111 protein-coding genes are annotated in these 108,705 nt (G+C 73.4%); 74 read left to right on the top strand and 37 right to left on the bottom strand.

Annotated features, from left to right (window positions below):
- Nucleotides 1-423, bottom strand: a 423-nt coding sequence (locus tag IEZ00_RS37045) for a glycosyltransferase family 2 protein (protein ID WP_373293190.1), incomplete at its 3' end; no start/stop codon positions are given.
- 20 nt (nucleotides 424-443) lie between these two features.
- Between IEZ00_RS37045 and IEZ00_RS24285 the strand changes: the two genes are divergently transcribed.
- The 4 genes from IEZ00_RS24285 (at nucleotide 444) to IEZ00_RS24270 (ending at nucleotide 4,061) form a co-directional block, all read left to right on the top strand.
- On the top strand, nucleotides 444-1,478 hold the full coding sequence (locus tag IEZ00_RS24285; RefSeq protein ID WP_189225629.1) for a glycosyltransferase family 4 protein: 1,035 nt from the start codon (nucleotides 444-446) through the stop codon (nucleotides 1,476-1,478).
- Nucleotides 1,479-1,557: 79 nt separating this feature from the next.
- Nucleotides 1,558-2,682, top strand: a complete 1,125-nt coding sequence (locus IEZ00_RS24280; RefSeq protein WP_189225740.1) for a glycosyltransferase family 4 protein — start codon at nucleotides 1,558-1,560, stop codon at nucleotides 2,680-2,682.
- Between the two features lie 67 nt (nucleotides 2,683-2,749).
- Entirely contained in the window at nucleotides 2,750-3,193 is a 444-nt protein-coding gene (locus tag IEZ00_RS24275) for a DUF4396 domain-containing protein (protein ID WP_189225628.1), read from the top strand.
- Between the two features lie 10 nt (nucleotides 3,194-3,203).
- Nucleotides 3,204-4,061 (top strand): glycosyltransferase family 2 protein, encoded by an 858-nt coding sequence (locus IEZ00_RS24270; RefSeq protein ID WP_189225627.1) that lies wholly within the window; start codon nucleotides 3,204-3,206, stop codon nucleotides 4,059-4,061.
- A gap of 169 nt (nucleotides 4,062-4,230) precedes the next feature.
- On the opposite strand, the gene IEZ00_RS24265 is transcribed toward IEZ00_RS24270, so the two are convergent.
- The gene (locus IEZ00_RS24265; RefSeq protein ID WP_189225626.1) at nucleotides 4,231-4,635 is read right to left on the bottom strand and encodes a hypothetical protein; all 405 of its coding nucleotides are present in this window, start codon (nucleotides 4,633-4,635) and stop codon (nucleotides 4,231-4,233) included.
- A 153-nt stretch (nucleotides 4,636-4,788) separates the two neighbouring features.
- Between IEZ00_RS24265 and manB the strand changes: the two genes are divergently transcribed.
- Together manB and IEZ00_RS24255 are read left to right on the top strand one after the other, a co-directional pair.
- A complete protein-coding gene (gene manB / locus IEZ00_RS24260) occupies nucleotides 4,789-5,868 on the top strand; it encodes a mannose-1-phosphate guanylyltransferase (RefSeq protein ID WP_189225625.1) in 1,080 nt (359 codons plus the stop codon).
- Nucleotides 5,861-6,760 (top strand): DNA-3-methyladenine glycosylase family protein, encoded by a 900-nt coding sequence (locus IEZ00_RS24255; protein ID WP_189225624.1) that lies wholly within the window; start codon nucleotides 5,861-5,863, stop codon nucleotides 6,758-6,760. Before manB ends, IEZ00_RS24255 begins: the two co-directional genes overlap by 8 nt.
- On the opposite strand, the gene IEZ00_RS24250 is transcribed toward IEZ00_RS24255, so the two are convergent.
- The 4 genes from IEZ00_RS24250 to IEZ00_RS24235 are packed head-to-tail and all read right to left on the bottom strand — an operon-like array spanning nucleotide 6,757 to nucleotide 10,356.
- Nucleotides 6,757-7,299 (bottom strand): NUDIX hydrolase, encoded by a 543-nt coding sequence (locus IEZ00_RS24250; protein WP_189225623.1) that lies wholly within the window; start codon nucleotides 7,297-7,299, stop codon nucleotides 6,757-6,759. The two genes, IEZ00_RS24255 and IEZ00_RS24250, sit on opposite strands and share 4 nt — an antisense overlap.
- Nucleotides 7,296-8,681, bottom strand: a complete 1,386-nt coding sequence (locus IEZ00_RS24245) for a coenzyme F420-0:L-glutamate ligase (protein WP_189225622.1) — start codon at nucleotides 8,679-8,681, stop codon at nucleotides 7,296-7,298. The genes IEZ00_RS24250 and IEZ00_RS24245 overlap by 4 nt, the downstream gene beginning before the upstream one ends.
- Nucleotides 8,617-9,582, bottom strand: a complete 966-nt coding sequence (cofD, locus tag IEZ00_RS24240) for a 2-phospho-L-lactate transferase (RefSeq protein ID WP_189225621.1) — start codon at nucleotides 9,580-9,582, stop codon at nucleotides 8,617-8,619. Before cofD ends, IEZ00_RS24245 begins: the two co-directional genes overlap by 65 nt.
- Nucleotides 9,583-9,606: 24 nt before the next feature.
- Nucleotides 9,607-10,356, bottom strand: coding sequence for a site-2 protease family protein (locus tag IEZ00_RS24235; protein WP_189225620.1), 750 nt, complete (start codon nucleotides 10,354-10,356; stop codon nucleotides 9,607-9,609).
- Nucleotides 10,357-10,653: 297 nt separating this feature from the next.
- On the opposite strand from IEZ00_RS24235, the gene IEZ00_RS24230 reads away from it, so the two are divergent.
- The gene (locus IEZ00_RS24230) at nucleotides 10,654-10,923 is read left to right on the top strand and encodes a WhiB family transcriptional regulator (RefSeq protein WP_189225739.1); all 270 of its coding nucleotides are present in this window, start codon (nucleotides 10,654-10,656) and stop codon (nucleotides 10,921-10,923) included.
- Nucleotides 10,924-10,991: 68 nt separating this feature from the next.
- Nucleotides 10,992-14,363, top strand: a complete 3,372-nt coding sequence (locus IEZ00_RS24225) for a glycosyltransferase family 2 protein (protein WP_189225619.1) — start codon at nucleotides 10,992-10,994, stop codon at nucleotides 14,361-14,363.
- Between the two features lie 206 nt (nucleotides 14,364-14,569).
- Here IEZ00_RS24225 and IEZ00_RS24220 read toward each other — a convergent pair whose 3' ends face one another.
- Nucleotides 14,570-15,016 carry a metallopeptidase family protein gene (locus IEZ00_RS24220; RefSeq protein WP_189225618.1) on the bottom strand — a complete coding sequence of 149 codons (447 nt, stop codon included), beginning with the start codon at nucleotides 15,014-15,016 and terminating at the stop codon, nucleotides 14,570-14,572.
- Nucleotides 15,017-15,163: 147 nt separating this feature from the next.
- Between IEZ00_RS24220 and IEZ00_RS24215 the strand changes: the two genes are divergently transcribed.
- The 7 genes from IEZ00_RS24215 (at nucleotide 15,164) to IEZ00_RS24185 (ending at nucleotide 22,123) form a co-directional block, all read left to right on the top strand.
- The gene (locus IEZ00_RS24215) at nucleotides 15,164-15,523 is read left to right on the top strand and encodes a DUF3499 domain-containing protein (RefSeq protein WP_209622805.1); all 360 of its coding nucleotides are present in this window, start codon (nucleotides 15,164-15,166) and stop codon (nucleotides 15,521-15,523) included.
- Between the two features lie 91 nt (nucleotides 15,524-15,614).
- Nucleotides 15,615-16,967, top strand: coding sequence for a phosphomannomutase/phosphoglucomutase (locus IEZ00_RS24210; RefSeq protein ID WP_189225617.1), 1,353 nt, complete (start codon nucleotides 15,615-15,617; stop codon nucleotides 16,965-16,967).
- Between the two features lie 4 nt (nucleotides 16,968-16,971).
- The gene (locus IEZ00_RS24205) at nucleotides 16,972-17,169 is read left to right on the top strand and encodes a Trm112 family protein (protein ID WP_189225616.1); all 198 of its coding nucleotides are present in this window, start codon (nucleotides 16,972-16,974) and stop codon (nucleotides 17,167-17,169) included.
- A gap of 6 nt (nucleotides 17,170-17,175) precedes the next feature.
- Nucleotides 17,176-18,252 (top strand): SIS domain-containing protein, encoded by a 1,077-nt coding sequence (locus IEZ00_RS24200; RefSeq protein ID WP_189225615.1) that lies wholly within the window; start codon nucleotides 17,176-17,178, stop codon nucleotides 18,250-18,252.
- Nucleotides 18,253-18,268: 16 nt separating this feature from the next.
- Nucleotides 18,269-19,483 (top strand): mannose-6-phosphate isomerase, class I, encoded by a 1,215-nt coding sequence (gene manA / locus IEZ00_RS24195; protein WP_189225737.1) that lies wholly within the window; start codon nucleotides 18,269-18,271, stop codon nucleotides 19,481-19,483.
- 142 nt (nucleotides 19,484-19,625) lie between these two features.
- Complete coding sequence (locus tag IEZ00_RS24190; protein ID WP_189225614.1) at nucleotides 19,626-20,546, top strand: cation diffusion facilitator family transporter; 921 nt, start codon at nucleotides 19,626-19,628, stop codon at nucleotides 20,544-20,546.
- A gap of 56 nt (nucleotides 20,547-20,602) precedes the next feature.
- Nucleotides 20,603-22,123 carry an amino acid permease gene (locus IEZ00_RS24185; RefSeq protein ID WP_189225613.1) on the top strand — a complete coding sequence of 507 codons (1,521 nt, stop codon included), beginning with the start codon at nucleotides 20,603-20,605 and terminating at the stop codon, nucleotides 22,121-22,123.
- A gap of 49 nt (nucleotides 22,124-22,172) precedes the next feature.
- On the opposite strand, the gene IEZ00_RS24180 is transcribed toward IEZ00_RS24185, so the two are convergent.
- Nucleotides 22,173-23,030 carry an AraC family transcriptional regulator gene (locus IEZ00_RS24180; RefSeq protein WP_189225612.1) on the bottom strand — a complete coding sequence of 286 codons (858 nt, stop codon included), beginning with the start codon at nucleotides 23,028-23,030 and terminating at the stop codon, nucleotides 22,173-22,175.
- A 106-nt stretch (nucleotides 23,031-23,136) separates the two neighbouring features.
- Here IEZ00_RS24180 and IEZ00_RS24175 point away from each other — a divergent pair, with 106 nt between their 5' ends.
- Nucleotides 23,137-24,423: a glutamate mutase L gene (locus IEZ00_RS24175; protein WP_189225611.1), complete on the top strand. Its 1,287-nt coding sequence runs from the start codon at nucleotides 23,137-23,139 to the stop codon at nucleotides 24,421-24,423.
- Between the two features lie 12 nt (nucleotides 24,424-24,435).
- On the opposite strand, the gene IEZ00_RS24170 is transcribed toward IEZ00_RS24175, so the two are convergent.
- The gene (locus IEZ00_RS24170; RefSeq protein ID WP_189225610.1) at nucleotides 24,436-26,817 is read right to left on the bottom strand and encodes a hypothetical protein; all 2,382 of its coding nucleotides are present in this window, start codon (nucleotides 26,815-26,817) and stop codon (nucleotides 24,436-24,438) included.
- A gap of 128 nt (nucleotides 26,818-26,945) precedes the next feature.
- Here IEZ00_RS24170 and ahcY point away from each other — a divergent pair, with 128 nt between their 5' ends.
- Nucleotides 26,946-28,409: an adenosylhomocysteinase gene (gene ahcY / locus IEZ00_RS24165; protein WP_209622789.1), complete on the top strand. Its 1,464-nt coding sequence runs from the start codon at nucleotides 26,946-26,948 to the stop codon at nucleotides 28,407-28,409.
- Between the two features lie 246 nt (nucleotides 28,410-28,655).
- On the opposite strand, the gene IEZ00_RS24160 is transcribed toward ahcY, so the two are convergent.
- Entirely contained in the window at nucleotides 28,656-29,642 is a 987-nt protein-coding gene (locus IEZ00_RS24160) for a hypothetical protein (protein ID WP_189225609.1), read from the bottom strand.
- 142 nt (nucleotides 29,643-29,784) lie between these two features.
- On the opposite strand from IEZ00_RS24160, the gene IEZ00_RS24155 reads away from it, so the two are divergent.
- From IEZ00_RS24155 to secA, 7 genes are all read left to right on the top strand, one after another.
- Complete coding sequence (locus IEZ00_RS24155) at nucleotides 29,785-30,426, top strand: dTMP kinase (RefSeq protein ID WP_189225608.1); 642 nt, start codon at nucleotides 29,785-29,787, stop codon at nucleotides 30,424-30,426.
- A 196-nt stretch (nucleotides 30,427-30,622) separates the two neighbouring features.
- Nucleotides 30,623-31,300, top strand: a complete 678-nt coding sequence (mtrA, locus tag IEZ00_RS24150) for an MtrAB system response regulator MtrA (protein WP_121009184.1) — start codon at nucleotides 30,623-30,625, stop codon at nucleotides 31,298-31,300.
- Nucleotides 31,301-31,316: 16 nt separating this feature from the next.
- Entirely contained in the window at nucleotides 31,317-33,041 is a 1,725-nt protein-coding gene (gene mtrB, locus IEZ00_RS24145) for an MtrAB system histidine kinase MtrB (protein WP_189225606.1), read from the top strand.
- The gene (locus IEZ00_RS24140; RefSeq protein WP_229796040.1) at nucleotides 33,038-34,795 is read left to right on the top strand and encodes an LpqB family beta-propeller domain-containing protein; all 1,758 of its coding nucleotides are present in this window, start codon (nucleotides 33,038-33,040) and stop codon (nucleotides 34,793-34,795) included. The genes mtrB and IEZ00_RS24140 overlap by 4 nt, the downstream gene beginning before the upstream one ends.
- Before the next feature lie 244 nt (nucleotides 34,796-35,039).
- Nucleotides 35,040-35,549 (top strand): ComF family protein, encoded by a 510-nt coding sequence (locus IEZ00_RS24135; RefSeq protein WP_306344693.1) that lies wholly within the window; start codon nucleotides 35,040-35,042, stop codon nucleotides 35,547-35,549.
- A gap of 429 nt (nucleotides 35,550-35,978) precedes the next feature.
- Entirely contained in the window at nucleotides 35,979-36,662 is a 684-nt protein-coding gene (gene hpf, locus IEZ00_RS24130) for a ribosome hibernation-promoting factor, HPF/YfiA family (protein WP_189225604.1), read from the top strand.
- Between the two features lie 471 nt (nucleotides 36,663-37,133).
- Entirely contained in the window at nucleotides 37,134-40,007 is a 2,874-nt protein-coding gene (gene secA / locus IEZ00_RS24125; protein WP_189225603.1) for a preprotein translocase subunit SecA, read from the top strand.
- Between the two features lie 85 nt (nucleotides 40,008-40,092).
- Here secA and IEZ00_RS24120 read toward each other — a convergent pair whose 3' ends face one another.
- On the bottom strand, nucleotides 40,093-40,473 hold the full coding sequence (locus tag IEZ00_RS24120) for an Rv3235 family protein (protein ID WP_189225602.1): 381 nt from the start codon (nucleotides 40,471-40,473) through the stop codon (nucleotides 40,093-40,095).
- Between the two features lie 71 nt (nucleotides 40,474-40,544).
- Between IEZ00_RS24120 and IEZ00_RS24115 the strand changes: the two genes are divergently transcribed.
- Nucleotides 40,545-40,934, top strand: a complete 390-nt coding sequence (locus IEZ00_RS24115; RefSeq protein ID WP_189225601.1) for an HAD-IA family hydrolase — start codon at nucleotides 40,545-40,547, stop codon at nucleotides 40,932-40,934.
- Nucleotides 40,935-41,096: 162 nt separating this feature from the next.
- Here IEZ00_RS24115 and IEZ00_RS24110 read toward each other — a convergent pair whose 3' ends face one another.
- Nucleotides 41,097-41,870 (bottom strand): TrmH family RNA methyltransferase, encoded by a 774-nt coding sequence (locus IEZ00_RS24110; RefSeq protein ID WP_189225734.1) that lies wholly within the window; start codon nucleotides 41,868-41,870, stop codon nucleotides 41,097-41,099.
- A 63-nt stretch (nucleotides 41,871-41,933) separates the two neighbouring features.
- Here IEZ00_RS24110 and IEZ00_RS24105 point away from each other — a divergent pair, with 63 nt between their 5' ends.
- From IEZ00_RS24105 to IEZ00_RS24095, 3 genes are read left to right on the top strand one after another with little or no spacing between them, the layout of a single operon-like run.
- A complete protein-coding gene (locus IEZ00_RS24105) occupies nucleotides 41,934-42,602 on the top strand; it encodes a phosphotransferase (RefSeq protein WP_189225600.1) in 669 nt (222 codons plus the stop codon).
- Nucleotides 42,603-42,612: 10 nt separating this feature from the next.
- Entirely contained in the window at nucleotides 42,613-44,004 is a 1,392-nt protein-coding gene (locus IEZ00_RS24100) for a WS/DGAT/MGAT family O-acyltransferase (protein WP_189225599.1), read from the top strand.
- Entirely contained in the window at nucleotides 44,001-44,504 is a 504-nt protein-coding gene (locus IEZ00_RS24095; RefSeq protein WP_189225598.1) for a DUF6912 family protein, read from the top strand. The genes IEZ00_RS24100 and IEZ00_RS24095 overlap by 4 nt, the downstream gene beginning before the upstream one ends.
- Before the next feature lie 13 nt (nucleotides 44,505-44,517).
- Here the strand turns inward: IEZ00_RS24095 and IEZ00_RS24090 are convergent, their stop codons facing one another.
- The 3 genes from IEZ00_RS24090 to aroA form a co-directional block, all read right to left on the bottom strand.
- Nucleotides 44,518-44,904 (bottom strand): VOC family protein, encoded by a 387-nt coding sequence (locus IEZ00_RS24090; protein WP_189225597.1) that lies wholly within the window; start codon nucleotides 44,902-44,904, stop codon nucleotides 44,518-44,520.
- Between the two features lie 210 nt (nucleotides 44,905-45,114).
- Nucleotides 45,115-46,125, bottom strand: a complete 1,011-nt coding sequence (gene rsgA, locus IEZ00_RS24085) for a ribosome small subunit-dependent GTPase A (protein WP_189225596.1) — start codon at nucleotides 46,123-46,125, stop codon at nucleotides 45,115-45,117.
- Nucleotide 46,126: 1 nt separating this feature from the next.
- Complete coding sequence (gene aroA / locus IEZ00_RS24080; RefSeq protein WP_189225733.1) at nucleotides 46,127-47,392, bottom strand: 3-phosphoshikimate 1-carboxyvinyltransferase; 1,266 nt, start codon at nucleotides 47,390-47,392, stop codon at nucleotides 46,127-46,129.
- A gap of 95 nt (nucleotides 47,393-47,487) precedes the next feature.
- On the opposite strand from aroA, the gene IEZ00_RS24075 reads away from it, so the two are divergent.
- Together IEZ00_RS24075 and IEZ00_RS24070 are read left to right on the top strand one after the other, a co-directional pair.
- Nucleotides 47,488-48,249, top strand: a complete 762-nt coding sequence (locus IEZ00_RS24075; protein WP_189225595.1) for an SOS response-associated peptidase — start codon at nucleotides 47,488-47,490, stop codon at nucleotides 48,247-48,249.
- A 10-nt stretch (nucleotides 48,250-48,259) separates the two neighbouring features.
- Nucleotides 48,260-48,877, top strand: coding sequence for an alpha/beta hydrolase family protein (locus IEZ00_RS24070; protein WP_189225594.1), 618 nt, complete (start codon nucleotides 48,260-48,262; stop codon nucleotides 48,875-48,877).
- A gap of 4 nt (nucleotides 48,878-48,881) precedes the next feature.
- Here IEZ00_RS24070 and ybaK read toward each other — a convergent pair whose 3' ends face one another.
- Entirely contained in the window at nucleotides 48,882-49,358 is a 477-nt protein-coding gene (gene ybaK / locus IEZ00_RS24065) for a Cys-tRNA(Pro) deacylase (RefSeq protein ID WP_189225593.1), read from the bottom strand.
- 191 nt (nucleotides 49,359-49,549) lie between these two features.
- Here ybaK and IEZ00_RS24060 point away from each other — a divergent pair, with 191 nt between their 5' ends.
- Both IEZ00_RS24060 and rsrA read left to right on the top strand, forming a co-directional pair.
- Complete coding sequence (locus IEZ00_RS24060) at nucleotides 49,550-50,176, top strand: sigma-70 family RNA polymerase sigma factor (protein WP_189225592.1); 627 nt, start codon at nucleotides 49,550-49,552, stop codon at nucleotides 50,174-50,176.
- A complete protein-coding gene (rsrA, locus tag IEZ00_RS24055) occupies nucleotides 50,173-50,487 on the top strand; it encodes a mycothiol system anti-sigma-R factor (RefSeq protein WP_189225591.1) in 315 nt (104 codons plus the stop codon). The genes IEZ00_RS24060 and rsrA overlap by 4 nt, the downstream gene beginning before the upstream one ends.
- Nucleotides 50,488-50,547: 60 nt before the next feature.
- Here rsrA and IEZ00_RS38150 read toward each other — a convergent pair whose 3' ends face one another.
- A complete protein-coding gene (locus IEZ00_RS38150) occupies nucleotides 50,548-50,622 on the bottom strand; it encodes a 50S ribosomal protein bL37 (protein ID WP_369299106.1) in 75 nt (24 codons plus the stop codon).
- Nucleotides 50,623-50,802: 180 nt separating this feature from the next.
- Between IEZ00_RS38150 and IEZ00_RS24050 the strand changes: the two genes are divergently transcribed.
- Nucleotides 50,803-52,281: a PAS domain-containing sensor histidine kinase gene (locus IEZ00_RS24050; protein WP_189225732.1), complete on the top strand. Its 1,479-nt coding sequence runs from the start codon at nucleotides 50,803-50,805 to the stop codon at nucleotides 52,279-52,281.
- A 133-nt stretch (nucleotides 52,282-52,414) separates the two neighbouring features.
- On the opposite strand, the gene IEZ00_RS24045 is transcribed toward IEZ00_RS24050, so the two are convergent.
- Nucleotides 52,415-52,669 carry a WhiB family transcriptional regulator gene (locus IEZ00_RS24045; RefSeq protein WP_053719541.1) on the bottom strand — a complete coding sequence of 85 codons (255 nt, stop codon included), beginning with the start codon at nucleotides 52,667-52,669 and terminating at the stop codon, nucleotides 52,415-52,417.
- A 250-nt stretch (nucleotides 52,670-52,919) separates the two neighbouring features.
- Nucleotides 52,920-53,864, bottom strand: a complete 945-nt coding sequence (locus IEZ00_RS24040) for a diacylglycerol/lipid kinase family protein (RefSeq protein ID WP_189225590.1) — start codon at nucleotides 53,862-53,864, stop codon at nucleotides 52,920-52,922.
- 279 nt (nucleotides 53,865-54,143) lie between these two features.
- On the opposite strand from IEZ00_RS24040, the gene IEZ00_RS24035 reads away from it, so the two are divergent.
- The 3 genes from IEZ00_RS24035 to IEZ00_RS24025 all read left to right on the top strand — a co-directional run bounded on the left by IEZ00_RS24035 (nucleotide 54,144) and on the right by IEZ00_RS24025 (nucleotide 56,375).
- Nucleotides 54,144-54,539 carry a hypothetical protein gene (locus tag IEZ00_RS24035; RefSeq protein WP_189225731.1) on the top strand — a complete coding sequence of 132 codons (396 nt, stop codon included), beginning with the start codon at nucleotides 54,144-54,146 and terminating at the stop codon, nucleotides 54,537-54,539.
- A 113-nt stretch (nucleotides 54,540-54,652) separates the two neighbouring features.
- On the top strand, nucleotides 54,653-55,393 hold the full coding sequence (locus IEZ00_RS24030) for a S1 family peptidase (protein ID WP_189225589.1): 741 nt from the start codon (nucleotides 54,653-54,655) through the stop codon (nucleotides 55,391-55,393).
- A gap of 184 nt (nucleotides 55,394-55,577) precedes the next feature.
- A complete protein-coding gene (locus tag IEZ00_RS24025) occupies nucleotides 55,578-56,375 on the top strand; it encodes an SAM-dependent methyltransferase (protein WP_229796039.1) in 798 nt (265 codons plus the stop codon).
- A 40-nt stretch (nucleotides 56,376-56,415) separates the two neighbouring features.
- Here IEZ00_RS24025 and IEZ00_RS24020 read toward each other — a convergent pair whose 3' ends face one another.
- Entirely contained in the window at nucleotides 56,416-56,853 is a 438-nt protein-coding gene (locus tag IEZ00_RS24020; protein ID WP_189225587.1) for a MarR family winged helix-turn-helix transcriptional regulator, read from the bottom strand.
- A gap of 68 nt (nucleotides 56,854-56,921) precedes the next feature.
- Here IEZ00_RS24020 and IEZ00_RS24015 point away from each other — a divergent pair, with 68 nt between their 5' ends.
- A complete protein-coding gene (locus IEZ00_RS24015; RefSeq protein ID WP_189225586.1) occupies nucleotides 56,922-57,419 on the top strand; it encodes a hypothetical protein in 498 nt (165 codons plus the stop codon).
- Between the two features lie 6 nt (nucleotides 57,420-57,425).
- On the opposite strand, the gene IEZ00_RS24010 is transcribed toward IEZ00_RS24015, so the two are convergent.
- The 4 genes from IEZ00_RS24010 to IEZ00_RS23995 form a co-directional block, all read right to left on the bottom strand.
- Nucleotides 57,426-57,797: a DUF5684 domain-containing protein gene (locus IEZ00_RS24010; RefSeq protein WP_189225585.1), complete on the bottom strand. Its 372-nt coding sequence runs from the start codon at nucleotides 57,795-57,797 to the stop codon at nucleotides 57,426-57,428.
- 67 nt (nucleotides 57,798-57,864) lie between these two features.
- Nucleotides 57,865-58,353, bottom strand: coding sequence for a GNAT family N-acetyltransferase (locus IEZ00_RS24005; protein WP_189225584.1), 489 nt, complete (start codon nucleotides 58,351-58,353; stop codon nucleotides 57,865-57,867).
- The gene (locus IEZ00_RS24000) at nucleotides 58,346-58,948 is read right to left on the bottom strand and encodes a histidine phosphatase family protein (protein WP_189225583.1); all 603 of its coding nucleotides are present in this window, start codon (nucleotides 58,946-58,948) and stop codon (nucleotides 58,346-58,348) included. The genes IEZ00_RS24005 and IEZ00_RS24000 overlap by 8 nt, the downstream gene beginning before the upstream one ends.
- Nucleotides 58,949-58,975: 27 nt before the next feature.
- Complete coding sequence (locus IEZ00_RS23995) at nucleotides 58,976-59,854, bottom strand: cyclase family protein (RefSeq protein WP_189225582.1); 879 nt, start codon at nucleotides 59,852-59,854, stop codon at nucleotides 58,976-58,978.
- Nucleotides 59,855-59,985: 131 nt separating this feature from the next.
- Between IEZ00_RS23995 and IEZ00_RS23990 the strand changes: the two genes are divergently transcribed.
- Nucleotides 59,986-62,673: an ATP-binding protein gene (locus IEZ00_RS23990; protein WP_189225581.1), complete on the top strand. Its 2,688-nt coding sequence runs from the start codon at nucleotides 59,986-59,988 to the stop codon at nucleotides 62,671-62,673.
- A gap of 48 nt (nucleotides 62,674-62,721) precedes the next feature.
- Here the strand turns inward: IEZ00_RS23990 and IEZ00_RS23985 are convergent, their stop codons facing one another.
- The 6 genes from IEZ00_RS23985 to sodN all read right to left on the bottom strand — a co-directional run bounded on the left by IEZ00_RS23985 (nucleotide 62,722) and on the right by sodN (nucleotide 65,854).
- Nucleotides 62,722-63,117, bottom strand: coding sequence for a DUF5313 family protein (locus IEZ00_RS23985; protein ID WP_189225580.1), 396 nt, complete (start codon nucleotides 63,115-63,117; stop codon nucleotides 62,722-62,724).
- Complete coding sequence (locus IEZ00_RS23980) at nucleotides 63,114-63,569, bottom strand: MarR family winged helix-turn-helix transcriptional regulator (protein ID WP_189225579.1); 456 nt, start codon at nucleotides 63,567-63,569, stop codon at nucleotides 63,114-63,116. The genes IEZ00_RS23985 and IEZ00_RS23980 overlap by 4 nt, the downstream gene beginning before the upstream one ends.
- Nucleotides 63,570-63,744: 175 nt before the next feature.
- Nucleotides 63,745-64,152, bottom strand: coding sequence for a hypothetical protein (locus IEZ00_RS23975; protein ID WP_189225578.1), 408 nt, complete (start codon nucleotides 64,150-64,152; stop codon nucleotides 63,745-63,747).
- A gap of 468 nt (nucleotides 64,153-64,620) precedes the next feature.
- The gene (locus IEZ00_RS23970; RefSeq protein ID WP_189225577.1) at nucleotides 64,621-64,935 is read right to left on the bottom strand and encodes a hypothetical protein; all 315 of its coding nucleotides are present in this window, start codon (nucleotides 64,933-64,935) and stop codon (nucleotides 64,621-64,623) included.
- Nucleotides 64,936-65,081: 146 nt separating this feature from the next.
- Complete coding sequence (locus tag IEZ00_RS23965; RefSeq protein ID WP_189225576.1) at nucleotides 65,082-65,324, bottom strand: tetratricopeptide repeat protein; 243 nt, start codon at nucleotides 65,322-65,324, stop codon at nucleotides 65,082-65,084.
- A 110-nt stretch (nucleotides 65,325-65,434) separates the two neighbouring features.
- Nucleotides 65,435-65,854: a superoxide dismutase, Ni gene (sodN, locus tag IEZ00_RS23960; RefSeq protein ID WP_189225575.1), complete on the bottom strand. Its 420-nt coding sequence runs from the start codon at nucleotides 65,852-65,854 to the stop codon at nucleotides 65,435-65,437.
- Between the two features lie 77 nt (nucleotides 65,855-65,931).
- On the opposite strand from sodN, the gene IEZ00_RS23955 reads away from it, so the two are divergent.
- Nucleotides 65,932-66,225, top strand: coding sequence for a S24 family peptidase (locus IEZ00_RS23955; RefSeq protein WP_189225574.1), 294 nt, complete (start codon nucleotides 65,932-65,934; stop codon nucleotides 66,223-66,225).
- A 152-nt stretch (nucleotides 66,226-66,377) separates the two neighbouring features.
- Here the strand turns inward: IEZ00_RS23955 and IEZ00_RS23950 are convergent, their stop codons facing one another.
- The gene (locus IEZ00_RS23950) at nucleotides 66,378-66,968 is read right to left on the bottom strand and encodes a dTDP-4-dehydrorhamnose 3,5-epimerase family protein (protein ID WP_189225573.1); all 591 of its coding nucleotides are present in this window, start codon (nucleotides 66,966-66,968) and stop codon (nucleotides 66,378-66,380) included.
- Between the two features lie 302 nt (nucleotides 66,969-67,270).
- Between IEZ00_RS23950 and IEZ00_RS23945 the strand changes: the two genes are divergently transcribed.
- The 8 genes from IEZ00_RS23945 (at nucleotide 67,271) to IEZ00_RS23910 (ending at nucleotide 75,800) form a co-directional block, all read left to right on the top strand.
- Nucleotides 67,271-68,449 carry an NAD(P)-dependent malic enzyme gene (locus tag IEZ00_RS23945; RefSeq protein ID WP_189225572.1) on the top strand — a complete coding sequence of 393 codons (1,179 nt, stop codon included), beginning with the start codon at nucleotides 67,271-67,273 and terminating at the stop codon, nucleotides 68,447-68,449.
- 222 nt (nucleotides 68,450-68,671) lie between these two features.
- A complete protein-coding gene (locus IEZ00_RS23940; protein WP_189225571.1) occupies nucleotides 68,672-71,839 on the top strand; it encodes a sensor domain-containing protein in 3,168 nt (1,055 codons plus the stop codon).
- Between the two features lie 84 nt (nucleotides 71,840-71,923).
- On the top strand, nucleotides 71,924-72,478 hold the full coding sequence (locus IEZ00_RS37835) for a YbaB/EbfC family nucleoid-associated protein (RefSeq protein WP_268248836.1): 555 nt from the start codon (nucleotides 71,924-71,926) through the stop codon (nucleotides 72,476-72,478).
- The gene (locus IEZ00_RS23930; RefSeq protein ID WP_189225570.1) at nucleotides 72,475-72,780 is read left to right on the top strand and encodes a type VII secretion target; all 306 of its coding nucleotides are present in this window, start codon (nucleotides 72,475-72,477) and stop codon (nucleotides 72,778-72,780) included. The genes IEZ00_RS37835 and IEZ00_RS23930 overlap by 4 nt, the downstream gene beginning before the upstream one ends.
- Nucleotides 72,777-74,069: a WXG100 family type VII secretion target gene (locus IEZ00_RS23925; protein WP_189225569.1), complete on the top strand. Its 1,293-nt coding sequence runs from the start codon at nucleotides 72,777-72,779 to the stop codon at nucleotides 74,067-74,069. The genes IEZ00_RS23930 and IEZ00_RS23925 overlap by 4 nt, the downstream gene beginning before the upstream one ends.
- Complete coding sequence (locus tag IEZ00_RS23920; RefSeq protein ID WP_189225568.1) at nucleotides 74,066-74,653, top strand: hypothetical protein; 588 nt, start codon at nucleotides 74,066-74,068, stop codon at nucleotides 74,651-74,653. The genes IEZ00_RS23925 and IEZ00_RS23920 overlap by 4 nt, the downstream gene beginning before the upstream one ends.
- On the top strand, nucleotides 74,650-75,237 hold the full coding sequence (locus tag IEZ00_RS23915; RefSeq protein WP_189225567.1) for a hypothetical protein: 588 nt from the start codon (nucleotides 74,650-74,652) through the stop codon (nucleotides 75,235-75,237). The genes IEZ00_RS23920 and IEZ00_RS23915 overlap by 4 nt, the downstream gene beginning before the upstream one ends.
- Nucleotides 75,234-75,800, top strand: coding sequence for a hypothetical protein (locus IEZ00_RS23910; RefSeq protein WP_189225566.1), 567 nt, complete (start codon nucleotides 75,234-75,236; stop codon nucleotides 75,798-75,800). Before IEZ00_RS23915 ends, IEZ00_RS23910 begins: the two co-directional genes overlap by 4 nt.
- Here the strand turns inward: IEZ00_RS23910 and IEZ00_RS23905 are convergent.
- A complete protein-coding gene (locus tag IEZ00_RS23905) occupies nucleotides 75,795-77,363 on the bottom strand; it encodes a bis-aminopropyl spermidine synthase family protein (protein WP_189225565.1) in 1,569 nt (522 codons plus the stop codon). The genes IEZ00_RS23910 and IEZ00_RS23905 overlap by 6 nt on opposite strands.
- 202 nt (nucleotides 77,364-77,565) lie before the next feature.
- Between IEZ00_RS23905 and IEZ00_RS23900 the strand changes: the two genes are divergently transcribed.
- From IEZ00_RS23900 to IEZ00_RS23885, 4 genes are read left to right on the top strand one after another with little or no spacing between them, the layout of a single operon-like run.
- Nucleotides 77,566-78,621 (top strand): ABC transporter ATP-binding protein, encoded by a 1,056-nt coding sequence (locus IEZ00_RS23900; RefSeq protein ID WP_189225564.1) that lies wholly within the window; start codon nucleotides 77,566-77,568, stop codon nucleotides 78,619-78,621.
- A 49-nt stretch (nucleotides 78,622-78,670) separates the two neighbouring features.
- Nucleotides 78,671-79,273 carry an ABC transporter permease gene (locus IEZ00_RS23895; protein ID WP_189225729.1) on the top strand — a complete coding sequence of 201 codons (603 nt, stop codon included), beginning with the start codon at nucleotides 78,671-78,673 and terminating at the stop codon, nucleotides 79,271-79,273.
- Nucleotides 79,270-80,004 (top strand): ABC transporter permease, encoded by a 735-nt coding sequence (locus IEZ00_RS23890; protein WP_189225563.1) that lies wholly within the window; start codon nucleotides 79,270-79,272, stop codon nucleotides 80,002-80,004. The genes IEZ00_RS23895 and IEZ00_RS23890 overlap by 4 nt, the downstream gene beginning before the upstream one ends.
- A complete protein-coding gene (locus tag IEZ00_RS23885; RefSeq protein WP_189225562.1) occupies nucleotides 80,001-80,885 on the top strand; it encodes an ABC transporter substrate-binding protein in 885 nt (294 codons plus the stop codon). The genes IEZ00_RS23890 and IEZ00_RS23885 overlap by 4 nt, the downstream gene beginning before the upstream one ends.
- A gap of 127 nt (nucleotides 80,886-81,012) precedes the next feature.
- Here the strand turns inward: IEZ00_RS23885 and IEZ00_RS23880 are convergent, their stop codons facing one another.
- A complete protein-coding gene (locus IEZ00_RS23880) occupies nucleotides 81,013-81,816 on the bottom strand; it encodes an IclR family transcriptional regulator (protein ID WP_189225561.1) in 804 nt (267 codons plus the stop codon).
- 44 nt (nucleotides 81,817-81,860) lie between these two features.
- Here IEZ00_RS23880 and IEZ00_RS23875 point away from each other — a divergent pair, with 44 nt between their 5' ends.
- Together IEZ00_RS23875 and IEZ00_RS23870 are read left to right on the top strand one after the other, a co-directional pair.
- Nucleotides 81,861-82,340: a SigE family RNA polymerase sigma factor gene (locus IEZ00_RS23875; RefSeq protein WP_189225560.1), complete on the top strand. Its 480-nt coding sequence runs from the start codon at nucleotides 81,861-81,863 to the stop codon at nucleotides 82,338-82,340.
- The gene (locus tag IEZ00_RS23870) at nucleotides 82,340-83,299 is read left to right on the top strand and encodes a hypothetical protein (RefSeq protein ID WP_189225559.1); all 960 of its coding nucleotides are present in this window, start codon (nucleotides 82,340-82,342) and stop codon (nucleotides 83,297-83,299) included. The genes IEZ00_RS23875 and IEZ00_RS23870 overlap by 1 nt, the downstream gene beginning before the upstream one ends.
- A gap of 43 nt (nucleotides 83,300-83,342) precedes the next feature.
- On the opposite strand, the gene IEZ00_RS23865 is transcribed toward IEZ00_RS23870, so the two are convergent.
- Entirely contained in the window at nucleotides 83,343-84,041 is a 699-nt protein-coding gene (locus IEZ00_RS23865) for a CPBP family intramembrane glutamic endopeptidase (RefSeq protein ID WP_189225558.1), read from the bottom strand.
- Between the two features lie 112 nt (nucleotides 84,042-84,153).
- On the opposite strand from IEZ00_RS23865, the gene IEZ00_RS23860 reads away from it, so the two are divergent.
- The 9 genes from IEZ00_RS23860 (at nucleotide 84,154) to IEZ00_RS23820 (ending at nucleotide 93,071) form a co-directional block, all read left to right on the top strand.
- Nucleotides 84,154-84,738: a TetR family transcriptional regulator C-terminal domain-containing protein gene (locus tag IEZ00_RS23860; protein ID WP_189225557.1), complete on the top strand. Its 585-nt coding sequence runs from the start codon at nucleotides 84,154-84,156 to the stop codon at nucleotides 84,736-84,738.
- A 100-nt stretch (nucleotides 84,739-84,838) separates the two neighbouring features.
- The gene (hutH, locus tag IEZ00_RS23855; protein ID WP_189225556.1) at nucleotides 84,839-86,344 is read left to right on the top strand and encodes a histidine ammonia-lyase; all 1,506 of its coding nucleotides are present in this window, start codon (nucleotides 84,839-84,841) and stop codon (nucleotides 86,342-86,344) included.
- Nucleotides 86,345-87,988, top strand: coding sequence for a urocanate hydratase (hutU, locus tag IEZ00_RS23850; protein WP_189225555.1), 1,644 nt, complete (start codon nucleotides 86,345-86,347; stop codon nucleotides 87,986-87,988).
- Nucleotides 87,981-89,156 carry an allantoate amidohydrolase gene (locus IEZ00_RS23845; RefSeq protein WP_189225554.1) on the top strand — a complete coding sequence of 392 codons (1,176 nt, stop codon included), beginning with the start codon at nucleotides 87,981-87,983 and terminating at the stop codon, nucleotides 89,154-89,156. The genes hutU and IEZ00_RS23845 overlap by 8 nt, the downstream gene beginning before the upstream one ends.
- Nucleotides 89,153-90,421 carry a formimidoylglutamate deiminase gene (locus IEZ00_RS23840; RefSeq protein ID WP_189225553.1) on the top strand — a complete coding sequence of 423 codons (1,269 nt, stop codon included), beginning with the start codon at nucleotides 89,153-89,155 and terminating at the stop codon, nucleotides 90,419-90,421. Before IEZ00_RS23845 ends, IEZ00_RS23840 begins: the two co-directional genes overlap by 4 nt.
- 52 nt (nucleotides 90,422-90,473) lie before the next feature.
- Nucleotides 90,474-91,301 carry a helix-turn-helix domain-containing protein gene (locus tag IEZ00_RS23835; protein WP_189225552.1) on the top strand — a complete coding sequence of 276 codons (828 nt, stop codon included), beginning with the start codon at nucleotides 90,474-90,476 and terminating at the stop codon, nucleotides 91,299-91,301.
- A gap of 12 nt (nucleotides 91,302-91,313) precedes the next feature.
- The gene (locus IEZ00_RS23830) at nucleotides 91,314-91,556 is read left to right on the top strand and encodes a DUF397 domain-containing protein (RefSeq protein ID WP_189225551.1); all 243 of its coding nucleotides are present in this window, start codon (nucleotides 91,314-91,316) and stop codon (nucleotides 91,554-91,556) included.
- Entirely contained in the window at nucleotides 91,553-92,701 is a 1,149-nt protein-coding gene (hutI, locus tag IEZ00_RS23825) for an imidazolonepropionase (protein ID WP_189225550.1), read from the top strand. The genes IEZ00_RS23830 and hutI overlap by 4 nt, the downstream gene beginning before the upstream one ends.
- Before the next feature lie 58 nt (nucleotides 92,702-92,759).
- On the top strand, nucleotides 92,760-93,071 hold the full coding sequence (locus IEZ00_RS23820) for a hypothetical protein (RefSeq protein ID WP_189225549.1): 312 nt from the start codon (nucleotides 92,760-92,762) through the stop codon (nucleotides 93,069-93,071).
- Between the two features lie 231 nt (nucleotides 93,072-93,302).
- On the opposite strand, the gene IEZ00_RS23815 is transcribed toward IEZ00_RS23820, so the two are convergent.
- Nucleotides 93,303-93,707 carry a hypothetical protein gene (locus IEZ00_RS23815; protein WP_229796038.1) on the bottom strand — a complete coding sequence of 135 codons (405 nt, stop codon included), beginning with the start codon at nucleotides 93,705-93,707 and terminating at the stop codon, nucleotides 93,303-93,305.
- 773 nt (nucleotides 93,708-94,480) lie between these two features.
- On the bottom strand, nucleotides 94,481-95,221 hold the full coding sequence (locus tag IEZ00_RS23810) for a uroporphyrinogen-III synthase (protein ID WP_189225548.1): 741 nt from the start codon (nucleotides 95,219-95,221) through the stop codon (nucleotides 94,481-94,483).
- Nucleotides 95,222-95,759: 538 nt separating this feature from the next.
- Between IEZ00_RS23810 and IEZ00_RS23805 the strand changes: the two genes are divergently transcribed.
- The 11 genes from IEZ00_RS23805 to IEZ00_RS23755 all read left to right on the top strand — a co-directional run bounded on the left by IEZ00_RS23805 (nucleotide 95,760) and on the right by IEZ00_RS23755 (nucleotide 106,692).
- Complete coding sequence (locus IEZ00_RS23805) at nucleotides 95,760-96,263, top strand: GNAT family N-acetyltransferase (RefSeq protein WP_189225547.1); 504 nt, start codon at nucleotides 95,760-95,762, stop codon at nucleotides 96,261-96,263.
- 233 nt (nucleotides 96,264-96,496) lie between these two features.
- Nucleotides 96,497-96,760, top strand: a complete 264-nt coding sequence (locus IEZ00_RS23800) for a hypothetical protein (protein WP_189225546.1) — start codon at nucleotides 96,497-96,499, stop codon at nucleotides 96,758-96,760.
- Nucleotides 96,760-97,350 carry a DUF6879 family protein gene (locus IEZ00_RS23795; RefSeq protein ID WP_189225545.1) on the top strand — a complete coding sequence of 197 codons (591 nt, stop codon included), beginning with the start codon at nucleotides 96,760-96,762 and terminating at the stop codon, nucleotides 97,348-97,350. Before IEZ00_RS23800 ends, IEZ00_RS23795 begins: the two co-directional genes overlap by 1 nt.
- A 68-nt stretch (nucleotides 97,351-97,418) precedes the next feature.
- Nucleotides 97,419-99,713, top strand: a complete 2,295-nt coding sequence (locus IEZ00_RS23790) for an ATP-binding protein (RefSeq protein WP_229796037.1) — start codon at nucleotides 97,419-97,421, stop codon at nucleotides 99,711-99,713.
- A gap of 332 nt (nucleotides 99,714-100,045) precedes the next feature.
- The gene (locus IEZ00_RS37035; RefSeq protein ID WP_229796036.1) at nucleotides 100,046-100,204 is read left to right on the top strand and encodes a hypothetical protein; all 159 of its coding nucleotides are present in this window, start codon (nucleotides 100,046-100,048) and stop codon (nucleotides 100,202-100,204) included.
- Nucleotides 100,201-100,803: a DUF6879 family protein gene (locus tag IEZ00_RS23780; RefSeq protein ID WP_189225544.1), complete on the top strand. Its 603-nt coding sequence runs from the start codon at nucleotides 100,201-100,203 to the stop codon at nucleotides 100,801-100,803. Before IEZ00_RS37035 ends, IEZ00_RS23780 begins: the two co-directional genes overlap by 4 nt.
- An 81-nt stretch (nucleotides 100,804-100,884) precedes the next feature.
- A complete protein-coding gene (locus IEZ00_RS23775) occupies nucleotides 100,885-103,167 on the top strand; it encodes an ATP-binding protein (protein WP_229796035.1) in 2,283 nt (760 codons plus the stop codon).
- 82 nt (nucleotides 103,168-103,249) lie between these two features.
- Nucleotides 103,250-103,822: a hypothetical protein gene (locus tag IEZ00_RS23770; protein WP_189225543.1), complete on the top strand. Its 573-nt coding sequence runs from the start codon at nucleotides 103,250-103,252 to the stop codon at nucleotides 103,820-103,822.
- Nucleotides 103,823-103,833: 11 nt separating this feature from the next.
- Nucleotides 103,834-104,931 (top strand): sensor histidine kinase, encoded by a 1,098-nt coding sequence (locus IEZ00_RS23765; RefSeq protein ID WP_229796034.1) that lies wholly within the window; start codon nucleotides 103,834-103,836, stop codon nucleotides 104,929-104,931.
- Nucleotides 104,928-105,611, top strand: a complete 684-nt coding sequence (locus IEZ00_RS23760; RefSeq protein ID WP_189225541.1) for a response regulator — start codon at nucleotides 104,928-104,930, stop codon at nucleotides 105,609-105,611. Before IEZ00_RS23765 ends, IEZ00_RS23760 begins: the two co-directional genes overlap by 4 nt.
- 88 nt (nucleotides 105,612-105,699) lie before the next feature.
- A complete protein-coding gene (locus IEZ00_RS23755) occupies nucleotides 105,700-106,692 on the top strand; it encodes an aldo/keto reductase (protein ID WP_189225540.1) in 993 nt (330 codons plus the stop codon).
- Between the two features lie 48 nt (nucleotides 106,693-106,740).
- Here IEZ00_RS23755 and IEZ00_RS23750 read toward each other — a convergent pair whose 3' ends face one another.
- On the bottom strand, nucleotides 106,741-107,586 hold the full coding sequence (locus IEZ00_RS23750; protein WP_189225539.1) for a helix-turn-helix transcriptional regulator: 846 nt from the start codon (nucleotides 107,584-107,586) through the stop codon (nucleotides 106,741-106,743).
- 145 nt (nucleotides 107,587-107,731) lie between these two features.
- Between IEZ00_RS23750 and IEZ00_RS23745 the strand changes: the two genes are divergently transcribed.
- Nucleotides 107,732-108,664 carry an NADP-dependent oxidoreductase gene (locus tag IEZ00_RS23745; RefSeq protein WP_189225538.1) on the top strand — a complete coding sequence of 311 codons (933 nt, stop codon included), beginning with the start codon at nucleotides 107,732-107,734 and terminating at the stop codon, nucleotides 108,662-108,664.
- Nucleotides 108,665-108,705: the final 41 nt, after the last annotated feature.

Below are 108,705 nucleotides of genomic sequence, written 5' to 3'. Positions count from 1 at the left end.
CACCAGGTCCCGGCCGTGGCCGTCGGCGGTCAGCGCCACGCCGACCGACTGCGTGGCCCCGTCCGCCAGCAGCATCGACGACGTGGCGGCGGCGGCCTCGGGCGCGGCGTCGAGCGCGTCCTCCAGGGCGGCCAGCCAGCCGCGCTCCGGCGCGGCGTCGTCGTTGAGCCAGGCCACGTAGCGGGTGCCGACTCGGGGCAGCACGGCGGCCAGGCCGCCCGCGTAGCCCGCGTTGCGCGGCAGGCGCAGCACCTCCGGCGCGCTGGGGTGCGCCGCCACCAGCGCCGCGGTGCCGTCGTCGGAGGCGTTGTCCAGCACGATCGTCCGATGTGGACGCTGCGCGGCCAGCGCGTCGAGGCAGGCCGTGATGTGCTCGCGACCCCGCCAGGTCACCACGACCACCGTCGTGCTCGGGTTCACCACGGCGTGAGACGGTACGCGACGTGCCCAACCTCGTTGTGCTGACCGAGCAGTTGCTGGCCCCGGTGCCCGGCGGGACCGGCCGCTACACCCGCGAGCTGGCCGCCGCGCTGGCCGCCACCGCCCCCGCCGGGTGGACCGTGACCGGCGTGGTGAGCAGGCACGCCGACCCGAGCGCGGCGGTGATCCCCGGCGTGGAGGGGCCGCGCGTGCTGCCGCTGCCCCGCCGCGCGCTGATCGCCGCCTGGGAGCGCGGCGTGCCGTACTGGCCGGGCGGCGACGCGGTGCACGCCCCCACGCCGCTGGCCCCGCCGCGCGGGCGGGTCGTGGTCACCGTGCACGACACCGTGCCGTGGACCCACCCCGAGACGCTCACCGCCCGTGGCGCGGCATGGCACCAGCGGGTGATCAGCCGGGCCGCGAGCCGGGCCGCCGCGCTGGTGGTGCCGACCGAGGCGGTGGCGGAGGACCTGCGCCGCCGGGTGCCCGTCGGTGCTCCGGTGCACGTCGTCGGCCACGGCGTGACGGCGTTCGGCGCGGAGGAGCCGGTGGACGTGCCCGAGCGGTACGTGCTGGCCGTGGGCACGGTCGAGCCGCGCAAGGGGTTCGACCTGCTGGCCGGGGCCACCGCCGAGGTGGGCGTGCCGCTGGTGGTGGTCGGGCCGCGCGGGTGGGGCGGGGTGGAGCTGCGCGCCCCGCACGTGCGGCTGCTGGGCAGGCTCAGCGACGCCCAGCTGGCGTTCGTGCTGCGCCGGGCGGCGGTGCTGGCCGCGCCCAGCCTGGCCGAGGGGTTCGGGCTGCCGCTGCTGGAGGCGATGGCCCAGGGCGTGCCGGTGGTGCACTCCGACGCGCCCGCGCTGGTGGAGGTGGCGGGCGGCGCGGGGGTGGCGGTGCCGCGCGGGGACCGGGCCGCGCTGGCCGCCGCGCTGCGCTCGGTGCTGGCCGACCCGCGTGAGGCCGGTCGCATGGCCGAGGCGGGCCGCCGCCGCGCCGAGCGGTTCACCTGGGAGAATGCCGCGTCCGCCGTGTGGGGGATACACCTGGGGGTGACCCGTTAGCGCATCGGTTACCGGAATCCGGCACAACCGGTCCGGCGTGAGCCGTACGCTGCACCGCGTGTCACCCGTCGAACCCGCTGTGCTGATTGACGCCACTGCCGTCCCAGCCGACCGCGGTGGTGTCGGGCGGTACGTGGACTCGCTCGTGGCGGCGCTGGACGCCGACGGGGCCAGGCTGAGCGTGGTGTGCCAGCCGCGCGACGCCGCGCTGTACGGAGCGCTGGCGCCCAGGTCGCGGGTGGTGCCCGCGGCCGACGCGGTGGCCACCCGGACGGCCCGGCTGACCTGGGAGCAGACGTCCCTGCCGCGCCTGGCCGCCCGGTTGGGCGTGCAGGTGGTGCACTCGCCGCACTACACCGTGCCGCTGGCCAACCGCACGGCGTCGGTGGTGACGCTGCACGACGCCACCTTCTTCACCGACCCGGTGCTGCACTCGTCGGTCAAGGCCCGCTTCTTCCGCGCCTGGACCCGCGCCTCGCTGCGCCGGGCCGCGCTGTGCGTGGTCCCCAGTCGGGCGACCGCCGATGAGCTGACGCGGGTGGCGGGGGCGGACCGGCGGATGCTGCACATCGCCCAGCACGGCGTGGACACCGAGCGGTTCCACCCGCCGACGCCGGAGGAGGTCGCGGCCGTCCGCGCGACGCTGCGCCTGGGCAGCACGCCGTACGTGGCGTTCCTCGGGGCGCTGGAGCCGCGCAAGAACGTGCCCGCGCTGATCCGCGGCTTCGCGCAGGCGTGCCGGGGCCGGGCGAACCCGCCCGCGCTGGTGCTGGCCGGGCAGCCGGGGTGGGACGGGCAGGTGGAGCGGGCGCTGGACGCGGTGCCGCACCGGGTGCGCGTGATCCGGGCCGGGTACCTGCCGTTCGAGCAGCTGGCCGGGTTCCTCGGCGGGGCGGAGCTGGTGGCCTACCCGTCGCTGGGGGAGGGCTTCGGGCTGCCCGTGCTGGAGGCGATGGCCTGCGGGGCGGCGGTGCTGACCACCCGGCGGCTGAGCCTGCCCGAGGTCGGCGGCGACGCGGTGGCCTACTGCGGGGTGGGCGCGGGCGACATCGCCGCGGCGCTGACCGAGCTGCTGGACGACCCGGCGCGGCGCGACGCGCTGGCGGCGGCGGCGCTGGTGCGGGCCAAGGACTTCTCCTGGGCCACCTCGGCGGCGCGGCACCGGCTGGCCTACGAGCGGGCGGCGCGGACGTACCGCCGCTGAACCCTTGAGGCGTCGATCGAGTGATCCCGCTTGCCTTCTGCATACCCCCTGGGGGTATGTTGTCGGTGTGAGAGGGAACTGGTCGGCGGCGGTGTCCGCCACGTTGCACTGCCTCACCGGGTGCGCCATCGGCGAAGTGCTCGGCATGGTCATCGGCACCTGGCTCGGGCTGCCCGCCTGGGGGACCGTGGTCCTCGCGGTGGCGCTGGCGTTCCTGTTCGGCTACGCCCTCACGCTGCGCGGCGTGCTCAAGGCGGGCGTCGGCTTCGCCGCGGCGGTCAAGCTGGCGCTGGCCGCCGACACGGTGTCCATCGCGGTGATGGAGGTCGTGGACAACACGATCATGCTGATCGTGCCCGGCGCGATGGCGGCGGGGCTGACCGCCGCGCTGTTCTGGGGCGCGCTGGCCTTCTCGCTGGCGGTGGCGTTCGCGCTGACCGTGCCGGTGAACCGGTGGCTCATCGCGCGGGGCAAGGGCCACGCGGTGATGCACCACGTCCACCACCACTAGGGTGGCGCGCGTGACGCGCTACGGAGACGAGCTGGCGGTGGTCACCGTCACCTACTCGCCGGGGGAGACCCTCGACCGGTTCCTGGCGACGCTGACCAGGGCGACCACCCGCCAGGTCCGGGTCGTGCTGGCCGACAACGGCTCCACCGACGGCGCGCCGGAGCGCGCGGCGGCGTCGGCGGACAACGTGGTGTTCCTGCCCACCGGGGGCAACCTCGGCTACGGGGCGGGGGCCAACCGCGGCGTCGCCGAGCTGGGGCCGGAGTACGGCTGGGTGGTCGTGGCCAACCCCGACCTGGAATGGGGCGAGGGCAGCCTCGACGCGCTGCTGGCCGCCACCAAGCGGTGGCCGAGGGGCGGCGCGTTCGGGCCGCTGATCCGCGAGCCCAACGGCGAGGTCTACCCGTCGGCGCGGCTGCAGCCCTCGCTCGGCCGGGGCCTGGGGCACGCGGTGTTCGGCAAGGTGTGGCCGGGCAACCCGTGGACCCGCGAGTACCGGCAGGAGGGCGCGGAGATCGGCGAGCGCACCGCCGGGTGGCTGTCCGGGTCGTGCCTGCTGCTGCGGCGCGAGGCGTTCGACTCGGTCAACGGGTTCGACCCCCGCTACTTCATGTACTTCGAGGACGTGGACCTGGGCGACCGGATCGCGCGCGCGGGCTGGCTGAACGTGTACGTGCCCGACGCCGAGGTGGTGCACATCGGCGGTGTGTCGACCGCCAAGTCGTCCAACCGGATGCTGGCCGCCCACCACAGCAGCGCCTACCGCTACCTGGCCGACCGGCACCGGGGACCGCAGTGGGCCCCCCTGCTGCTGGCCGTCCGGCTGGGGCTGGGCCTGCGCCTGCGCCTGCTCACCCGCCGCCGCTGACCCGCCGCCGCTGACCCCGTCCCGCGAGTCGAACGCTCAGGTACCGCGAGTCGAACGCTCGGGTCGGGTGAATTCGTCGTTCGGGCGCGCGAGGCGGTGCACGAACGGGTGATCTTCGCCCTGAGCGTTGAACTCGGGGGTCCTGAGCGTTCGACTCGCGGTGCCCAGGTCAGTCGCCGTTGAGGCGGTTGGCCAGGCCGGGGGGACGCTGCTGGTCCTGGCCGCCGGACAGGCGCTGGGCCAGCGAGGGCCTGCCGCCCGCCACCTGCTGCACGGTGGGCACCGGGCCCGGCGCGACGCGCAGCTCCGGCTCGGGCTCGCGGACCGGCTGGGGCGGGGGCGGCGGCTGCTGGGGCCGCGCCTGGGGAGCCGCCTGACCGGCCGCGACCTGCGACGACAGCACCATGGTCGAGTCCGGGTCGACCCGCCGGGGGTCCACCGCGTCGACCACGGTGCGCGGGATCTGCTGGGTCGCCGAGGAGTCCATCGGCGAGGTCATGTTGTCCGGCGTCACGACGTTGCCGCGTGCGCGGGCACGGGCGAGTGCGGCGTCGGCCCGAGCGCGGGGGTCCATCCGGATCTCTCCTGCGTTGCCTTGGGCCGGCTGAGCGCCGGCGTTGCCGATCGAGGGCGCTCGACGACACGGGCCCACCGCCCGCGCCGCCGGAGCACTTCTGCCAGAGTATTCGCATCCACGGGCGGAAGTAAGCGGAGGAGGAAAAACGGCATGTCGGAGCCGCAAGGAGCGGAGGCGGTGGTTCTGGTCGGGGGCAAGGGAACCCGGCTGCGCCCACTGACCCTGTCCGCCCCCAAGCCCATGCTGCCGACCGCCGGGGTGCCGTTCCTCACCCACCTGCTGTCGCGCATCCGGGAGGCGGGCATCACACACGTGGTGCTCGGCACGTCGTACAAGGCCGAGGTGTTCCAGGAGCACTTCGGCGACGGCTCCGGGCTGGGGCTGGAGCTGGAGTACGTGGTGGAGGACGAGCCGCTGGACACCGCGGGCGCGATCCGCAACGTGGCCCACAAGCTGCGCGAGCCGGACGTGATGGTGTTCAACGGCGACATCCTGTCCGGTGTGGACCTGCGCGGGGTGCTCACCACCCACCGGCAGGCGCGGGCGGACGTGACGCTGCACCTGGTCAAGGTGGACGACCCGCGCCGGTTCGGCTGCGTGCCCACCGACGAGGACGGCCGGGTCACCGCGTTCCTGGAGAAGACCGAGAACCCGCCGACCGACCAGATCAACGCGGGCTGCTACGTGTTCCGCCGCGAGGTGGTCGAGGCCATCCCGCAGGGGCGGCCGGTGTCGGTGGAGCGCGAGACCTTCCCCGGCCTGCTCGCCGCGGGCGCGCGGCTGCAGGGCCACGTGGACGCCTCGTACTGGCTGGACCTGGGCACGCCCGCGGCGTTCGTGAAGGGCTCGGCGGACCTGGTGCGCGGCATCGCCCCGTCGGCCGCGCTGGCGGAGGGCACCGGCGAGGCGCTGGTGCTGGCGGGCGCGTCGGTCGACGAGGGCGCGACGCTGTCCGGCGGCACGACGGTCGGCGCGGGCTGCACCGTGGCCGGGGGCGCGGTGGTCGAGGGCTCGGTGCTGTTCGACGGCGCGGTGGTCGGCGAGGGCGCGCGCGTGGAGCGCAGCGTGCTGGGGGCCAACGCGCTGGTCCAGGCCGGTGCGGTGGTCTCCGACGCGGTGATCGGCGACGGCGCGGTGATCGGCGCGCGGTGCGAGCTGCGGCACGGGGCGCGGGTGTGGCCGGGGGTGGTGCTGCCGGAGGCGGGGGTGCGGTTCTCCACCGATGTCTAGGACCTGGCGGCCACCGTTCGCGCTGGACCTCGGCGCGGTGCTGGCCCCGCTGCGCCGGGGGCCGGGCGACCCGTCGTTCCAGCTCGACGCGGACGGCGCGGTGTGGCTGACCGCGAACACCCCGGCCGGGCCGGGGACGCTGCGCCTGCGCCGCCCCGGCGATGAGGTCGAGGGTCAGGCGTGGGGTGACGGCGCGCGGTGGCTGCTGGACGGGCTGCCCGCGCTGCTGGGCGGCTTGGACGACGATTCGGCGTTCCGGCCGCACCACCCGCTGATCGCGGAGAGCAGGCGGCGCAGGCCGGGCATCCGGCTGGGCGCGACCGGCCGGGTCTGGGACGCGCTGCTGCCGTCGGTGCTGGAGCAGAAGGTCACCGGCACCGAGGCGCACCGCTCCTACCGGCAGCTGTGCCTGCGGTTCGGCCTGCCCGCGCCGGGGCCCGCGCCCGCCGGGATGCGGGTGCCGCCGACGCCCCGCGCGGTGCTGGGCATCACCGACTGGCAGTGGCACAAGGCGGGCGTGGACGGCGGGCGCAGGCGCGCCCTGGTCGCGGCGGCGCAGGTCGCCCACCGCCTGGAGAACGCGGCGGACCTGAAGGGCGAGCCGGGCCGGGCGCTGCTGTGCAAGGTGCCCGGCGTCGGGCCGTGGACCGCCGCCGAGGTGGCGCAGCGGGTGTGGGGCGACCCGGACGCGGTCAGCTTCGGCGACTACCACCTCGCCGCGCACGTCGGGTGGGCGCTGGTGGGCGAGCCGGTCGACGACGACGGGATGGCCGAGCTGCTGGCCCCGTGCGCGCCGCAGCGGCACCGGGCGGTGCGCTACCTGCTGGCCTCGGGCGTGCGCAAACCCCGCTTCGGCCCCCGGTTCGCGGCGCGCGACTACCGGGCCATCTAGAGGGCCGTCCAGGTGGCCTGCTGACGGGCCGCTCGGACCAGCGGCGCCAGGTCGTCGGTGTCCGGCGGCAGCGCGTCCAGCGGCCACCAGCGCAGGTCGTCGGACTCGGCGCTGCGCACCGGCTCGGCCCCGGCCGGGGCGCGCACCACGAAGCGCACGTCGAAGTGCCGGGTCGGCACGCCCAGCGAGCACGTGATCGGGTGCACGTCCAGGTGCACCGGCACGGGGTCGATCCGCAGCCCCTCGATGCCGGACTCCTCGGTGGCCTCGCGCAGGGCCGCGCCCGCCAGCGTCCGGTCCGACGGCTCGCAGTGGCCGCCCAGCTGCAGCCACCGGCCCACCCTGGGGTGCAGGGTCAGCAGCGCCCGCGTGCCGGTCGAGTCCAGCACCAGCGCGGAGGCGGTGATGTGGCCGGGGACGCAGGAGCGCTCGCAGGCGTCCTGCCTGGCGGCCAGGAACCCCAGGTACGCCTCGCGCAGCGCGTGCTGCGGCCCCGGCCAGCCGCGCAGCGCGGCGACCACGTCGTCGTGCAGGCTCACAGCTCCACCAGCCCCCCGTCCACCGGCGGGCGGGGCGCCAGCGGCTCGGTCGGGTGGCCGACCGCCACCGCGCCCAGCGGCTCCCACGACTCGGGCAGCTCCAGCACCGCGCGCACCACGTCGGCGCAGAAGATCGTCGAGGACACCCAGCACGACCCCAGGCCCTCGGCGGCCAGCGCCACCAGCAGCCCCTGCACGGCCGCGCCGCCCGCGATGGTGAACATGGTCCGCTCGGCCGACGAGCGCCGCTCGTCGGGGTAGCTGTGCGCGCCGGTGCGCTCCAGGAACGGCAGCACGATCTCCGGCGCGGTCCGCAGGAAGTCCCCGCGCGCCACCCGCCGGGCCACCGCGGCCTCGTCCAGCCCGTCCGCCCGCAGGTCGGCCTCCCAGCGCTCCCGCATGGCGTCCAGCAGCGCCGTCCGCCGCTCGCGCGGCAGCACGAACCGCACCGGCCGGGTGTGGTGCGGGGCGGGCGCGGTCAACGCCGCCCCGACCGCCCGGCGCACCGCCGCCAGGTCCACCGGCTCGGCGGAGAACGACCGCACCGAGCGCCGCAGCAGCACCGCCTCGGCCCGGCCCTGGGCCACCGCCTCCGCCGTGCCCAGCCGGAACAGGTCGTCCTCGACCGGCCGGGCCAGCTCCCGCGCCGTCGACCCGTCGTCGACCACCGGCAGGCCGCGCACGACCGCCACCGGCACCCCGCCGAGCTTGCCCTTGACCAGGTCCGCGGCGGCGGCGACCTCGTCGGCCACGGCCACCTCGGTGACCACCAGCGGGTTGCCCTGCCGGTCCACCGAGCCCGCGTACCGGTGCAGCACCGCCAGCCCGGCCGCGCCGATCGCGGCGTCGGTCTGGCCGACCCGCCACGCGCGGCCCATCGTGTCGGTGACCACCACGGCCGTCGTCACGCCCAGCAGGGCGCGCAGCCGCTCCCGCAGCGCCGCCGCCGAGCCGTCCGGGTCCACCGGCAGCAGCGCGATCTCGTCGCCCGCGACGTTGGAGGCGTCCACGCCGGAGGCCGCCTGCACGATGCCGAGCTTGTTCTCGGTGATCAGCGTCCGGCCCCGGCGGGCCAGCACCCGCACCGCCTCGGCCTCCACCCACCGCCTGCGCACCGCGTCGCGCGCCTCGGGGTCGGCGGGCACGCCGATCAGCCGTCCCTCCACTTTGGACAGGACTTTGCTGGTCACCACGACCACGTCGCCCTCGCGCAGCCACGGCGCGGCGGACGCGATCGCGCCCGCCAGGTCGTCGCCGGGGCGGAACTCCGGCAACCCGGTGACCGGGATCAGCTCGATCGGCTCGGGGGCCGCGTGGTCAGCCAACGTCGATACCGGCCATCTCCAGCGCCACCCGCGCCATCTCCGCGGTGGCGTCCACATCGGACATCAGCAGCGGCACCGCCCGCACCGCCACGCCGGGCACGTCGCAGCGGTCGCCGGTGTGCACCAGCCACGCGTCCAGGATGCCCGTGTCCGAGGTCTTGCGCGAGCCGTAGTAGCGCCCGACGGCCTGGGCCGAGGTCTCCACGCCGATCGCGGTCAGGCAGGCGTCGGCCATCCCGCGCAGCGGCTTGCCGCCGACGATCGGCGACAGCCCGACCACGTCCGCCTCGGTCTTGCGCAGCGCCTCGCGCAACCCCGGCACGGCCAGGATGGTGCCCACGCTCACCACCGGGTTGGACGGGGCCAGCAGCACCGCGTCCGCCCCGGCGATCGCGTCCAGCACGCCCGGCGCGGGGGCGGCCTTGTCCGCTCCGACCGAGGCGAACGAGCGCGCCGCCAGCGCCGCGCGGTGGCGCACCCACCACTCCTGGAAGTGGATGGCCCGCGTCTGGCCGTCGGTCTCCACGACCACGTGGGTCTCCACCCGGTCGTCGGACATCGGCAGCAGCCGCACGCCGGGCTGCCAGCGGTCGCACAGCGCCTCGGTCACCGCCGACAGCGGGTAGCCCGCGTTCAGCATCCGGGTGCGGATCAGGTGCGTGGCCACGTCCCGGTCGCCCAGCCCGAACCACGTCGGCTCGGCGCCGTAGGCGGCCAGCTCCTCCTTCACCGCCCACGTCTCGCCCGCCCGACCCCAGCCGCGCTCGGCGTCGATGCCCCCACCCAGGGTGTACATGCAGGTGTCCAGGTCCGGACAGATCCGCAACCCGTGCATCCACACGTCATCACCCGTGTTCACCACCGCGGTGATCTCGTGCTCGGGTCCGCTGAGCAGGGCTTTGAGCCCCACCAGGAACCGCGCCCCGCCGACCCCGCCCACCAGTACGACGACCTTCACGGGACGTGATCCTGCCACCGGCGCTCAGCGCCAGAACATGAAGGTGGCCTGGCCGTAGGCCGCCCACAGCGAGTTGCCCCCGACCAGGTCGAACACCGTGTCGGCGAGCTGGAAGAACAGCCGCGCGATGCTCGGGAAGCCGATCAGCACGGCGAACAGCACGAACGGCGCCCACTGCCGGGCCTTGGCCCCGAACTGCCGGGCCGAGTAGGACATGTACGGCTCGATGGCGCCCCAGCCGTCCAGGCCGGGGATGGGCAGGATGTTCAGCACGAACGCGAACACCTGCAGCAGGGCCAGGTAGGACATCGCCGCGGCGAGCCCCGCGGGCGGTTGGAGCAGCAGCACCGCCGCGCTCAGCAGCGCGCCCAGCACCAGGTTGCTCAGCGGCCCGGCCAGCGACACCATGGACTCCACCCGCTTGGACCGCAGGGCGTGGTGGTTGATCCACACCGCGCCGCCGGGCAGCGGGATGCCGCCGAAGGCCAGCAGCACCAGCGGCAGCACGATGCTGAGCACGGGATCGGTGTAGTGCCGGATGTCCAGCGTCAGGTAGCCCTTGGCGCGCACCGCGTAGTCGCCGCCCCGGTAGGCCACGATCGCGTGGCCGAACTCGTGCAGGCACAGGGAAACCGCCCAGCCGCCCAGCACGAACAGCACGGTGCCGCCGATCACGGCGGCTTCGGACTCCAGCACGGTCAGCACGGCGCCCGCCACCGTGGCCGCGAGGAGGCTGAGGAACAGTGGACTCGGTAGCACCGCTGATCTCTTCACCCCACCAGTGTGGCCCGCCCGGCGCGTCCGGTCATGGGCCGCCCGCCCAGGCGATATCGCTCGGAGCAGCAGACCAATCACCGTCTGTGCTGCTAGTCAAGGCTTTAGCCGCCATCTGCGCGAATATCCCCCGTCCTGTGTACTCAGCTTGACCGGGTGTTGTGACACAGGTGTAATCACATCGGTGTCATTCGTCGTTGTGGGGACGGCGAGTGGTGTCCGCCAACCGGGGAGAGCGGAAGGCGAGGAGGCGGACGGTTGCGGGAAATCGACGGGGGTCGTGGCGAGGGCGGTGAAGTGCCTGCGCGGGAGCTGAGCGCGTTCACCGACCTGTTCGACGCGGCTGACGAGCAGGACTGGCAGGAGCGCGCCCTGTGCGCGCAGACCGACCCCGAGGCGTTCTTCCCGGAGAAGGGCGGCTCCACCAGGGAGGCCAAGCGCATCTGCCTCGGCTGCGAGGTGCGCTCGGAGTGCCTGGAGTACGCGCTGGCGCACGACGAGCGCTTCGGCATCTGGGGCGGCCTGTCCGAGCGCGAGCGGAGGAAGCTCAAGAAGCGCGCGGTGTGACCGCCGCGCCGCCTGCTCTGGCTTAACGTGTGCGTTCGACGGTGCCGTCGGACGAACGGGAGCGGCAGTTGACGAGCGGTGCCACACCGCGGTTGCGCACCGCGCCCGTCCTGGCCGTACTGGTCTGCCACGACGGCGCGCGGTGGTTGGGCGAGGCGCTGGCGGCGCTGCGCGACCAGCGGCCCCGACCCCGGCACGTGCTGGCGGTCGACACCGGCTCGCTGGACGGCACCGCCGAGCTGCTCGCGGAGGCTTCGGCGGGTCCGGATCGGCTGGTCGACGGGGTGCTGTCGCTGTCGCGCGACACCGGTTTCGCCGAGGCGGTGCACGCCGCGGTGGACCACGCGGTGCGGCGGTGGGGCGATCCGGGCTCCTGGATCTGGGTGCTGCACGACGACTGCGCGCCCGAGCCGGACTGCCTGTCCGCGCTGCTGACCGCCGCGGAGGTCGCGCCGTCGGCGGCGGTGCTCGGGCCGCTGGCCCTGGACTGGGCCGACCCCCGGTTGGTGGTGGAGGCCGGGCTGTCCACGGACGCCTCGGGGCACCGGCAGACCGGCATCGGCGGGGTGGCGCTGGTCGGGTCGTTCGGGTCGTTCGGGCAGGGTGCTTTCGAGCAGAGCACCGAGGTGCTGGCGGTGCCCTCGGCGGGCTCGCTGATCCGCCGCGCGGCGTGGGAGTCGCTGGGCGGCTACGACCGCGCGCTGCCGCTGCTGCGCGAGGACGTCGACTTCGGCTGGCGGGCCAACCGCGCCGGGCACCTGGTGCTGTCGGTGCCGGTGGCCCGGATGCGGCACGCCAGGGCGGTCGGCCGGGGCGAGCGCGGACTGGACGCGGTGCCCGCCCCGCCCGGTCCGGCCCCGCGCGGCGTGGACCGCGCGCACGGACTGCGCACGTTCCTGGTCAACTGCTCGGCACTGTCCTATGTGCTCGGTCTGCCAAGGACCGTGCTGCTGCTCCTGCTGCGGGCGTTGGGTTTCCTGCTGCTGCGGCGGTTCTCCGACGCGCAGGCGGAGGTCGCAGCGCTGCGCTACCTGTTCGGCGGACGGGCCGGGTTGCGCGCGGGACGCGCCGCACGTCCGCACAAGGGTGGCGTGCCGGGGTTGTTCACCAGCCGGATCACCAGGCTGCGCAACGCGATCCGCGACGCTTCGGCGTACCTGGTGCGCAGGCGGGTGCAGGCGGACGCGGCGCTGGGCAGGCTCCCGGAGACCGCGCCGCGCCATCCCTCCGAAGTGGACGGTCCGCGTCCGGTGGGGCCGCAGGCGCTGCCCGCCGGCGCGCTGTCGCGGCGGCGACCGGTGCGGGCGACCGGCGGCCTGCGCCGACCGGCCACGGCCGTCCCGGTGAGCGCTGCCCCGGTGAGCGCCGTCCCGGTGACGGCCGAATTGCCGTCCGGTGTCTCGCGCCCGTCGCCGCGTCCCCGTCCATCGCCGGTGCCGCGCGGCACCCCCGCGCCCGCGCCGGGGATCGTCTTCGTCGAAGTGGACCGGGCGCGGGTGCTGCGGTCGGTGGTGCTGGGGCCGCCGCTGCTGCTGGCGCTGCTGCTGACCGCGTTCGGCCTGCTGGCCAACTCCGCGCGGCTCGGCCTGGACCTGGCGGGCGGGCGGCTGCTGCCGGTGCCCGACCTCGCGGGCACCTGGTCGGCGTACCTGGCCGCGTGGCACCCGGTGGCGGGCGGCACCAGCGCGCCCGCGCCCGCGGCGCTGGCCGTGCTGGGGGTGCTGGGCGTGCTCGGCGGACCGCAGTTCGCGGTGGCCGCGCTGCTGCTGGGGGACGCGCCGCTGGCCGGGCTGGCCGCGTACGCGGCGACCCGGCGGCTGCCGGCGCGCCGACCGGTGCGGGCGGTGGCCGCCGCGGCCTACGCGCTGCTGCCCCCGGCGACCTCGGCGGTGGCCCAGGGCAGGCTGGACGCCGTCGTGGCGCACGTGCTGCTGCCGCTGGTGCTCGCCGGGCTGATGGCCGTGCTGCGCGGCGGCACCGGCGCCGCGTGGCTGCCCGTGGCGTCGGGCACCGCGCTGGCGCTGGCCGCGCTCGGCGCGTTCTCCCCGCTGGCGCACGGCCTGGTGGCGGTGGCCGCGCTGGTCGGGTTCGTGCTGGTGCCCGGCCGCGTCGGGGACGGCCGCCGCCGGGTGGCCGGGCTGTTCATCGTCGTGCTGCTGCCGCTGGCGCTGCTGCTGCCGTGGCCCGCCGTGGTGATCCAGCACCCGTCGGTGCTCCTGCACGGCGTCGGCGCGCACCTCGCGCCCGCCGGGGTCGGGGTGGCCGACCTGCTGGCGCTGCGCCCCGGCGGGCCGGGCGCGCTGCCGTTCGCCGGGGCCGTGGTGGTGCTGGCCGCCTTGGCGGCGGTGGTGCTGCGGCCCTCGCGGGCGATGCTGCCCGGCGCGGCGGCGCTCGTGGCGGCGGCGTTCGCGGTGATCGCGCTGCTGACCGTGCCCGTGACGCCGCTGACCGGCGGGGCCGCCGAGCCCGGCTGGACCGGCGTGCCGCTGGTGATCGCGGGCTGGGGCCTGCTGTGGGTGGTGCTGGCCGCCGCCCGGCGCGACCTGCCCCCGGTGCGGTGGCCGGTGCGGCGGCTGGCCTCGGCGGCGGCGCTGGCCGGGGTGCTCGCGCTGGCCTGCGCGGGGTTCGCGGGGCTGCGGCAGGGACCGCTGCGCGCCGAGGCGGCGCGGCTGCCGTCGACCGTGCAGCGGGAGCTGCCGAGCACCGGGCGCTCGGTGCTGGTGCTGGGCGCGCCGACCCGGCAGGTCGGCGGGCGGCTGCCCGCGTTCGGCGACGACGACCTGGTGCCCACGCCGACCAGCGCGGCGCGGCTGGAGCGCTGGCGGCGGGATCTGACGGGCGGTTCGGCGGAGGCGGCGCGGGTGGCGCTGACCCAGGCGGCGGCGTCCGGGGTGGCGTTCGTGGTGCCGGAGGACCGGGAGAGCGCCCGGCGGCTGCGCGACGCGGCGGGCGAGCTGGTCAGCGAGGCCCCGCCGCTGTCGGACGGCAGGCCCGTGCTGCGGGTGCGGCAGGCGGCGGGCGGCGCGGTGCTGCTCTCGCCCGAGCTGGCCCGCCGCGCGCGCACCGGGGGCGATCCGCCTGCCGACCAGGACGCGCCGGGCACCGCCCCGGTCGAGGCCGGGTCAGTCGAGGCCGGGCCGCCGGAGCTGGGGGTGCGGGTGTCCGAGGGGCCGCAGGGGCGGCTGCTGGTGGTGGCCGCCGAGGACGAACCGGGGTGGCGGGCCACCGTGGACGGCGACCCCGCGCCGGTCGTGCGCGCCTGGGGCCACCTCGTGGCCGTCCCCGTGCCCGCCACCGCCGCCGACGTCCGCGTCGAGGCCCCCGGCGCCACCCGCGACCTCCTGCTCCTCCTCCAAGCCGCCGCCGCCCTCCTGACGGTGTGGATGGCCGCCCCACCCCTGATCACCCGACCACGCGAACTGAGCGTTCGGGCACGGTGAGGTGGGCGTTCAGAACCAAAAGCGGCGCTCGCGAACACCCCGCTGCGCGCGCCCCCCTGGTGTGTCGGCAAGTACTACCGGACGGGTGTGCGGGGGCCGGTAACTACTGCCCGAGGTGCGCGAATGTCGAGTTCAGGGTGTCTGAGCGTTCGACTCGCGAGGTCTGGACCACGACACGCCGTGCGGATGGGGGAGTTGCGACGGGGTCAGTCGCCGTCGATGACGTCCGGGTCCAGGCCCAGGTAGTTGGCCACCTGCTCCACCAGCACGTCGTGCACCAGGTCGGACAGGTCGGCCCCGTCCTTGGCGCGCGCCTCCAGCGGACGCCGGTACAGCACGATCCGCGCCCGCCGGTCCGCGCCCGCGGGCACCAGCCGGGCCAGCGGCACGTTGCCGTCCTCGACCACGTCGCCGTCCTCGCCCGCGGCCTGCACGTCCGGCACGTCGTCCACGGCCACGTCGAGCTGGGTCAGCTCGGTGCGCCAGCGCGCCTCGATCGGCTCCAGCGCCTCCAGCACCAGGGCGTCGAACCGCTCCGCCCGGCTGCGGGCAGCCGGGAGCGTCGCCGGGTACAGCGGACCGCGCAGGCCACGCCCGTGCCGGTCGCGCCTGCGCCGCCGCGGGGCGCCCTGCCGTCGCGAACCACGAGCCATCACCACACCCCCAAGCCTAGACAGCCGCTCCGACAGCCCGTCGGCCAGTGCCGCGACCTGCGAGATCCGCGGATCACCCCGCTCTTCGTCGGGAAACACCGCGGGCAATCCAACACAGCCGACGCGCGACGCGATATCGTCCCGAACGTGCGGAGCGTGAGACGGTGCTCGCGAACCGGGTGCGCGAACCCGGCAGTCGCCACGCTCACGTACGCCTACGCGGACTCCACGGCCGTTGTCGGCCCCCTGGCCACGTACTCCGAACCGCACAGCTACGACCTCTGCGAGGAGCACGCGCTGCGGCTGACCGCGCCGCGCGGCTGGGAGGTCGTCCGGCACCAGGGCGAGTTCCGGCCCCCCGAGCCCACCGTCGACGACCTGACCGCGCTGGCCGAGGCGGTCCGCGAGGCGGGCCGGGCGGACCGGCCGGTCGAGCCGCCGGAGGTGCCGGCGGGCACCATTCGCCGCGGGCACCTGCGGGTACTGCCCGACCCGCGGGAGGACTGAGCGGGTACACCGGGGCGACCCGGCGCGATCCCGACGCGCTCGCCGGTAGGCTGCGGACCGCAGTGTCAAGAGCGTGAATGGGAGTGTGGGCGTGCGCGATCTGTCCGGCATCGTCAAGGCCTACGACATCCGCGGGGTCGTGGGCGAGCAGCTCGACGCCGACGTGGTGCGGGAGTTCGGCGCGGCCTTCGCCCGCCTGGTGGGCGGTCCGGCGGTCGTCATCGGCCACGACATGCGCGAGTCCTCGCCCGGTCTGGCCGCCGCGTTCGCCGAGGGCGTGACCCGCCAGGGCGTCGACGTGGTCAGCATCGGCCTGGCCAGCACCGACATGCTGTACTTCGCCTCGGGCAAGCTCGACCTGCCCGGCGCGATGTTCACCGCCAGCCACAACCCGGCCAAGTACAACGGCATCAAGCTGTGCCGGGCGGGGGCCGCGCCGGTGGGCCAGGACACCGGGCTGGGGCAGATCCGCGCCGACGTCGAGCAGGGCGTCGCGGACGCCGAGGGCGTCGAGCCGGGCAAGGTCACCGAGCGCGACATGCTCTCCGAGTACGCCGCCTACCTGCGCGAACTGGTCGACCTGAGCGGCAGCCGCCCGCTGAAGGTGGTGGTCGACGCGGGCAACGGCATGGGCGGGCACACGGTGCCGAAGGTCTTCGAGGGCCTGCCCATCGAGGTCGTGCCGATGTACTTCGAGCTCGACGGCAGCTTCCCCAACCACGAGGCCAACCCGCTGGACCCGAAGAACATCGTCGACCTGCAGGCGCGGGTGCGCGAGGAGGGCGCGGACGCGGGCGTGGCCTTCGACGGCGACGCGGACCGCTGCTTCGTGGTGGACGAGCGCGGCGAGCCGGTCTCGCCCAGCGCCATCACCGCCCTGGTGGCCGTGCGCGAGCTGGCCAAGGACCCCGGCGGCACGATCATCCACAACCTGATCACCTCGCGCTCGGTGCCCGAGATCGTGCGCGAGCACGGCGGCACCCCGGTGCGCACCCGCGTGGGGCACTCCTTCATCAAGGAGGAGATGGCCCGCACCGGCGCCATCTTCGGCGGCGAGCACTCCGCGCACTACTACTTCCGCGACTTCTGGCGCGCCGACACCGGGATGCTGGCCGCGCTGCACGTGCTGGCCGCGCTCGGCGAGCAGGACGGTCCGCTGTCCGCCCTGACCAGCGACTACCAGCGCTACGCCGCCTCCGGCGAGATCAACTCCACGGTCGAGGACCAGGCCGGTCGGCTGGCCGCGATCAAGGAGGCGTTCGGCGGCCGCGACGGCGTCGAGCTCGACGAGCTGGACGGCCTGACCGTCGTCCTGCCCGACGGCGCGTGGTTCAACCTGCGCGCCTCCAACACCGAGCCGCTGCTGCGCCTGAACGTGGAAGCCGCCGACGAGGCCGCCGTCGCCGCGCTGCGCGACGAGGTCCTGGCGATCGTGAGGGGATGACGTCGTGGCCGTCCAACTCGACCCCCAGCTGCTGGAGATCCTGGCCTGCCCGTGCCCCGAGCACGCGCCGCTGAAGGTCGGCACCGACGCCGACCCGGAGGCCGATTTCCTCACCTGCACCTCGTGCGGGCGCTCGTTCCCGGTGCGGGACGGCATCCCGGTGCTGCTGCTCGACGAGGCCGTCGAGCGGGCGGCTGGGTGAGCTGACGTGCTCGACGACAGCCTCCTCGACGACCAGCACCGGTTGGTCGACGCCGACTCCGGCGGCCTGCTGCGCGCCGCGGCCCGCGCGGGCGCGCAGGTCAGGGCCACCGCCGAGGTGGCCGACGAGCTGGGCGTGCGGCGGCTGCTGCAGGACCGCCCCCGCGCGCTGGTGCTGGTGACCCGGCCCGGTGTGGCGTCCGCGGTGGCCAGGCTGGTGACCGCGCTGCTGGGCCCGCAGTGCCCGGTGCCGGTGGTCGTGTCGGCGGAGGTGCCCGGCTGGGTGGGCGCGCTGGACGTGGTGCTGGCGCACACCGAGGACCCCGGTGACGTGGTGCTGGCCGAGTCGGTGGACCGGGCGGCCCGGCGCGGCGCCCGCGTGCTGCTGACCGCCGAGCCGGAAGGCCCGGTGGCGGCGTCGGCGGCGCAGCACGCGCTGCTGGTGCCGCCGAGGGTGCCGGTGCCGCAGGGCTTCGGCTTCGCCCGCGCGTTCGCCGCCTGGGTGGTGGCGCTCAACGCGCTGGGGCTGCTCCGCGTGGACGTGGCCCAGGTCGCCGACGAGCTGGACCGGGAGGCCGAGCGGAACCACCCGGCGCACGAGTCGTTCGTCAACCCGGCCAAGTCGCTGGCGCTGCGGGTGGCCGAGCGCACCCCGCTGCTGTGGGGCCTGGACGAGCCCGCCTCGGCGGTCGCCGAGCACGGCGCGGGCGCGCTGGCCTGCTACGCGGGCGTGGTGTCCGACGTCACGCCCTACCCGCAGGCGCTGACCAGGTCGGTGCTGCACCGGCGGGCCGTGCACGGCACGTCCGGCGCGGACATCTTCGCCGACCCGGACGACGAGCAGGACGGCCTGGTGCGGGTGGTGCTGCTGGCGGTGCGGCAGGGGCCGCAGGCGGAGTTCGCCCGGCGGGCCGCGCTGGACGCGCTGCCCGGCGCCGACGTGCTGGAACCGGCGGAGGAGATGACCGGCGGCGACGCGGTGTGCGCCGCCGCGCTGGCGCTGCGGTTCGAGCTGGCCGCGCTGTACCTGGGGCTGGCCGCGGGGACGCTGGGCGGGCCCGGCCTCTACGCGCCCGCCGTCTGAGGGAGTGGACGTCACAGTGGATGTGCTGCACAACGCGGTGCGGTCGTACGCCTGGGGATCGCGCACGGCGCTGGCCGAGATGCTGGGCCGCGAGGTGCCCGCCCCGCACCCGGAGGCCGAGCTGTGGATGGGCGCCCACCCCGGCGACCCGTCCAGGGTCGTCGGCCCCGACGGCGCCGTCCGCTCCCTGCTGGACCTGCTCGCCGAGGACCCGCGCGGCCAGCTCGGCGAGCGCTTCGCCCAGCGCTGGGGCGGCAGGCTGCCGTTCCTGCTCAAGGTGCTCGCCGCCGAGGAGGCGCTGAGCCTGCAGGCGCACCCGTCGGCCGAGCAGGCCGCGCTGGGCTTCGCCGCCGAGAACGCCGCGGGCGTGCCGATCGACTCGCCGGTGCGCAACTACAAGGACCCGTCGGCCAAGCCCGAGCTGGTCTGCGCGCTGACCGAGTTCCACGCGCTGGCGGGCTTCCGCGACCCGCACCGCACGGTGAAGCTGCTCAGGGCGCTGGAGGCGCCGGACTTCGCGCCCTACACCGAGCTGCTGGCCGTCCAGCCCGACGCCAACGGGCTGCGCGCGCTGTTCACCACCCTGATCACGCTGCCGCAGACCGCGCTGGACGCGCTGCTGCCGCAGGTGCTCGACGCGTGCGTGCTGCACGTCAAGGAGCGCGGCGAGTTCGACGCGGAGTGCCGCACGGCGCTGGAGCTGGGCGAGGCGTACCCCGGCGACGCGGGCGTGCTGGCCGCGCTGCTGCTCAACCGGATCGTGCTGCAGCCCGGTGAGGCGATCTTCCTGCCCGCGGGCAACCTGCACGCCTACCTGCACGGCACCGGCGTGGAGATCCTGGCCAACTCCGACAACGTGCTGCGCTGCGGCCTGACGCCCAAGCACGTGGACGTGCCGGAGCTGATGCGGGTGCTGGACTTCAGCTGCGGGGACATGCCGGTGCAGCGCGGCGACGAGGTCTCGCCGGGGCTGTGGGTCTACCGCACGCCGTGCCCGGAGTTCGAGCTGTCCCGGCTGGAGCCGGGGCCGGGCGTGCCGATCCGCGTGGACCACACCGGTCCGCAGATCCTCTTCTGCACCCGCGGCGAGGTGGTGCTGACCACCGCGCGGGGCGAGCGGCAGGCGCTGCGCCGGGGCCAGTCGGTGTGGCTGGCCGCCGGTGATCCGCCGGTGCTGGTCGAGGCCGACGTGCCCGCGCAGCTGTTCCGCGCCACGGCGGGCGCCGAGTAGCCCCTGCCCCGGCGCCTGGGCGTTCAACTCGTGGTACCCGAGCGTTCGACTCGCGGTGATTTGGTGGTCCGGGGTGCTGCGCGGTCCGGGAAACACTAGGGTCACAGCGACAATTCGGACTCGCGTGCCAGAGGGAGCAACAGTGTCAGCAGGAGGCGGGACCAAGGCGATCATCGCCGCGCTGGTGGCCAACGCCGGGATCGCGCTGGCGAAGTTCGTCGGCTTCCTGATCACCGGCTCGTCGTCGATGCTGGCCGAGTCGGTGCACTCGGTGGCCGACACGTCCAACCAGGGCTTGCTGCTGCTGGGGCAGAAGACCTCGCGGCGCAAGGCCACGCCGAACCACCCGTTCGGCTTCGGCCGCGACCGGTACTTCTACTCGTTCGTGGTCGCGCTGCTGCTGTTCAGCCTCGGCTCGGTGTTCGCGATCTACGAGGGCATCCACAAGCTCCAGCACCCCGAGGAGCTGTCCTCGCCGCTGGTGGCGGTGGGCATCCTGGTGGTCGCCATCGCGCTGGAGAGCTACAGCTTCCGCACCGCGATCGTCGAGTCGAAGGCGATCAAGGGCGACGCGACCTGGTGGCAGTTCATCCGCCAGTCCAAGACCCCCGAGCTGCCGGTGGTGCTGCTGGAGGACGCGGGCGCGCTGTTCGGCCTGGTGCTGGCGCTGCTGGGGGTCGGGCTGGCCACGCTGACCGGCGACCCGGTGTTCGACGCCCTGGGCACCCTCTGCATCGGCGTGCTGCTCGGCGTGATCGCGATCGTCCTGATCATCGAGATGAAGTCGCTGCTGATCGGCGAGGGCGCGTCCCCGGCCGAGCTGGACCTGATCGTGGACGAGCTGGCGGCGGGCAAGGTGCAGCGGGTCATCCACATCCGCACCCAGTACATCGGGCCGGACGAGCTGCTGGTGGCGGCGAAGATCGCGCTCAGCCCCGGTCTTCCGGCCGCTGATGTGGCGCAGGCCATCGATGACGCCGAGCAGAGGGTGCGAAACCGGGTACCCGCCGCTCGGCTGATCTACCTGGAGCCGGACCTGGACCGGTCGCTGACCAAGTCGTAACCCGGTCGGGGCTGCCTCTAGGCTGATCGGTCCAACCGTCGACGAGGAGGGGCACCGTGCCGGGGAACGGGTTGTGGCGCACTAAGTCGGTCGAGCAGTCGATCGCGGACACCGACGAGCCGGGCACCAAGCTGCGCAAGGATCTCACCGCGTGGGACCTGACGGTGTTCGGCGTCGCGGTGGTCATCGGCGCGGGCATCTTCACGCTGACCGCCAGCACCGCGGGCAACATGGCGGGGCCGTCGGTGTCGCTGGCGTTCGTGCTGGCCGCGATCGCCTGCGCGCTGGCCGCGCTGTGCTACGCCGAGTTCGCCTCGACGGTGCCGGTGGCGGGCAGCGCGTACACGTTCTCCTACGCCACGTTCGGCGAGTTCGCGGCGTGGATCATCGGCTGGGACCTGGTGCTGGAGTTCGCGGTCGGGGCCGCGGCGGTGGGCAAGGGCTGGTCGCTGTACCTGGAGACGGTGCTCGGCCAGCTGGGGCTGGACCTGAAGACCACCGCCCAGGTGGGCGGCCTGGACGTCGACTGGGGCTCGCTGCTGCTGGTGGCGGTGCTGACCGGGCTGCTGATCGTGGGCACCAAGCTGTCCTCGCGGGTGAGCGCGGTGATCACGGCGGTGAAGGTGGCCGTGGTGCTGCTGGTCGTCGTGCTGGGCATCGGCTACATCAAGATGGAGAACTACAGCCCGTACATCCCGCCCGCGCAGTCCGGGCCGGAGACCGGCACCGGTCTTGAGCAGTCGCTGTTCTCGCTGGTCACCGGCTTCTCCGGGAGCACGTACGGGGTGCTGGGCCTGCTGGCCGCGGCGTCGCTGGTGTTCTTCGCGTTCATCGGCTTCGACGTGGTGGCCACCACGGCCGAGGAGACCCGCGACCCGCAGCGCGCGGTGCCGCGCGGCATCCTGGGCTCGCTGGCGATCGTGACCGTGCTGTACGTGGCGGTGTCGCTGGTGATCACCGGCATGGTGCCCTACGAGAACCTGAAGACCCAGCCGGACGGCAGCCGGGCGACGCTGGCGACCGCGTTCGCCGACAACGGCGTGGACTGGGCGGCGACGGTCATCTCGGTCGGCGCGCTGGCGGGTCTGACCACCGTGGTGATGGTGCTGATGCTCGGCCAGACGCGAGTGCTGTTCGCGATGTCCCGCGACGGCCTGCTGCCGCGCGGCCTGGCCCGCACCGGCTCGCACGGCACCCCGGTGCGGATCACCCTGATCATCGGCGTGCTGGTGGCCATCGCGGCGGGCTTCTTCCCGGCGGGCAAGCTGGAGGAGATGGTCAACGTCGGCACGCTGTTCGCGTTCGTGCTGGTCTCCGCCGGTGTGCTGGTGCTGCGCAAGACCCGCCCGGACCTGCCGCGCGGCTTCCGGGTGCCGCTGGTGCCGCTGGTGCCGATCCTGGCGATCGTCGCCTGCCTGTGGCTGATGCTGAACCTGACCGCGCTGACCTGGGTGCGGTTCCTGGTCTGGATGGCGCTGGGCGTGGTGGTGTACTTCGCCTACAGCCGCCGCCACTCGGTGCTGAGCACCCGTGGCGCGACCGCCGAGCCCGTGGTGAAGCCGGACGAGGTGCCGTGACGCCGGGTGTCCCCGAGGTCGGTGCGCACCGACCTCGGGGACACCCGACTCAGTCGCGCTCCACCGGGACCCACAGCTCCGAGTCGGCTTCGGCGCCGTCCTCGGACAGCCGGGTGCTCAGCAGTTGCGGCCCCGGCCTGCTCCGGTACGGGTTGGACGGGAACCACTGGGTGTAGACGTCCCGCCACAGGTGCTGCACCGACTGCGGGGACGGACCGGAGTCCTCGAACACCGCCCACGTGCCCGCGGGCACGTCCAGGGTGTCCAGGTCGGCGGGCGGCGCGGCGCCGGTCACCACGGCGAGGTAGTAGTCCAGCTCGCTGCCCTCCTCGACCCCCTCGGCGTTGTCGGTCACGCTGAGCAGACCGGCGGGCTCGCCGTTGGACAGCCCTTTGACGCGCTCCAGCGCCTCCTTGCCGACGCCGCGGGTGAACTCCACGATCGCCGGGTTCATCCCCTCGTGCACGAGGGGCACTCGGGCCTTCTTGCCGACCAGGCGGAAGGCTTCCTTCTCCACGATGCGGTACCGCATGGTGCTGCTCCCTTCGATGATGAGGCGGAAGGACATCCGCGGCTGGGAGCGCAGGGCCGCACCCGTGCGCCGGGCCTCGCCGGGGCCGACGCCGTGGACGGCGCGGAACGCGCGGGCGAACGCCTCGCCCGAGCCGTAGCCGTAGCGCACCGCGATGTCGAGCAGCGTCTCCCGGCCCGCCAGCACCTCCGCGCCCGCGACGGTGAGCCGCCTGCGCCGGACGTACTCGGACAGCGGGATGCCCGCGAGCGCGGAGAACATCCGCCGGAAGTGGTGCTCCGACGTGAGCGCGATCCGCGCCAGCTCGGCCACGTCGACCTCCCGGTCGAGGTGGCGCTCGATGTGCTCCATGGCCTCGTTCAACCGCTCCAGCACTGGGATTTCCCTCCTCCGTAGCGCCACCGACGCTAGGGAGCCGGGGCACCGGCGGACCCGACATTCCGTGTCCGCCGCGGTCGGGTGCCGGGGTAGTTTGCCGGGCATGACGGTGCTGTGCCTGGACGTCGGCTCGACGTGGACCAAGGCCGCCCTGGTGGGCGAGGACGGCGAGCTGGTGGCCACCGCGCAGCACCCGACCACGCCGCCGGAGGTGATGGACGGCATCCGGCGCGTCCGCCTCGGCGAGCCGGACGAGGTGCTGGCCTGCTCGTCGGCCGGTGGCGGGCTGCGGCTGGCGGTGGTGGGGCAGGAGCGGCTGGTCAGCGCCGAGGCCGGGTACCGGGTGGCGCTGTCGGCGGGGGCCAGGGTGGTGCACGTGTCGGCGGGGCCGCTGCGCGACCTCGCCGCCGTGCGCGCGGCCCGTCCCGACGTGGTGCTGCTGGTCGGCGGCACCGACGGCGGCGACCGCGAGGTGCTGCTGCACAACGCGCGCAAGCTCGCCCGGATCGGCCGCCCGGTGGTGCTGGCGGGCAACGCCGAGGCGCGCGAGGAGGCGTTGGCGCTGCTCAACGCCAAGCGGACCACGGTGGCGGACAACGTGCTGCCCGATGTCGGGCAGCTGGCCCCAGGACCGGCGCGCGCCGCGATCCGGGAGGTGTTCCTGCGCCACGTGATCGGCGGCAAGGGCCTGTCCAGGGGGCGCGAGTTCCGCCGTCTGGTGCGCGCCGTGACGCCGGACGCGGTGCTCGTCGGGGTGTCCCGGTTGGCCGCGCGGGACCACGAGGGCGCGGTGCTGGTGGTGGACGTCGGCGGCGCCACGACGGACGTCTACTCCGCTGTGTCCACTGTGGACGAGGTGGAGACCACGGTCGCGCTGCCGCCGGACCGCCGCACCGTGGAGGGCGACCTCGGCGTGCGCTGGTCCGCTCCCGGCGTGGTCGCCGAAGCGCTCGCCGAGAAGCTGGTCGACAAGGCGGAGGCCGCGTTCCTCCACGGGGAGGCGGAGATCCGCGCCCAGGACGTGACGTGGCTGCCGGACGACCCGGAGGTCGACCAGCGGCTGGCCGCGCTCGCCGCCGTGCTGGCCGTCCGCCGCCACCTCCGCGCGGTGGACGGCAGGCTGGGGCCGAAGGGCGCGACGCTGCTCGTGCTGTCCGGCGGGGTCTTCCGGCACGCGGAGTCCACGGAGGCGGTCGAGGCCACCCTGCGGGCCGACCCGGTGCTGCGCCCCGTGCTGCGCCGGGCCGAGATCGTGGTGGACCGCCGCTACGTGCTCGCCCCGGCCGGACTGCTCGCCGCCACCGGCCGCGCACGCGCCGCCGACCACCTCCTCGCCACCCACCTGACCGCGCCAGCAAGTACTACCCGACCCACCCCCACGGGCCGGTAACCACCACCCGGCTCACGGCGTCAGGTCGGACGGGCGGGGCAGGGTGAGACCACCCTCGCGGGCGGTGGGCAGCACCGGCGGCGCGGGCGTCACCCCCTCCAGCCCGGCGGCGATGGCCACCGCCCGGTCCCACTCCGGATCGGCGGTGTAGTCGGCGTGGCCGCTGACGCCGGGAGCCCACCGCCGACCGGGGAACGGCCCGCGCTGCGGGTCCGGCAGCCAGTGGTCGCCGCCCAGCACCAGCGCCCCGGTCGGCCCCGTCGTCGCGGGCGGCAGCGCGCCGCTGGTGCCGTCCGCGCGGAACCCCGCCCCGAGCAGCACCCCGTTGAACACCTGCCGCCGCCACGTGGTCACCGCGCCGCCCAGCGGGTCGGTGCCCCGGCACAGCGCCCGCCACCGCCCGCCCAGCCCACCGGCCAGCGCGGCCAGCGACGCGTGCGGCACCACGGCGGGGAACGCCCGCGAGTACGCCCACTGCAGCTGCGCCCCCGCCGTGACCAGGCCCAGCCTGGCCGCGTCGGCGGGCGGCAACTGCTCCAGCAGCCGCGCCGCGGCCACCGCGGCCAGCAGGCTGCCCTGGCTGTGCCCGGCCAGCACCACCCGCGCGCCGGGGTCGGCCAGGTGCTCGCGCACCCGCGCCACCAGCTCCGGCACCACCTTCAGCGCGTAGCACGGCGGCACCACGGGGTGCGCCTCGCGCGGCCAGAACGCGGCCAGGTCGGCCAGCACGCCCAGCCGCCGCGCCGAGTCGGGCCGCCGGGCGGCCAGGTACACCGCGCGCAGCAGGCCGATCGCCAGCACCGCCAGCACCACCACGCCCAGCGCGGCGACCGGCCGCGCCCACGCGGGCGGGTCGACCTCGCGCAGCCGCAGCAGCGACGCGGGCACCGCGCCGACCACCAGCACCGCCGCGCCGATCAGGACCACGTGGTGGCTGTGGTGGCGCTCCCACCGCGCCCACCACCACGCCCGCGCGGCGGCCCGCAGGTCCCGCGTCCGCCCGGTGTGCAGCAGCGCCGCCTCGCGCGCCCACTCCTTGCCGCGCCGCAGCGAGCTCCACCGCACCATGCCGGTGGTGGCGGCCACGGCCAGCGCGGACAGCAGCGCCAGCACCCCCGCCACGCCCCACAGCAGCGCGATGTAGTCGTAGCCGCGCGGCAGCGCCCCGTGGCCGAGCAGGCGGCGCAGGGTCAGCGCGATGCCCGCGCCGAACCCGCCGCCCACCAGCGCGGCCAGCGCCAGCACCGGCGCGGCCATCCAGCCGCCCGCCCACGGCCGCAGCTCGCGCGGCAGCTCCGACCAGGTGCGCCGGGCCAGCAGCGCGGCGGGCGCCAGCAGCACCCCGAACAGCAGGCACACCAGCGTCAGCAGCGCGGCGACCAGCTGCACGCCCTCGTCCGCGCCGGGCAGCCGCGCGGGCAACCTGGTCAGCAGGGCCATGGCGGCGGCGAACACCGCCCACGCCGCCGCGTGCAGCACCCGGCGCGGCCCGGCGGACAGCGCCGCGCGCAGCCACCGCCCGCCCCGGTGCGGCGCGCCACCGGTCGGGTCGTCCAGCAGCATCGCGCCCAGCGCGGCCAAGCCGACCAGCGCGACGGCCAGCAGCCTGCACACCTCGATCGCGGCGCCGTGCCAGCCGGGCGCGGCCAGCGACCGCAGCGGCCCGCCCAGCGCGATCACCGCGCCCGTGCCCAGCGCGGCGACCAGGTGCAGCACCCGCAGCGACGGCGTGTCCGGGTCGGTGGCCACGTGCGCGCCGGGCAGCACCGACGGCGCGGTCGGGGCGGAGGCCGGGCGCTCGATGCGCCAGTCCACGCTCGACACCCGGTGCAGCACCAGCACGGCCAGCGCCACCGGCAGCATCCCGACCACCGCCCGCACCCACGGCACCCGGTGCGCCCAGTCCTGGCCGAGCAGGCAGGCCGACCCCGGCGCCAGGCACTGCGCCGCCACCAGGTCCAGGCTGATCACCGCCAGCTGCGTCACCAGCAGCGCGGTCAGCAGCAGCGCGGCCAGCCGCAGCAGCGCGCGCAGGCAGATCCCCAGCAGGTGGGCGGGCAGGTTGCGCTCGGGCACCGGCGGCAGCATCCAGTGCGCCACGTTGGCCAGGCTGAACGGGAACAGCAGCGCCCACGTGGCCTTGGCCCAGCCGCCGGAGGTCATCCGGCCCCACACGTAGCCCTCGACCACGCGCGGCACCGGCCGCCCGCCCGCCTGCAGCACCGGGCCGGGCGCGGGTCTGCGCAGCCGGTCGGCGGGCCGCACCAGGCGGCCGAGGCCGTCGCCCGCTACGTCCACCGCCGCCACCGCGTCCACCAGCGACTGCGCGGTGGTGCCCTGCACGCCGTGCACCCGCAGTTCGACCACCCGCGTGTCGGGGCCGGGTATCAGCACTGGTCCTCCCGCGAACCTCGGGTCCGAGGTGGCCATAGTGGTGTATTCGCGCCGAGTTGCGGACGACCCGGACCGACCGGCGTGGCGGGCGGTAGTGTCGGATGAACCCCGAGATGGAGGAATCCTCGATGACCGCCGAAAGGCTGCAGACGCGCAACGGCATCGACTTCGCCGTGGCAGACCTCTCGCTGGCCGAGTTCGGCCGCAAGGAGATCAGGCTGGCCGAGCACGAGATGCCCGGCCTGATGGCCCTGCGGCGCGAGTACGCCGAGGTCTACCCGCTCAAGGGCGCCCGGATCTCCGGCTCGCTGCACATGACCGTGCAGACCGCCGTGCTGATCGAGACCCTGGTGGCGCTGGGCGCCGAGGTGCGTTGGGCCTCGTGCAACATCTTCTCCACCCAGGACCACGCCGCCGCTGCGGTCGTGGTCGGCCCGCACGGCACCCCCGAAGAGCCCAAGGGCGTCCCGGTGTTCGCCTGGAAGGGCGAGACGCTGGAGGAGTACTGGTGGACCGCCGAGTCCATGCTGACCTGGCCCGACGGTGGCGGCCCGAACATGATCCTGGACGACGGCGGCGACGCGACGCTGCTGGTCCACAAGGGCGCGCAGTACGAGAAGGCCGGTGTCGTCCCGCAGCCCGAGGACGACGACCCGGAGGAGTGGCAGATCGTCCTGGAGACGCTGCGCCGGTCGCTGGCGGCGGACTCCGGGAAGTGGAGCAAGATCGCCGAGGGCATCCGCGGCGTGACCGAGGAGACCACCACCGGCGTGATGCGGCTGTACCAGCTGGCCGCGGCCGGTGAGCTGCTGTTCCCGGCGATCAACGTCAACGACGCGGTCACCAAGTCGAAGTTCGACAACCGCTACGGCATCCGGCACTCGCTGGTCGACGGCATCAACCGGGGCACCGACGTGCTGATCGGCGGCAAGGTCGCGGTCATCTGCGGCTACGGCGACGTGGGCAAGGGCGCGGCGGAGTCGCTGCGCGGCCAGGGCGCCCGGATCATCGTCACCGAGATCGACCCGATCTGCGCGCTCCAGGCGGCGATGGATGGCTACGACGTGCAGCGGCTGGAGGACGTGCTCGACCGCGCCGACATCATCATCACCACGACCGGCAACAAGGACGTGGTGCGCATCGAGCACATGGCCGCGATGAAGCACCAGGCCATCGTGGGCAACATCGGCCACTTCGACAACGAGATCGACATGGCCGGGCTGCAGCGCTACCCCGGCATCCGGCGGATCAACATCAAGCCGCAGGTCGACGAGTGGGTGTTCCCGGACGGCCACTCGATCATCGTGCTGTCCGAGGGCAGGCTGCTGAACCTGGGCAACGCCACCGGCCACCCCAGCTTCGTGATGTCGAACTCGTTCTCCAACCAGGTGATCGCGCAGATCGAGCTGTTCACCAAGTACCAGGAGTACGACAAGGAGGTGTACCGGCTGCCCAAGAAGCTGGACGAGAAGGTCGCCCGCATCCACCTGGAGGCGCTCGGCGGCAAGCTCACCAAGCTGACCAAGGACCAGGCCGAGTACATCGACGTGGACGTCGAGGGCCCCTACAAGCCCGAGCACTACCGCTACTGACCTCCCGGCGTGGGCGGGCGTGGGCGGGCCCATCCCGCCCACGCCCGCCCTCGGTGCCACCCACTTATGGGCGTGTTGGGCGTGTCGCCCCCGCGAGTCGCGCGTTCCGACACCCCGACCCGCACTTTCGCGCCCTGACCGGCGCTTCCGCGCACCTCGGGTAGTAGTTACCGGCCCCCGCACATCCCTCTGGTAGTACTTGCCGACGCACCAGGGGGCGCGCGCGGAGCGCGCGGAGTTTGCGGGTCAGGTCCACTCGACGGTGACGCCTGCCAGGCCGGGACCGACGTCGGAGAAGTAGGCGCTGACCACCCCGCCCAGCCCGCACACCAGCTCGCCCACCTCGACGGGGGTGGCCTCGGGTTCCTGGCGGAACTGCTTGGTGCACCGCGCGGGCAGCGACCGCCGGTGGAACGCGAGCTGGAGCAGGTAGCCGCGGCAGGGGTCGCGGAAGGTGCGGTGGTGCCCCGGTGTCGGCCCGCCGGTGTCGTCGAGCACGGTGAAGCTGAACACGTGCTCCTCGCCCTCGGCCAGCTTCCGGTCGAACAGCAGCTCGAACGCCAGCCCGCGCGACGCGCTCTGCCTGCGCACCCGCCCTTGCCTGCACCCCTCGGCGGGCCGGACCAGCGCCTTGTCGATCAGGCAGCCCTCGTCGCCCTGGTGCACCGCCAGGTAGCGGTCGGGTCCGGCGCGCAGCGCGCGCACGACCATCCGCGTGGTGATCGCCCGCTGTTCCCGCTGGGCGCCGACCAGCACGGTGTCGTGCACGGCGAGCACTTCCAGGTCGGCGTTGGACCGCGCGCTGCGCGGCACGGCCTCGAACTCGGCCAGCAGCGGCGCGGGGTCAGCCCACGCCCCCGTCGATCCGGCAAACGGGGGCGCGACGTGCTGCGGGCGTGCTCGGGGCTGTGGTTCGACCAGCGCCACCAGCGATTCCGGCGGCAGTTCCAGCACGGTTTCCAGCGCGCGGACGGTCGGCACGGCCCGTGGTACTTCGGGGTGGCGCAGGCCGCGCTGCCAGTAGCTCAGCGTGGACTGCCCGACCGGCACGCCGAGCCGTTCCAGCCGGGCGCGCAGGCGGGCCAGCGACAGGCCGCGGTGGGCGATGGAGTCGCGCAGCGCCCGGTGGAACGGGCCGTAGCGCAGGGTCTCGGCGAGAGTGCCGGGGAGTTCCCCGGTCGGGTGGCCGACCGGTTCGTCCACCGGCCCGGCGTGCCCGGAATCCGCGGTCACCGCGGCACCACCTTCCGCAGGGCCCCAAGGTGCGTCCACCGTAGTCACTCATACAGGACTGGCGATCACCCGTATGGGTTACCTGTGCCCCTGATGGCGGGCAATGGGTGCCCCTCAGGGTGGTCGCTTTAGGGTGAGCGCCGTGGGAAAGCTCGTGGTGATCGAAGGACTGGACGGCGCGGGCAAGCGCACGCTGACCAAGGCGCTGACCGACGCGCTGGCCGCGCGCGGGGCGCGGGTCACCACCGGGGCGTTCCCGCGCTACGGCGAGGACGTGCACGCCGACCTGGTGGACGACGCCCTGCACGGCAGGCTCGGCGACCTCACCGACTCGGTGCACGGCATGTCGGTGCTCTACGCGCTGGACCGGCGCGGCGCCGCCGACCGCATCCGCGCCGACCTCGACTCCTACGACGTGGTGCTGCTCGACCGGTACATCGCCTCCAACGCCGCCTACGGCGCGGCGAGGCTGCGCCAGCGGGCGGACGGCGGGTTCGTCGAGTGGGTCCGCGCGCTGGAGGTCGACCGGTTCCGGCTGCCGCTGCCGGACCTGCAGCTGCTGCTGCGCGTGCCCGTGGAGGTGGCCGCCGACCGCGCCGCCCACCGCGAGGCGACCGAGGACCGCGACCGGGACGTCTACGAGTCCGACGGCGGGCTCCAGCAGCGCTGCGGCGCGGTCTACGACGAGCTGGCCGCCGCCGGGTGGCTGTCGCCGTGGGAGGTCGTCGACGGCACCGCGGACCTGCGGGTGGAGCCGTTGCTGGAGCGCCTGCTGACCCGTTAGAGCGACCTGGTTACCACCGCGGTAACGAAACGAGACACCCCCGCCGATGAGTCGCTGACGAGCGCGGCGGCGACGGCGAGGTGGGCCCGTGGAACGGCGACAGCGGCTGGTTGCGGATCGGACCCGCGTGATGACCAGCAGTGATGATCACTGGGTGGTGCGGGGGCACCGGACCGCTAGTGGGACGATGTTCGGCATGAAGGCACGCGTGCTGGTGGTGGACGACGACCCCGCTCTGGCGGAGATGCTGACCATCGTGCTGCGGGGCGAGGGCTTCGACACGGCGGTGGTCGCCGACGGCGCTCGCGCGCTGCCCGCCCTGCGTGAGTTGAAACCGGACCTGGTCCTGCTGGACCTGATGCTGCCGGGCATGAACGGCATCGACGTCTGCAAGGCGATCCGCTCCGAGTCGGGCGTCCCGATCGTCATGCTGACCGCGAAGAGCGACACCGTGGACGTGGTGCTGGGCCTGGAGTCCGGCGCGGACGACTACGTGGTCAAGCCGTTCAAGCCCAAGGAGCTGGTGGCGCGCATCCGCGCCCGCCTGCGCCGCACCGAGGCCGAGCCCGCCGAGGTGCTGCAGATCGGCGACCTGACCATCGACGTGCCCGGCCACGAGGTGCTGCGCGAGGGCAGGCCGATCCAGCTCACCCCGCTGGAGTTCGACCTGCTGGTGGCGCTGGCCCGCAAGCCGCGCCAGGTGTTCACCCGCGAGGTGCTGCTGGAGCAGGTGTGGGGCTACCGGCACGCGGCGGACACCCGGCTGGTCAACGTGCACGTGCAGCGGTTGCGGTCGAAGGTGGAGCGCGACCCGGAGCACCCGGAGGTCGTGCTGACCGTCCGCGGCGTCGGCTACAAGGCGGGTCCTCCGTGATCGGGGAGACCCGAGGATGAGCCCGCGCGCGTTGGACCCCGTTGTGCGCCTGGCGCGCCGCGCGGTCGAGCGCGCGCGGCGGCACTGGGGCGCGTTCGGCGAGCTGTGGCGGCGCTCGTTGCAGCTGCGCGTGGTGGTGAGCACCCTCGCGCTGTCGTCGGCCGTGGTGTTCGTGCTGGTCATGGTGTTGCAGGTGCAGATCACCGACCAGCTGCTGCAGACCAAGACCGATGCCGCGATCCGGCAGGCCAACGCCAGCGCCGCGGTGATCCAGCCGGACCTGTCCGGCCTCAACCCCGGCCCGGACAGCGTCAAGGCGCGGTTCACCACCGCGCTGAACAAGATCAACTCCTCCGGTCAGGAGGCGGCCAGCTCGGGCGCGGGCGCGTTCGAGCCGGTGCTGGCCGACGCGGCGCTGGTCGGCACGGACGGCCAGACCAACGCCGTCGGCCCCTACGTCGACGTGCCCGAGGGCCTGCGCAAGCTGGTCGAGGGCGGCCACGCGGGCACCCAGATCTCCACCGTGGACCGCGAGACGGGCCCCACCACGTTCCTGGCCGTCGGCCTGCCGGTGAACTCCTCGGCCCGGCCGATGCAGCTGTACCTGCTGTTCCCGCTGACCGGCGAGCAGGCCACCGCCGAGGTGGTGCAGCAGACCCTGGTGGTCGGCGGCCTGGTGCTGCTGTTGCTGCTGGCGGTGATCGCCAACCTGGTCACCCGGCAGGTGGTCCGCCCGGTGCGGCAGGCCGCCGAGATCGCCGAGCGGTTCGCCGAGGGCAGCCTGGACGAGCGGATGCCGGTGGTCGGCGAGGACGACGTGGCGCGGCTGGCCGAGTCCTACAACGAGATGGCCGCCAGCATCCAGCGCCAGATCCACCAGCTGGAGGAGTTCGGGCAGCTCCAGCGCCGGTTCACCTCCGACGTCTCGCACGAGCTGCGCACCCCGCTGACCACCGTGCGGATGGCGGCGGACGTGCTGCACGCCTCGCGCGAGCAGTTCCCGGCCGGGTTGGCCCGCTCCACCGAGCTGCTGGTGGACGAGCTGGACCGGTTCGAGTCGCTGCTGGGCGACCTGCTGGAGATCAGCAGGCTGGACGCGGGCGTGGAGGAGCTGGCCGCGGAGGTGGTGGACGTGCGGGTGCTGGCCCGGCGGGCGCACGACGCGGTGCGCGCCATCGCCACCAGCAGCGGGTCCGCCATCGTGATGGACCTGCCCGACCACGAGGTGACCGCGGAGCTGGACGCCCGCCGGGTCGAGCGCATCCTGCGCAACCTGCTGGCCAACGCCGTCGACCACGGGGAGGGCCTGCCGGTGGAGCTGACCCTGCGCAGCGACGGCGAGGCGGTCGCGGTGACCGTGCGCGACCACGGTGTCGGCCTGCGCCCCGGCGAGGCGGACCTGGTGTTCAACCGGTTCTGGCGGGCCGACCCGTCGCGCAACCGGCGCACCGGCGGCACCGGCCTCGGCCTGTCGATCAGCCTGGAGGACGCCCGGTTGCACGGCGGCTGGTTGCAGGCGTGGGGCGAGCGCGGCTACGGCGCGGTGTTCCGGCTGACCCTGCCGTGCAGGCGCGGGCACGAGCTCGCGCACAGCCCGCTGCCGCTGGAGCCGCCCGACCTGCCCGCCGTGGAGGCCGAGTCGGAGCCCGAGCCCGCGGTCGAGGAGGTCGAGCCCGCCGAGCAGGAGTTCGCCTGGCAGCCCGCGGAGCCGGTGGACGGGGAGCGGGAGGAGGTCCGGTGAGCAGGCTGGTGGCCGCCGTGGTCGCGATGGTCGCGCTGCTGGCGCTGGCGGGGTGCGCGGCGATCCCGACGCAGACCTCGCCGGTGCCGATCAACCCGTCGGCGGGCAGCCCGACGCAGGCCGAGGCGCCCGCGCCGACCAGGGACATCGACCCGCTCAACCTGGTCCGCGAGTTCGTCAACGCCTCCGCCAACCCGGAGGGCGACTACGCCGCGGCCAAGGCGTACCTGACCGAGGAGGCCAGGCGGACCTGGGACACCAAGGCCACCCCGACCATCATCGAGACCACGTTCAACACCGTGCCGCCGACGGCGGAGTCCACCACCGGGTCCTCCGACAGCGACTCCCGCACGGTGCTGCTCCAGGGCCGCAACGTGGGCAGGCTGCAGACCCAGGACTACTCGTTCGTGCAGCACGTGGGCGAGCTGAACACGCCCATCGGGGTCGAGCGCGACGACGAGGGGCAGTGGCGCATCTCCGACCCGCCGGAGGGCATCTACATGCCGCTCAACGGGTTCCAGGCGAACTTCCGCCGGGTCACGCTGTACTTCTGGAGCCCGGACTTCAGCGTGCTGGTGCCCGACCCGCGCTACGTGGTGACGCCGCCGTCCACGTCGGTCCCCCGGCGGGTGACCGACCTGCTGCTGCGCGGACCGGCGGACGCCATGCGCGGCGCGCTGGCCACGGCGATCCCGGCGGGCGCGGCGCAGCGGCAGGACACCCACGAGGACGACGACGGGGCGCTGGAGGTCGACCTGGCCAAGGTCGGCGACCTCACCGTGCAGGTGCGCAAGCAGATCGTGGCGCAGGTGGTGCGGTCGCTGGCGGGGGTGTCCACCAGCCGCATCCGGGTGCTGGTGGAGGGCCAGCCGATCCTGACCGAGCAGACCGAGTGGCGCTCCGCGGACGTGCAGACCGGCGAGGCGCTGGCGATCCCGGACGCCGACCAGCACGGGCTGCTGGTCAGTGGCGGGCAGGTGCGGCAGCTGACCGACGGCAGGCCGGTGCCCGGTCCGGCGGGCGAGGGCGATTACAACGCGGTCAGCGCCGCGCAGTCGCTGGACGGCGGGGAGCTGGCGCTGGTCAGCAGGCTGGCGTCGGGCTCGGTGCGGCTGCGGGTGGGCGAGCTGGAGGGTGAGCTGTCCGTGGTCGACCTGCCCGCGACCACGCTGACCAGGCCGACCTGGCTGCTCAGCGGCCGGGCCGGGGAGCCCAGCGACGAGGTGTGGACGGTCGTGGACGGCACCAACGTGGTGCGGGTGATCCGGACCGAGCGCGGCTGGACGGCCAGCGCGGTCAACGCCTCGGAGCTGGCGGTGTTCGGCCCGATCACCGAGCTGCGGCTGTCCCGCGACGGCACGCGGGTGGCGGCGGTGGCGGGCGGCAGGCTGCTGGTGGCCGCGGTGGTGCGCGCCCAGGACTCGTCGGTGGCGATCCGGCAGCCCAGGGCGCTGCAGTCCTCGGTGCTGGGCACCAGCGCGCTGTCGCTGGACTGGCTGGCCCAGGACGTGCTGGTGGCCAGCACGTCCCTGCCGCTGTGGCCGATCGTCAAGGTGAACGTGGACGGCCTGCGCCTGGAGCGCTACAACACCTCGAACCTGACCGTCCCGGTCGGCTCGGTCAGCGCGGCGCCGGGGCGCAACGTGGTCGCGGTGGACCGCAGCGGCCTGTGGAGCGCGGGCGACCTGGGCGACGTGTGGCGGGCCAGTCCGGTGCAGGTCTCCTCGGAGGCCCAGGTGTTCTACCCCGGTTGATCAACCACGGACGATCAAACACGGATGATCTTCTCCGGTTGATCGACTTCACCCGATCGGGAGTCACCAGGAGGGCCTCCGGGGCTCCGGAATCGTCGGTACCCGCTGGGAGAGTCGTCCCATGCTGCTCAGCCTCCTGTTCCCGTCCCGGTGCGCGGCCTGCGGAGCCGACGGGGTGCGCGCCTGCGCGAAGTGCCTGTCGGCGTTCGGCCCTCCTTTCCCTGTACCCGGTCACGGGCCACCTATGTTCGCTTTGGCGAATTACACCGGGGCGGCCCGGCAGCTCGTGCTCGCCTTCAAGGAGCGCGGGCGTCGCGACCTGGCCGCGGTGTTCGGCGGGTTGCTGACGGCGGCGCTGCCCCGGCTGCCGGGAGCGCGCTGGGACGGGGCCGGGCGGTGCTGGCTGGTGCCCGCGCCCTCCCGGCGGGCCGCCGCCCGCCGCCGCGGCGGTTCCCACGTTCTGGGAGCGGCTCGGGCGTCCGGCCTCGCGGTGGCCGACGCGCTGCGCCTGGCCCCCGGCGTGCGCGATTCCGTGGGCCTGGACGGCGCGACGCGCAGGGCCAACCTGGCGGGTCGGGTGCTCCTGTCGCGCCGGGGGCTGCCGCCACCCGGCAGCGCCGTGGTGCTGCTGGACGACGTGGTCACCACGGGTGCCACGGCCGCCGAATGCGCTTCGGTGTTAAAAGGGGCCGGTTTTCGGGTAACCGCGATCCTCGCGTTCACGAGTGCCCGCATATCTAGCCCACACGGGTGATTCGGATCGGGAACTCGACCGCGTTCCCGCCCGTTGGCCGGTCATGAGGTCCTCGCGGAGGCCGTTCGACGTAGCCGGCCTGCCACCGGTCACCAGCGCACCGCTGGGCTGTTCGGGTGAATCGGGCTGGGCGTCCCGGCGGCGCTCGGTCGCCGGGTCCGTCGCAGGTGGTGCCTTGTTGTCGCGCTGTGTCACCGCGAAGATTTCTTCCAGTTCCCCCGCCTCGGGGGCTGTCGCATCGGCGAATACCGGGCTAACGTGCACCGCTATCAGCGTTCCCGGCTCGCGGGGAGGAGGCGAACAGCCCATGACCCTGGCGCCGGTGGAGAACTGAGGGCAACCCTCGTCCACTGTCCGCGACAACGATCACGGAACCGGCGCCGAAACGATCCACAGGCAGAGCTCGCAGCAACGCGAGGGAGGTCGTGTATGGACATCGTCGTAAAGGGCCGCAACGTCGAGGTGCCCGATCACTACCGGGTGCACGTGACGGACAAGCTGGCTCGCCTGGAGCGCTACGACCGCAAGGTCATCCGCTTCGACGTGGAGTTGTTCCACGAGCCCAACCGCAGGCAGTCCAAGAACTGCCAGCGGGTGGAGATCACCGCCAAGGGTCGCGGACCGGTGGTCCGCGCGGAGGCGTGCGCGGGCGACTTCTACGCCGCGCTGGACGTCGCCACGGCCAAGCTGGAGAACCGCTTGCGCCGCGCGCACGACCGCAGGCGCGTGCACCACGGGCGACGAGGCCCGACATCGGTCGCCGAGGCGACCGGCGGACTGGCGGACGTCACCACCGCCGCGTCCGCGGGACAGGCCCAGGGCCGCAGGGTCGGGCGCACGGCGCTGCTCGAAGCCGCCGAGCCGGAACCCGAGTACGAGGGCGTGGCCGAGGTGCCCGCGCAGCAGCGCTGGGACGACGTCGAGGACAAACTGCCCGGCCAGATCGTGCGCGAGAAGGAGCACGCGGCCAAGCCCATGACCGTCGACCAGGCCCTCTACGAGATGGAACTGGTCGGACACGACTTCTACCTCTTCTTCGACGCCGACTGCGAACGACCGAGCGTCGTCTACCGCAGAAAGGGATTCGACTACGGCGTAATCAGGCTCGCCTGATCCCCGTTCCCGACTTTCTCCCCATCCGGACTCGGAACCCCCGGCGCTCCTGTGCGCCGGGGTTTCCCTTCGCGCGGGCCGCCGGACCGGCCGTCCGCCCGATCACGGATCGATCAAGGCGTATCACGAACCGATCAAGGCGCGTCGTGATCGCGTCCGTCCGGCCGCGCGGAAATTGGCGAGGCCGTCGTGGGCGCATTCTGGCACGGGTGTGCGGTTCCGCGGGAGGAAGGCGAACGGCGTATCACGCTGCGGCATCCGGCCACCTGATCCGGTCAGACGATGATCACCCGGACGGCTTGTCCGCCGTTCGCCACGAGGTGCGCACCGGTTCCGCCGTGTGTCCGTGCACACCTCTTCACGACTTGCCTACGATGGCGGGTGGTGTTGAGGCCCGTCGCGCCCCGCGACGAGCCGCTGGAAGGCGCCCCGGGAGGGCGCGTCGCGATGAGGTAATGAGGTCGACCCGAGATGGTGCTGTCCCGACTGCTGCGCGCAGGCGAAGGCAAGATGCTCAAGCGCCTGCGCAACATCGCAGCGCACATCAACAACCTCGAAGACGACGTCGTAGACCTCTCCGATGCGGAGCTGCGCGCGAAGACCGACGAGTTCCGCAAGCGCTACGCCGAGGGCGAGACCCTCGACGAGCTGCTGCCGGAGGCGTTCGCGGTGGCGCGCGAGGGCGCCAAGCGGACGCTGGGCCAGCGGCACTTCGACGTGCAGCTGATGGGCGGCGCGGCGCTGCACCTGGGCCAGATCGCCGAGATGCGCACCGGTGAGGGCAAGACCCTGACCTCGGTGCTGCCCGCGTACCTCAACGCCATCGCGGGCAAGGGCGTCCACATCGTCACCACCAACGACTACCTGGCCAAGCGCGACTCGGAGTGGATGGGCCGCATCCACCGCTTCCTGGGCCTGACCGTCGGGGCGATCCTGGCGGAGATGACGCCGGAGCAGCGCCGCGTCGCCTACAACGCCGACATCACCTACGGCACCAACAACGAGTTCGGCTTCGACTACCTGCGCGACAACATGGCGTGGAGCCTGGACGAGACGGTGCAGCGCGGCCACTTCTACGCCGTGGTCGACGAGGTCGACTCGATCCTCATCGACGAGGCCCGCACGCCGCTGATCATCTCCGGCCCGGCCGACCAGTCCTCGCGCTGGTACCTGGAGTTCGCCCGGCTCGCGCCGCTGCTGAAGAAGGACGTCCACTACGAGGTGGACGAGCGCAAGCGCACCGTCGGCGTCAGCGAGGCGGGCGTGGCCTTCATCGAGGACCAGCTCGGCATCGACAACCTCTACGAGGCGGCGAACACCCCGCTGGTGGGCTACCTGAACAACGCCCTCAAGGCCAAGGAGCTGTTCACCAGGGACAAGGACTACATCGTCCGCAACGGCGAGGTCCTCATCGTCGACGAGTTCACCGGCCGCGTGCTGGCGGGCCGCCGCTACAACGAGGGCATGCACCAGGCCATCGAGGCCAAGGAAGGCGTGGAGATCAAGGCGGAGAACCAGACCCTCGCCACGATCACCCTGCAGAACTACTTCCGCCTCTACGAGCGCATGGGCGGCATGACCGGTACCGCCGAGACCGAGGCGGCGGAGTTCCACCAGACCTACAAGCTGGGCGTGGTGCCGATCCCCACCAACCGCCCCATGCAGCGCAAGGACCAGCCCGACCTGGTCTACAAGACCGAGGAGGCGAAGTTCGAGGCGGTCGCCGAGGACATCGCCGAGCGGCACCAGAAGGGCCAGCCGGTGCTGGTCGGCACCACCAGCGTCGAGCGCTCGGAGTACCTGTCCAAGCTGCTGGTGCGCAAGGGCATCCCGCACGAGGTGCTCAACGCCAAGCACCACGACCGCGAGGCGCTGATCGTGGCCAAGGCCGGGCGCAAGGGCGCGGTCACCGTGGCCACCAACATGGCCGGTCGCGGCACCGACATCGTGCTGGGCGGCAACCCGGACATCATCGCCGACCACGAGCTGCGCGAGCGCGGCCTGGACCCGGTGGAGAACCCGGAGGAGTACGAGGCCGCCTGGGCCAAGCTGATCGAGGAGGTCACCGCCGAGGTCAAGGCCGAGGCCGAGGAGGTCCGCGAGGCGGGCGGGCTGTACGTGCTGGGCACCGAGCGGCACGAGTCCCGCCGCATCGACAACCAGCTGCGCGGCCGCTCCGGCCGCCAGGGCGACCCCGGCGAGTCGCGGTTCTACCTCTCGCTCAACGACGAGCTGATGCGGCGCTTCAACGCGGCCATGGTCGAGATGGTGATGACCAGGCTGAAGGTGCCCGACGACGTGCCGATCGAGCACAAGATGGTCACCAGGGCCATCCGCAGCGCGCAGACCCAGGTCGAGCAGCAGAACTTCGAGATCCGCAAGAACGTCCTCAAGTACGACGAGGTCATGAACGAGCAGCGCAAGGTGATCTACGCCGAGCGCCACCGCGTCCTGGCGGGCGAGGACCTGCGCGAGCAGGTGGAGCACATGATCACCAGCGTGGTCGGCGACTACGTCGACGGCGCCACCGCCGACGGCTACGCCGAGGACTGGGACCTCGACCAGCTGTGGACGGCGCTCAAGACGCTGTACCCGATCTCGCTGAACGCCGAGGAGCTGCTGGAAGCCGACGAGGACCTCAGCAAGGAGTCCCTGAAGGCCAAGATCCAGGAGGACGCGCTCAAGGCCTACCAGGCCCGCGAGGCCGACATCGACGGCCGCGTCGGCCCCGGCGCGATGCGCGAGCTGGAGCGCCGCGTGCTGCTGTCCGTGATGGACCGCAAGTGGCGCGAGCACCTCTACGAGATGGACTACCTCAAGGAGGGCATCGGCCTGCGCGCGATGGCCCAGCGCGACCCGCTGATCGAGTACCAGCGCGAGGGCTTCGACATGTTCAACGCGATGCTGGACGCGTTGCGCGAGGAGACCGTCGGGTTCCTGTTCAACCTCCAGGTGGAGGCGGCCGAGCCCGAGCCCGCCCCGGAGCCCCCGGTGCAGGTGTCCATCAGCAACGGCGCGGGCCAGCTCACCGGCAGCCGGGCCAGGGCGCGCGCCGCCGCGGCGGCCGCCGCCGAGCAGGAGGCCAAGCAGCGGCAGCAGGCCCCGGCCGGTCCCGCGCTGGCCCAGCTGGCCAGCGGCAGCGCCATCCCGCCCGCCCTGCGGGGCAAGGGCCTGGACGCCAGGGGCGGCCAGCAGCGGCTGACCTACAGCGGCCCGTCGGAGAGCGGCGACGCCGAGACCAGTGGCGGCCAGGCGGCGGGCGACCAGCAGGGCGGCACCCGCAAGGAGCGCCGCGCGGCGGCCAGGGCGCAGGCGAAGGGCAACAAGAAGCCCCCGCGTCACTGACCTCGCGGTTGCCCTGTGGGTCTGCGGACCCCGAACGCCCCCGGACCGCGAACGCCCCCGGCCCCGCGCCGGGGGCGTTCGCGCGCTACGGCAGCAGCTGGAACCGGGTGCACCGCCACGCCCCCTCCACCAGTTCGACCCGCGCCGCCAGGCCGCGCACCCGGCTGCGCTGCCGCACGGTCCCGCCGATCTCGGCCACGCCGTTGGACACCCAGCACAGGCGCACGGTCCCCAGCCGCACGCCGACGCCGGGGGAGAACAGCCGCCCGACCTCCTCCAGGGCGGGGCCGCGCAGCACGGCGCGCAACTGCCCCAGCGACCGCCGCCCGTCGACCGCCTCGACCACCGCCGACAGCAGCCGCCGGGGGTCCAGCAGCACCGGCGAGGCGTCCTCGACGCGGGGCCGGGGCAGCCGGACCGGGGTCGCCACCGAGTACTCCCGCAACGTCCACATGCGAAGTGACATGAACACTCGACCGCCGAGACGGCGAATCCGGTCAAGCTTCACCTCATAGAGTGACCCCATAGAGTGCAGGGGTGCGCGGGCTGATCCTGGACTACGGCGGTGTCCTCACCGACCACGAGCAGGGGGAGGAGCCGCCCCTGGTGGGCGCCCTGCGGGCGGCCCGGCGGCACGGCCTGCGCACCGCGCTGCTGTCCAACGCGGACGGCCGGTGGTCGCCGCCGCCGGAGTGGGCGGACCTGTTCGACGCCGTGGTCACCTCCGGGGAGGCGGGCTGGGCCAAGCCGGACGAGCGGATCTACCTGCTGACCGCGCGCCGCCTGGGCCTGACCCCCGCCGACTGCGTCTTCGTCGACGACCTGGCCGTCAACGTCCGGGGCGCCGCCGCCGCGGGCATGGTCGGCGTCCACCACCGCACCCCCGCCGAAACCCTCGCCGAACTCCACATCCTCCTCGGCATCTGACCCCGCGAGTCGAGCGTTCAAGCACCGCGAACTGAGCGTTCAGAACTAAAAGCGGCGCTCGCGGGGCACCCGCTGCGCGCGCTCCCCTGGTGCGTCGGCAAGTACTACCGGACGGGTGTGCGGGGGCCGGTAACTACTGCCCGAGGTGCGCGAATGTTGAGTTCAGGGTGTCCGGAGGTTCGACTCGCGGGGGCAGCCGCGGCGGCGGACTACCTCGAAGCAGAGGACGGCGGCGGCGGAGGCGACGTTGAGCGACTCCACGCCCGCCGCCATCGGGATGGCCAACCACCCGGTCACGTGCGGGCGCACCTCGTCGGAGATGCCCGAGGTCTCCGAGCCCAGCACGAACGCCGCGTGCGACGGCAGCGAGAACGAGTACACCGACTCGCGCGCCCCGGCGTCGAGGGCGAACAGCGGGTAGCCCGCCGCCCGCAGCTGCGCCGCCGCCTCACCCGCCGTGGCGCAGCGCAGCACCGGAGCCCGGAACGCGACCCCGGCCGAGGACTTCACCACCAGCGGGTCGATCGACGCGACACCGCGGCGCGGCACCACGATGCCGTCCATGCCCGCCGCCGTGGCGGTCCGCAGGATCATGCCGACGTTCGCGGGCGTGGTGATCCCGTCGAGCAGCAGCACCCCGCGCGGCCGGTCGCGCAGGGCCAGCTCCAGCGGTCGCATCCGGGGCGCGACCACGTCGGCCAGCACGCCCTGGTCGTGCCGCCCGTTGCCCGCCAGCACCTTCACCCGCTGCGCCGTGGCCCGCTGCACCCGCACCCCGCGCCGCCCCGCCGCGTCCAGGATCTCCTTGGCCGCCGGACCGCGCGCGCCCTCGGCGAGCAGCACCTTGTCGACCTCCAGGCGCGGGTCGTCCAGCGCTTCCAGCACCGGCTTGCGGCCGTAGACGGTGACGAACTTGTCCTTGGGCGAGATCTCCACCCGAACAGTCTCCCGCACCCGTTTGGCCCTTGTGCTCCGGCTGTCAATGATGATGATCGTCACATGACCTCGCGTCTGCGCAACGTCGCGCACCGTGATCGACTCCTGGCCAGCGGTCAGGAGGCCGATGTGTTCCTGCGGCCGGACGGCCTGCTCGCCAAGCGCAGCCGGGCGGACCGCGACCTGCGGCCCGAGGCCGAGCTGATGCGCCACCTGCGCGCTCACGGCGTCCCGGTGCCCAGGGTCGAGGAGGCCCACCGCACCGAGCTGGTCATGGAGTACGTCCCCGGCCCGCGCATGTCGCAGGAGCTGGACGCGCGCCCGTGGCGCGCGGCGGCGCTGGGGCGCCAGCTCGCCGAGCTGCACCGGGGCCTGGACGAGGTGCCCGCGCCGGACTTCGTGCCGGGTGAGGGCGGGCTGCTGCACCTGGACCTGCACCCCGGCAACGTGGTGCTCGGCCCGGAGGGGCCGGTGGTGGTCGACTGGGCGGACGCGGCGCGCGGGGACCGGCGGGTGGACGTGGCGCTGAGCTGGCTGGCCGTGGCGGTGGCCCCGCTGCGCCCGCTGCGCCGGTGGGCGCGGGGGCGGCTGGTGCGCTCGCTGCTGGACGGGGTGGGCGGCGAGGTGCGGCAGGCGATGCCCGCCGCCGCGCGGATCAGGCTGGCCCGCAGGCAGCGCGACGCCGCCGAGGTGGCGGCCGTGACCAGGCTGGTGCGCCGCTGCACCGGCTAGCCTGGGCCTCATGCCCGACCGACTCTCCGCGCTGGACGCCTCGTTCCTGTACCTGGAGGATTCCACGACGCCGATGCACGTCGGAGGGGTCGCGGTGTTCCGCCGTCCCCGCACGGGCTTCGACTACGACCGGCTGGTCGACCTGATCGAGCAGCGGCTGGCGCTGGTGCCGCGCTACCGGCAGAAGGTGGTGCCGGTGCCGGGCAGGCTGGCCCGCCCGGTGTGGGTGGACGACCAGGACTTCGACGTCACCTACCACGTGCGCCGCTCCGCGCTGCCCAAGCCGGGCAGCGACCAGCAGCTGCACGAGCTGGTGGCGCGGTTGATGTCGCGGCCGCTGGACCACGCCCGCCCGCTGTGGGAGGTCTACCTGGTCGAGGGACTGGCCCGCAACCGCACCGCGGTGGTCACCAAGACCCACCAGGCGGTGGTGGACGGGTTGGGGGCGCCGGAGATCGGCCAGGTGATGCTGGACGTCTCGGCGACCCCGCGCGGGCCGGTGGAGAACCTGTGGATGCCGCAGCCGGAGCCGAGCCCGGTGCAGCTGGTGGCCGACGCGGTGGCCGAGGCCGTGCAGCGGCCGGGTGAGCTGGTGGAGAACGTGCGCTCGGCGGCGATGGACACGGTGGCCACGGTGCGCAAGGTGGCGGGCGCGCTGGGCGGTCTGGCGTCGGCGGTGCGCACGGCGGCCACGCCCGCGCCGGGCAGCCCGCTGAACGTGCGCATCTCGCCGCAACGCCGCTTCGCGGTGGCGCGGGCCCGGCTGGACGAGTTCCGCGCGATCCGCCGGGCGCACGGCGGCACGGTCAACGACGGGGTGCTGGCGGTGCTGTCCGGGGCGCTGCGGAACTGGCTGCTCTCCAGGGGCGAGGCGGTCACCGCGCACACCACGATGCGCGCGATGGCCCCGATGTCGGTGCGCGCCGAGGACGGCGCCCCGGCGGGCGGGCAGGTCGCGGCGTACCTGGTGGACCTGCCGGTGGGGGAGCCGAACCCGGTGGTGCGGCTGCACCACGTCAGCCACGCGATGCGGGCGCACCAGGAGTCGGGCCAGTCGGTGGCGGCGCAGACGCTGGTGCGGTTCTCCGGGTTCGCGCCGCCGACGCTGCACGCCCTGGGCGCCCGCGCGGCCAGCTCGTTCTCCCGGCGGCTGTTCAACGTGGTGGTGACCAACGTGCCCGGCCCCCAGGTGCCGCTGTACGCGGCGGGGGCGAGGATGATCGAGATGTTCCCCGTGGTGCCGCTGGCGAAGAACCAGGCGCTGTCGATCGGCGTGACGTCCTACGACGGCGGCGTGTACTTCGGGTTGAACGCGGACCGCGACGCCATGCCGGACGTCGACGTGCTCGCGGCCATGGTGGAGGAGTCGGTGGAGGAGCTGATGGGAACGGTGTCCGCATGAGGGTCTACCTGCCCGCGACCGTGGCGTCGCTGCGGGAGCTGGTGGAGCGGGGCGAGTTCGTCCCGGTGGGCGGCACGGGTTTCGCGCTGACCCCGGCGCTGCGCGAGTCCTACGCCACCGGCGACACCGAGGAGCTGGAGTACGTCGCGATGCTGGACGCGGCGCGGGCTTCGCTGCGCCTGCTGGCCGCCGAGCTGGCCGCCGACGACAAGGCCCCGGCGCGGCGCGCGGTGGTGTCGGTGGACGTGGACGACGTGACGCCCCGGCCGGACCTGGACTTCTCGGTGGTGAAGGTGTCCGGGGCGGTGCCGCTGAAGCGGATCGCCGCGATCCACCTGGACACCGCCGAGGCCGAGGACGCGGTGCGCGAGGCGGCCGAGGTGGTGGACGAGGCGGACCTGGGCGACCCGGACGCGGAGTTCGCCATGGGCAGCGCGGAGGACCACGAGCTGGCCTGGTACGCGCCGCAGGAGCTGAGCTTCGTGCTGGAGCTGATGTAGCCGCGCCCGGCGGTCACATGCCGGGCGCGGGTTCCCACAGCTCGATGCGGTTGCCCTCCGGGTCGACGCACCAGCCGAACCGGCCGAACTCCGAGTCCTCGGTGTCCGGCAGCACTTCCACGCCCCGCGCGCGCAGCCGTCCGAGCAGGTCGTGCAGGTCGTCCACGCGCAGGTTGAGCATGGCCCGCTGGCCCGGTTCGCCGAAGTAGTCGCTGTCCTGGGCGAACAGCGCGAAGGTGGTCGTGCCGGGGTGGTCGTCGGTGGCCGAGTCGTCCCAGTGGAACGTCACGGTGCCGTGGTCGCTCATCGGCACGCCCAGGTGCTCGCGGTACCAGCCCGCCAGCCGCGTGGGGTTGCGGGAGCGCAGGAAGACCCCGCCTATTCCGGTCACCTTGGCCACGGTCGCGCAGGCTACTACCGCGTGCCGCGCCGGTGCGGCGGACGCGGTCGAGCCGGTGCGCGGGCGTTCGAACGCACCCGTTCGGACGCGGGCCCCGGCGGCTCATGGCGGGAATCCCCTGTACGCGGGTATCACCGGTTCGGTGGTTGCGCGGCCTGCCGGGTAGTGGTTAGCGACCCCAGGAGGTGGGGCGGGTAGTACTTGCAGACGTCAGTCGTACTCGTCGAGCTTGGCTCGGGAGGCGAGCAGGCGGCGCAGCGAGGCGAGGCGGCCTGGGGACGCCTCGCCGGTGGTGACCAGCTCGTCCAGCATGCAGTCGGGGTCGTCGGGAGCGCCCAGGTGACCGCACCCGGACGGGCACTCCTCGGCCATGGCCTTCATGTCCGGGAACGCCGCCACGATGTCGTCCGGGGTGATGTGCGCCAGGCCGAACGAGCGGATGCCCGGCGTGTCCACCGCCCAGCCGCCCTCGGGCAGCGGCAGCGCCACGGCCTGGGTGGAGGTGTGCCTGCCCTTGCCGACCCCGCTGACCACGCCCACCGCCCGGTTGGCGTCCGGCACCAGCTTGTTGACCAGCGTCGACTTGCCCACCCCGGAGTGCCCGATCAGCGCGGAGAGCCGGTCGACCAGCCGTTCCCGCAGCTCGGCGGGGTCCACGTCGGACCGCGTCACCACCACCGGCACGTCCAGCTCCGAGTACGCGGCCAGCAGCTCGTCCGGCGGCGCCAGGTCCGACTTGGTCAGGCACAGCAGCGGCTCCAGCCCGCCCGCGTAGGCGGCGACCAGGCAGCGGTCGATGAAGCCCCGGCGCGGCGGCGGGTCGGCCAGCGCGGTCACGATCACCAGCTGCTCGGCGTTGGCGACCACCACCCGCTCGAACGGGTCGGTGTCGTCGGCGGTGCGCCGCAGCACGCTGCGCCGCTCGGTCACCCGCACGATCCTGGCCAGCGTGTCCGGCTGCCCGGAGGTGTCGCCGACCAGGCCGACCTGGTCGCCCACGACCACCGGCGTGCGGCCCAGCTCGCGCGCCCGCATGGCGGTGACCAGCCTGCCGGGGTCGTCCTCGACCGCGCACGTCCACCGCCCGCGGTCCACCCCCACCACCATCGCGGGCACGGCGTCGGCGTGCTCGGGGCGGCGCTTGCTGCGCGGCCGGGTGCCCTTGCCCGGCCGGACCCGCACGTCGGACTCGTCCAGCCGCCGCCAGTCGCCGCGGGCCACGTCAGCGCACCCCGAGCAGGTCGGCCCACATGCCGGGGAAGTCCGGGATGGTCTTGGTGGTGGAGCCGATGTCGTCCACCACCACGCCGGGCACGACCAGCCCGATGATCGCGCCCGCCGTGGCCATCCGGTGGTCGGCGTAGGCGTGCCACACGCCGCCGCGCAGCGGGGCGGGGGTGATCACCAGGCCGTCCTCGGTCTCCTCGGCCGCGCCCCCCAGGCCGTTGATCTCGGCCACCAGCGCCGCGATGCGGTCGGTCTCGTGGCCCCGGATGTGCGCGACGCCGCGGATGCGGGTGGGGCCGTCGGCCAGCACGGCCAGCGCCGCCACGGTCGGCGTCAGCTCGCTCTCGTCGCGCAGGTCGACGTCCACGCCCATCAGCCGGTCCGGGCCGCGCAGGGTCAGCCCGGCCGGGGACAGCTCCACCACGCACCCCATGCGCGCGAACAGGTCCCGCGCCGCGTCGCCGGGCTGCGTGGTGGACGCGGGCCAGCCGGGCACGGTGACCTCGCCGCCGGTCACCGCGGCGGCGGCCAGGAACGGCGTGGCGTTGGACAGGTCCGGCTCGACGTGCCAGTCCCGCCCGGCCACCGGCCCCGGCTGCACCCGCCAGGTGTCCGGGGTGGAGTCGTCCACGGCCACGCCCGCCTCGCGCAGCATCGCCACGGTCATGTCGATGTGCGGCAGCGACGGCACGGGCTTGCCGGAGTGCACGACCGTGAGGCCGCTCTCGTACCGCGCGCCCGACAGCAGCAGCCCGGAGACGAACTGGGAGGACGCCGAAGCGTCGATGGTCACCTCGCCGCCGGGCAGCCCGCCCTTGCCGCGCAGGGTGAACGGCAGCGCGTCGCCGTCCACGTCCGCGCCCAGGGCGCGCAGCGCGCCCAGCACCGTCCCCATGGGCCGGACCCGCGCCTGCTCGTCGCCGTCGAAGAGCACCTCGCCGGTGGCCAGCGCGGCGGCGGGCGGCAGGAACCGCATGACCGTCCCGGCCAGCCCGCAGTCCACCGACGCCGGTCCCCGCAGCGGAGCGGGTGTCACCCGCCACGACCCGTCCGGCCCGTCTTCGACCCCGACGCCCAGCGCGCGCAGCGCGGCGGCCATCAGCAGGGTGTCCCGGCTGCGCAGCGGGGCGTGCAGCGTCGCCGGGGCGTCGGCGATCGCGGCCAGTACCAGCGCCCGGTTGGTGATCGACTTGGAACCGGGCACGGGCACGGTCGCGCGCACGGGACCGTCGGCGGTGGGAGCGGACCACTGCGGAGTCATGGCCGGAGTCATGGCCAGATGATCCCGCATCGGATTCCGGATGGCTCGCACCGGGCGTCGCGACGTGCGACGATGGCGGTCGGAGGTGATCGGTTTTGTGCGGCAGGTACGCCTCGACCAAGAACCCGGCGCTGCTCGCGGCGGAGTTCGACGCGGTGGACGGGACCGAGGGCGGGGCACCGGGACCGGACTACAACGTGGCGCCGACCAAACCGGTGCTGGCGGTGGTCGAGCGGCACCCGCGCGACGGGGACGGCGAGCCGGACCCGGAGGTCACCGAGCGCAGCGTCCGGGTGATGCGCTGGGGGCTGGTCCCGCACTGGGCCAAGGACCTGTCCACGGCCGCCAAGATGATCAACGCGCGGGCGGAGAGCGTGCTGGACAAGCCCGCCTACCGCGACTCCGCGGCCAAGCGCCGCTGCCTGGTCCCGGCCGACGGCTGGTACGAGTGGCAGCCCGGCGAGGGCCGCAAGCAGCCGTACTTCATCACCCCCGGCGACGGCTCCAGCCTGGCCATGGCGGGCATCTGGTCGGTGTGGTGGCAGCAGGACGGCGACGAGCGCAAGCCGATCGTCACGTGCGCGGTGCTGACCACCGACGCCATCGGCGAGATGACGCAGGTGCACCACCGGATGCCGCTGGTGCTGCCCCGCGACCGCTGGGCGGCCTGGCTGGACCCGGACAGCACCGACCCGAAGCACCTGCTGGAGCCGGACCTGGACCTGGTCAACGCCCTGGAGCTGCGCCCGGTGTCCACTCGGGTCAACAGCATCCGCAACAACGACCCGTCCCTGCTGGACCCGATCGCGCTGGCCGAGGACGAGAAGCCGGAGCCCACCCTGTTCGAGCTGAAATGACCGCGCCGAGATGACCACCAGGCTGGTCGACACCCCGCACGGCCCGGCCAGGGTCGAGATGCACTGCGCCCCGGAGGGCCGGGCGGCGCTGCTGCTGGGCCACGGCGCGGGTGGCGGCATCCTGGCCCCGGACCTGGTGGCGGCGGCCCGCGCGGCGGTCGCCGCGGGCGTGCACGTGGCGCTGGTCGAGCAGCCCTACCGGGTGGCGGGCAGGCGCGCCCCGGCCCCGGCCAAGCAGCTGGACGCGGCCTGGTTGGCGGTGGCGGAGGAGCTGGGCTCGCGCTCGTTCGACACGCTGCCGCTGCTGTTCGGCGGCCGGTCCTCGGGCGCGCGGGTGGCCTGCCGGACGGCGGCCGACGGCCAGGCGGTGGCGGTGCTGTGCCTGGCGTTCCCGGTGCACCCGCCGGGCAGGCCGGAGAAGTCGCGGCTGGCCGAGCTGGACGCGCTGGAGGTGCCGAGCCTGGTGGTGCAGGGCGAGAAGGACCCGTTCGGGATGCCGTCGCCCGGCCACCACCGGGAAGTGGTGGTGCAGCCGGGCGACCACAACCTCAAGGGCGACCTGGAGGGCCTGCACCGCGTGGTGGGCGAGTGGCTGGGCCGCATCCTGCGCCCGCTGGAGGTCGTCTGAGGGCTCAGGCCGAGATGGGGGCCACCACCGCGGCGGTCAGCCTGGCCAGCTCGGCGGGCGCGATCTCCACCTCCAGGCCGCGCCGCCCGGCCGAGCAGTAGATGGTGTCGAAGCCCTCGGCGGAGGAGTCCAGCACCAGCGGCAGCCGCTTCTTCTGCCCCAGCGGCGAGATGCCGCCCGCGACGTAGCCGGTGGCCCGCTCGGCGGCGGCCACCTCGGCCATCTTCGCCTTCTTGCCGCCCAGCGCGGCGGCCAGCGCCTTGAGGTCCAGCTGCCCGGTGACCGGCACGACGCCGACCGCGAGCTTGCCGTCCACCTCGGCCACCAGGGTCTTGAACACCCGCTCCGGCGCGACCCCCAGCGCCTCGGCGGCTTCCAGCCCGTAGGACTCGTGCCGGGGGTCGTGCTCGTAAGCGTGCAGTGCGTGCGCCACCTTCTGCTTGTCCAGCAACGCGGTGGCGGGCGTTCCACGTCCGGCCATGAGCGCGCACCCTAACCGGGAATGCCCCCGCGCCCCACCGCGTTGTCGCGGGTGTGGCAACCGAGGTGATGGACCAGCAGGTCACCAGAGCGAAGAAGGCCCGGCCGCCCCGTGGCGCGGCCGTCAGCCGACCCGGCGACCGCCGCGTATCCTCGAACGCGTTCCAGCCAGCATCAACCACGGGGAGCGCGGTGCCAGCCACCCGAACGCAGGTCACTCCGACAGATGAGACGCAGGCCGAGCGCGCCGCGCGTTTCGAGCGCGACGCGATGCCGCTGCTGGACCAGCTGTACTCGGCGGCGCTGCGGATGACCCGCAACCCGGCGGACGCGGAAGACCTGGTCCAGGAGACCTACCTGAAGGCCTACGCGGCCTTCCAGTCCTTCTCCCAGGGCACCAACCTCAAGGCCTGGCTGTACCGCATCCTGACCAACACCTACATCAACGGCTACCGCAAGAAGCAGCGCCAGCCGCTCCAGCAGCCCACCGACGAGATCACCGACTGGCAGCTCGCCCAGGCCGAGAGCCACACCTCGGCCGGGCTGAGGTCGGCCGAGGTCGAGGCGATGGACCGGCTGCCCGACAGCGACGTCAAGGAAGCCCTCCAGCGCCTGCCGGAGGAGTTCCGGATCGCGGTGTACCTCGCGGACGTGGAGGGCTTCGCGTACAAGGAGATCGCAGACATCATGGGCACCCCGATCGGCACCGTGATGTCCCGGTTGCACCGGGGCCGCAGGCAGCTGCGCGAGCAGCTGGCCGACGTAGCGCGCGAGCGCGGCTTCATCCGCGACGGCCACCGGGAGGTGGCGGGCAAATGAGCTGCGGCGAACACCACGAGACCGACTGCTCGGAAGTGCTGTCCGAGGTCTGGCTGTTCCTCGACCACGAGTGCGACCAGCAGCGCAGGCAGCTGCTGGAGACGCACCTGAAGGAGTGCCACCCCTGCTTGGAGCAGTACGACCTGGAGGAGCACCTCAAGGCGCTGCTGGCCCGCAAGTGCGGCGGTGAGCTGGCCCCCGAGGAGCTCAAGGCCCGGCTGCGCGCCCGCATCCGGGAGACCACCGGGGGCAGCGCCGAGCCCGCCGGTGGCGCCGGGATCGGGGTCCCCACCGCGGGCAAGCGGGACTGAACACGGCCGAAGGGCCCGCCGAACGGTGTTCGGCGGGCCCTTCGCGCACCTGGTGTCGACTCAGGTGTTGGGGCGCTTCCCGTGGTTGGCGCCGCCCCTCTTGCGGTCGCGGCGCTTGCGGGCACGCTTCGACATGGGGTTCTCCTCCAGCTCGAACTGCTTCGCCCCAGTGTGACAGACCACGGCCGACGACCTCGGACGCGGGGCGGCGCCGTGGTTGGATGGCGGGGCACGGACCGGGGCGACGAGAGAGGGCACGGGCATGGTCGAGGAGGGCGTCGTCCGGCGGGGCGACCTGGACGCGGTGGTGCGGCCCTGTCCACGCTGACCGACCTGCTCGCCGAGCACACCAAGCTCTCCGGCGCCGCCGTCGACCACCTCCAGCTGGTGGTCGCCGAGTGGCAGCTGCTGTCGGACCTGTCGTTCGCGGACTTCCTGATGTGGGTGCCGCTGGACGACCGCGAGTTCCTGTGCGTGGCGCAGGCGCGGCCCACCACCGCGCCGACCGCCCACCCGGAGGACGTGGTGGGCAGCACCACCGACGTCGACGAGCACCCGCAGCTGCGCCGGGCGGTGACCGAGGTGCGGATCTGCCGCGAGGAGGACCCGCGCTGGCACCTGGGCGTGCCGGTGCGCCGGGAGGCCATCCCGGTGCGGCTGGGCTCCGAGGTCATCGCGGTGCTCAGCCGCAACACCAACCTGGCCGTGCCCAGGGTGCCCAGCCCGCTGGAGATCTCCTACCTGGGCAGCGCGGCCGACCTGTGCCAGATGATCGCCGACGGCACCTTCCCGACCACCGAGCCGTCGCCGGACGTGCACACCAGTCCGCGCGTGGGCGACGGCCTGATCCGGCTGGACGCCTCCGGGGCGGTGGTGTTCGCCAGCCCCAACGCGCTGTCGGCCTACCACCGCATGGGGCACGCCTCGGACCTGATCGGCGTGCACCTGGCGCCGCTGACCCGGTCGCTGATCGGCGACCCGTTCGACGCCACCGAGGTCGCCCAGCGCATCCGGCTGGCGCTGGACGGCCAGCCCAGCATGCGGATCGAGGCCGAGTCGCGGCGCGGGGCGGCGGTGCTGTTCCGGGCGCTGCCGCTGCGGCCAAGGGGCAGCGCGGCGGGCGCGCTGGTGCTGTGCCGGGACGTCACCGAGGTGCGCAGGCGCGACCGCGCGCTGATGTCCAAGGACGCGACCATCCGCGAGATCCACCACCGGGTGAAGAACAACCTGCAGACCGTGGCCGCGCTGCTGCGCCTGCAGTCCCGGCGGACCAGCAGCGAGGAGGCCCGCGAGGCGCTGGCCGAGTCGGTGCGCCGGGTCACCTCGATCGCGCTGGTGCACGAGACGCTGTCGATGTCGGTGGACGAGCGGGTCGACCTGGACGACGTGGTGGACAAGGTCATCCCGATGATGAGCGACGTGGCGGCCACCGAGTCGCAGGTGGTGGTGCGCCGCGAGGGCCCGTTCGGGATCGTGCAGGCGGAGCTGGCGACGCCGCTGGTCATGGTGCTCACCGAGCTGGTGCAGAACGCCTTCGAGCACGCCTACGCGGCCGGGCAGCGCGGCGAGGTGGTGGTGCACGCGGAGCGGTCGGCGAAGTGGCTGGACGTGGTGATCGCCGACGACGGCCGCGGCCTGCCGCCGGGGTTCTCCCTGGAGCGCACCGACCGGCTGGGGCTGCAGATCGTGCGGACCCTGGTGGAGTCCGAGCTCAGGGGGTCGCTGAGCTTGCGCAGACGCCCGCGCGGGGGTACTGAGGCGGTCCTGCGCGTGCCGTTGAGGGCCCGGCGTTAGACTGATCCCGTGCACACGTGACGACCTACCTCAGCGGAGTGTCACGTGGTCACGCGGGAGGGTGTGCAACAAGCGAAGGCCCCGACACCTGGCACGGTGTCGGGGCCTTCGCGCTATCGTCGGCCGGGTGGCCTCAGGCGTTGCTGCGAGCCCTGGTCCGGGCGTTGCGGCGCTTGAGGGCACGGCGCTCGTCTTCGCTCATCCCGCCCCACACGCCGGCGTCCTGCCCGCTCTCCAGCGCCCACGAGAGGCAGTCGGAGACGACGGGGCAACGGCGGCAGACGGTCTTCGCCTCGGCGATCTGCAGGAGCGCAGGACCGCTGTTCCCCACGGGGAAGAACAGCTCGGGGTCCTCGTCGCGGCAGATCGCGCGGTGGCGCCAGTCCATTGGAACTACTCCTCAGCTAGGCGCGCGCGTGGGCACGCCACTCGTCAGCGGTCGGTTTTGGGGTGCTTGTGAATGCTTTCACGAACTGCTGGGATGTCAAGGGGTTAGCACTGACCCGGTGAGTGAACTCACCCGAAAGATCGACAGCGTTCACCAGCGGTTTCGCCGTGCGACACCGCCTCCGGCGGCAACATCGCAGATCGGTAGCGCTCCGGTCACGCCACGATCACGCCGCGTCTCGCGCCACGCCTCACACTGCGACGGTCAGCGCGCCCGGCGCGGAGGTGAACTCCACCTCCGTGCACGCTCCCAGCAAGTCGCCGTCGACCTGGAGGTTGACCGGCTCCTTGCTGGTCACTCGGACGTACTCGACATCGTCGCGGCGCAGCAGGTTCTCGCCACGGGGGTTCCCGTCCGTGGCCAGAAGATGCGCGAGATACCGCAAAATTGTCGGCAGACCCAGTCCGAGCAGCGCGAACAGCCCCAGACCGGCGTCGAACGAGGTGCTCGGGTTGAGCCGGATCGCCTTGTCGCCGAGGTAGGTCCACGGGTCGGTGTTGGACACGAAGGCCAGCCTGACCTGCTCGAACGGCCCCTCGTCGGGGATCTGCACGGTCAGCTCGGGGTTGCGCCTGCGCTGGGTGGCGTAGCTGGTCAGCGCGGTCCGCGCGTACAGCAGCGGACTGGCCTCCCGGCCCTTGGCGCGCTCCTGCTCCACGCCCGCGACCACGTCGGCGTCCCAGCCGACGCCCGCGTTGAAGGTGAACCAGCGGTCGTGGTCGCCGCCCGCGCCCGCGGACGCCACCCGGCCAAGGCCCACCCGGCGGCTGGTGCCGTGCTCGATGGCCTGCAGCAGCCGGTAGGTCGCCTCGACGGGGTCGCGCGGCAGCCCCAGCGCGCCCGCGAAGACGTTCGCCGAGCCGCCGGGCACCACGCCCAGCATGGGCGCGCCCGATCCCGCGCCGTCCCGCAGCAGCCCGTTGACGACCTCGTTCACCGTGCCGTCCCCGCCGTGCGCCACGACCAGGTCGTAGCCCTCCACGGCGGCCTGGGCCGCCGCGTCCGCCGCGTGGCCCCGGTAGGCGGTCTGGACGGTGTCCAGCTTCACCTCGCTGGCCAGGGCGTGCGCCAGCACGTCACGTCCGGCAGGCGTCGTTGTCGTCGCCTGCGGGTTGACCACCAGGAGTGCGCGCACTACCGCAGAGTAGGACAACCGGCCACGCCGGGCAGGTCGCACCTCACCCGACAGGACCAGCGGACACGCGTCGAAGTGGTCCAGATCTCCTTCCCGCGCCGCAGCGCGAACCGCGGCGCAGCCGCTCCCGAACCGTCCGCGACAAGGCACCCCGGCCCGACCGCCGGCTCGCCGAAGACCCCCCGATCTTCGCTCTTGAGGCGGTCGAACGGGACTCGCCAACCGGGTGGCCTACGATGCGTGACGAGTACGCACCGTGAGGAAAGGCCCAGCGTGACGATGCAGAAGCCGGTTCCGGGGGCGGTCCGGGCGGCGGGCGCGCTGACCGCCGTGCAGGGCTTGGTCGGGCTGGGGTTCGCGGTCGCGCTGGTGGTGCGCGCGTTCAGCGCCGACGCGGACTCGGGCCGGGTGCTCGGCGAGGCCGCCTACTTCGTCGTGCTGTGCTCGGGCGTGCTGGCCGCCGGTGTCGGGCTGCTGCTGGGCAAGCGCTGGGCGCGCACGCCGTCGCTGGTGGTCCAGCTGCTGCTGCTGGGCGTGGCCTGGTACGCCTACGGCCCGTCGGGCAGGCAGCTGATCGGCGCGCTCATCGGCATCTACGCGGTCTCGGTGGTGGCGCTGCTGTTCACCGCCCCGGCCCGCGAGTGGGTGCTGGGCCTGGACGAGCCGGACGAGTAGAGCGGCTACCCCCGGTTACTCCCGACCATCGGAGGGTGCCGGATGTCACTCCAACGAGTGAAGCTGAGGGTGGTGAATTCACCACTCCCTGCGTTCGTTGAGGTGACGAATCCATGCGACTTTCCCGCGTCCTGTCCGCGGTGGTCGGAGCCGCTGCCGCGCTCGCCCTGACCGCCGTGCCGTCCACGGCGTCGGCTCAGGAGGCCGACGGCGGCGTCCAACCGTTCATCATCGGCGGCGGCACCGCGAGCAACGCCCCCTGGGCGGCCCGGCTGTTCCACAACGGCCAGGAGAACTGCTCGGCCACCATCATCGCGCCGACCTGGATCCTGACCGCCCAGCACTGCGTGACCGACCCCGGCACCTACACCTTCCGGGTCGGCAGCCTCGACCAGACCACCGGCGGCACCGTGGTCACCGCCACCCGGATCATCCAGCACCCGTCGGCGGACCTCGCGCTGGCGCGCATCGACCGCTCGGTCTCGGCCACCTACGCCCCGCTGGGCACCAGCACGGCGGTGCGCAGCGGCCAGACCGTGCAGATCTACGGCTGGGGCGCCACCTGCACCAACCGGCCCGAGATCGAGTGCCAGTCGCGCTACCTCAAGTACGCCGACACCAGGGTGACCTCGGTCAGCAGCCAGGACTACCGGGGTGGCACCGCCATCGCGGTGACCCGCGTCAACGGCATCGCCGCGGGCGGCGACTCCGGCGGCCCGATGTTCGCCACCAGCCCGGTGGACGGCCGCGCGTACCAGGTCGGCGTGGCCTCGACCAGCGACCGCTCCACCCGGTCGTACTACACCAACGTGACGCGCTACCGCTCCTGGATCCAGTCCAACGCGGGCGTCTGACCACCACCGGAGGCCGCCGGGGCACCCTGCCGCCCCGGCGGCCTCCACGTTCGGCGCACGGCGCGATCACCAGACGCAATCACCCTTCGTGTTCACGATTGGCGGATGGACACGAACGGAGTAGCCGGATACGGTTCGGCAGGCGTTTCACGCCGCTCCGGGAGCAGGCAGGGTGAGGTGCGCTGTGCAGAACCCCCCGAGACGGGTGTCGACGAGCGGTGACCTGGACCGCCCCAACGTGGCCCGGCTCTACGACTACTACCTGGGCGGGGCGCACAACTTCGCGGTCGACCGCGCCTTCGCCGAGCAGTCGATGAAGTCCCTGCCCACCGACGAGCTGGTGCAGCACAGCCGCGCGTTCCTGCGCCGGGCGGTGCGCGTGTGCGTCGCCGCGGGCATCCGCCAGTTCCTCGACCTCGGCTCGGGCATCCCCACCGCGGGCAACGTGCACGAGGTCGCCCAGCAGGCCGACCCCACCTGCCGCGTGGTGTACGTGGACAACGAGCCCGCCACCGTCGCGCACGGCCGCACCATGCTGCGCGACAACCCCGGCGCGGCGATCGTGGAGGCCGACGTCCGCGACCCGGAGGCGGTGCTGTCCTCCGCGGAGTGCCGGGCCATGCTGGACCTGACCAAGCCCATCGCCGTGCTGATGGTCGCCATCCTGCCGTACCTGCTGGAGTCCGACCGGCCCGCCGAGGTCGTCACGGCCTACCGGGACGCCATCGCGCCCGGCAGCTACCTGGTGCTCACCCACCTCACCGACGACGCGCAGCCCGACCTGGTGCGCAAGCTGCTCGACGTGGCGGCCAGCACGCAGACGCCGATCGTGGCGCGCTCCCAGGCGCAGGTGCGGCGGCTGCTGGAGGGCTTCGACCTGCTGGAGCCCGGCCTGGTGATGTCGACCCGCTGGCGGCGCGACGACGGCCCGGAGACCGGCGCCGAGTCCGTCGCCTACGGCGCCGTCGGCGTCAAGCGCTAGCAAGTACCACCCGCCCCACCCGTCGGGGGACCGCTGACCACTACCCGGCGTCCCCAGTCCCGGTCAGCCGCCGGGTCTCCCGCCGCAGCACCTCCACCGTCCTGGTGACGAAGTCCGCGATGGCGCGCTGCTCGGCCTCGTCGTAGCGGTCCACCACCTCGGCCATCGAGGCGGCCAGGCCCGCGAAGACCTCCCCGAAGGCGTCCTCGACGGCGCTGACCACCACCCGCCGCCGGTCGGCCGGGTCGGGTTCGCGCCGCGCCAGCCCGGCCCGCTCCAGCCGGTCCACCACGCCGGTGACCGCGCCGGGGGTCAGGGCGATCTCCCTGGCCAGCGCGCCCGCCGTCATCGGGCCCTTGGCGGCCAGCAGCGCGAGCGCCCGCTGGTCGACCGCGGTGACGCCCAGGTGCGCGCCCACGGCCTCGTGGAAGGCCACCACCGCGGTGCTCAGCTCGCGCCCGAACTCCCGTCCGCTCATGCCCCGACTCTAACTCGCCTGATATTTCAGTACACTGAACTAAAATGTTCGCTGACTGAGGAGTTAGCATGGGGGAGCTGAGGTTGGCCTGGGACGTGCCCGCCTGGGCGTGGCGGTTCTACCTGGGCCACTTCCCGCTGATCGCGGGCCTGTCGCTGATCGCGTCGACGCAACGGCTGGTGGTGGTGAACTGGGGCCTGCCACGCGGCTGGTCGCTCGCCTCGGAGGTGCTCGTCATGGCGGCCCGCGCGGTCCTCGTCGTGGCGGTGTGGCGGCTGGCGACGAGGGACGAGCGGCTGAGCTGGGCGGCGGCCGGGGCGTTCGCCTCGCAGCACTGGCGCAGCCTGGTGGCCCAGGCGCTGCTGCTGTGCGCGGCGTTCCTGGTCTTCGACCTCGGCGCGGAGCGCGGTGTCGGCGCGCTGCTGCCGGAGGCCGCCCGGCAGCCCTACCTGGCGGTGCTGCTGTTCGTGAAGAACCCGACGGTCATCGCGTTCACGCTGGTGTGGTGGATCGGCCTGATCAGGCAGGTCTCCCGCGTGCCGGGGCACGCGGGAGCGGTGGGGTGAGCGGGGTCAGGCCGCGGCCGGGCCGCGGTACCGGGCGTCGCCGAAGGCCAGCACCGGGTAGCCGATGAAGCTGAACAGCCACAGGCCCACGACGCCGAAGCCCGCGCCCTTGCCGAAGGACTTGGCCACGTCGACGGCGACGACGAGCGAGATGACGAAGTTGACGAGCGGGATGATGTAGAGGATCAGCCACCAGCCGGGACGGCCCGCGATCTTGAGCATCACGTAGATGTTGTAGATCGGGACGATGACCGCCCAGCCGGGTCTCCCGGCCTTGCTGTACACCTTCCACATCGACGCGATCAGGAAGACCGCGATCGCCAAGCTGATGATGATCGGTACGACGCCGACGGAGGCGTCAGTCTGGTACTGGTCCACGGCGCGGAACTGTGTCACCCGAACGGGCGACGTGGGCTTTTCTGGCCGTTTCGTGAGCCGTTCGAGATCAACCGTCCACTCGGGACATCTCCACCAGGGCCTGGTCGGTCAGCCGGAACACCGTCCACTCGTCCTGCGGCACCGCGCCGATCGACTTGTAGAACGCGATCGTGGGCTCCAGCCAGTCCAGCACCGCCCACTCCAGCCGGGCGTAGCCGCGCTCGACGCACTCGCGCGCCAGCGCGGCCAGCAGCGCCTTGCCCAACCCGCTGCCGCGCCGGTCCGGCCGCACGTACAGGTCCTCCAGGTAGATGCCGTGCACGCCGCGCCACGTGGAGAAGTTGAGGAACCACAGCGCCATGCCGACCACCTCGCCGCCCACCTCGGCCACGTGGCCGAACAGCGCGGGGGAGGGGCCGAACAGCGCCGCGCGCAGCTGCTCGACGGTCAGGTGGCACTGGTCCGCCGACCGCTCGTGCGCGGCCAGCTCGTGCGCGAAGCCGACCAGCGCGGGCACGTCCTGCTCGCGGACCCGGCGGACGCGGGGGTCAGCCACCGTCGACCTCCCACGCGGGCACGTTGAGCCTGCGCACCTGCGGATCGCCCCGCTCCTCGCCGAGCACGGTGGTGCCAGCCGGGTCCAGCCCGAAGTGCACCCCCTCGCTGGGCGGCAGGTTCAGCCAGGTGGCGATGAGCACGCGGCTGAAGTGCCCGTGCCCGACCAGCACCACGTCACCGTCGGCCAGCGCGTCCCTGGCGGCCTTGACCACGCCCCTGGCCCGCCGGTGCACCTGGTCGTGCGTCTCGCCGCCGGGCACCGGGTGCGTCCACACCGTCCACTTCGGCACGGTCTCGCGGATCTGCGGGGTGGTCAGGCCCTCGTAGTCGCCGTAGTCCCACTCGGCGAGCTCCTCGGTGCGCTCCGCGCGCAGGCCCGCCAGCTCGGCGGTCCGCCAGGCGCGCTGGCGGGGGCTGCTCAGCACCAGCGCGGGCGGCTCGTCGGTGCCCCGCAGCGCGGCCAGCACCCGGCCCGCGCGCCGGGCCTGGAGCACGCCCACCTCGGTGAGCGGGATGTCGGAGCGACCGGTGTGCCTGCCGCTCTCCGACCACTCGGTCTGACCGTGCCGCAGCAGGTACACGTGAGCCGTCACGCCCCCGATCCTAGTGCCGTCGGCGGCTCAGAAGATGGCCAGCGGGTTGACCGGCACGCCGCTCGCCGCGCCCAGCCGAGGGGGAGCGGCGACGAACAGGAAGGTGGCGCGCCCCTCCTCGGCGCAGGCGGCCGCCAGCCCGGTGGGGTCGGCCACGTCGATCAGGGGCATGCCGAGCCGGGCCAGGCCCACGCGGTGCAGCGGGGCGAAGACGCCGGGCTCGACGGGCGGTCGCGCGTCACCGATGTCGCCCGCGTAGACCGCCACGTCGTGCCGGTGCATCCAGAGCACCGCGTCGAGGGTCATCCCCGGCACGCGCCGGTCGAGGCAGGCCGCGTAGTCCCAGCCGCCGCGCACCACCAGCGCGTCCCCGGCGCGGACCTCGACCCCGGCCCGCGCGCACGCCTCCTCCAGCTCCGCGCCGGTCACCCCGTGGCCCTCGGGCAGCGGGCCGTCGGCGGCCAGGTCGACCAGGACGCCGCGGGTCACCACGCCCTGCCCGAACACCGCGGTGGACCCGTGCCGGTAGCCCCCCGGACCACCGGCATCCTCCAGCGCGACCCCCGGGTACACCTTGCCGTCCACGACCTGGTGCACCAGCGAGTCGAAGTGCGTCAGCTCGGGGTGGTGCGTCAGCATCACGATCAGCTCGGCCGTGCCCACGGGGGAGGAGCCGGTGAACAGCGCGGCCTGCATCGCCCCGATCGAGTCCGCGCCCAGGGGCGCGGTGGGGCCCGCGACCAGCGGCGACGTCGGCACGGGGCGCGCGATCGAGACGGTCCGCCCGCTGCGCGCCTCGGCCACCGCCCGCGCCCGCACCTCGGGGGTGATCAGGTTCAGGGTGCCCCGCTCGTCGCGCTCACCCCAGCGCCCCCAGTTGGACGGCAGCTCCGCACTCCCGCTCATGCACGGCCCTTCTCGTCATCGGATCACCGGGCGCCGCGCCGCCACGGCGCGGTGCGGCGCAACCGTCCCGCGACGGCGGGCGGCCTCGCGTCGGCAACGGGTACGTAGACGCGGGCACGTAGATTCAGCGCATGCGAACCCGCGTCCCGGCGCCGGGCGTCCTCGTCGGAAGGCGGGAGGAGAGCCTGCGCTTGACCGAGCTGACGGCCGCCGCCCGCGAGGGGCGCGGTGGCGCGCTCGTCCTGCGCGGCGAGGCGGGCATCGGCAAGAGCGCGCTGCTGGAGCTGACCGCGCGGGTGGCGTCCGGGTTCCGGGTGGTCCGCGCGTCCGGGGCGGAGTTCGAGAACGAGCTCCCCTACGCCGCCCTGCACCAGCTGTGCGTGCCGGTGCTCGGCCACCTCGACCGCCTGCCCACCCGGCACCGCGAGGGGCTGGAAGTCGCCTTCGGGCTGCGCGACGGCGCACCGGACGTGTTCCGGGTCGGCCTGGCGGCGCTGGACCTGCTGACCTCCGCCGCCCGGAACCGGCCCCTGCTGTGCCTGGTCGACGACGCGCACTGGCTGGACGCGGCCTCGGCCAGGGCGCTGACCCTCCTCGCCAGGCGCATCGCGGCCGAACCGGTCGCGGTGGTCTTCGCGAGCCGACCCAGGGAAGCGGCCACCGAGCTGGACGAGCTGCCCCGGTTGGAGGTCGGAGGGCTGGCCGCCGCCGAGGCCAGGCAGCTGCTGGCGGCGCGGACTCCGCTGGCGCTCGACGAGCACGTGCGCGAGCAGATCCTCGCGGAGGCCAGGGGCAACCCGCTGGCCCTGCTCGAACCGCCCGCTGCGGGCGGGTTCGCGCCACCGGGCGCGGGGTCCGTGCCGACGGCCGTCGAACGCGGCTTCCAGGCGAGGCTGCCGGGTCTGCCCGACCAGGCGCGGCTGCTGCTGACGGTCGCGAGCGCCGACCCGACCGGTGACGCCGGGCTGCTGTGGTCGGCGGCCGGGCACCTCGACATCGACGTGTCCACGGCGGGCGCCGCGGCCGCCGCCACCGGCCTGGTCGAGTTCGGCACCCGCGTCCGCTTCTGCCACCCGCTGGCCCGCTCCGCGGTCTACCGGGCCGCCACGGGCGAGTGGCTGCGCCGCGCGCACGCGGCGCTGGCCGAGGTCACCGACCCCGACGTCGACCCGGACCGCCGGGCCTGGCACCGGGCGCAGGCCACCGCCTGGCCCGACGAGGACGTGGCCGCCGAGCTGGAGCGGTCCGCCCAGCGCGCCCGGTCACGGGGCGGCATCGCGGCCGCGGCGGCGTTCGCCGAGCGCGCGGCGGCGCTGTCCCCCGACCCCGCCAAGCGGGTGGACCGGGCGCTCGCGGCGGTGCGGGCGCGACTCGACTCGGGCGCCACCGCCGCCGCGAACGCCCTCCTCGGCACCATCCCGGCGACCACCGACCCGCGCAGGCAGGCCGAGGTCGACCTGCTGCGCGGCAAGCTCGCCTTCATGTCCCACCACGACGGCAACGGACCGGCGTTCATGCTGCGCGCCGCGTCCCGGATGGCCGCCGTCGACCCCGCCGCGGCCCGCGCGCACTACCTGGACGCCCTGGAGATGGCACTGGTCGTGGGGCGGGCCAGCGGCGTGCTGGCCGAGGTGCTGGCCGCCGTCCCGCAGGCACCGCCGTCGCCGGTGCCGGACGTGCTCGACGCCCTGGTGCTGCTCGCCGAGAAGGGGCACCGCGCGGCGGTGCCGCTGCTGCGCAAGGTCCTGGTGGACGACGACCGCGCGCTGTGGACCGAGCGTCCCGCGCTCGCCGTCATGCTCGTCGGAGAGCTGTGGGACCCGCACACCCACGTGGACATCACCGAGTGGCTGGTGAAGACCGGCCGGGACACCGGCTCGGCACCCGTGCTGCGGCTCGCCCTGGCCCAGGTCGCCTCCTGCAACGCGCTGCAGGGCAACCTCGGGCGGGCGACCGAGGCAGTCGCGGAGGAGGAGGCGATCGCCGACGCGATCGGCGGCCCCCCGATGCTCTACCCCCGACTGCACCTGGCCGCGATGCGCGGCCGCCGCGACGACGCGCTCCAGCAGTTCGAGACCGCCAGGGCGACGGCGACCAGACAGGGCGCCGGGCACCTGATCGCCAACGTCCACTGGGCCGAGGCGGTCCTGGGCAACGGCCTCACCGACTACCCCGCGGCGCTGGCCGCCGCCCGCCGGGCGGTCGAGCACGGCGACCTCGTGCTCGCCGGCCTTGCCCTGCCCGAACTCGTCGAAGCCGCCGTCCGCGGCGGCGCCCCCGACGTCGCCGCCGCCGCGCTCGCCGAGCTCACCGACCGGACCGAGGCCAGCGGAACGCCGACCGGCCTCGGCGTCGCGGCGTACGCGCGCGCACTGGTGACCGGTGCCGAGGACTGCTACCGGGAGGCGCTGGACCACCTCGACAGCAGTCCCCTGATGCCCTACCGCGCCAGGGCGCACCTGCTGTACGGGGAGTGGCTGCGCCGCGCGGGCCGCAGGCGGGACTGCCGCACGCACCTGCGCACCGCGCACGACCTGCTGTCCACGGCCGGTCTGGAGGCGTTCGCCGGACGAGCCGCTGTCGAGCTGCAGGCCACCGGCGAGAGCGCGCGCGAGCGCTCCCCGCACGCGCACGACCGGCTCACCACGCAGGAGACGCACGTCGCCCGCCTGGTCGCGACCGGTGCGACGTCCGCCGAGGTCGCCTCCCGGCTGTTCCTCAGCAGGCGCACCGTCGACGCCCACCTGCGCAACATCTACCGCAAGCTCGGGATCAGCTCCCGCCGCCAGCTCAAGGACCTCCCCGGCATCGCGCCCTAGAACGCACCGCGCCGCGTCCTTCGCGCCGCGTCGCCCCCGGAGCAGGCCTCAGCTGCGCCAGGTCTGCTCGTAGCGCTGCCGCCGCTCCTGGTCCCGCACGCTGTTGCGGGCCTTGCGCGCCTCGCTGGCGCTGTTGGCCGGGTAGCCGTACTTGGTCATCCGGTGGTCGGTGCTCTCGCTGGCGTAGGACAGCGAGAAGTACACGCCGACGATCAGCCCCAGCGACCCGCACGCGATGGCCAGCGGCACCGGCGAACCCGCCACCCAGACCAGGACCAGCGTGATCACCACGGTCAGCGGCAGCACCTGCAGGAACGAGCGCACCGCGAACCACGCCAGCCAGCTCGGCTTGGTCGCCTGCTGGAAGACCCACTCGCGGTACCGGCCGGGCAGCCTGCCGCCGAGCAGGTACCAGAACCGCAGCGGCAGCGGGGGCGTGCTCATGACCGGCTCCTCTTCGTCGCTTCGATGACCCTGGTCAGTGCCGCGTGCAGGCCCATCAGCTCCTCCAGCGGCATCCCCAGCCGCGCCACCACGGCGGGCGGGATCTCCAACGCGCGCTCGCGCAGCGCCGCGCCCTCGTCGGTCAGCGTGACCGCGAGCTGCCGCTCGTCACCCGCCGCCCGCTCACGGCGCAGGTAGCCGACCGCCTCCAGTCGCTTGAGCAGCGGCGACAGCGTGGCCGGTTCCAGCGCCAGCAGGCCCGACAGGTCCTTGACCGACAGCGGGGCGTGCTGCCACAGGGCGAGCATCACCAGGTACTGGGGGTGGGTGAGCCCCATGGGTTCGAGCAGCGGTCGGTAGAGCGCGACCACGTTCCTGGACGCGACCGAGAGCGCGAAGCAGACCTGCTGCTCCAGGGACAGCGGGTCGTCGATACTTTGTGGGCTAACCATTAGTGCACACACTACCTGATCAACTCGGTTGCCCGACTTCGCAGGTTTCGGCCGTGAACGACCTCACCGCACGACTGACAGCCAAGTTCGGGCCCCAGGTGGCCGCCTGGTGCGACGCCGCACCGGACCTCGCGGAGCCCACGACCTTCGCGAGCACGAAAGAGGCAGGGGTGGCTCAGCCGCGCTGTCGTCCGATCCACTCCGCCGAGTCCACGCCTTCTGTCCAATCCGGGCCGAGAACGCCGATTACGTCATCCAGCGCGATCCCCGGTGCGGAGGTCTCGAACACGGCGAGTCCTTCCACCGAGATCGATTCGACCTGGTCGTGGACATTCCGGGTGAGCCGCCCCCACGTCTCGACCTCCTTGCCGAGCGCTTGCCGAACGGTGGCGGCCAGCGCGGCCGGGAAGTGCAGCGCGACGACCTTGCCGGTTCGGCGGTCGCGCAGCGCGGCCGTGCGCTGGTGGCCGTTGTACGGGTACAACTGACCGCACACTGATCCGAGCGACGGGGCGGGCGACTGAATGTCCTCGTGCGCGTGGAGGGCAAGCTGTTCATCGATCGGCGCCAAGGTGTCCCCCACGTGCGCCTCCCCTGCTCCACGTGACTGCCGGTAGCTCACCCTGGACGGCACCGAGCGGGCCTGGTCGGGCAACGTGTCGATGCAGAGGTTGTCGGCTCGCCACCACCACTACTTGATCACTCGGACGGGTGATCCGCGGACGGATGTCGGTCGTGCCGCGCTCCCGTGGAAGCGCCGCTTTCAGGGCGTCGTTAACGGCGGTGAGTGTGCGCGGGCTGAGCACCCCGCAGGACCGGTCGTCCCCGTAGAGCTGTTCGAGATCGTCGGCGAGGACGAGAAGTCAACAAGCAGGTCGGCGGAGGTCAGCGGCACCACGGCTAGGAGCTCCCGGTTAGCGGTCCGTTGTGGTGCTCCATGCTCACGATGGTGTCCAGGTTCCATTCCGCTGGTTGTTGCTGATCCCCCAACCTGGGCTTCTCGCCGTGCTCCAAAGCTGTCGAGTAGACCTGGGCTCGTCGGGAGGAACCGTCACGCGGGCATCCTCTGATCGCGCTGAGCTTGGCGGGCCTTCCTGGTGCTGCGTTCGACATGCCTGCCCTCGCCTGCGCGTTGCGCCTCGGCAAGGTGTGCGTATCCCCGTTCCAATGTCTTCTTCTGGAGCGCATCGATTCCTGCGCACAGCAGGGTGCGGACTACATCCGCCTCCGATGAGCGCATGGCCAATCCGCGCTCGGCAGCCCATGCTTCCAGCGCTGCGTGTTCGGCGCGCTGAGGGTCCGCGAAGGCCGACAATGCGGCTTGCTCCGCCTCTTCAAGGGGCACGGTGACGTGCTTCGTCTCCATGCGCTCAAAGTACGCGGCATGGAGCACGCCGCTTAGCAAGACGCGCTTCGGTGCTTGTTCATCACCGGAAGGAGCTACGTTCCAGGATTGAGATGCTCCTCCTGGGGTGTCCAGCCAAATGGGGTGAATATTCGGCTGGTTAGCCTCTAGCTGTGATCACCGCTGTTATTTTCTTTGTAGAGCCAGGAGAGAACTTGCAGTGACTTTCTGAGTTCAGGCTCGTGCACTGAAGGTCGGACTTGGGAGAGTTGTTTGCGGATGGTGACGGCTTCGGTGATCGCTTCCAGTGCTTTCTCGCGTTGTCCGAGTGCAGCCAAGCGGTTGGATTGGTTGTTGAGGCTCATGGCGAGGTCGGGCAGGAAGGCGTCCGGCTCCTTCTGAACGACCAAGGTGACACGCCGCAGATTTGCGGAACCAGTGAGGCGGGCGAACCAGGACGCGAAACGGCGCTGGCCGACGGAGAGATCTCCGCCGGCCAGCGCCGCGTCTTGGCAGGCGATCAGGCGGCCTGCTTGGTCTCCCAGAAGATCTTGTCGATCTGGGCGATCAGGTCGAGCAGCTCCTGCCCCTTGGCGGGGTCCATGGAGCCCTTGGTGCCGGACGCGCCCGCGGCCTTGGTGGCGCGGTTGAACAGGTCGTGCAGCTCCGGGTACTTCTCGAAGTGCGGCGGCTTGAAGTAGTCGGTCCACAGCACCCACAGGTGGTGCTTGACCAGGTCGCTGCGCTGCTCCTTGATCAGCACCGCGCGCTCCCGGAACTCCGGGTCCTCGTTCGCCTGGTACTTCTCCTGGATCGCCTTGACCGACTCCGCCTCGATCCGGGCCTGGGCCGGGTCGTACACACCGCACGGGAGGTCGCAGTGCGCGGTGGCCTCCAGGAGCGGGCGGCGGAGTTCTCGGATGCGCGACAGAAGTCGCATCGTTCCTCCCTGACAGTGGATGCTCCGACAGGCCGAACCCTACCCCCGGGCCTCGGCGGGAGCAGTCGGAGGTGATCGTGAACAACTTGGTGCGGGTGATCGGGCCGTCGATGTCCCCGACGCTCAAGACCGGTGACGTCGTCTGGGTGGACTACGAGCGCCCGCCCGCGCCGCGCGACGTGGTGCTCGTGCGCTGGCCCAGCAGGCCCGCGCAGCTGTCGGTCAAGCGGGCCGTGCGGGCCGAGGGCGACGGGTGGCACGTCGAAGGGGACAACCCGTTCGGCTCGACCGACTCGCGGGAGCTGGGGCCCGCGCTGGTGCTGGGGGTGATCCGCTTCCGGCTGTGGCCGAGGCCGCGACGGTTGGCCTGATCAGCTGCCCTGCCGCTCGACCACCACGCGAGGCCGCGTCGGCCTGTCGGGATGCCTTTCGCGGGCGATCGCGCTTTTCGATCGTCCGCGAAACGCGTGCCGATGGGCCGCCTTCCGGGCGGCCTCGCCGCCCCGGCGGAGCCGGGGCCATGTCACTGCAATTTGGCGTACCAGGCGGTGCACTCCTCGTAGGAGGGCAGCAGGCCGTCGGCCTGCGCCTGCTCCAGGGTGGGCGCCTCCTGGTCCTTCAGCGACAGGATCGGCGTGATGTCGGCGGGCCAGGGCAGGTCGAGGCTCAGCGGGTTGATGCCGCGCTCGGCTTTCGGGTTGAACCCCTCCGAGCACAGGTAGGAGGTGATGGTGCCGTCCTCCAGGGCCATCAGCGCGTGCCCCAGGCCCTCCGGCACGTACACCGAGTTGAACTTCGCGGGCTCCAGGACCACGGTGTCCCACTGGCCGAAGGTGGGGGAGCCGACGCGCAGGTCCACCACCACGTCGAGCAGCTTGCCGCGCGGGCAGTGCACGTACTTGGCCTGTCCCGGCGGCACGTCCGCGTAGTGCACGCCGCGCACGACGCCGCGGCGCGACTCACTGTGGTTGGTCTGCGCGACGCGCAGGCCGTGCCCGACGGCGCGTCGGAAGGGCTCCTCCTGGAAGGGTGCCACGAACAGCCCCCGGTCGTCCGGGAAGACCGATGGGGTGAACTCGAAGGCGCCGGAAATTTTCAACTCGCGTGCCTGCATGACGGTCAGCGTAGAGCGCGCCGTTTCTTGACCGATCCTGCCTGCGGAAACTGACCGGCCGGTCCAGAAAACCGGACGTACGTTCTGTGAAAACCGCCTCTGACCTGCCACAATGGTGTGATCCTCGCCGCAGACAGCATTTCCGAACGCTGTCACACTTGATCCCACACCGCCGTTCACGGGCCGTTCCGGGCGTCGCAACTCGACGCGGGACGTGCCCGTTCCGCATCGTCAGGCCCCGCAGATCCGCGTGACAACGCCGGTGCGGTGCGCCGAGGGACGCGCACCGCAGGAGGACTCCCGTGACCGCTCTGAACGAACCCACCACCCAGCCCACCGACGAGGAGATCTTCACCGCCCACGAGGGCGGCAAGCTCGACCTGGGCGTGACCACCTCGCTCGACGGGCCCAGGGCGCTGTCGATCGCCTACACCCCCGGCGTGGCCAAGGTCAGCCGGGCCATCGCCGAGGACGCCGCGCTGGCGGCCCGGTACACCTGGGCGCACCGCCTGGTGGCGGTGGTCAGCGACGGCACCGCGGTGCTGGGGCTGGGCGACATCGGCCCGCGCGCGTCGCTGCCGGTCATGGAGGGCAAGGCGGCGCTGTTCAAGACCTTCGGCGGGCTCGACGCCATCCCGCTGGTGCTGGACACCACCGACGTGGACGAGATCGTCGAGACGCTGGTGCGGCTGCGCCCCTCGTTCGGCGCGGTCAACCTGGAGGACGTGGCCGCGCCGCGCTGCTTCGAGCTGGAGGCCCGGCTGGTCGAGGCGCTGGACGTGCCGGTCATGCACGACGACCAGCACGGCACGGCGGTGGTGGTGCTGGCCGCGCTGCGCGGCGCCAACGCGGTGCTCGGCAAGTCCGCCGCCGACCAGCGCGTGGTCGTCTCCGGCGCGGGCGCGGCGGGCGTGGCCTGCGCGAAGATCCTGGTGGCGGCGGGCGTCGGCGAGGTCACCGTGGTCGACTCGCGCGGCATCGTGCACGCGGGCCGGGCCGGGCTCAACCCGGTCAAGGAGGAGTTGGCGCTGGTCACCAACGCCAGCGGGCTGCGCGGCGGGATCGCCGAGGCGCTGCGCGGCGCGGACGTGTTCGTGGGCGTCTCCTCCGCCCAGGTGCCCGAGGAGCTGATCGCGGGCATGGCGCCGGACTCGGTGGTGTTCGCGCTGTCCAACCCCGACCCGGAGGTGCACCCGGAGGTGGCGGGCAGGCACGCCGCCATCGTGGCCACCGGCCGCAGCGACTTCCCCAACCAGATCAACAACGTGCTGGCCTTCCCCGGCATCTTCCGGGGCGCGCTGGACGCGGGCGCCAGGCGCATCACCGAGGGCATGAAGCTGGCCGCCGCGGACGCCATCGCCGCGGTCGCCGCGGACGACCTGGCCGCCGACCGGATCGTGCCCAGCGCCCTGGACCCGAGGGTCGGGCCGGAAGTCGCCGCCGCGGTGGCCTTGGCAGCGCGCCAGGACGGAGTAGCCTGATCCCCTGTCGGAGTTGGGAGAGCTCTGGCCGTGTCAGTCCGTTCTCATCATGGAATAACGAATCCCCGATCGAGGCGAATCGTTAGTCCGTTGAGGGGTGGGCGATAACGCTCCGAAGCGATAGCGTCCCTCTCCTCCGGGTGCATATGCTCGGTGGAGAGGGACGACGTGCACGGGCGCTCGGGCCGGTCATCCCTGCGGTAGACACGGGAAGGTGGGACCGTGCCCAAGCGGGTTGGACGCGATCCGGTGGCGCTGGCCACCGCGCGCCCCGAGCGCTCCGCCGACCTGGGCCGGAGCGGCCTGCCGGACGCCCCCTCGCTGCTGTGCGACCCCCGTGACGTGGTCGTGCGCGCCAACGCCGCCGCGGCGGTGCTGGCCGGTTACGCCTCCCCCGAGGACCTGGCGGGCCGCGGACTGGCCGAGCTGCTCGTCGGCGACGCCGCCGACCTGCGGCTGCGCCGCGCCGACGGCGTCGAGGTGCCGGTCCGGGCGGCGCTCGCCCCGGTCGCGGGCACCGGCCTGCGCACCGTGCTCCTGGTCGACGTGTCCGACCTGGCCAGGGCCGCCGACGAGCTGCGCGACGAGCAGCGCAGGCTGCGCGCCGTCCAGCGGGTCGCCGCGATCGGCTCCTGGGAGTACGACCCGGCCACCGGCGCCACGGTCTGGTCGGAGACCCACTACGAGCTGCTGGGCCTGAGGCCGGGTTCGGTGACGCCGGGCGCGCAGGCCGTGCTGGACGTGGTGCACCCGGACGACTACGAGATGGTCGCGGGCTACTGGGCCAACCGGGAGCTGTCCGGCGCGCCGATAGACATCGTCTACCGGATCATCCGCCCCGACGGCGAGCTGCGCTGGATACAGGGGGTCGCCGAGGCCAAGCTGCGCGCGGACGGCCGCACCCAGCTCATCACCGGCTACATCCGCGACATCACCGACCAGTGGAAGGCCGACCGCGCGCTGGCCACCGAGCGGGTCCGGCTGCTGGAGGCCCAGCGCATCGCGCGGATGGGCAGCTGGAGCTACGAGGTCGCCACCCGCGTGGTGCACCGCAGCGAAGTCCTCCTGGAGATGTACGAGGACCTGGGCCTCACCGCCGACGCGGACCTGATGCGGGGCGTGCACCCGGACGACCGCCCGGTGCTGGAGGACCTGCGGCGCAAGCTGCTGAACGCCGAGGACGACCGCACCTTCGAAGCCGAGGTGCGCAGCGAGCGGGGCGAGCGCGTCTACATCTGCCGGGCGCGGGCCGAGCTGGAACCCGGTGACCGGGTCACCCGGCTGCACGGCACCGTCCAGGACGTCACCGAGGCGCGGGCGCTGGAGCGCCAGCTGCGCGACGACCGGCGGCGGCTGGCCGACGCCCAGCGCGCCGCCCGGCTGGGCGTGTGGGAGTGGAACCTGGACACCGGCGAGGTGGTCTGGTCGGGGATGCTGGTCGACCTGTTCGGCGTCCCCCGCGAGGAGCGCACCAGCTACCGGACCTACCTGGACCTGGTGCACCCGGAGGACCGGGCCTGGGTCGACGACCTGTGGCGGCAGCTGGCCGACGGCGGCGACCCGGTGGAGTGCGAGCACCGCCTGGTGCGCCGGGACGGTTCGGTGCGCGTGTTCCGCTGCAACGGCGTGCTGCTCAAGAACCCGGACGGCAGGCGGCTGGCGGTGGGCACCGCGCAGGACGTGACCGAGCAGCGCGCCGCCGAGACGCGGGTGCAGCGGTCCAGCCAGCGCTTCGCCGACCTGGTCTCGCTCACCCCGGTGGGCGTCGGCCTGTTCGACGAGTCCGAGCGGCTGGTCGACGCCAACGACGCGCTGTGCAAGCTGCTGGGCATGGACCTGGAGCAGCTGCGCGGGATGACCGCCGAGCAGCTGACCGACCCCGACGACAACGAGGACCGGCTGCGGTCGGTGAGCAGGATGACCGCGTTCGGCGCGGACCGGGCGCACAAGGTCCCGCAGCGCATCCTGGTCCGGCCGGACGGCGAGCGGGTGTACTGCGAGCTGCACATCTCGCTGTCGGTGCAGGACGACGGGCGCCGGTTCTGGCTGATCGCGTTCCAGGACATCACCGAGCGCCGCCGCGCCGCCGAGGCGCTGCGCCACCAGGCCACCCACGACGAGCTGACCGGCCTGCCCAACCGGGCGCTGGTCAAGGAGCTGCTGGGCGACCTGCTGGAGTCGGAGAACCGGTCCAAGGTGGCCGTGCTGTTCTGCGACATCGACAACTTCAAGCGGGTCAACGACTCGCTGGGCCACGACGCGGGCGATGAGCTGCTGGTGGCGCTGGCCCGGCGGCTGGAGGGCGGGCTGCCCGAGGGCTGCACCGCGGCCCGGCTCTCCGGCGACGAGTACGTGATCATCTGCGAGAACACCGACCTGGTGGGCGGGGTGGACGCGCTGGCCGTCAAGGTCGCCGGGCTGCTGCGCACGGCGGTGCCGGTGCACGGGCAGCTGGTGCGGGTGTCGGCGTCGATCGGCGCGGCGGTGCCCAACGGCTCCCGCGCCACCGGCGCGGACCTGCTGCGCTTCGCCGACGCGGCGATGTTCGAGGCCAAGCGCGCGGGCGCGGGCCGGGTGTCGCTGGCCTCCGCGGCGCTGATCGCCTCCGCCGACCGGCAGGTGCACCTGGAGGGGCAGTTGCGCGACGCGCTGGCCCACGACGGGCTGGCCCTGCACTACCAGCCGGTGGTGGGCGAGGACGGGTCGGTGCTGACCGCCGAGGCGCTGGTGCGCTGGCCGCACCCGGACCGGGGGCTGCTGCCGCCGGACGTCTTCCTGCCCGTGGCCGAGCAGGGCGACCTGCTGCGCGAGCTGGACCGGTGGGTGCTGCGCACCGCGCTGCGGGAGGCGGTGACCTGGCCCGAGCCGGTGGCCGTGGCGGTGAACCTGGCGGGCCTGGTGCCCGGTGACCCGGAGTTCGTCGACACGGTGGCCACCGCCATCGCCGAGTCGGGCATCCCGTGGAACCGGGTGGTGCTGGAGCTGGTGGAGACCGCGCTGGTCGACCTGCCCTCGCGGGTGCGGCAGTCGATGGCCGAGCTGGTCGACCGGGGCGTGCGGTTCGCCGTGGACGACTTCGGCACCGGCTACTCGTCGCTGGCCCGGCTCAAGGACCTGCCCGCGCAGATCATCAAGGTGGACCGCAGGTTCGTCTCCGGAGTGGACCACGACTCCTCGGACTTCGCGGTGGCCAAGGCCGTGGTGGACATGGCGCGGGCGATGGGCCGCAAGTGCGTGGCCGAGGGCGTGGAGACCGAGGCCCAGTTCCAGGTGCTGCGCGACATCGGCGTGGACGCCTACCAGGGCTGGCTGTTCTCCCGGCCGGTGCCGCCCAAGGAGTTCCGCGCCGCGCTGGCGCTGGGGCCGCTGCGCGCGCCCAGGGCGGGCTGACCCGGAATACTCCCCGTCGCGGAACCGGCACGTGTCGCGGGCACGTCCAAGGTGACCTCGCAGGCAGCTCGGGAGGGCACAGGGGTGGAACCGGAACGGATGATCGCCGACCTGGAGGCGAGGGCGCAGGACCTGGCGCGGCGGTCGCAGGAGATGCAGCAGCAGATCCAGCACGCGGCGGCCACGGTGCGCTCGCCCGACGGCGCGGTGACGGTCACGGTCGCGCCGAACGGGGCGTTGCAGCACATCGAGTTCTCGCCGCGCGCGGCGGAGCTGTCGCACGTGCAGCTGGGGCAGGCCGTGATGGCGACCGTGCAGCGCGCGCAGGTGCAGGCGGCGCAGCAGGTCGCGGCGGTGGTCGAGCCGCAGTTCGGCGGCACGGCGGCGATGGACTTCCTGAACAGCTTCATCCCGAAGGCCGAGGAACCGCCGCCCCCGCCGCCCGCCGAGGAGGGCAGCGTGTTGCGGCAGGCGGCGTGGGACGCTCCGCCGTCCCGCCCGGTGCCGCCCGCGCCCGCCCCGCCCCCGCCGCCGTCCCGCCCGGTGCCGCCCGCGCCCGCCCCGCCCCCGCCGCCGTCGCGGCCCCGCCACGCGGCGGACCCGGACGACGAGGACGGCTTCGGACCGGTGCTGCGATGACCGGGTTCGAGGTTCAGGCCGAGCAGCTGCACAAGTTCGCGGACGACCAGCTCGGCAGGCAGGACGCGCTGGAAGCCGCCGCGAGCAAGGCCGACGGGGTGAACCTCGGCGGCGAGACCTTCGGCGTGCTGTTGCAGTTCTTCGCCGACGGGGCCGAGGAGTTCGCCCGGCAGACCGCCGACGGCATCCGCGAGCTGGCCGCCGCCGTGGGGGAGGCCGCGGCGACCACCAAGGCCACCGCGACGGAGTACCAGAACACAGAGACGGGCAACGAGCAGCGCTTCGGCGGGGGTGCGGGATGAGCGGCGACGGGTTCTGGACCGGGTTCGCCGAGCAGAAGGCGGGCGAGGAGCCGCCAGGCTGGACTGACCCGGACAACTTCGCGGGCGGCGGGGTGACGGAGTCGGTCGCGCAGGTCATCGACTCCTCCGATCGGATGATCGAGGAAGGCGACTACGCCGAGTTCGGCATGAACGCCGCTGCCATGCTCCTGGACGGCTTCGGTGTGGCTGTGGACCCGTTGGGCGCACTGGCCACAGCGGGCATCGGCTGGCTGATCGAGCACGTCAGCTTCCTGCGCGAGCCGCTGGACTGGCTCGCGGGCAACGGTGACAAGATCGAGCACGCGGTGGGCACCTGGAACGAGGTCGCCACTTCGCTGGACCAGATCGCCCAGCAGCAGCACGACGCGGTGAAAGCCCAGGCCGCTTCCTGGGAGCAGCAGGCCGCCGAGGCGTTCAGGGCCAGCCAGGGGCAGCTCGCGCAGGAGATCGCCGCGATGAGCAAGGTGTGCGTGAGCGTCGCCGAGCAGGTCGCCACGGCGGGCACGATCACCGCCGCGATCCGGGGCATGATCCGCGACCTGATCGCCATGTTCGTCTGGGAGGTCATCCGCAACGCGGTGATAGCCCTGGCGTCCTCCGTGGTGAGCCTGGGCACTTCGATGGCCGCGTTCGCCGCCTGGGCGGTCGGCCGTGGCGCGGTGGTGCTGGGCAAGATCACCCAGCAGCTCGCCAAGCTCCTGCGCGCGATCATGAAGATCCTGAGCAAGCTCAAGGGTCTGTTCGGCAAGGTCGGCGACATGCTCAAGGGCTTGGCCCGCTTCGGCCGTGGCGGTGCAGCGGCGGGCGGCACCACCAGCACCGCGGCGGCCCGAGCGGTGGACGCGCCCGGCGCGCCCCGGTTCCAGGGCTTGGAGAACGCGGGCAAGCGCGTGGAGGACTGGGGCAACGCCCGACCCTCGCTCGGTGACGTGGGCACCAAGTTCCGCGAGACCGGGCGCGATCTGGCGGGCGCGCCCGGCCGCTACCGGAACGCGGGCGACACCTGGAACCGCGCCACGGAGAACATCGGAGGCGGCCCCCAGTCGATGAGGAACGCCACCGACGCCTACGCGCCGTTCAAGCCGCTGCAGCGCGGACAGCACGTCTCACCGCACTCGGTTCCCGACGTCATGGGTGGCGGGTTCCAGGTCAAGATGGGTGCGGACGTCCTCCGGGAGACGTCCAAGCAGGACGAGTTGGAGATGCAGGGCGTCAAGAAGGAGCAACAGCGGGCCTTCAAGCGGCAGACGGGATACCTGGACGAGTGAAGAAGCCGTGGCGCGTGACGGTGGCCGTTGTGGGGCTGTTCGCCGGAATGGCCTCGCCGTTGCTGAAGGCAGCGGGGTCGGCGGACTGGCTCGCGATGGTCACACTCGGCATGGCGCTGGTCGCGCTGTTCCTCGGGGTGCTCAAGCTGTGGTCGAGCCCGGTGGCCTGCCTCGGCTGGCTCCTCATGACGATCGCGTCGATCGGTGTGTCGGCCGTGTTCACCCAACCGTTGTGGATGTCGGTGTTCGGTGAGGTGCGGACCGATTGCCAGGTGATCGACGAGTGGGAGGTCGAGAGGGATCGGGCTCCGTCTTACGACGTTTCCAAGGTCAGGTGTGGTGATCGGGTCGTTTCGTACAAGCCGTACCAGTCGGCGTCGGAGTACATCGGTGACGTGGGGGAGCGGACCTCGTTGGTGTTCGACCGCACCGGTTTGATCAACCCGGTGCGGCCGTCCGACCTCACCACGACCGGCGCGTGGGCGCTGCCGGGCGTGGCGTTGCTGGGGTTGCTCTTCATCGCCTTCTGCGCCACCTGGCCTGCCGAGCCCGGGAAACCGAAGGTGGAACAGGAATTCCTGTGAGTCGGAGGTCGTGCTCAGCCGCATTGGCGGTGCTGTGCGCGCTGGCGACACCGGTTGGGGGGCTGCTCTACAACTCCGACAACCCCGTCGGGCCGCCCGTGCTGTTCGGCGGGATGCTCGGGTTCCCGGTCGTGGTGGGCCTGCTCACCAAGCGGCCTGCCCTCGGGGCTGTGGCGTTCGTGATCTCCTGCGTGAGCATGATCGTCGGGATTCAGCACGCCGCGCCTGCGTGGATGGTGTTCAACGGCGAGGTGCTAACCTCGTGCCAGGTGGTCGACAAGCGCGCCGTCAAGCAGCGCACGGCCCCGTCCTACAGCGTCTCCGTGGTCGACTGCGGTGGTCGGAGGTTCGACTACCAGCCGTTGAGCTCGACCTCGGAGCCGATCGGGAAGGTCGGCGCGAGCACGTCGATCGTCGTCGACCGCACCGGTCCGCTGCGACCGGTGCGGCCCTCGGACGTCACCCCGGTGGCGCCTTGGACCGTGGCGGGCACGACGTTGTTCGCCTTGCTCTTCGTCGCGTTCTGCGTCACCCGGCCGCCCGTGGACACGCGGCGGCGGAAGATCGAGAAGGAATTCCTGTGAGCCGACCGCTGTGGGTGGCCGTGCTGGTGGCCGCCCAACTGGCGCTGCTGGGCGTCGGCCTGCTCTTCGGGCTCCAGAGCGGCTGGGGAGTCACGGGCATCGTCGTAGCCGTAGGGGCCTTGGTCGCCGCCGCTCGTGCGACCACCAGGCTGCGCCCCAAGAGCAACGCGGCCGTGGGCACCATCGTCGTCGGCATAGCGCTGGCGATGGCGTCCCTCTACGGCGCTCCGTCGTTGTGGATGGCCGCGTTCGGCAGCAGCCAGGACTGCGCGGTGCTGTCGCGCTCCCGCGACTCGTCCCGGTCCGGCTCGGCGTTCTACAGCCACCAGGTCCGGTGCGGCGATCGCACGCTGGACGTGGTGGTCAGGGACGGCTACCTCCCGGAGGTGACCACGCTGGTGGTGGACCGCACGCGCGTGCTCGGTCCGGCTCGGCCCGACGACGTCTCACCGCTGCGGGCGTGGTCGGTGGCGCTGGGCGCGGTGCTGGCCCTGGGGCACGTGATCGTGCTGCCCCGCCTGACGCGCAAGCCCGCGACCGCGCTGAAGCGGCGGTTCCTATGACGCCGATGCGCGGATGAGCGGCAGGAGGGCGGCGATCCGGTGCCGGGGCAGGTCGATCAGCCTCAGCTCCAGGTCCTCGTCCTCGCCGACCTGCTCGGCGATCCGCTCCCGCGCCTCGCGCTTGGTCAGCGCCCCGCGCGTCGCGGTCACCAGCGCCTCGCGCCACACGTTGCCCAGCTTGCCGTGCGCCCGCATGAGCACCTCGCGCACCGCCAGCCCGCCCACGTCCAGCGTCCCGGCCAGCACCTGGTCGGCGACCACGACGCAGTGCTTGCCGTCCGGCGTGGACCGCAGGTAGCGCAGCGCGAACCTGGTGCCCACCAACGACGACAGCGCGCGCTGCCCCTTCTCCGAGGCCACGTCGGGGTGGTTGTTGGGCACCAGCGCCGCCATCCGCCCCGGCGAGCACGCCAGCAGGGTGCGCAGCAGCCACGGTCCGGGATCGCCGGTCAGGTCCACGGCCAGCGACGCCGCGCCGCGGCCGATCGGCTCGGCCCAGCCCGGCGCGCGGGGCTTCGGCGGCGGGGACGACTCCGGGCGCGGGGCCAGTTCCACCAGCGCTTCCAGGGCTTCCCGGCTGGGACCGGAGGTCTCGACCGACTGCGGGCCGTGGGTGTAGATCGCGGTGCGCGGGGTGGCGGCCGAGCGCCGGGAGGTCGGCCTGCACACGTAGAGGTCCGCGGCGCTGCCGATCGCCTGCGCCCCGTCGAACCGGTGGAACGCGGGCAGGATCGCCTCGAACACCAGCCCCAGCCGCTGCAGCTCCTGCTGCACCTTCAGGCCCAGCGCGGGCGTGCGGTCGCTGAACCCGTACGCCAGCAGCACCCGGCCCTTGCCGGTGTCGGCCAGGCACTCCACCGCCCGGCCCGCGAACAGCGCCATGCCCTCCGCGGTGTAGGGCGGGTCGCTGAACACCAGGTCCGCCGTCTCCAGCACGGCGGGCGGCAGGCCGAAGCGGAAGTCCGCGTGCAGGGTGCGCACGGGCAGGCCGCGGGCGTCCGCGCGGGTCGAGATGAACTCCAGCAGCCGGTCGTCCACGTCCACCACGACGACCTCGACCTCCGGGTTGACCGCGGCCACCGCCAGCGACGTCAGGTCGTGGTCGCCCAGGCACAGCAGGGTGCGGCCCGCCAGGTCGTAGGTGGTGTCCAGCCACAGCGCCCGCTTCAGCGCGGTCTCGGCGGTGGCCTGCACGTGGTCCAGCGCGGCCAGCGGCGCGGGCACCTCGGCGATGTCGGCCAGCACCGAGCGCAGGTGCTCGGTGTGCCGGGCGGCCAGCGCGTCCAGCGGGTCCACCAGCGGCTCGGCGACGGTCAGCGGCGCGTAGTCGGCGGCGCGGGCCGGGGCGAGGCGGAACCGGTCGCCGCTGGTCTCCAGGTCGTCCTGCACCGCGGTGAGCAGCTCCTGCACGGTGCGGCGGGGCACCGCGGGCAGCCGCACCAGCTCGGCCAGGGTGTGCCAGTCCTCCGCCAGCAGGGTCAGCACGCGGCGCAGCTTGCGCGCGTGCGCCCCGCGCTGGGCCAGCAGGGTGCGCACGCGGTCGATCGGCTCATGAGCTGCCACAAGCGAAACAGCCTAGGCGGTGCCCCGGCCGGGACGCATTCGGACACCGGTCGGCCCGCCCCGACTTCCCGGCGGCCGAGCCGCCGTCCGCGGAGCAGCGGCAATCCAGCACAGCGATCAACCCGTGGAACTCCGTGCCGCGAACGGGGGAACGGACTAGGGTCGATCGACGCCCGCACCAGCTGCCCAGGGAGGACCTCGGGTGATCGAGTTCCGCGACGTCACCAAGCGGTTCGACGACGGCACCGTCGCGGTCGACGGCCTCGACCTCGTCGTAGAGGCGGGCACCATCACGGTGTTCGTCGGGCCTTCGGGCTGCGGCAAGACCACGTCGCTGCGCATGGTGAACCGGATGGTCGAGGCCACCTCCGGCACGGTGCTGGTGGACGGCCGGGACGTGCGCGGCGTGGACCCGCCGACGCTGCGCCGGGGCATCGGCTACGTCATCCAGCAGGCGGGCCTGTTCCCGCACCGCACGGTGCTGGACAACGTGGCCACCGTGCCGCTGCTGTCGGGCTGGACGCGCCGCGCGGCCCGCGCCCGCGCCGCGGAGCTGCTGGAGCTGGTGGGCCTGCCCGCCGAGCTGGGCAAGCGCTACCCGGTGCAGCTCTCCGGCGGCCAGCAGCAGCGGGTGGGCGTGGCGCGGGCGCTGGCCGCGGACCCGCCGGTGCTGCTGATGGACGAGCCGTTCAGCGCGGTCGACCCGGTGGTCCGGGAGGGCTTGCAGGACGAGCTGCTGCGGCTGCAGGCGGAGCTGGACAAGACGATCGTGTTCGTCACGCACGACATCGACGAGGCGGTGCGGATCGGCGAGAAGGTGGCGGTGTTCCGCGAGGGCGGCGTGCTGGCCCAGTACGCGCCGCCCGCCGAGGTGCTGTCCCGCCCGGCGGACTACTTCGTGGCGGGGTTCGTCGGCAAGGACCGCGGCTACCGGGGCCTGTCCTTCGTGGACCCGGTGGGCGTGCGGGTCGGCGACGTGCCGACGGTGGTCGAGGGCGCCGCGGTCGAGCCCGCCGACGGCTGGCGGCTGGTGGTGGACGGCGAGAAGCGCCCGCAGGGCTGGCTCGCGCCGGGCGCGGGCGGCGAGCCGGTGCCCGGCGGCTCGCTCTACGAGCTGGGCGCGCCGGTGCGCGGCGCGCTGGACGCGGCGCTGTCCTCGCCGTCCGGGCTGGGCGTGGTGGTGGACGGGGAGGGGCGCTTCGCAGGCGTGGTCACCGCCCGGCAGGTGCTCGACGTGATCGAGGGCCGCCGTGGGTGAGGTGGTCGACTACCTCAGCGACGCGGGAACCCGCGCGGCGCTGCTGGACATGCTGCTGGAGCACGTCTACCTGTCGCTGCTGCCGCTGGTGGTCTCGGTCGTGCTGGCGGTGCTGCTCGGGCTGCTGGCGCACCGGCTGCCGTGGGCGAAGGCGGCACTGGCGGGCACCGCCAACGTGCTCTACACGATCCCGTCGCTGGCGCTGTTCGCGATCATCCCGGCGGTGATCGGCACGCAGGTCCTGGACAGCGCCAACGTGGTCATCGCGCTCACCCTCTACACCACGGCGCTGCTGGTGCGGCCGGTGGCCGACGCGCTGGACGCGGTGCCCGCGCACGTCACCGCCGCCGCGACCGCGATGGGCTTCCGGCCGGTGCGCCGGTTCCTGGCGGTGGAGCTGCCGCTGGCGGTGCCGGTGCTGGCGGCGGGCGTGCGGGTCGGCTCGGTGAGCAACATCAGCCTGGTCAGCGTGGGCGCGCTGATCGGCACCGGCGGCCTCGGCGTGCTGTTCACCGACGGGTTCCGGCAGCGCTACCTGGCCCCGATCGTCATCGGCATCGTGCTGACCCTGCTGCTGGCGCTGGTGGTGGACCTGCTGCTGGTGTGGCTGCGCGACCGCCTCGCCCCGTGGACCCTGGTGGGCAAGCCATGATCTTCGCGGACGCGTTCGCCTGGCTGGTGGACCCGGTCAACTGGAGCGGGGGCAGGTCGATCCCGGTGCGGGTCGGCGTGCACCTGCTGTACTGCCTGGGCGCGGTGCTCGGCGCCGCCGCCATCGCCGTGCCGCTGGGCCTGTTCATCGGGCACACCGGCCGCGGCGGCGTGCTGCTGGTGGGTGGCAGCAACGCCCTGCGCGCGCTGCCCACGCTGGGCCTGGTGACGTTCCTGTACCTGCTGATGGGCGGTGGTCCGGCAGGCGTGCTCATCGCGCTGGTGGTGCTGGCGGTCCCGCCGATACTGGCGGGCGCGTACGCGGGCGTGCAGGGCGTGGACCGGGGCGTGGTGGACGCCGCGCGCGGCATGGGCATGACGGGCGCGCAGCGGCTGTGGCAGGTCGAGGTGCCCAACGCGCTGCCGCTGCTGGTGGGCGGGCTGCGCAACGCGACGTTGCAGGTGGTGGCGACCGCGTCGGTCGCGGCCTACGTGGGTGTGGAGACGTTGGGACGTCCGCTGCTGGACGGTTTGCGGGTGCTGGACTACGGGCAGTTCGTCGGCGGCGCGGTGCTCATCGCGCTGCTGGCGGTGCTGCTGGACGCGCTGCTCGCGGGTGTGGGAAGGCTCGTGGTGCCGAGGGGGCTGCGGTTGTCCGCCGGGTCCCGGCGTCGCGGGGTGGAGCTGGCGGCGGCCGCCGCCCAGCCAGACGCAGGAGGAAGCACGGCATGAAGCGCACGTTGGCCGTCGCGGTCGCGGCGGCAGCCCTGGTCCTGTCCGCGTGCGGGTCCGCGGAGGACCTCGGCGGCAGTGGTCAGCAGGCCGACTCGGGGGAGGTGGTGGTCGGTTCGGCCGACTTCACCGAGAACAAGATCCTCGCCGAGATCTACGCGGGCGCGCTCAAGGCGACCGGCGCGAAGGTGACGGTGAAGTCCGGCATCGGCGCGCGCGAGCTGGTCGTGAAGGCGTTGCAGGACAAGTCGTTGGGCGTGGTGCCGGAGTACACCGGCAACCTGCTGAACTACTTCGACAAGACCAACACGACCTCCACCGCCGACGAGGTCTACGCGGCGTTGAAGGCCAAGACGCCCGCCGGTCTGGAGGTGCTGGAGAAGTCCGCCGCCGAGGACAAGGACGTGCTGGTGGTCACCAAGGAGACCGCCGAGCGCGGCGTGAAGTCCATCGCCGACCTGGGCAGCGGGCAGTACGTGCTGGGCGCGGCGGGCGAGTGGGCGCAGCGCTGGGAGAGCAGGATCAAGGAGCTCTACGGGGTGACGTTCAAGGAGATCAAGACCACCGACGCGGGTGGGCCGGTCACCGTGGACGCGCTGAAGAACGGCACCGCCCAGGTGGCCAACCTCTACACCACGCAGGCCGACATCGCGGTGAACGGGTTCGTGCAGCTGGAGGACCCGAAGAACATGTACCCGGCGCAGAACGTCGTGCCGCTGCTGCGGTCCGACGCGGTGGACGCCAAGGGCAAGCAGGCGCTGGACAAGGTCTCCGCCGCGCTGACCACGCAGAACCTGGCCGAGCTGGTCAAGCGGGTGGACGTGGACAAGGAGACGGTGGCCAACGTGGCCGCCGACTTCCTCAAGACCGTCTCCCTCTGACGCCTGCAAGTACTACCCGACCCCTCCCACGGGGCCGGTAACTACTACCCGAGCGTCGGCACTCGGGTAGTAGTAATGCGCTCGGCTCGGGGGCACGGGTAGTACTTGCAGGCGCGGTCAGGCGCGGTCAGGCGCGGTGGCCGCCGATGCGCTCGGTGAGCGCGTCGGCGGTCCGCACCACCTCGGCGGCCAGCTCGGGCCAGGTCAGGCCGCACTCCCCGGCGCGCTCCCCGGCGGGCTCCCGGTCGCACACGTGCCGGAAGGTCACCGCGACCGCCGCGATCGGCCGCCGCCCGTGGTCGAACGCCGCCGCCGCCACCGACGCGAACCCGGCGGTGACGTAGCCGTCCTCCACCGACCACCCGCGCCGCCGCTCCACCGCCAGCAGCCGCCGCAGCGACGGCAGGTCGCGCGGTCCGCGCCCGGTCCGGTCCACGAACACCGCCGGGCCGGGGAACAGCGCCCGCACCTGCGCGGCGGGCAGCCGTGCCAGCACCGCCCGGCCCGACGCGGTCAGGTGCGCGGGCAGCCGCACGCCCACGTCGGACACGATCGTCTGCGGCTGCCGGGGCTGCTCCCGCACCAGGTACAGCGCCTCGGCCCCGTGCAGCACGCCCAGCTGCGCGGTCCGCCCCACCTGGTCCACCAGCCGCCGCAGCAGCGGACGCGCCAGCCGCTCCAGCGGGTCGTGCCGCAGGTAGGCCGACCCCAGTTCGAACGCGGCCACGCCGAGCCCGTAGCGGCGCTCCTCGGGGAAGTGCGTGGCGAACCCGGCCTCGGCCAGCTCGGCCAGCAGGTGGTAGGTGGTGGACCGGGGCAGCGACAGCTCCCGCGCCACGGCGGCGGCCGAGAGCGGACCGGGGCGGCTGGCCAGCAGCTTGAGCACCGCCAGTCCCCGGCGCAACGCCGGCACGTCGCTGCTGCGCCCCACGAATTCATTGTCAACAAATCCGGGGGCGCGCGCATTGGAGGGGTATGACAAGCAGCTTCGAGGACTTCGCGGCTGAGCACGTCACCCCGTTGCTGCGCTACGCCACGGTGCTGACCTGCGACCCGCACCTCGCGCAGGACGTGGTGCAGGAGTGCCTGCTGCGCGCCCAGCAGCGGTGGGGGCGGATCGGCGTCCTCGACGCGCCCGGCGCCTACGTCAAGCGGATGGTGACCAACGAGTTCCTGTCCTGGCGCAGGCGCCTCCGGCCCGCCGGGTCCATCGAGGGGTTGGACCCGGCGGGTGAGGACCCGACCGCCCGCTACGACGAGCGGGACGCCCTGCTGCGGCTGATCGCGCGGCTGCCGCGCAAGCAGCGCGCGGCGATCGTGCTGCGCTACTACGAGGGCTGCGACGACGCCGAGATCGCCGCCTACTTGGGGTGCTCCCAGGGCACCGTCCGCAGCCACATCTCCCGCGCGCTGGCCACCCTGCGCGCCCAGGACCGGGTGAAGGAGGCGCTGTGATGGAGGACCGCGTCAGGGAGGCGCTGTTGCGCCAGGCCGAGCGCACGCCGCCCGCCGGACCCGTGCTGGCCGCGCTGCACCGGCCCCGCCGCGACCGCAAGCCGCTGCTGCTGGCACTGGCCACGGCCACCGCGGCGGTCGCGGCTATCGTGGCCACCGCGGTGGTCAGCCGCCCGGTGGCGACCCCGCCCGCCGGGTCCACCGCGCCCACCGCCGTGAGCACCGCTGTGACCACGACCAGCGGGCCGCCGCTGCCCGAGGTCGCGCTGACGCACAGCCCCGGCTGGGTGCCCGAGGGGTACTACGAGTTCGAGCGGAGCTACGAGGCGGGCGGGCTGTTCCGGCGTTGGGCGCCGCGCGCCGGGGGGATCGAGGTGCTCACCTTCCGGGTGGCACCGGCCACGCCGCAGAGCCCGGAGGCGGTGGTGCTCGCCAACGCCGCGCCGCAGGACCGGACCACGGTCAACGGGCGGCCCGCCGTGTTCACCGGGGACAGCAGCGGGCTGCTGTGGCAGCCGGACGCCTCCTGGTACGTGTCGCTGTCCTGGCAGGGCGTGGTCGACTTCCGCGCCTCGGCGACGCGCGTGGCCGAGTCGGTGCGCCCGGACGCCACGAAGGTCCGCGCTCCGCTGTCCCTGGACGGCAGCGGCTACTTCACGTTCACCACGGCAGGGGGCGCCTGGAGCGCGCAGGTCACCACGACGCGCGGAGGCGCCGGCTACACCCTCGCGCTCACGACGGGTGATGGCGGCTCGGGGACGCCGACGACCGTGCGGGCGCGCGGGCGGGACGCGGTGCACCGGGAGACGGAGTGGGGCTACCTGGCCGTCCCGCTCGCCCCGGACCGCTACCTGGTGGTGACCGGGCACAACCGGCGGGCATCGGTGGAGGAGCTGGTCGAGGTCGCGGACGCGGCCCTGGTCGACCCGCACCCGGACCTGTCCTGGCTGGGGCGCTGAGGCGAGCACTGCTCAGCGCCCCGGTCCTCGCTGGTCGCCGGTGTCAGGAGGCGAACATGAAGCCGATGTTGCTCACGCTGTTGTAGACGACGTGGACGATGACCGCGGGCCAGACCGAACCGCTCCGGCGCAGCAGCGTCGCGTTGACCAGACCGACGACGAAGGCCAGCGGCAGGATCATGTTGAGGCCGTGGACGAGGGCGAAGATCAGCGCGCTGAGCACGACGCCCGTCCAGACGCCGTGCTTCAGCAGCGTGTTGGCGACGACACCGCGGAAGAGCAGTTCCTCGCCCAACCCGGTCAGGCCGCCTCCGAGGACGAGCGTCACCGCGAGGGAGAGGGCGCCGGCCCCGGCCGCCGCCTGGTAGTCGCCCTGAGGGGTGTCGTTGCCGAAGACGGCGATGTACCCCAGTGCGATGAACTGGTTGACCCAGTAGACGCCCGCCGCTGCCACGAGGCTGACGAGGACCCACCTCCAGCTGATCCTGCGGATGCCGAAGGGCGCCAGCGCGCGGATGCGGACGCCGACCGCGGCGGCGAAGGCGAGCACGCCGGTCGCTCCGGAGACGAAGTAGCTGATGTAGCCGCGCAGCTCGCTCCGCTCGACCGGGATGCTGTCGATCCACCAGATCCCGAGGGCGAGCGCGGTGGCGTAGGTCAGGCCGCCGACGGCCAGTTCGAGCCAGCCCGGCCGTGGCCGCGCGTCGGTGGGAGGGGTGGTCCGGTCGTGTGCGCTGACCATGGTGGAACTCCTGTTCCATGGGAGGTGGAGAAGCGATAAGTACAGTGTGCCGCACACCGTACCGCACACTGTGCGGAACGGTGTGCGGCACAGTGTGCGGTACAGTGGTGTGATGAGCGCGGGCAAACGTGAGCAGATCCTGCGGGCCGCCGTGGAACTGGCGAAGGCCGAAGGACTGGCGGCGCTGAGCGTGCGGGCGGTCGCCGCCGCCGCGGGCGTCGGGGCGACGACCCTGCGCAACTACTTCCCCTCGCAAGCCCTCCTGCACCAAGCGGTGGCTTCGGAGATCGTCACCTTCACCCTCGACGACCGGCACATCGCGGACGCGTCGCGGTCACCGGCCGAGCGCCTGGCGGAATGCCTGGAGCAGTTCCTCCCGCTTCCCGACCAGGTGGAAGCGGCACTGCACGGGTGGCTCGAGTACTACCGCCTGTCCTACGGCCCCGAGGCGAGCGAGGGGGCCAGGGAACTCCTGCTCTCCGGCAGGCAGGCGTCCGCGACGGTGCTCACCCGCTGGTTGGGGGTTCTCGCGGCGGAAGGGCACATCCCCGACGACGCCGTCGACGATCGGGTGACCGAGCTGCTGGTGATGATCGACGGCGTTCACCTGACGATGCTCGTCGACCCGGAACGGCTCGACCTGGACGGGGCGAAGCGACTGCTCCGCCGCCACGCGGCGGTGCTCCTGTCCGCGTAGGCGGTTCCACGTCGAGCGGGAGCGGTCGGTGTCTGGCATCCCAGACACCGATGCCGGTTCACGGGTCGTGCGGACGGCGGTTCCGGGTTGAGATGTGCACATGCAGCAACCCGTGCAGGTGGGGCCCAAGCCCCTGACCCGCGCAGACGTCCACGCGGTGGCCCGAGGCGGCGCTCCGGTGGAGCTGGCGGACGCGGCCCGCGAGGCGGTCACCGCCGCCAGGGCGCACGTCGACCGCCTGGCCGCCGCCGCGAAGCCGACCTACGGCGTCTCGACCGGGTTCGGCGCGCTGGCCGTGCGGCACATCCCGCCGGACCGCCGCGCCGCCCTCCAGCAGGCCCTGGTGCGCTCGCACGCGGCCGGGGCGGGCCCGGAGGTGGAGCGCGAGGTGGTGCGCGCCCTGGTGCTGCTCAGGCTGCGCACGCTGGCCACCGGGCACACCGGCGTCCGGCTGGGCACGGTCGAGGCGATGGCGGCGATGCTCAACGCGGGCATCACGCCGGTCGTGCGCGAGTTCGGCTCGCTGGGCTGCTCGGGCGATCTGGCCCCGCTGTCGGCGGTGGCGCTGGCGCTGACCGGCGAGGGACTGGTCCGCGACGCCGACGACCGGCTGCTGCCCGCCGCCGAGGCGCTGCGCGCGGCGGGTGTCGAGCCGGTGCGGCTGGCCGAGAAGGAGGGCCTGGCGCTGATCAACGGCACCGACGGGATGCTCGGGATGCTGGTGCTGGCGATCAGCGACCTGCACCGGCTGCTCGACGTCGCCGACCTCACCGCGGCGATGAGCGTGGAGGCGCTGCTGGGCACCGACCGCGTGTTCGCCGCCGAGCTGCACGCCCTGCGCCCGCACCCCGGTCAGGGCCGCTCCGCCCAGCGCATGGCGGAGATCCTGGCGGGCTCGGAGATCGTGGCCTCGCACCGGGGTCCGGACTGCGACCGCGTGCAGGACGCCTACTCGCTGCGCTGCTCGCCGCAGGTCCACGGCGCGGCGCGGGACACCGTCGCCTACGCCGAGACCGTGGCCGACCGGGAGCTGGCCGCCGCGATCGACAACCCGGTGGTGCTGCCCGACGGCCGGGTGGAGTCCAACGGCAACTTCCACGGCGCGCCACTGGCCTACGTGCTGGACTTCCTGGCCATCCCGGTCGCCGACGTGGCCAGCATCGCCGAGCGCCGCACCGACCGGATGCTCGACGTCAACCGCTCGCACGGCCTGCCGCCGTTCCTGGCCGACGACCCCGGCGTGGACTCCGGCCACATGATCGCCCAGTACACGCAGGCGGCGATCGTGTCCGAGCTCAAGCGGCTGGCGGTGCCCGCCTCGGTCGACTCGATCCCCAGCTCGGCCATGCAGGAGGACCACGTGTCGATGGGCTGGTCGGCCGCGCGCAAGCTGCGCAAGGCGGTCGACGGCCTGCGCACGGTACTCGCCGTCGAGCTGATCACCGCCGCGCGTGCGCTGGACCTGCGCGCGCCGCTCAAGCCCGCACCCGCCACCGCGGCGGCCGTGGCGAAGCTGCGCGAGGTGGTCCCCGGTCCCGGACCGGACCGCCACCTCGCGCCCGAGATCGCCGCCGCCGAGGACCTCATCCGAAGTGGAGCGCTGTAGATGGTGAAAGCCGCTCGCGGAACCGACCTGACCGCCCGCAGCTGGCCGACCGAGGCCGCGCTGCGCATGTTCCACAACAACCTGGACCCGGACGTGGCCGAGCGCCCGGAGGACCTCGTGGTCTACGGCGGCACCGGCAAGGCCGCGCGGGACTGGCCCAGCTTCCACGCCATCAGCCGGGAGCTGGCCGCGCTGGCCGAGGACGAGACGCTGCTGGTGCAGTCCGGCCGCCCGGTGGGCGTGCTGCGCACCCACGAGTGGGCCCCGCGCGTGCTCATCGCCAACTCCAACCTGGTGCCGGACTGGGCCAACTGGCCCGAGTTCCGCCGCCTGGAGGCCGAGGGCCTGACCATGTACGGCCAGATGACGGCCGGGTCGTGGATCTACATCGGCACCCAGGGCATCCTGCAGGGCACCTACGAGACCTTCGCCGCGGTGGCCGACAAGCGCTTCGGCGGCTCGCTCAAGGGCACCCTGACCGTCACCGCGGGCCTGGGCGGCATGGGTGGCGCGCAGCCGCTGGCGGTGACCATGAACGAGGGCGTCGCGCTGTGCGTCGAGGTCGACCCGCAGCGGGCCCGCCGCCGCGTGGAGACCCGCTACCTGGACGAGATCGCCGACGACCTGGACGACGCGGTGGCGCGCGTGCTGCGCGCCAAGGCCGAAGGGCGGGCGCTGTCGGTGGGCCTGATCGGCAACGCCGCCGAGGTGCTGCCGGAGCTGCTGCGCCGCGAGGTGCCGGTGGACGTGGTGACCGACCAGACCTCCGCGCACGACCCGTTGGCCTACCTGCCGATCGGTGTGTCCATCGAGGACTGGAAGGAGTACGCGGCGGGCAAGCCGGAGGAGTTCACCGACCGCGCCCGCGCGTCCATGGCCGCGCACGTCGAGGCGATGGTCGGCTTCCTGGACCGGGGAGCCGAGGTGTTCGACTACGGCAACTCGATCCGCGGCGAGGCCAAGCTCGGCGGCTGCGAGCGGGCGTTCGACTTCCCCGGTTTCGTCCCCGCCTACATCCGGCCGCTGTTCTGCGAGGGCAAGGGCCCGTTCCGCTGGGCCGCGCTGTCCGGCGACCCGGCCGACATCGCCGCCACCGACCGCGCCATCCTGGAGCTGTTCCCCGACGACGAGAAGCTGGCCCGGTGGATCAGGATGGCGGGCGAGCGCGTCGAGTTCCAGGGCCTGCCCGCGCGCATCTGCTGGCTCGGCTACGGCCAGCGGCACCTGGCGGGCCTGCGGTTCAACGAGATGGTCGCCAGTGGCGAGCTGTCCGCGCCGGTGGTGATCGGCCGCGACCACCTCGACTGCGGCTCGGTCGCCTCCCCCTACCGGGAGACCGAGGCGATGGCCGACGGCTCGGACGCCATCGCCGACTGGCCGCTGCTCAACGCCCTGGTCAACACCGCCTCCGGGGCCACGTGGGTGTCCATCCACCACGGCGGCGGCGTCGGCATCGGCCGCTCCATCCACGCCGGGCAGGTCACCGTGGCCGACGGCACCGAGCTCGCGGCCCGCAAGATCGAGCGCGTGCTGACCAACGACCCCGGCATGGGCGTGCTGCGGCACGTGGACGCCGGGTACGACAGGGCGCGGGAAGTGGCCGCGGCGAAGGGCGTGCGGATTCCTATGAGCACCGATGGCTGACCTCGCCGACATCGCCGACATCGGCCGCGACGCCCGCCGCGGCGGCTACTCCCGGCACGGCTTCGACACCGCCGAGCTGGAGCTGCGCGAGTGGTTCACGGCTGAGGCCCGCGCGCGCGAGCTGGACGTGCGGCCCGACCGCAACGGCAACCTGTGGGCGTGGTGGGGCACTCCGGGGCCCGGCGCGGTGGTCACCGGCAGCCACCTCGACTCGGTGCCCGGCGGCGGCGCGTTCGACGGCCCGCTCGGCGTGGTCTCCGCCCTGCAAGCCTTCGACGTGTTGCGCGCCAACGGTTTCACGCCGTCCCGGCCGCTGGCGATCGTGGTCTTCGTGGAGGAGGAGGGCGGCCGGTTCGGCGTCGCCTGCCTGGGGTCGCGGCTGATGACCGGGGCGACCGCGCCCGAGGTCGCGGCCAGGCTGGTGGACCAGGACGGGATCGCCTTCGGCGAGGCCGCGCACCGGGCGGGCTTCGACCCGTGGCGGATGGGCCGCGACGACGAGGCGCTCGGCCGCGTCGGCGCGTTCGTGGAGCTGCACGTCGAGCAGGGGCGCGGCCTGGACGTCCCGGTCGGGGTGGCCAGTTCCATCCTCGCCCACGGCCGGTGGCGGTTCACCTTCACCGGCGAGGGCAACCACGCGGGCGCGACGCCGATCGAGGACCGCCGCGACCCGATGCTGCCCGCCTCCAGGGTCGTCCTGGCCGCGCGCAAGGCCGCCCGCGACGGCGCGCGCGCCACCGTGGGGCGGATCGTGCCCAACCCCGGCGGCACCAACGTCATCGCCTCGTCGGTGGACCTGTGGCTGGACGCCCGCGCCGCCGACGACCGCCGGACCAGGGCCGTCGTCGCGGAGATCACCGAAGCCGCGCGCGGTTTCGCCGCCGAGGAGGGCTGCCAGGTGCACGTCACCGAGGAGTCGTACGGCGACACCGTGCACTTCGACGCGCGCCTGCGCGACGACATCGCCGGGGCGCTGGGCGGGGTGCCCGCGCTGCCGACCGGGGCCGGGCACGACGCGGGCGTGCTGGCCGCGCACGTCCCGACCGCCATGCTGTTCGTGCGCAACCCCACCGGCGTCAGCCACGCGCCCGAGGAGTTCGCCGAGGCCGAGGATTGCGCGGCGGGTGTCGTCGCGCTGGCGACGACGTTGGAGCACTTGGCGCGATGAAGAGCTTCTGGTGCGAGCGGGCGGTGCTGCCGGAGGGCATGGCCTCCAGGGTGCTGGTGCGCGTCGAGGACGGCGTGATCCACTCTGTGTCCACAGTGGACACGATTCCGCTGGGGTCGCAACGCCTCTACGGCGTGGTGCTCCCCGGTTTCGCCAACGCCCACTCGCACGCCTTCCACCGCGCGCTGCGCGGCCGGACCCACGACGGCGGCGGCACCTTCTGGACGTGGCGCGAGCGCATGTACGAGCTGGCGGCGAGCCTGACGCCCGAGTCGTACTACCGCCTGGCATGCGCCGTCTACGCCGAGATGGTGGTCACCGGCGTGACGGCGGTGGGGGAGTTCCACTACCTGCACGACGGCGGCAACGAGATGGGCGAGGCGCTGCGCCGCGCCGCCGCCGACGCCGGAATCCGCCTCACCCTCCTGGACGCGGCCTATTTGGCGGGCGGAATCGGCCAACCGGTGCAAGGCGTCCAGGAGCGCTTTTCCGACGGAACGGCGGAGAAGTGGGCTTCGCGGGTCGCCGAACTGCGCGAGGACGAGAACACCAGGATCGGCGCGGCCATTCACTCGGTGCGCGCGGTGCCACGTGAAACCCTGTCGGAAATAGCGAACGCATTCCCCGATCGGCCGCTGCACGTCCACCTCTCGGAGCAACCCGCGGAAAACGACGACTGCCTCCGGTCCTACGGCATGACGCCGGCCCGGCTGCTCGCCGAGGCGGGCGCCCTCACCCCGCGCACCACCGCCGTCCACGCGACGCACCTGACCGGCGAGGACATCACCCTGCTCGGCGCTTCGGGCACGGGCGTGTGCCTGTGCCCGACCACCGAGGCCGACCTGGCGGACGGCATCGGCCCGGCGCGCGAACTGGCCGACGCCGGGTGCGCGCTGTCGCTGGGCAGCGACCAGCACGCGGTGACCGACCTGCTGCTGGAGGCCCGCGCGGTGGAGCATGGCGAACGTTTGCGCACTGGTCAGCGCGGTCGCTTCGGGCCGTCCGAGCTGGTCGCCGCGATGACCAACCACGCGGCCATCGGGTGGCCCGAGGCGGGGCGGATCGCACCGGGCGCACCGGCCGATTTCGTAGCCGTTCGGGTGAACTCGGCGCGGACGGCGGGCGTTGCGCCCGAGCAACTGGTGATGGCCGCCACGGCGTCCGACGTGGCGGTGGTCGTGGCAGGCGGGCAGGTCGTGGCGCGCGACGGGGTGCACGAGAAGTGGGGCGAGATCGGTCCGATGCTCTTGGATGCCCTCACCTGATCGGGTAGCGGGATTCCCATTGTTGTCGGTCCCGTTCGCGACCATGCCCGCCATGCCGCAGCAACCGACTTTCCGCAGGAAGAAACTGGGCCACCGGGTGCGCAGGCTGCGCGAGCAGGCCGGCATGAGCATCGACGAGGCCGCCCGCGCGCTGGAGAAGCAGCGCGGCGCGCTCTACCGCATCGAAGCGGGTGAGACCCGGCTCGACGTGCACCTGGCCCGCTCGATGATGGACATCTACGACGTGTACGACCCGGACCTCCTGGACAAGGTCCGCGAGGCGCTGGCGCCGGGCTGGTGGATCAAGCTCGGCCTGCGCGACATGGGATACATCGACATGGAGACCGATGCGAAAGCGGTGCGCGAAGTCGCGCTGAACCACATTCCAGGATTGCTGCAAACCGCGCCCTACACGAAGGCAGTGCTCGAAGCGGACTTGCTGAAGCGCGCCAAGCCGGAACTGGTCAAGCAGATCAGCGCGCGGCAGATTCGGCAGGAACGCTTGACCGCTGAGGCGAACCCGCTACACCTGACCGCCTTGGTGGATGAGGCGGCACTGCGCAACCTCATCGGCGGCGTCGAGGTCATGCGCGGTCAGTTGGACAGCCTGATCATGATGTCGGAGTTGAACACCGTCACACTTCGGGTGCTGCCACGAAGCCTCGGCGCGCACGCTGGTCAAACGGCTGCATTCACAATGTTGGAATTCGACGAGTACCCGTCAATGTTGCATGTCTCCTACCCCACTGGTGCGGTTCATGTCGAGGAACCGGAGGAGCTTCATCGGGCTAGACTCGTGTTCGACCACCTGCTTGAGCGGGCTCTTGGTCCGGAGGACTCGGTGACCCTGATCGAGCAGATCATCGCCGAGCACGGATGAGAGGTGGCTTGAATGTCTACAGCGGACGCCAATGGGTTCGTCTGGCGCAAGAGCAGTCGTAGCGGCGGGGGAAACAACAACAACTGCGTCGAGGTGGCGTGGCGGAAGAGCAGTCACAGCGGCGGCGGCAACAACGACAACTGCGTTGAGGTCGTCTTCTCCGACCTGGCGGTGGCCGTGCGGGACTCGAAGAACCCGGACGCCGGCCCGCTGTCCTTCCCGGCTTCCTCCTGGCAGCGGTTCCTGCGCCCGTGACCAGCACCCTGATCACCGGCATCGGTGAGCTGACCACCAACGACCCGGACCTGGGTCGGCTCACCGACGCCGCTCTCGTCCTGATCGACGGCCACGTCTCCTGGGTGGGGTCGGCGAGTGCCGCCCCGCCCGCCGACCAGCGCGTGGACGTCGAGGGCCGGGCCGTGCTGCCCGGCTGGGTCGACAGCCACACCCACCTGCTCTTCGCGGGCGACCGCACCGCCGAGTTCGAGGCCCGCATGGCGGGGCAGCCCTACACGGCGGGCGGGATCGCGGTCACCGTCGCCGCCACCCGCGCCGCCACGGACGCCGAACTGGCCGCGACCCTGCGCCGCCACGTCGCCGAGGCCGCCGCCCAGGGCACCACCTGCGTGGAGACCAAGACCGGCTACGGCCTGACCGTCGCCGACGAGCTGCGCTCCGCCCGGATCGCGGCCGAGCACGCCGACGAAGTCACCTTCCTGGGCGCGCACCTCGTCCCGCCCGGCGCGGACCCCGACGAGTACGTGTCCCTGGTGTGCGGCGAGATGCTCGACGCGGTGGCCCCGCACGCGCGCTGGGCCGACGTGTTCTGCGAGACCGGCGCGTTCGACGAGGACCAGTCCCGCGCGGTGCTCAAGGCCGCCGCCGCCAAGGGGTTGGGCCTGCGCGTGCACGGCAACCAGCTCGGCGAGGGCCCCGGCGTACGTCTCGCCGTGGAGGTGGGCGCGGCCAGCGTCGACCACTGCACGTACCTGTCCGCCGCCGACGTGGACGCCCTGGCGGACTCCGGCACCGTCGCCACCCTGCTGCCCGCCTGCGACCTGTCCACCCGCCAGGCTCCGGCCCCCGCCCGCCGCCTGCTGGACGCGGGCGCGACCGTGGCGCTGGCGTCGAACTGCAACCCCGGCAGCTCCTACACCACGTCCATGGCGTTCTGCGTCGCCACCGCCGTGCTCCAGTTGCGGATGACCGTGGAGGAGGCCGTCACAGCCGCCACCCTCGGCGGCGCGAAGGCGCTGCGCCGCACCGACGTGGGCCACCTCGCCCCCGGCGCGCGGGCGGACGTGCACGTGCTCGACGCGCCTTCGGTCACCCACCTCGCGTACCGGCCGGGAGTGCCGCTGACGCACGCGGTGTGGCGGAAGGGAGTCCGCGTCCGCTGACCACTTGTCCGGAGGGACCGCGACCGATTCCCGATGTCACTTCGGCAGTCTCGGCTCGATGGCGGTGGCGATGTTCGTCGCGGCCTCGCACGCCTCTTCCAGGGATGAGTTGTCGGACACCACGACGTCAACGCGCGAAGTGGATGTCACCTCCATCGTCACAGCGCAGGCTGTGCTGGAAAAAGCTTTGCTGATCAGCCTTGCCTCACGCGTACCAATCTTGGTTTTCGACACCTCCGCATTCGGGGCCAGAGTGCCTCCGTCGACACCGATGTCGGGGAACGCCTTCAACCTGGCGGCTGACGGTCCTGGGGCGGAGGCCGCGCACTCCAACTCCCCATCCTCCGCGATGTTTGTGAGGCTGAACTGACCCGCTACGGAATTGAGCGCGGCACAAGCATCGAAATTGGCGAGCGAATCCCCTGTGCTTCTCGAAGTCGGATTAGAACTAGTCGTTTTCTCGGATGTGCTTGTGGTAGCAGTGCTCGTGGCAGGCGTTGGCCTGCCGGTTTCACCCGAGCAGGCTATTAGCAGCAGGCCGCTGGAAGCGATCGTTATAACGGCTCTGAGTACCGGACGCTTCGGCAACTGCACACCCACTTCAGTAGCTCTTGTAATTATTGGCAGCGGCATCATCGACCGCTCGGTAGTTCTCGACGGCCTTTCGCATGGCGATCTTGGCGTCTTCCAGTGCCGTCTTCAGTTGGTCGATCGCTGGAATGATGCCGCTGGTGCCTGTTCCGCCAGTGGCGCTTTCGAGGTTGTAACGACTCATTGACTTGGAGTCAGGACTGGCCCCCAACTTCGTCTCGGTCGTGAGCAGGTAGAGCTTCGCATCGAGTTCGGTGATGCTCGACTGGGCATCTTCGATGGCTTTGATGTACGCCTGGGCTCCGGATTCGCTGATCGCGAATGACCCCGACTCGGCCGCCTGCTTCAGACCGCGCATGTTCGCTGCCATAGCCTGCATGGATTGCGCACTCCACGCGCCCTCTAACGTCACCACGACCCCCTGTAGACTCCGCTCTCAAGCCAGCATGGCACCGTCGTTAGACCTGTTACTTCCTCCATCGACGCCGGTCACCTGTGACTGGTTCCCGACTCTAGCGCAGATCGAGATCAACGCGATCAAAGACGGCCGCATCACCACCATTCGCACCCTGGAGGACGGTGGCCACCACGGCTAGTGGTTTGTCCTGATCACTAATCGGGGTGTCGATCAGTCGTGACAGCATCGAGTCGGCAGTCGCCTGTCAGAGCAGTCCAAGTCAGTCCGCATGTCCCTCCGACGTCATGCGGGCCCTCGTGGAAGCATCGGCTAGCTTCTCCCTCGTGCCCGCTGTGGAACGGACCACTGCCCGCTTGCCTGCGTCGCGTGAGCATGGCCGATCTGGACGCCTTCGTGGCGCTCGAAGCGTCCCTGCGGCCGGAGCGGACCCCGGATGCCGTGGTCTCCGCCCGCTATCTCTCCGCGTTCACCGATGTGTGGGAGCGCGGGGAGCTCGGCTATTGGACCGTCCTGCTCCACGGCGAGGTCATGGGCTTCGGCGGCGTGCAGCCCAAGCTCTGGCACGGCCGCCGCTGCTGGAACCTCCAGGCGAAGGGATCCAGACGGTCCGCCCAGTCCCACGTGTGCGGGATTCCGCGCGGAGATGGTGATGGTGGCGCCCGGCCCCCAGTACCGACCCGCCCGGCAGTCCTGGCTGTGGTAGTTGCGGTGCGCGCGGACGAAAAACCGAATGAGTCAACCGGGTCTGACCGGTCATCCGTCTGGCGGCCTCACAGCCGCAGCAGTCCTGCGGCGAGCGACTCACGCAATCCGGCGGGCGGCTCCTGGTAGCCCTCGTCCCACAGCGCACCGGGAAAGCCGCCGGCGGCGAACGCGGTGTTGAGATCGTCGACGAACCAGATCGCGGGCCCCACCTTGCCGTCGATTCCGGGGCCGGGCAGGTCGATGCCGTAAGGCGCGTCGCCGCTGATGTTCGCCTTGTGAAGTTCGTCGGGCGCGTAGTCGAGCTTGAACGGGATGCCGGCGTCCCGGTGCGCGGTGTCCTTGAGGTACGCGGCGTGCTCGGCCTCGTAGTAGGAGCGCGAGCCGCCCCGCTCAGCCCACTCGAACTGCACCACCAACGGATCCGCGAGCACGCTGGCCGGCCAACCCGGCAACTCCCCGACGAGCCACACATCGCCCACCTGCCGGATCCACGCGCTGATCGTCATCGGGAACGGCGCGAACGTCACCTCCAGCCAGTCGGCCAGCGCGGGCGCGCCCGGTGACGGGGGAACGTGGGCGCGGCACGGCGTCCTCTCGTCGTCGTTCTCCTGCGCACGGAAGCCTCGCGCCTGCAGCCGCTCAACGAGCGTCTCGACGTTCCTGCGGGCGCGGTCGGCGAACTCGCGCGCCACCGCCTCGGCGTCCTCGCGGTACGGGGCGTCGAAGACCCGCAGGCCAAGACCGCGCAGGTCGCGCCATACGTCGTCGGGATCACCGGACACGTACCGCGCGTGGAAGCTCACCATGGCCGCCATCGTTGCAGGGAGCCACCAGCGTCGGCGGCGAGGTCTCGGTTGCCGACTCAGCTGGTGATCCGCGATGTCGTCAAGCAGCCGCGTAGGTGGTCTCGCCGGTGGTGCTGGGGCCGAACACCGCGTCGATCAGGGTGCGGGTGCCGCAGGCCACCAGGCGGAGCTGTGGGTAGCCGGTGCCGCAGTGGTTGCCCCGCTGCTTGGTCGGCGGGTCGGCACGGCCGGTGTGTCGGGCACGGTCAAAGTGGTGCCGTCGATCGCGCGGACCAGCATGCCGTGCCACCGTGTCCAGGGCAGGCCGGCCAGCAGGAGGTAGATCACGACCTGGGGCGGCAGGTCCCGCACCCTGGTCTGACCGGCTCCCGGCCACAGCGATCGTGCGGGTGATGGCAGACCGGACGTTCAACGGAGTTCTTACTGTGCGGTGCTCTTGGTCGGCACCGTTCTGGCAAGGACTCCGTTGCCCGTGCCAACCGGCTGGACAGCCGCGCCCATCCCTTGACTTCACTGCCTTGTCGCTAGCTTCTCCCCCGTGCCCGCTGCGGAACGGACCACCGCCCGCTTGCGCTTGCGTCGCGTCAGCGTGGACGACCTGGACGCCTTCGTCGCGCTCGAAGCGGCCCTGCGGCCGGAGCGCACCCCGGACGTCGTGGCCTCTGCCCGCTACCTCTCCGCGTTCACCGACGTGTGGGAGCGCGGGGAGCTCGGCTATTGGACCGTCCTGCTTCACGGCGAGATCGTGGGCTTCGGCGGCGTGCAGCCCAAGCTCTGGCACGGCCGCCGCTGCTGGAACCTCTACTACCGGGTGTCACCCGCCCACTGGGGGAAGGGCATCGCGACGGAAGTGGCGCGGGAGGCTGTCGCGGCGGCCCGGGAGGCGCGTCCGGACTGGCCGGTGCTGGTGGAGACCCGGCCGTGGAACGCCGCCGCGATCCGCGTCGCCGAGCGCGTCGGGCTGATCAGGCGGGAGGACCGGGACGGGTACGCGGTGCTGCTCGCGGAACCGGGACCGGAACCGGAACCGGGACGCTCCTGATTTACAGGGGGTGGCGGAAGATACCGCGGGTACCGCCTCGACGGCCCCTGGACCGGGGGCGCAGCGGCGAAAAGACTCTCACTGCGGGTGATCGCGAGGGGATTTATCTGAAATATCGGGTCAACCTCTGCTACGGGAGAGTGAAACGGCGTTTCTCCGCACTCCGTGGGGGGTGTCCGCGATGAGCGGCAATACCCTGGGATGGGATGTCGTGCACCGCACAGGGGGTTGGCATGGAATTTTCGTGGAAAGCAGATCCTTCGGCGATCTTCAGTCGCCCGCTGGTCGGCGCGGGGGGCGGGCGGGAGCGGTGCAACAACACCAAGACCTGCCCGGACATCTGGGAACTGGACAACGGCGATGTCGCGGTGATCGGGCACGACCTCACCACGCGCTACGCCGGGAATCTTCCTGATGGGGTGAACATCGGCATCGGTGAACGGCTGGTGGTCATTCCCGGTGCTATGTTCCGGGCCGCGAAAGCCGGTGACACGTGATGGGTGAGGCGGCCGGGGTCATCGGTGAGCGGCTTTCGCTGGACGAGTACTCCGACGACTTCGACCGCTACTTCTGGGCGGTGGGCGCGGCCGACTGCTGGAAGATCGAGCGGACGCAGGTTTTCGTGGAAGAGGACGACCCCAGTTACGACGCCTTCGCGGCGGGCGACTGGGAGCGCGCCCTGGAGCTGATCGAGCGGCGCCGCGACGAGCAGCGGGAGCACCAGCGGCGGGTCGCCGAGCACGGCGTGACCCTCCGCCGCGTGCGGGTGGTGGAGGAGCCGCTGGCCGGCTACGTGCTGTGGGAGCTGCACTCCCTGCGGCAGCGGGCCGAGCTGGGTGAGCGCATCCGGGTCGTGGACGCGACCAGCCTCGCGCGGGCGGGTCGTCCGGTCGTGGACGTGGTCGGCATCGACGAGCGGGTCGCCTACCAGGTCCTCTACACCCCCGAGGGCGCGGCCGTGGGCGCGGTCGCGGCCCGCGACCACGAGCAGGTGGCGGCGTGGCGCGGGGTGTTCGAGCGGTTGTACGCCGACGGCGAGCCGGTGGCCGACTACTTCGACCGCCGGGTGGCGGGCGAGCGCCCGTAGGCGGTGGTGGACCGATAGCCGAGCAGCCGCACTGGCGCAACGAACTCTCCGGCGCCGCCGATGACGTCGTGCAAGCGCGCGACGTCATCGGCGGCGTGCACTTCCACGGCCCGCGCCCGGCGCGGTGGACACCTCCCCGGCAGCTGCCCGCCGACGTCCGGGGCTACGTCAACCGCACCGAGGAGCTCGAACACCTGGACCGGATACTGGCCGCGCAGCGCGAGTCCCGCTCGGTCAGCCCGTGCATCGTCACGGGCACCGCCGGGGTCGGCAAGACCTCCCTCGCCGTGCACTGGGCGCACCGCATCGCGGCGGACTTCCCCGACGGCCAGCTCTACGCGAACCTGCACGGCTACGACCCCGGCCCGCCGGTGACCCCGCTGCAGGCGCTGGACGACTTCCTGCGGGCGCTGCGGGTGCCGCCCGAGCTGATCCCGGACGGCCTGGAGCCGCGCGCCGCGGCCTACCGCTCCCTGCTGGCCGGGCGTCGCGTGCTGGTGCTGCTGGACAACGCCTCCGGCGTCGCCCAGGTGCGGCCGCTGCTGCCCGGCACCGCGGGCTGCCTGGTGGTCATCACCAGCCGCAACCGCCTGTCCGGCCTGGTGGCCCGCGACGGCGCGCACCGGCTCAGCCTCGACGTGCTGACCGAGAAGCAGGCCGTCGAGCTGCTGCGCGGGGTCACCGACGGGTACCGGCCGCCGGACGACCCCGACGAGCTGCGCGAGCTGGCCCGGCTGTGCGCGCGGCTGCCCCTGGCGCTGCGGATCGCCGCCGAGCGGGCGGGCAGCCGCCCGCACACACCGCTGCGGGACCTGGTCGAGGAGCTGCGCGACGAGTCGATGCTGTGGGACGCGCTGACCTCCGGGGACGACGACGCGGACGCCGTGCGCACGGTTTTCGCCTGGTCCTACCGCGCGCTGCCCGCCGCCGCGAGCAGGCTGTTCCGGCTGCTGGGCCTGCACCCCGGCGCGGAGTTCGGCCCGGCGGCCGCGGCGGCGCTGGCCGGGGTGGAGCCGAGGGTGGCGGGCAGGCTGCTGGACGACCTGGTGGGCGTCCACCTGGTCGAGCGGGTCAGCTCGGACCGCTTCGGGTTCCACGACCTGCTGCGCGCCTACGCCGTCGACCAGGTCCGCCGGGAGGAGGACGCGGGCAGCGCGGCGGCGGCGGTCCGCAGGCTGGTGCTGTGGTACCTGCACAGCGCCGCCGCGGCGGCCCGCGCGGTCCACCCGCACGACAGGACGCCCCGGCTGCCGCCCGCCGACGGGGTGACGCCACTGGCGTTCCCCGCGCGGGAGCAGGCCGCCGCGTGGCTGGAGCGGGAGTGGGCGAACCTGGTCGCGGTGATCCACGCGGCCGAGCGGCACGGCGTGGACGAGGCCGCCTGGCTGCTGCACGCGGTGCTGCGCACGCACTTCGCCGAGACCAACCGGTTCGACGACTGGCTGACCAGCGCGGGCATCGCGCTGCGCGCGGTGCGCGGGCTCGGCGACCGCGGCGGCGAGGCGCAGGTGCTGGAGAGCCTGGGCAAGGCCGAGGTGCAGCGCGGCAGGCTGGCCGAGGGGATCGGGCTGCACCGCGCCGCGCTGGCCATCCGGCAGGAGCTGGGGGACCGCCGGGGCGTGCTGGCCTCGGCCAACGCGATCGGCCTCGCCTTCCTGCGCGAGCACCGGCCCGCCGAGGCGCTGGCCTCGTTCGAGCGGGCCAGGGGCATCGCGGTCGAGACCGGCGACCGGTACTGGGACGGCATCTCGGCGGGCAACACCGCGGCGGCGCTGGCCGAGCTGGAGCGGTTCGCGGAGGCGGAGCGGTGGCTGCGGCGGGCGCTGGAGGTGTTCCGCGAGCTGGGCGACCGCATCTGCGAGGGCGACGCGCTGCACGGCCTGAGCCAGGTGCACCGGGCCCTCGGGCGGCTGCCGGAGGCCCACGACGCCATCCGGGCCGCGGTGGACATCGCCCGCGACGGCGGGCACCTGGTGGCGGAGGCGTTCTGGCTGGTGGAGCTCGGCCGCGTGGAAGCGGCGTCGGGCAGGCCGGAGCGGGCGCTGGTGGCGCACCAGCGCGCCGCCGCCCTCCAGCGCGGGCTCGGCGACGTGGAGCGGGAGGCGCTGGCGTTCGACGCGGTGGGCGAGGTGTACGCCCAGCTCGACCGGCCGCACGACGCGGCGGGGTTCCACGCGATGGCGGTGGCCGCGCTGCGCGGGCTGGGCAACCGGTGGCAGCTCGCGCGGGCGCTGGTGAACCTGGCCGCCGTCGCGGACGGTGAGCGGGCCGCCGACGCGCTGGCCGAGGCGCGGGAGCTGCTCGCCGACTTCGACGACCCGGCGGCGCGGGAGCTGAGGCGGCGGATCGAGCCGCCCGCGTGACCGGCCTGGCGGTGCCAGGACAGCGGCATACCCGGCTTGGGGGTCGCCCGACCGAGTGAGGAAAATACCGGTCATCCAGAATTCGCCTCTTCGGCTGCGGAAACTGCCGTGGAAACTTCATTCTTTGGGACGCCGCGGCGGAGGAGCACGCTTTGTGCGGACAAAGGGGCTCCGCGCGTGGATAGCCTGGTGGCGGAATGGGAGCGGCGCGGGGGGTGAAATGGCGGAGCGGTGGCAGGCCGACCCGTCGGCGGCTTTTCGCCGCCGACTGGGCGCAGCGGTGTCCGGCCGGACCGGTCCCCCCCTGCGCCGACGACGAGACGTGTCCCGACGTGTGGGAGCTGGACAACGGCGACGTGGCGGTGATCGGGCGCGACCTCACCGCGCAGTACGCCTCGCGGCTGCCGGAGGGCGTGCGCGTCGGCGCGGACGAGCGGCTGGTGGTCATTCCGGGCGGCCTGGTGCGGGGCCCGGAGGTGGACCCGCGATGAGGAGCGGGGCGCTGCCGGGGGTGCGCGGCGAAAGGCTTTCGCTGGACGACTACCGCCGCGATTTCCGCCGCGGGCTGTGGGAGGTCGGCGCGGCCGAGTTCTGGAAGATCGAGCGCACCCAGGTCTTCGTGGAGCGGGGCAGCGCCAGTTACGACGCCTTCGCGCGGGGCGAGTGGGAACGCGCGCTGGAGCTGATCCGGGAAGACCTGCCGAGGCAGCGCGAGTACCACGACCGGGTCGCCGCGCGCGGCACGCGCCGCCGCCGGGTCCGCGTGGTGGAGCAGCCGCTGGCCCCCTACGTGCTGTGGGAGCTGAACCTGCTCCGCCAGCGCAGCGGGCTCGGCGAGCCCGTCCGCGTCCTGGAAGCCGACCGGATCGCGGACCGGGAGCGGCGGGAGCGGCTGCCCGACGTCGTCGGCTTCGACGACCGCGTGGCCTACCAGGTGCTCTACACCGGGGACGGCGTCCCGGTCGGCGCGATCAGGTCCACCGAGCGCGAGCAGGTGCTCGGCTGGCGGGGCGTCTTCGAGGAGCTGTACGCGGCGGCCGAGCCGCTGGTCGACTACTTCGACCGCCGTCTCGCGGGTCTGCGGCCGTGACGGAGGTCCGACATCGCCGAGCAGCCGGGTTGGCGCAACGAGATCTCCGGCCCCGCCGAGGACGTCGTCCAGGCGCGGGACGTGCTGGGCGGGGTGCACTTCCACGGGCGTGAGCGCGCGGAGTGGGTGCCGCCGAGGCAACTGCCCGCCGACGTCCCCGGCTACGTCAACCGCGTGGACGAGCTGGCCCGGCTGGACGAGTTCCTGGCCGCGCGGCACGACCCGAAGTCGCCCGCGGTCTGCATCGTGGTCGGCACGGCGGGGGTCGGGAAGACCGCCCTGGCCCTGCACTGGGCGCACCGCGTCGCGGAGCACTTCCCCGACGGGCAGCTGCACGTCAACCTGCGCGGCTACGACCCAGGACCGCCGGTGACCCCGGCGCAGGCCCTGGAGCACTTCCTGCGCGCGATGCGGGTGCCGCCGGAGGCCGTCCCGGCCGACCTGGAGCCCAGGGCGGCGGCGTACCGCACGCTGCTGGCGGGCAGGCGGGTGCTGGTGGTGCTGGACAACGCCGCCACCGTGGCCCAGGTCCGCCCGCTGCTGCCGGGCACCGCGGGCTGCCTGGTGCTGATCACCAGCCGCAGCCACCTGGCGGGCCTGGTGGCCCGCGACGGGGCGCACCGGTTCGGCCTCGGCGTGCTGACCGAGGAGCAGGCGGTGGAGCTGCTGCGCGGGGTCACCGCGGGCTACCGCCCGCCCGACACCCCGGAGCAGCTCGCCGAACTGGCCCGGCTGTGCGCGCGGCTGCCGCTGGCGCTGCGGGTGGCGGCGGAGCGGGCGGGCAGCCGCCCGCACACCCCGCTGCGCGAGCTGATCGAGGACCTGCGGGACGAGTCGACGCTGTGGGACGCGCTCACCCCGGCGGGCGGCGACGACTCCGACGCGGTGCGCACCGTCTTCGCCTGGTCCTACCGGGCGCTGTCGGCGGCGGCGAGCAGGCTGTTCCGGCTGCTGGGCCTGCACCCCGGCGCCGAGTTCGGCGTCGAGGCCGCCGCGGCGCTGGCCGGGGCCGACGTGCGGCCGGTGCGCAGGCTGCTGGACGATCTGGTGTGCGCGCACCTGGTCGAGCAGGTCGACTCCACCCACTTCCAGTTCCACGACCTGCTGCGGGCCTACGCCACCGACCAGGCCCACCGCGAGGAGACCCCGGCCAGCGCCGCGGCGGCCGTGCGGCGGCTGCTGCTGTGGTACGCGCACACGGCGCGGGCGGTGTCGCTGCTGGTCAGCCCGTCCAGGCGGGTGCCGGAGCCGCCGAGGGCGGACGGCGTCGCGCCGCTGGCGTTCACCTCCCGAGCCGAGGCGGTGCGGTGGCTGGAGGAGGAGCGGGGCAACCTGGTCGCCGCGACCCGCGCCGCCGAGCAGGCCGGGATGGACGACCTGGCCTGGCTGCTGCCCGCCGTGCTGGCGGCGTGCTACGCCGGGACCAACTGGTTCGACGACTGGCTGGCCACCGGGGAGATCGCGCTGCGCGCGGCGCGCGGGTCCGGCGACCGGGCCGGTGAGGCGGCTGTGCTGGAGAGCCTGGGCACGGCGCGCGTGCAGCGGGGCGAGCTGGCCGCCGGGGTGGAGCTGCACCGCGCCGCGCTGGCCATCCGCGAGGAGATCGGGGACCGCACCGGTCAGCTCGCCTCCGCCAACGCGCTGGGGCTGGCGTTCCTGCGCGGCCACCGGCTGGCCGAGGCGCTGGCCGCGTTCGAGCGGGCGCGGGCCATCGCCGTCGAGCAGGGCGGCGAGTACTGGCTCGGCGTCCTGGCCTGCAACACCGCGAGCGCGCGCTGCCTGCTGGGCGAGCTGGAGGCGGCGGAGGAGCTGCTCCGAGGTGCTCTGGAGGTCTTCCGCGCCACCGGCGAGCGCGTGCGCGAGGGCAACGCGCTGCACGGCCTGAGCCGGGTCCTGCGCGAGCGGGGCCGCCTGGCCGAGGCGTCCGAAGCCATCGGGGCCGCGCTGCGCATCGCCCGCGAGGAGCGGCACGCGGTCGCGGAGGCGTACTGGCTGGTCGAACTCGGCCGCGTGGAAGCGGCGTCGGGACGTCCGGAGCAGGCGCTGGAGTGCTGCCGGCGGGCCGCCGCCATGCAGCGCGGGCTCGGCGACCTGGAGCGGGAAGCCCTCGCGATCGACGCCACGGGCGAGGCGTACGCGCAGCTGGGCAGGCCCGAGGACGCGGCGCGGTTCCACGCGATGGCGGTGGCGGCCCTGCGCGTGCTGGGCAACCGGTGGCCGCTCGCGCGGGCCCTGGTCAACCTCGGCCTGACCGCGGGCGGCGACAGGGGCGCGGCGGCGCTGGCCGAGGCGCGCGAGCTGCTCGCCGACTTCGACGACCCGGCGGCGCGGGAGCTGAGGCGGCGGATCGGGCCGCCCGCGTGACCGCTCTCCCTCTCAAGGGGGAGACGCGAAACCGCCGGCACGGGCGATCACAACGACCGCCGGAATCCGCAGGATTGCCGGCATGAACCCACGCACCGCCTTCATCGCGGCCCCGCTGCTCGTCCTGGCCTACGGCGTCATCCGGATCGTCGACGGCTTCGACGGCGTGCGCGGGCCCGGCCCCGCCTGGACCATCGGCCACCTGGCCTTCCTCGCCGCGCTCGTGCTGTTCGTCGGGATCTTCCACCAGATGCGGGAGATGATCGGTCCCAGCGCGCCGGCCAGGGTTACGGCCGCCGTCGCCACACTCGGCGCGCTCGCGCTGTTCGGGCAGTTCGCCGTGGACGTGGTGGCGGGCTTGCTGGCCGACGACCACGCCGAGCTGGTCGCGATCTCCCGCGAGGTGCGGTCATGGCCGGGCGTCCGGCCGGTGATCTACGACTTCGGCCCCTACCTGTTCTACGTGGGGCAGCTCGCCCTGGTCGTGCAGCTCGCCGCGCACCGCGTGGTCAAGGCGTGGATGCCCGTGCTGGTGCTCGCCGACCTGGTCATGCCGCTGATCGACAAGGACCTCATCCCGGTCGGCGCGGTCCTGCTGCTGGTCTCCTTCGCACCGCTGGCCCGCCGCGCGGCCCGCCGGCCGGTCCTGGTGTGATGATCTCCCCCATGCCCACCAAGTACCGCCTGGACGCCGGGTTGGCCGTGCTGGTGGCGGCGGTGCAGCTCTGGCCGTTCTTCGCCAGGGGCTTCACCTACTCCTGGTGGGGGTGCGCGGTCGTGGTGGCCTCGGCCGTCCCGGTGGTGTGGCGGCGGCGCTTCCCGGTCACCGCGCTGATCGCCAGCCTGGTCGCCACCTCGCTCTACGACTTCGTCGGCAAGGTCCCCGACCAGCCCGTCTGGTACGGCGGGATCGTGGCGATGCACGCGGTGGCCGCCCGCTCGTCCGCGCGGGCCAGGATCGCCGCCTTCGCGGTGTCCGTCGGCGGCGTGCTGCTGGCGGTCGGCTCGTCGGAGACCGCGTTGCGCGCGGTGACGCTGCTGGGCGCGGCCTACGCGCTGGGCCGTGCCACCGCCGCGGCCGAGGAGCGCGCCGCCCGGCTGGAGCGCGAGCGCGAGCTGGAGGCCGAGCGGGCCGCCGAGCGCGAGCGGGCCAGGATCGCCCGCGACATGCACGACATCCTGTCCCACGCGGTCAGCGTCATGGTCGTGCAGGCCGAAGCGGGACCGGTGGTGCTGCACGCCGACCCCGCCCGCGCGGAGGCCGCGTTCGACGCCATCGCCGCCGCCGGGCGGGACGCGATGGTGCAGCTGCGGGGCATCCTGGCCGTGCTCAAGGAGGACGACGGGCCGCGCGCCCCGCAGCCGACCATCGACGACCTGGCCGCGCTGGTCGAGCAGGTCCGCGGCGCGGGCGTGGACGTGCGGCGCACCACCACCGGCGACCCGGTGCCGCTGCGCCCGGACGTGGCGGTCGCCGCCTACCGCATCACCCAGGAAGCGCTGACCAACGTCGTCAAGCACGCGGCACCGGCCCGCGCCGACGTCCACTTCGACTGGCGGGAGGATTCGCTCGTGATCAGCATCGTCGACGACGGACCGGGCGCGGCGGCGCGGGGAGCCAGGGCACGGGGCTCCGGGGCGCGGGGAGCCGGGCGCGGCCTGATCGGCATCCGCGAGCGCGCGGTGGCCTGCGGGGGCAGCGCGGTCCTCGGACCGAGGCCTGACCGGCGGGGATTCCGGGTGCTGGTGGAGCTGCCCGCATGACGATCCGGGTGGTGGTCGCCGACGACCAGGAGCTGGTGCGCGCCGGGTTCGCCATGATCCTCGACGCCCAACCGGACATCGAGGTGGTGGCCGAGGCGGGCGACGGCGCGGCGGCCGTCGCCGCGGTGCGCGAGCACCGGCCGGACGTGGTGCTGCTGGACATCCGGATGCCCGGCGTGGACGGCATCGAGGCGGCCCGCGCGGTCAGCGGCACGACGAAGGTGCTCATGCTGACCACGTTCGACGTGGACGACTACGTCTACGAGGCGCTGCGGGCGGGGGCCAGCGGATTCCTGCTCAAGGACGTCCGCCGCGACGACCTCGTGCACGCCGTGCGCGTCGTCGCCGAGGGGGAGGCGCTGCTGGCGCCCTCGGTCACCCGCAAGCTGATCGCCCGCTTCACCACCCCGGACCACGGCGCCGGGCACGACACCGACCTCCTGCCCGCGCTGACCGCGCGCGAGCGGGAGACGCTGGCGCTGATCGCGCGCGGGCTGTCCAACGCCGAGATCGCCGAGGCCATGACGGTCAGCGAGCACACGGTGAAGACGCACGTGAGCAACGTGCTGAGCAAGCTTGGACTGCGCGACCGGGTGCAGGCGGTGATCGCCGCCTACGAGTCCGGCCTCGCGGTGCCGAGGCGGGGACAGGCACAGCTCGGGGGACACCCGACCGAGTGAGAGGGGAGACCGGTCCTGCGGAATCCCTCCCGGTCGGCTGGAGCCGCTCCACGTGGCCGGATCGGCCGGACGGGGGCAGGCTGGGAGCATGGAGTACACGCACCTCGGCCGGTCCGGCCTGTCCGTGTCGCGGCTGTGCCTCGGCACCATGAACTTCGGCCCGGAGACCTCCGAGTCCGACAGCCACGCGATCATGGACCGGGCGCACGAGCACGGCATCAACTTCTTCGACACCGCCAACGTCTACGGCTGGCAGAAGGGGGAGGGGATCACCGAGCAGATCATCGGCCGGTGGTTCGCCACCGGCGGCGGGCGGCGCGAGAAGACCGTGATCGCCACCAAGCTCTACGGCAGCATGGGCGACTGGCCCAACGAGACGTTCCTGTCGGCGCTGAACATCCGCCGCGCGTGCGACGCCTCGCTCAAGCGGTTGCAGACCGACCACATCGACCTCTACCAGATGCACCACGTGGACCGCTCCACGCCGTGGGACGAGATCTGGGAGGCGTTCAGCGTCCTGCGCCAGCAGGGCAAGGTGCTCTACTTCGGCTCGTCGAACTTCGCGGGCTGGCACATCGCCCAGGCCCAGGAGGCCGCCCGCGCCCGGCACTTCCTCGGGCTGGTCAGCGAGCAGTCCATCTACAACCTGCTCAACCGCTGGGTGGAGCTGGAGGTGCTGCCCGCCGCCCGGCACTACGGCGTCGGCGTCATCCCGTGGTCGCCGCTCAACGGCGGCCTGCTCGGCGGCGTGCTGCGCAAGCAGCGCGAGGGCGGCGCGTCGCGCAGCAACTCCGGCCGCTCGGCCGAAGGGCTGGAGAAGCACCGCGAGTCCATCGAGGCGTACGAGAAGCTGTGCGCGGACCTGGGCGAGGACCCGGCCAACGTCGGGCTGGCCTGGCTGCTGCACCAGGAGGGCGTGACCGCCCCGATCATCGGGCCGCGCACGGCGGAGCAGCTGGACGGGTCGCTGCGGGCGGCGGAGATCAAGCTGGACGCGGAGGTGCTGGGGAAGCTGGAGGAGCTGTTCCCGGCCCCGGCGCCCAACGGGGCCAAGCCCGCCCCGGAGGCTTACGCCTGGTAGGCGGTCGGCGGGGCACCCGTGCGCGCGGGTGCCCCCGCTGGGCCGTCCTCAGGCGGTGCCGACCGGGGCGGGTTCGCTGGTCCAGCTCAGCAGCAGCTGGAGCCGCTGCGCGGTGGCCGACCCGGCGGGGTAGGTGTAGGCGGTGAGGTACTGGTCCCCCGCGCCGGGCAGGGCCAGCGCCTCGTAGCCGAACTCCAGGCGTCCGACGACCGGGTGGGCCACCACGGTGGTGCCGGAGTCCTTCTGCCGGACGTCGTTGGCCGCCCACAGGCGGCGGAAGGTCCCGCTGCGGATGGCCAGCTCGCCGATCAGCGCGGCCAGGTCCGGGTCGTCGGGGTGGCGGCCCGACTCCAGCCGCAGCTGCGCGCAGATCGCGGCGGCGACCTCCTCCCGGTTGACGTACCGCTCCGCCGCCCGAGGCGCGAGGAAGGCGTGCCGGGCGGCGTTGTAGCCCAGCTCCCGCATCGACTCGACGTCGAACACCGCCTGCGCGGCCGGGTTCCAGGCGAGCACCCGCATCCGCCTGCCGAGGACCAGGGCCGGGGCGTCGGGCATCAGCTCCAGCATCCGCCGCACGCCGGGCGGGACCGCCCGCGCCGGGGGCGGGCCCGCGGTGGCGCGGGGCCTGGCCAGGTTCCACAGGTGCTGCCGCTCGACGTGGCTGAGCCGGAGCACGGTGGCGATCGCGTCGAGCACCGCGTCGGACACGTGCTTGCCCCGCCCCTGCTCCAACCGCGTGTAGTAGTCGACGCTCACGCCCGCCAGCTGGGCGACCTCCTCGCGGCGCAGGCCCGGCACCCGGCGGCGGGTCAGCCCGTCGGGCAGCCCGGCCTGCGCGGGCGTCACGCGGGAGCGCCGGTTGCGCAGGAACTCGGCGATGCGCGGATCAGCCATGCCACCGAGTCTGCCCGTCCCGGCCACGCCCAACCTGGTTCTGCCGGACCCACGGTCGCGACGTCCCTTCCCCGGTGCCGCGCGGCGGCCGGAAGCTGCCGCCGGCGGGCGGGGAGTCCACCCCGCCGCCAACCGAGGAGGTCACATGCGCGCGGTCGTCGTTCGGCGGTACGGGGGACCGGAGGTCCTGGAGGTCGTCGAGACCGCCCTCCCGCACCCCGGTCCCGGCGAGGTGCGGATCAAGGTCGGGGCCGCCGCCGTCAACTTCGCCGACGTGCTGATCCGCACGGGCCTCAACGTCCAGTACGGCGCGGCGGTCGGCCGCGCCCGGCACGGCGTCGGCTGCGACGTCGCGGGCACCGTCGACGCGCTGGGCGAGGGGGTGGACCGGTTCGCCGTCGGGCAGGCGGTGATCGGGCTCCAGGAGCGGCTGGACCTGCCCCTGGGCGCCTACGCCGAGTACGCGGTGCTGGAGGAGTGGGCGGTGGCGCCCGCCCCGGCGGGCGCCACCGCCGTCGAGGCCGCGACCCTGCCGCTCAACGCCACGACCGCCGACCAGGCGCTCGACGCCCTCGGCCTGCGGCGCGGGCAGCGGCTGCTGGTCACCGGTGCGGCGGGGGCGGTCGGCGGGTTCGCCACGGAGCTGGCCCGGCTGCGCGGCCTGCGCGTGCTCGCCCAGGCCGGGGCCGCAGACGAGCCGCTGGTCCGGTCGTTCGGGGCCGAGTCGTTCGTCGACCGGGACGACGACCTCGCCGCACGCGTGCGGGCGCTGGTCCCCGGCGGGGTGGACGGCGTGATCGACGCCGCCAACGTCGGAACGGCCGCGCTGGACGCGGTCGCCCACGGCGGCGGTTACGTCTCCCTGCTCAACTCCAGCCCCTTCGCGCGGCGGGCCGTCCGGACCGTCGACCTGGCCTACCACACCGACGGCAAGCGGCTGTGGGAGCTGTCCGCACTGGCGGGCGCCGGGATGCTCACCCTGCGCGTCGCCGACACCCTGCCCCTGGAGCGGGCCGCCGAGGCGCACGAACGCCTCGCCGCGGGCGGCCTGCGCGGACGCCTCGTCCTCGTGCCCTGACCGCACCCCGCGAGTCGAACGCTCGGGTACCGCGAGTCGAA

Source organism: Saccharothrix coeruleofusca, from assembly GCF_014648515.1.
In the GTDB taxonomy this organism is placed as follows: domain Bacteria; phylum Actinomycetota; class Actinomycetes; order Mycobacteriales; family Pseudonocardiaceae; genus Actinosynnema; species Actinosynnema coeruleofuscum.
Note: the sequence above shows the minus strand (reverse complement) of the source record. Positions and strands in the feature narration are given on the sequence as shown.

What these genes read in the sequence shown, in the direction of transcription:
- IEZ00_RS24265 (WP_189225626.1), bottom strand. Translation starts at nt 4,635, where the DNA reads ATGGACCCCCGCGCTCGGGCCGACGCCGCACTCGCCCGTGCCCGCGCA.
- manB (WP_189225625.1), top strand. Translation starts at nt 4,789, where the DNA reads ATGTCGGAGCCGCAAGGAGCGGAGGCGGTGGTTCTGGTCGGGGGCAAG.
- IEZ00_RS24255 (WP_189225624.1), top strand. Translation starts at nt 5,861, where the DNA reads ATGTCTAGGACCTGGCGGCCACCGTTCGCGCTGGACCTCGGCGCGGTG.
- IEZ00_RS24245 (WP_189225622.1), bottom strand. Translation starts at nt 8,681, where the DNA reads ATGTGGACGCCACCGCGGAGATGGCGCGGGTGGCGCTGGAGATGGCCG.
- IEZ00_RS24220 (WP_189225618.1), bottom strand. Translation starts at nt 15,016, where the DNA reads ATGGCTCGTGGTTCGCGACGGCAGGGCGCCCCGCGGCGGCGCAGGCGC.
- IEZ00_RS24175 (WP_189225611.1), top strand. Translation starts at nt 23,137, where the DNA reads ATGACGGTGCTGTGCCTGGACGTCGGCTCGACGTGGACCAAGGCCGCC.
- ahcY (WP_209622789.1), top strand. Translation starts at nt 26,946, where the DNA reads ATGACCGCCGAAAGGCTGCAGACGCGCAACGGCATCGACTTCGCCGTG.
- mtrA (WP_121009184.1), top strand. Translation starts at nt 30,623, where the DNA reads ATGAAGGCACGCGTGCTGGTGGTGGACGACGACCCCGCTCTGGCGGAG.
- mtrB (WP_189225606.1), top strand. Translation starts at nt 31,317, where the DNA reads ATGAGCCCGCGCGCGTTGGACCCCGTTGTGCGCCTGGCGCGCCGCGCG.
- IEZ00_RS24135 (WP_306344693.1), top strand. Translation starts at nt 35,040, where the DNA reads ATGTTCGCTTTGGCGAATTACACCGGGGCGGCCCGGCAGCTCGTGCTC.
- hpf (WP_189225604.1), top strand. Translation starts at nt 35,979, where the DNA reads ATGGACATCGTCGTAAAGGGCCGCAACGTCGAGGTGCCCGATCACTAC.
- secA (WP_189225603.1), top strand. Translation starts at nt 37,134, where the DNA reads ATGGTGCTGTCCCGACTGCTGCGCGCAGGCGAAGGCAAGATGCTCAAG.
- IEZ00_RS24120 (WP_189225602.1), bottom strand. Translation starts at nt 40,473, where the DNA reads ATGTCACTTCGCATGTGGACGTTGCGGGAGTACTCGGTGGCGACCCCG.
- IEZ00_RS24105 (WP_189225600.1), top strand. Translation starts at nt 41,934, where the DNA reads ATGACCTCGCGTCTGCGCAACGTCGCGCACCGTGATCGACTCCTGGCC.
- IEZ00_RS24100 (WP_189225599.1), top strand. Translation starts at nt 42,613, where the DNA reads ATGCCCGACCGACTCTCCGCGCTGGACGCCTCGTTCCTGTACCTGGAG.
- IEZ00_RS24095 (WP_189225598.1), top strand. Translation starts at nt 44,001, where the DNA reads ATGAGGGTCTACCTGCCCGCGACCGTGGCGTCGCTGCGGGAGCTGGTG.
- aroA (WP_189225733.1), bottom strand. Translation starts at nt 47,392, where the DNA reads ATGACTCCGCAGTGGTCCGCTCCCACCGCCGACGGTCCCGTGCGCGCG.
- IEZ00_RS24070 (WP_189225594.1), top strand. Translation starts at nt 48,260, where the DNA reads ATGACCACCAGGCTGGTCGACACCCCGCACGGCCCGGCCAGGGTCGAG.
- ybaK (WP_189225593.1), bottom strand. Translation starts at nt 49,358, where the DNA reads ATGGCCGGACGTGGAACGCCCGCCACCGCGTTGCTGGACAAGCAGAAG.
- rsrA (WP_189225591.1), top strand. Translation starts at nt 50,173, where the DNA reads ATGAGCTGCGGCGAACACCACGAGACCGACTGCTCGGAAGTGCTGTCC.
- IEZ00_RS24045 (WP_053719541.1), bottom strand. Translation starts at nt 52,669, where the DNA reads ATGGACTGGCGCCACCGCGCGATCTGCCGCGACGAGGACCCCGAGCTG.
- IEZ00_RS24035 (WP_189225731.1), top strand. Translation starts at nt 54,144, where the DNA reads ATGCAGAAGCCGGTTCCGGGGGCGGTCCGGGCGGCGGGCGCGCTGACC.
- IEZ00_RS24030 (WP_189225589.1), top strand. Translation starts at nt 54,653, where the DNA reads ATGCGACTTTCCCGCGTCCTGTCCGCGGTGGTCGGAGCCGCTGCCGCG.
- IEZ00_RS24020 (WP_189225587.1), bottom strand. Translation starts at nt 56,853, where the DNA reads ATGAGCGGACGGGAGTTCGGGCGCGAGCTGAGCACCGCGGTGGTGGCC.
- IEZ00_RS24015 (WP_189225586.1), top strand. Translation starts at nt 56,922, where the DNA reads ATGGGGGAGCTGAGGTTGGCCTGGGACGTGCCCGCCTGGGCGTGGCGG.
- IEZ00_RS23995 (WP_189225582.1), bottom strand. Translation starts at nt 59,854, where the DNA reads ATGAGCGGGAGTGCGGAGCTGCCGTCCAACTGGGGGCGCTGGGGTGAG.
- IEZ00_RS23990 (WP_189225581.1), top strand. Translation starts at nt 59,986, where the DNA reads ATGCGAACCCGCGTCCCGGCGCCGGGCGTCCTCGTCGGAAGGCGGGAG.
- IEZ00_RS23985 (WP_189225580.1), bottom strand. Translation starts at nt 63,117, where the DNA reads ATGAGCACGCCCCCGCTGCCGCTGCGGTTCTGGTACCTGCTCGGCGGC.
- IEZ00_RS23980 (WP_189225579.1), bottom strand. Translation starts at nt 63,569, where the DNA reads ATGGTTAGCCCACAAAGTATCGACGACCCGCTGTCCCTGGAGCAGCAG.
- IEZ00_RS23970 (WP_189225577.1), bottom strand. Translation starts at nt 64,935, where the DNA reads ATGGAGACGAAGCACGTCACCGTGCCCCTTGAAGAGGCGGAGCAAGCC.
- sodN (WP_189225575.1), bottom strand. Translation starts at nt 65,854, where the DNA reads ATGCGACTTCTGTCGCGCATCCGAGAACTCCGCCGCCCGCTCCTGGAG.
- IEZ00_RS23950 (WP_189225573.1), bottom strand. Translation starts at nt 66,968, where the DNA reads ATGCAGGCACGCGAGTTGAAAATTTCCGGCGCCTTCGAGTTCACCCCA.
- IEZ00_RS23930 (WP_189225570.1), top strand. Translation starts at nt 72,475, where the DNA reads ATGACCGGGTTCGAGGTTCAGGCCGAGCAGCTGCACAAGTTCGCGGAC.
- IEZ00_RS23925 (WP_189225569.1), top strand. Translation starts at nt 72,777, where the DNA reads ATGAGCGGCGACGGGTTCTGGACCGGGTTCGCCGAGCAGAAGGCGGGC.
- IEZ00_RS23895 (WP_189225729.1), top strand. Translation starts at nt 78,671, where the DNA reads ATGCTGCTGGAGCACGTCTACCTGTCGCTGCTGCCGCTGGTGGTCTCG.
- IEZ00_RS23890 (WP_189225563.1), top strand. Translation starts at nt 79,270, where the DNA reads ATGATCTTCGCGGACGCGTTCGCCTGGCTGGTGGACCCGGTCAACTGG.
- IEZ00_RS23885 (WP_189225562.1), top strand. Translation starts at nt 80,001, where the DNA reads ATGAAGCGCACGTTGGCCGTCGCGGTCGCGGCGGCAGCCCTGGTCCTG.
- IEZ00_RS23875 (WP_189225560.1), top strand. Translation starts at nt 81,861, where the DNA reads ATGACAAGCAGCTTCGAGGACTTCGCGGCTGAGCACGTCACCCCGTTG.
- IEZ00_RS23870 (WP_189225559.1), top strand. Translation starts at nt 82,340, where the DNA reads ATGGAGGACCGCGTCAGGGAGGCGCTGTTGCGCCAGGCCGAGCGCACG.
- IEZ00_RS23865 (WP_189225558.1), bottom strand. Translation starts at nt 84,041, where the DNA reads ATGGTCAGCGCACACGACCGGACCACCCCTCCCACCGACGCGCGGCCA.
- IEZ00_RS23860 (WP_189225557.1), top strand. Translation starts at nt 84,154, where the DNA reads ATGAGCGCGGGCAAACGTGAGCAGATCCTGCGGGCCGCCGTGGAACTG.
- hutH (WP_189225556.1), top strand. Translation starts at nt 84,839, where the DNA reads ATGCAGCAACCCGTGCAGGTGGGGCCCAAGCCCCTGACCCGCGCAGAC.
- hutU (WP_189225555.1), top strand. Translation starts at nt 86,345, where the DNA reads ATGGTGAAAGCCGCTCGCGGAACCGACCTGACCGCCCGCAGCTGGCCG.
- IEZ00_RS23845 (WP_189225554.1), top strand. Translation starts at nt 87,981, where the DNA reads ATGGCTGACCTCGCCGACATCGCCGACATCGGCCGCGACGCCCGCCGC.
- IEZ00_RS23840 (WP_189225553.1), top strand. Translation starts at nt 89,153, where the DNA reads ATGAAGAGCTTCTGGTGCGAGCGGGCGGTGCTGCCGGAGGGCATGGCC.
- IEZ00_RS23835 (WP_189225552.1), top strand. Translation starts at nt 90,474, where the DNA reads ATGCCGCAGCAACCGACTTTCCGCAGGAAGAAACTGGGCCACCGGGTG.
- IEZ00_RS23830 (WP_189225551.1), top strand. Translation starts at nt 91,314, where the DNA reads ATGTCTACAGCGGACGCCAATGGGTTCGTCTGGCGCAAGAGCAGTCGT.
- IEZ00_RS23820 (WP_189225549.1), top strand. Translation starts at nt 92,760, where the DNA reads ATGGCGGTGGCGATGTTCGTCGCGGCCTCGCACGCCTCTTCCAGGGAT.
- IEZ00_RS23810 (WP_189225548.1), bottom strand. Translation starts at nt 95,221, where the DNA reads ATGGTGAGCTTCCACGCGCGGTACGTGTCCGGTGATCCCGACGACGTA.
- IEZ00_RS23800 (WP_189225546.1), top strand. Translation starts at nt 96,497, where the DNA reads ATGGAATTTTCGTGGAAAGCAGATCCTTCGGCGATCTTCAGTCGCCCG.
- IEZ00_RS23795 (WP_189225545.1), top strand. Translation starts at nt 96,760, where the DNA reads ATGGGTGAGGCGGCCGGGGTCATCGGTGAGCGGCTTTCGCTGGACGAG.
- IEZ00_RS23780 (WP_189225544.1), top strand. Translation starts at nt 100,201, where the DNA reads ATGAGGAGCGGGGCGCTGCCGGGGGTGCGCGGCGAAAGGCTTTCGCTG.
- IEZ00_RS23770 (WP_189225543.1), top strand. Translation starts at nt 103,250, where the DNA reads ATGAACCCACGCACCGCCTTCATCGCGGCCCCGCTGCTCGTCCTGGCC.
- IEZ00_RS23765 (WP_229796034.1), top strand. Translation starts at nt 103,834, where the DNA reads ATGCCCACCAAGTACCGCCTGGACGCCGGGTTGGCCGTGCTGGTGGCG.
- IEZ00_RS23760 (WP_189225541.1), top strand. Translation starts at nt 104,928, where the DNA reads ATGACGATCCGGGTGGTGGTCGCCGACGACCAGGAGCTGGTGCGCGCC.
- IEZ00_RS23755 (WP_189225540.1), top strand. Translation starts at nt 105,700, where the DNA reads ATGGAGTACACGCACCTCGGCCGGTCCGGCCTGTCCGTGTCGCGGCTG.
- IEZ00_RS23750 (WP_189225539.1), bottom strand. Translation starts at nt 107,586, where the DNA reads ATGGCTGATCCGCGCATCGCCGAGTTCCTGCGCAACCGGCGCTCCCGC.
- IEZ00_RS23745 (WP_189225538.1), top strand. Translation starts at nt 107,732, where the DNA reads ATGCGCGCGGTCGTCGTTCGGCGGTACGGGGGACCGGAGGTCCTGGAG.